This is a genomic window from Belnapia sp. AC561, from assembly GCF_979252845.1.
In genome coordinates this window covers 1-111855 of the sequence record NZ_CEEDBP010000007.1, presented here as the reverse complement: position 1 = coordinate 111855, position 111855 = coordinate 1, and the positions used below count along the sequence as shown (strand labels likewise).

Here is a 111855-nt window from a genome sequence, read left to right as displayed (position 1 = left end):
CTGACTTTCGCCCGTTGCCGTCATGGTGGCGGCGCCGAGGAAGGTGAAGGCGCCGGTCAGCATGCCGCTGAGCAATATGAGGTCTTCGGTGGCATCGAAATCCGTGATGGTGTCCCCGGTTCCGCTCGGGGATTCGCTGACCGCCGTGTAGATGAAGCGATCGACGCCTGCCCCTCCGGTCAGCTGATCGACGCCGGCCCCCCCCATGATCTGGTCGCCGCCGCTGCCGCCGATGAGGGTATCGGCGCCATCGCCACCGGTGAGGCGGGTGGAGGTGGTGCCCGAGGCGGTTATCGAATCCGCCCCGGTGCCGCCGGTGACGACCTCGATATTGGTGACTCCGACGCTGTTGGCGCCATTGGCGAGGATCAGGCGGTCCGTCCCTGCGCCGAAGTCGAAGGTGCCGCCGGTGATGACCGAGCCGAGGGTGATGATGTCGTTGCCGGTGCCGCCGGTGATGGTCTCGGCATTGGAGACGGTCAGGGTATTGGCGCCATTGGCCAGCGTCAGGCTATCCGTACCGGCGCCGAGGTTGATGGTGGCGCCGGAGATGGCGGCACCAAGGGTGACATCGTCGGCACCGGTGCCGCCGATGATGGTCTCGACCCCGGTAGCGGTGATGGTATTGGCGCCATTGGCGAGTGTGAGGCTGTCGACGCCGGCCCCGAGGCTGATGGTGGCGCCGGAGATGGCGGCGCCGAAGGTAATGGTATCCACGCCGCTGCCGCCAATGACGGTCTCGATGTGGCTGGCGGTGAGGATATTGGCGCCATTGGCGAGGGTAAGGCTGTCCGTGCCGTCGCCCAAATCGATGGTGCCGGCGGTCTGTACGGCGGAGATCGTGATCACATCGGCGCCGGTGCCGCCGGTGACGGTCTCGATGCCGGAGATGCTGAGGGTATTGGCGCCGTCGGCCAAGGTCAGGCTATCGGTGCCGGCGCCGAGGCTGACAGTGATGCCGGAGACGGCGGCGGAGAAGGTGATGCTATCGGCACCGCTGCCGCCGATGAGGGTTTCGAGGTCCGCGCCAAGGGTGAGTGTATTCGCACCCGCAGCGGAAAGCGTGAGGCTGTCGGCGCCGGCGCCGAGGGCGATGGTGGCGCCGGAGGCGGCGGCGCCGAGGGTGATGGTATCGGCGCCGGTGCCGCCGGTGACGGTCTCGATGCCGGAGATGCTGAGGGTATTGGCGCCATCGGCCAGGGTCAGGCTATCGACCCCGGTGCCGAGGCGGACGCTGATGCCGGAGACGGCGGCGGAGAAGGTGATGACATCGGCGCCGCTGCCGCCGACGAGGGTCTCGATATCGGCGCCGAGGGTGAGGGTATTGCCGCCGGCGGCCAGGGTCAGACTGTCGGCGCCGGCGCCGAGGGTGATGATATCGGCGCCGGTGCCGCCGGTGATGGTCTCGACGTTGGAGACGGTCAGGGTATTGGCGCCATTGGCCAGGGTGAGGCTGTCGGTGCCGCTGCCAAGGTTGACGGTGCCGCCGGAGACGGCGGCGCCGAGGGTGATGTCGTCGGCGCCGGTGCCGCCGGTGATGGTCTCGACGTTGGTGGCGGTGATCGTGTTCGCGCCACTGGCCAGGGTGAGGCTGTCGACGCCGGCCCCGAGGCTGACGGCGGCGCCGGAGATGGCGGCGCCGAGGGTGATGGTGTCGATCGCCGAGCTGCCGGTGATGGTCTCGACGTTGGAGACGGTCAGGGTGTTGACGGCATTGGCGAGGGTGAGGCTATCGGTGCCGTCGCCGAGGTTGATGGTGCCGGTGGTCTGACCCTCGAGCAGGGTGACGGTATCGGCGCCGGTGCCGCCGGTGACGGTCTCGATGCCGGAGATGCTGAGGGTATTGGCACCGTCGGCCAGGGTCAGGCTATCGACCCCGGTGCCGAGGCGGACGCTGATGCCGGAGACGGCGGCGGAGAAGGTGATGACATCGGCGCCGCTGCCGCCGACGAGGGTCTCGATATCGGCGCCGAGGGTGAGGGTATTGCCGCCGGCGGCCAGGGTCAGACTGTCGGCGCCGGCGCCGAGGGTGATGATATCGGCGCCGGTGCCGCCGGTGATGGTCTCGACGTTGGAGACGGTCAGGGTATTGGCGCCATTGGCCAGGGTGAGGCTGTCGGTGCCGCTGCCAAGGTTGACGGTGCCGCCGGAGACGGCGGCGCCGAGGGTGATGTCGTCGGCGCCGGTGCCGCCGGTGATGGTCTCGACGTTGGTGGCGGTGATCGTGTTCGCGCCATTGGCCAGGGTGAGGCTGTCGACGCCGGCCCCGAGGCTGACGGCGGCGCCGGAGATGGCGGCGCCGAGAATGATGTTGTCCACGGCCGAGCTGCCGGTGATGGTCTCGGCATTGGAGATTGTCAGCGTATTCGCGGCATTGAACAGCGTGACGCTATCGGTGCCGGCACCGAGATCAATGGTGCCGCTCGTCTGGCCTGCGGTCAGCGTGATCAGGTCGGCGCCGGTGCCGCCGGTGACGGTCTCGATGCCGGAGATGCTGAGGGTATTGGCGCCGTCGGCCAGGGTCAGGCTATCGGTGCCGGCGCCGAGGCTGACGCTGATGCCGGAGACGGCGGCGGAGAAGGTGATGACATCGGCGCCGCTGCCGCCGACGAGGGTCTCGATATCGGCGCCGAGGGTGAGGGTATTGCCGCCGGCGGCCAGGGTCAGGCTGTCGGCGCCGGCGCCGAGGGCGATGGTGGCACCGGAGGCGGCGGCGCCGAGGGTGATGACATCGGCGCCGGTGCCGCCGGTGATGGTCTCCACATTGGAGACGGTCATGACGTTGACGCCATTGGCCAGCACTAGGCTATCCGTACCGGCGCCAAGGTTGACTGTGGCGCCGGAGATGGCGGCGGCGAGGGTGATATCATCCGCGCCCGTGCCGCCGACAATGCTTTCGGTATTCGAGATGGTCAGCGTATAGCCGCCATTGCTCAGGGTCAGCCGGTCCACACCAGCGCCCAGGTCCACGGTCGAACCCGAAAGCGCGCCGGTCACCGTCACCGTGTCGTCGAGCGTTCCCCCAGTCAGGGTGGTGAAGCCCGCCAGCGTGATGATGTTGATCGAATTGCCGAGCGTGACGGTTCCGGACATGACCTGATTCCTGCCGAGATATTGCAGAGACCGGCCTATTGCCGATGTCGGCCCGATTTGGGCCCAGAGCCTTGGCTTACGGCAGAAGCCGTGAATCTCGCCTTAATGAGACGGCAGCGATGACATGAGATTTGGCAACAGCATCGCCCAGTCGCCGGGCCTTGGCTGGCGCCAAATGCGAAGGCTGCCATACCAGGGCGTGGTGGTTCCACTGGGGCCCCAGCGCCAGTCCGGGGCGAAGGGCAGCAGCAGCCAGGTCGGGACGCCGAGCGCACCGGCCAGATGGGCAACGGCGGTATCCACCGTGATCAGCAACTCCAACCGGGCCAGCGCCGCGGCGGTGGCGGTGAAGTCGACCAGGGTTGGGGAGAGGTCCTCCAGCCGCTCAGCGAGGCCGGCCGTGACGATATCGGCGCTGCGTGGGCCGACCTGAAGCGAGACCCAGTGGCGACCCGGCAGGGCCAGCAGGGGCGCCAGCAGCGGCAGCGGGACGGAGCGGTTGCGGTCGTTCAGGTGCTTCGGGTTGCCGGCCCAGACGAGGCCGATGCGGCCTGCTTCCCGCGCGACCGCGGGCAAGGCGAGATAGGGCGGCTGTGGGGCTGGCACCGGCTGGTCCAGCAGCAGCGGCAGGCTGAGCAGCGGTGCATGGGCGTCATGCGGCGGAACCCGGTCGCCGGCGGTGACGACCGCGTCCAGTCCAGGCAGGCCGCGCAGCAGCGGGGCAAGCGGTGGCTGAACCTCCAGCACCAGCCGGCCGACCCGGGCACGGGCGGCGGCGGCATGGCGGATGAACTGTATGGTATCGCCCAGGCCCTGTTCCCAATGGACCAGCAGCGTGCCACCGGGCAGCGGCCGGCCATCCCAGGCAGGGCTGGCGAAGCGGCGGCGCGGGGAGGCGAAGCCGGCAGCCTGCCAGCGCCATTCGTGCTCCCGCCAACCCTCGGCCCAGCGGCCGAGAAGCAGCAGCAGCAGGGCACGATTGTAGTGCATGTCGGCATTGCCGGGGGCCAGCGTCAGGGCACGATCCTGCAGGGCAAGCGCGGCCTCCAGCCGGCCGGCGCCCTGGTGGAGGTTGGCAAGGTTGTTCAGGGTTTCCGCTGCCTCCGGGCGGTCTGCCAAGGCGTGGCCATAGGCGGCCTCGGCGCCTGCGAGGTCGCCGCGGGCCTGGCAGGCGCGGCCGAGCACATGCCAGCGTTCCCAGCCCGGCCGCAGCGCGACGGCGCGGCGGAGGTGGAGATAGGCCTCGTCGGCCTCCGCTTTTTCGAGCAAGGCGCGGCCCAGGTTCCAGCCGGCATCGGGATGGTCCGGCACCGCAGCCAGGGCCTGGCGATAACGGCGGATGGCGGCATCCTCCGCACCCTGGCGGCGGAGCAGGACGCCGGCGTTGTTGGCGGCATCGGCGGCGGCGGGATCGGCGGCGAGAATTGTCTCGTAGAGCGCCAGGGCCGCGGCGGCCTCGCCCGTGGCGGCAAGCCGGTGTGCACGCGCCAATGCCGCGGTCATGCGGCGGGGCGGAGATCGGCCTGCCACTCGGCCGAACGGACCGCCGGCAGGCCGTTCACGGTGAAGCCGGGCGGCGCGGCGAGGATATTGGCGGCGACGATGCCGCGGAAGAACTCGACCGGGCGGGCGTAGAAATTGCTCGGCTGCACATAGGGGACGACATGCCAGTAGGGGGCATAGCCCAAACCCTCGATCACCTGGAGCAGGGCGGGGACGGTGCCGGGCTGGTCGGCCTCGAGGTAGAGCAGCGGGCGGTGGCGGGCGATGGTGGCGGCGGCGCCGCGCAGCACGAAGGCTTCCATGCCTTCGACATCGGCCTTGATCAGGCGGCAGCGGGGCAGGTCGAGGCCATCGATGGTCATCACCGGAACCAGGGCACCGCGGGTGGCATCGGCCGCGGCATCGCGCCGGGCCGGGTCGAGTGCCACGCTGCCGAAGCTGTGCCGGGCATTGGGGTTCATGCGGGGCACCTCGATGGTGCCGGGCGCCTCGCCCACCGCGGCATTCCAGCAGGTGAGGTGGTCCAACTCGTTCAAGGCGGCATTGGCGACGAGGTTGCGGTGGACATGCGGCTGCGGCTCGAAGGCATGGACGGCGCCCTGCGGGCCGACCAGGCGGGCCATGGCGACGGCGAGGGTGCCGATATTGGCACCGGCATCGATGGCGATGTCGCCGGGCTTGAGCACCTGGGCGAAGAGCGCGACCTCGGCCTCGGCATATTCGCCGTAGGTATCCAGCAGCCGGCCGACGTTGGTGTCCTGGCTGTTGAACAGCATCAGCCCTTGGCGGCAGGAGTTGAGCCGGCTGCGGCCGGTGGGGGGAATGAGGCTGCGGGTGGCGGCGTTGTGCAGCATCGGCGTGGCGGCGGGTTGCGGGCGGCGCCGCAGGACGAATTCGATGGCGCATTCGGCGACCGGGCCGAGGGTCTGGTCGCCCGGCAACTCGGGGCGGAAGAAGTCGCGCACGACCTGCAGCCGTTCGAGTTCGACCTGGCCGCCGAACTCGCGGGCGAGGTCGACGACATTCACCGATTTCGGCGACCAGCTTTCCGCCTTGAAGGCGGTGAAGGTCCATTTGTGGTCGGCATTGGCGCGGCTCGGCCAATGGCCGCGCTCGTACATGTCCTCGTCCGGGATGGTGATGACGAGATGGCCGCCGGGTTTCGTCACCCGGATCCAGTGGGACAGGGCGACGCGCGGGTCCACCATGTGCTCCAGGCAATGGCTGGCATGGACCAGGTCAAAGCTGGCATCGGCGACGCCGGCGAGGAATTGCGCATCGCCATCCGGCAGGTCCCATTCGCGGACGGCGGTGAGACGGGGAAAGATCCCGATATGCTGGGCGAGGCCATCCGGGCCGGCGCCGATGTCCAGCGCTTCTCCCGCCATGTAGCGGGTGACGAAACCGGAATCGGCGATGCGGCGCTTGGCCGCCTTGGATTGCTCATGCATGGGGCTACTCGGCGGCCAGGGGGATGGGAAGGGCGAGGTCGGCCAGCGCGGCCGCCAAGGCGGCGATGGGGCCGGACCAGTCGCCGGGTGCCGATTGCCGCAGCAGGCGGCCGGAGGGGTACCAGGGCGTATCGTCGCGGCCGGGCAGCCAGCGCCAGTCGGGCGCGAAAGGCAGCAGGGCCAGGAATTTCACCCCGAGGGCACCGGCAAGGTGCAGCACCGCGGTATCGACCGTGACCAGCAGGTCCAGCCTGACCAGCGCCGCGGCAGTCTCGCCGAAATCGGTCAGCAGGGGTGAGAGGTCCTCGAGCTGCGGGGCGAGGCCGAGGCTGGCAATCTCGGCCGTCCGGGAGCCGACCTGCAGGGCGCAGAAGCGCAGGCCGGGCAGGGCGAGCAGCGGCGCCAGCGCGGCGAGGCCGATCGAGCGGTTGGCGTCGTTGGCATGGCTGGGCCGCCCTGCCCAGACCAGCCCGATGCGGGGTGGGCCGCCATCGGCGGGCAGCCGCGTCTCCCAACGGGTGGCGCTGGAGGCTGGCGGCGTCAGGTAGGGCGCCGCGGGGATGCTGTCGGGCCTCGTGGCGAAGGCGCGGGGCAGGCTCAGCAACGGACAGTGCAGGTCGAAGGCGGTAAGGGGGGTGCCTTCCGGGACGACTTCGGCCGGCAGGTCGGCGGCGAGGGGAAGCAGCGCCGGCGGCAGTTCCAGCAGCAGGCGGGCTCCGCTCGCCGCAGCGAGTGGCAGGTAGCGCAGCATCATCAACGTATCGCCGAAGCCCTGTTCGGCATGCAGCAGCAGGGTGCGGCCGGGGGCAGGCTCTCCCTGCCAAAGCGGTTGGGCGAAGCCGCGTGGACGGGCAGGGAAGCCGGGCACGTGCCAGCGCCACTCGGCGCCGTCCCAGGCCGCGGCCCAATCGCCGCGCAGGAAATCGGTGACGGCGAGATTCCAGCGCGTCTCGGCATGATCCGGGCGCAGGGCGAGAGCCGCCTGATAGGCCGCGGCGGCTTCCTCTAGCCGATTCTGTGCCCGCAGGGTCCGGCCGAGATTGGAGTGGGCCAGCAGAAGCTGTGGATCCAGCGTCAGGGCCTGACGCAGGGCGGCCTCGGCATCATGGTCCTGGTGCAGCAGTTGCAGGGCCGTGCCGAGGCTGTGCCAGGCCTCGGCCTTCTCCGGTGCCAGGGTGGTCGCATGACGCAACGGGGCCAGGGCGCCCGCGGCATCCCCGCTGCGCTGCGCGACGAGGCCAAGATTGACCCAGGGCATCCACCAGCTGGGTGCTGCCCTGGTCGCCGCGGTGAATTCGGCGCGGGCCTCGGCCATCAGCCCACGGGCGAGGAAGAGGGTACCCAGGGCATTGCGCGCGGCGGCAAGCGAGGGATCCAGGAAACGGGCGCGGCAGAGGGCTGCGGTCGCCTCGCCAGGCCGATCGAGCGCCTGGAGGACCAAGCCGGCGCCTGCCCAAGCCTTGGCGCAATCCGGCGCCAGCGCGATGGCGTGGCCGAAGAGTGCAAGCGCCCTCGACCGGTCCCCGGCGGCGGCGCAGCGGTTCGCGGACAGGATCAGGCCGGACGGATCCTGCGCCTCACTGCCCGGTGGCAATGGCTTTTCCATGCCCTCTCCTGCGCGCTGTGGCGCAGAAGGCGCGCCAGATTGTGCTCTGGCGCGACCCTAGGAGGGGAGAGGCTGCGGAAGCGTTAAGGCCGCTGGTCGCTTACCAGCCGTAATGGCGCCGGGGCGGGCCGTAGTAGCGTGGCGGCGGCGCGTAGTAGCCGCGTGGCGGCCCGTAATACACCGGCGGGGGCGGGGCGTAATAGACCGGCGGAGGTGGGCGGTAATAGACCGGGGGCGGTGGCGGCGCATAATAGCGAAGCGGCGGTGGCCGGTAGTAGCCACGGTCGCCGTACCAATGGCCTTGGGCCTCGGCGGCCGAAGGTGCCAGGCTCAGCCCGGCAACCAGGGCGGCCATGGCGAGGAAGACGATACGAAGGGCGCGCATGACACCCGAACCTCCTTGCTGATACGGATCATAGCGCTTCGCCTGCGGCGGAAACGCGGCAATCCGACGGCCTGGGCGCGGCAGGTGATCACGCCCCGGCGAAGACCCGCCGGAAGATGGTGGAGACATGGGTGAAGTCCCGCTTCGGATCCATGGCCGCATCCAAGGCTGCGGCGTCCAGGGTAACGCCGGGTTCGTCCAGAAGGTTGTCGCGGAAGCTGCGAACCTCCGGCGTGCCGAGCGCCCGCCAGGTGGCCATGGCGGCGGATTGGACGGCGGCATAGGCATCCTCCCGGCTCATCCCCGCCTGGGTCAGGGCCAGCAGCACCTTCTGCGAATGGACGACGCCGCCGAGGCTTTCGAGATTCTGTGCCATGCGGGCCGGATAGATGGTCAGCTTCTCCATCATGCCGGTAAGGCGGGAGAGGGCGAAGTCGAGGCCGATGGTGGCGTCGGGGGCGATGACCCGCTCGACGCTGGAATGGCTGATGTCCCGTTCGTGCCAGAGGGTCACGTTCTCCAGCGCCGGCACGACATGGCTGCGGACCAGGCGGGCCAGGCCGGTCAGGTTCTCGCTCAGCACCGGGTTCCGCTTGTGCGGCATGCTGGAGGACCCCTTCTGGCCGGCATGGAAGAATTCCTCGGCCTCCCGGACTTCGGAGCGCTGCAGGTGGCGGACCTCGGTGGCGAGGCGCTCGATCCCGGCAGCGACCACGGCCAGGGCGCTGAAGAAGGCGGCATGGCGGTCGCGCGGGATGACCTGGGTCGAGACCGGCTCGACCGAGAGGCCGAGCTTCGCCGCGACGAATTCCTCGACCCGGGGATCGACGCTGGCGAAGGTGCCCACGGGACCGCTGATGGCGCAGGTGGCGATCTCGGCGCGGGCGATGACGAGGCGGGCCCGGTTCCGGGTGAATTCGGCGTAATAGCCCGCCAACTTCAGGCCGAAGGTGGTGGGCTCCGCCTGGATGCCGTGGCTGCGTCCGATGGTCGGGGTGAACTGGTGTTCGAAGGCGCGGGTCTTCAGCGCGGCCAGCAGGGCATCGACATCGGCAATCAGCAGGTCGGCGGCCCGGGTGAGCTGGACGGCGAAGCAGGTGTCGAGCACGTCCGAGCTGGTCATGCCCTGGTGCATGAAGCGCGCTTCCGGACCGATGCCTTCCGCCATGAAGGTCAGGAAGGCGATGACGTCGTGCCGGGTGACGCGCTCGATGGCGTCGATCGCCTCGACTTCCGCGGCGCCGATGGCGGCGGCGCGTGGGGCGCCCTTGGCGCGGATGACCTGGGCAGCCTCGGCCGGAATGGTGCCTAGTTCGGCCATGGCTTCGGCCGCCAGGGCCTCGATCTCGAACCAGATCCTGAAGCGTTCCTCGGGCGACCAGATCGCGGCCATCTGCGGGCGGGTATAGCGGGGGACCATCCGGGCCTCGATTGGTTCGGGCCGGGCCCGGCGGGCCGTGCGGCGACGGGCCGTGTGGCGACGGGGGCGGCGGCGGGGGATTGCGTTTCGCGGGGGTGTGGACCGCGGGCAACAGAATGGCAAGCCATCATGAATGTTGCGAGTTGGGGTTGCATGGAGATTGCCGAATATTTATCTGCGACCGACTCGCCCTCATCTCGCCGCTGTCGCCCAGGAGCCGCCTCATCATGCCTGACTGGATTGTTCCGCTTGCCCAGGTTCTATTCATCGATCTCGTCCTGGCGGGGGACAATGCCATCGTGGTCGGCATGGCTGCCGCGGGCCTGCCGGCCGAGCAGCGCCGCAAGGCCATCTTTTGGGGCATCATCGCCGCCACCATCATGCGGATCGGCTTCGCGGCGATCACCGCCCAGTTGCTGGCGATCGTCGGCATCACCCTGGCGGGTGGCGTGCTGCTGCTCTGGGTCTGCTGGAAGATGTTCCGCGAGCTGCGGTCGCACGGGGCTGAGCCGACGGCAGAAGGCGGCGAGGATGCGGCGGTGCCATCGGGCAAGACCCTGCCCCAGGCGATCACCCAGATCCTGGTCGCCGATATCTCCATGAGCCTCGACAATGTCCTGGCGGTGGCGGGGGCCGCGAAGGACCATACCTGGGTGCTGGTGGCGGGCCTCGCCATTTCCGTGGTGCTGATGGGCGTGGCGGCGACGCTGATCGCCAGCCTGCTGCACAAGCATCGCTGGATCGCCTGGGTCGGGCTCGCGGTCATTCTTTATGTGGCCGGCGACATGATCTGGGAGGGTACGCACCAGGTGGCGGACCAGGTCCCGGGGGCCTATGCCTATCTGCTGCTGCCGCTCGGCTACCTCGCGCTGCCGCATGTCTTCCCGGCCTGGATCTGGGCCGCGGCGACGGCCGGGCAGGTGGTGGCCATCGCGGCCCTGGCGGTTGCGACGGTGACACTGCTGCAGAAATCGGTCCGGCGGAACGACTAACCATTTGGTAATATTAGCGCGGCCTCCCCTGTCGGAGGCCGCGCCCTGGCCGCTTCACAGGCCGAAAACGCTCCCCTAGGGTGCGGCGCGCCGGGCTTCCGGCCTTTTTCGCCAGCATTTTTCGGCCGGAGCTTGCCGCATGGATTTTTCGTCGATCGCCGAGAGCTGGAATTGGCTGCTCCTCGTGCAGATTCTCGGGGTCAATATCGTCCTTTCCGGGGACAATGCCGTTCTGATCGCGCTGGCGGCGGCTGGCCTGCCTGCCGAACAGCGGGCCAAGGCCATCATGTTCGGCATGGTCCTGGCCGTCGTGCTGCGGATCGTCCTCAGCCTGCTGGCGGTGCAATTGCTGGCCATTCCAGGCCTGTTGCTGGTCGGCGGCCTGGTCCTGCTCTGGATCGCCTATAGTTTCTTCAAGGAGCTGCGCCAGGAGGACAAGACCGATGCGGAAGGCCAGCATGCCCCGCATGAGGTGAAGTCCATGGCGACGGCGCTGCGGCAGATCGTCATCGCCGACGTCTCCATGAGCCTCGACAACGTCCTCGCCGTGGCTGGTGCCGCCGTGGGCAACATGCCGATGCTGATCGTCGGCCTCGTCATCTCCATCCTTCTGATGGGTGTTGCAGCGACGCTGATCTCCAAGCTGCTCGAGCGGTATCGCTGGATTGCCTATGTGGGCGTCGCGCTGATCGTCTGGATCGGCCTGAAGATGGTCTATGAGGACGCGCATCGGCTGCTGAGCCTCTATGGCCCGGGCCACGCGGCCCTGCAGCAGCGCCCGGCGCTGATGGTGGCCGGGATGCCGGCCGCCCTGCCTGGCGGCCTGATCTGACGCGGACCATGGGCCCGGGCAGCCGGCCGGCCTGGGCCTTGCTGCTTGGGCTATTGCCGCCTGCGATGGTGTTGGCGGGCTGCGAGGCCGGCCCGGCGATACCCGCCACGGCGCAAGCCGCCGCGCGGCAGGCCTTGCCGGTCGCGGAACTGACAGGCCGCTTGCCGCCTGAGGTTGCCGGCTTTCATCGGGGCGCGACCACGAACCTGACGCAGGGCGACGACGGCCGGGAGACCGGCTATCGCACCATGGGCCGCACTGCGGCCGGGGCGAGCGTGGAACTGTATCGGCTGCCGGGCACCAGCCTGGCGGAGGGCGCGGAAGGGACGGCGGTCGAGGCTGCCTTCGCTGCACTGGTCCAGGACGCGACACGGCCGCTGCCGCAGCGGCGGTTGCAGGAAGACGATCGCTTCACCCTTGATGCCGGACTTCGGTGCGCCGCCACCCAGGGGGTCTATGGACGGGAAAGGGTGCAGGGACTGCTCTGTGCCGGCGGGATCGGTGGCGGGATCCTGCGGCTGCGGGTGACCATGCCCGAACGTGATCCCGCACCGGCCGATGCCCGGGCCTTCGCCAGCGGCATCCTGGCAGCGCTGCGCGCCCCGTGACAGCGGCCGGGCGAGTCCCTAACTCCCTGGCATGAGAAAGTCCCAGACCGAAGGCCCGATCGAGGTCTTCGACCGCCGATTGGTCCGCCTGCGGCGTGACCGTGCCGCCGCCACGGTGTCGCGCATCGCGCCCCTGCTGGAGGCTGCGGCGGATCGACTGCTCGACCGGTTGGACGATACGACCCGGGTATTCACGCGGGCGCTGGAGATCGGTGGCCGCGGGGTGGTGGCGCCCCTGCTGCAGGCGCGGGGCATTCCCTTCATCGTATCGATGGATCTCTCGGCGCGGATGGCCGCCGGCGCCGGCGGCCTTGCCCTGGCCGGGGATGAGGAGGTTCTGCCCTTCGCTCCGGACAGCTTCGACCTGATCGTGGCCAATCTGTCGCTGCATTGGGTGAACGACCTGCCGGGTGCGCTGGTGCAGATCCGCCGGGTCCTGCGCCCTGACGGGCTTTTCCTGGCCTCCCTGCCCGGGCTGGGCACCCTGCAGGAGCTCCGGGAGGCACTTGCCGGTGCCGAGAGTGCGCTGCGCGGGGGACTGTCGCCGCGGGTTTCGCCCTTTCCCGAATTGCGGGACCTGGCGGGGCTGCTGCAGCGGGCCGGCTTCGCCCTGCCGGTCGCGGATGCCGAGGCGCTGCCGATCCGCTACCGCACACCCCTGGCACTGTTGCAGGACCTGCGTGCGGCGGGCGAGGCGAATGCGGTGCTGGCACGGGACGGACGCGTGCCGCCACGGGCATTGCTGCCGATGGCAATGGCAGCCTTGCCCCAGGGGGCGGAGGGCATCCCGGCAACGCTGCGGCTGCTGGTCATGACCGGTTGGGCTCCGCATGAGAGCCAGAGCCGGCCAGCCCGGCCCGGCAGCGCGACCGCCAGGCTGGCGGATGCGCTGGGCGTGGCGGAGCGAAGCGCCGGCGAGAAGGCCGGCAGCTAGGACCGCTCGCAGGACCGGGACTGCGCCGTGGTCTTGCACCTGGGGCGCCCCGCGAGCATCTTAGAGGTTGAAGCTGCATGCAGAGACAACCGGACCCCATGGATCAGCAAGGCGGCGACGGACGCCGCATCACCCTGCATACCCCCGAGGATTTCGCGGGTATGCGCCGCGCCGGCCACTTGGCTGCCGAAACCCTGGACCTGATTACGCCGCATGTCCGCCCTGGCGTGACGACGGCTGAGCTCGACCGCATCTGCCACGAGCATATCCTGGCCCAGGGTGCGTTCCCGGCCCCGCTGGGCTACCGTGGCTATCCCAAATCGATCTGCACGTCGATCAACCATGTCGTCTGCCATGGCATTCCCGGTGAGCGGGTGCTGGCGGATGGCGATATCATCAATATCGATGTCACCGTGATCCTCGATGGCTGGCACGGCGATACCAGCCGCATGTACGTAGCCGGCACGGCTTCGACCAAGGCGCGGCTGCTGCTGGACGTGACCTATGATTCGATGATGCGTGGCCTCGAGGCGGTGAAGCCGGGAGCGACCCTGGGCGACGTGGGCCATGCCATCCAGGTTTTCGTGGAGCGGCACCGCTTTTCCGTGGTGCGGGACTTCTGCGGCCATGGGATCGGCAGGCGCTTCCATGAACCGCCGAATGTCCTGCACTTCGGCCGGCCGGGCGAGGGGCCTGTGCTCAAAGCCGGCATGTTCTTCACCATCGAGCCGATGGTGAATGCTGGCCGCCCGGAGGTGAAGATCCTCGACGATGGCTGGACAGCGGTCACGCGGGACCGCAGCCTGTCATCGCAGTTCGAACACATGATCGGGGTGACGGAGACGGGGGCGGAGATCTTCACCCTCTCTCCGGCGGGTCTGCATCGGCCGCCTTACCAAAGCTGACCGGTAGCAGAACGGGCTTGACCCGTTTTGCTCAGGATCATATGTAAATGTACAACACATTTACATAGGTGGCCCATGACCCTGGCGCCGTTGCTGGCTGCTCCCGTGCTGGTGCAGCTTCATGCCCTTGCAGCGCTTGGCGCCCTCGGCACCGGGCTGTGGCAACTCGCGGGAGGCAAAGGCACGGCATTGCATCGGCAGCTCGGCTGGGTCTGGGTAGGGCTGATGGCGGTGGTGGCCGTAAGCTCGCTCGGCATTTCCTCGGCGCGGTCGGCGGGGGCATGGTCCTGGGTCCATGGGATGGCGCTGATCGTGCTGCTGGTGCTGCCGCTCGGGGTGATGCATGCCCGGCGAGGCCGGATCAGGCCGCATCGCATATCCATGCTGGCATTGTTCCTGGGAGCCTTGGTGATTGCCGGTGGCTTCACGCTGATGCCGGGGCGAATCATGGGGCGGGTCGTCTTCGGCAGCTGAGGCAGAGACGGAAGCCAGGACTTCAAATAATACTTGGAATGTATCGAAGACGGATTTGAATTCATTGAGGACTACCAGAAGGCAGTCCGAATTCGCACCCGATCCGACGGCCTCGAGGCAATTTCGCCCTTGGATTCTATGCGGGTCCGCATCATCTTCCAATCGTTCCTGTAAGGCATCGGGCGATGCGCAGAGCTGAAGGCCGGAATGGCCTGGCCGAGGTCGGTCTGGGCGGGCTGCAATTGGAAATGCCGCAAACCAGCGTGGTGGGCGAAGGGCCGGAGCGAGGATTGGGCCGCGCGCGGGTGGTCGCTCCGCCGCCGGCGCCCGGGCATCTCGGCCATCGTGAACGCATGCGGCAGAAGCTTCTTCTCTCCGGGCCGACGGCTCTGGCGGATTACGAGTTGATGGAAATGGTGCTGTTCCTGGCCCTGCCGCGCCAGGACACCAAGCCGATCGCCAGGGCGCTGCTGAGCCGCTTCGGCAGCTTTGCCAATGCCATCGCCGCACCATTGACGGACTTGCGCCAGGTCGAGGGGATCAAGGACGCCGGGGCGGCGGCCTTGAAGACGGTGCATGCCGCGGCATTGCGACTGGCGGGGGCGGAAGTCCACAACCGGAATGTCCTCAATTCCTGGGACAAGCTGATCGACTACCTGACGGCGCATATTGCCCGTGCGGCGGTCGAGGAAGTGCATGTGCTCTTCCTCGATACCCGGAACCGGCTGCTGGCTGACGAGGTCCTCGGCCGCGGCACGGTGAACCACACGCCGATCTATCCGCGTGAGGTGGTCAAGCGGGCGCTCGAGTTGCAGGCGACGGCGATGATCTTGGTGCATAACCACCCGAGCGGCGATCCGACGCCGTCCCGGGCGGATATCGAGATGACCGGTGAGATCAAGGCGGCGGCCGCGGTCTTCGGAATCGTGCTGCATGACCACCTGATCATCGGCAACGGCCGCCAGACCTCCTTCCGCCGGGAGGGGTTGCTCTGACTGTGACTGCCATGGTCGAGGACGGCTGTTGACCGGAACCATTCGGCCCCGGCAGGCTCACGCCATGCGTAACCTGCCTCTGTTGCTTGCGACCTGTACGATGCTTTCGGGCTGCGGCCTGGCGGGCACTGCCCTGGCACAGCCGAAGCCGCCGCCCCTGGGGGTGGAGCCCATGCCGCCCGGGGGAAAGCCGCCGCCCCTGGTCGGGCCGCAATCGCCCCGTGTGCAGCCGCAGGCGCGGCCGGCACTGCCGCCGCCGGAAGCGCAGAATGGCAGTGGCACCAAGCCACCGCCCCTGCCGCCGGGAAGCGGGCCTTTTGGCGGCGCGCCGGGTGGGGGCCGGGCGGTATCCTCCGGCACCGGATTCGTCGTGGCGCCGGGGCGGTTGCTGACCAATCACCACGTCGCCAATGGCTGTACCGAGATGCGGGTCCGGACCTCCACCGGCAGCGAACTGACGGCACGGGTGGCGGCCATGGATCAGCAGCGCGACCTGGCCCTGCTGACGGTCCAGGGCGACCCGGGGCCGGTGCTCAGCTTTCGGAGCGGACCCGATGTCCGGCGCGGTGAGGGGGTGGTGACCTATGGCTTTCCCCTGGCCGGGTTGCTGTCGTCCGGCCCGACGCTGACGACGGGCGAGGTTTCCGCATTGGGCGGGATGCGGGACAACCAAACCCAATTTCAGATCAGCGCGCCGGTGCAGCCGGGGAATTCCGGCGGGCCGTTGCTGGACCTCGGCGGCAATGTCATGGGTGTCGTGGTGTCGAAGCTGAATGCCCAGCGGATTGCCCAGAGCACGGGCGATATTCCGCAGAACGTCAATTTTGCAGTGAAGGGGACGGAGGCGTTGGAATTCCTCCGTGCGAATGGCGTGCAGCCGCGCATGGCACCGACCGGCGCGGCACCGCGCAGTGCCGCCGAGGTGGGGGAAGTGGCCCATCCCTCGACGGTTTTCCTGCGCTGTATGCGGTAGCGTCGCGGCTGCCGCAGAGTTGTGGTAAGGGCAGCGTAGCGGGGGCGTGCCGAAATGGTAGCCGGAAGGGACTTAAAATCCCTCGGGCGCGAGCCCGTGCGGGTTCGAATCCCGCCGCCCCTACCAATCAATGCTGGGTTCGTGCCTCGGCATTGCGCTTGCGCGTCGCGGCGGCTTTTTTCGCCGAGGCCGAGCGATCAGCGGGGCTGCGCTCTGCGGCGGCCTTGCCGCCACGCTCGCCGCCTCGCTCCGAGGCGCTATGGGAATCCGGGACGCCTCTGCCGGAACCGCTTTTGTTGCCGCCTCCGGTGTCCTTGTTGACCGTCACCCAGGCGCGACGTTCGGCTTCCTTCTCCGGCATGCCGCGGCTTTCGTAGCTGGCTTCGATATGCTCGGCCTGGCGCTTTTGCTTGTCGGTGTAGCTCGACTTGTCTCCACGGGGCATGATGCACCTCCTGCAGGACCGGAAACTGCCATCGGATGTTGTGGTTCCACCTGTCAGCCGAAACCGGGACTGCGCCTTCCGGGCTAATCGTGGGCGGCGATACCGCGTGAAAGCCAGCCGGGCGCCAGGACCCAGTAGTCATCCGCCTGCAGGATGGCATCGCGGGCGGGATCCAGGGATTGCCGTGCCAGGGACAGGCTTTCAGCATCCCGCAGCACGTAAAGGGTCCCCGGCTCATAGCGGCCCGACTCCAGGTCCGCTGCGACCTTGCGCCGCAACTCGACCAGCGCCGCGTCATTGACCCTGGCCATATAGATCGAATCCGTCGGCATCCCGGCGAGTGCCGCGAAGCGCGCGATCGATTCCCAGCCCTGGCCCATGTTCGCCGCTGGAGCGGCACGGACCTGGTGGTAATGCCGCTCTGCTTCGTCCCAGAAGGGATCGAACAGCCGCTTCGGGATTCCGGCCGGCGCGTCTGCGACAAGGGCATGTCGCCTGGAAAGGCCAGGCCAGAGATCCACGACCTGGATCGCCAGCAGGCCCAGCAGCAGCCATCCGGTTCTGCGGCCACCCCAGGCCCGGTGGGTGAGCGCGATGGCCGCGAGGATCAAGGCATAGGCGAGAGGCCAGACCATCCGTTCGGAATTGCGCAAGGCTCCGCCGATCGAGAGCATCCAGCTTGGCAGGGCGATAAGCGTGCCGCCCCTGCCACCGATCGTGACATGCGGCGTCACGGCAAAGGCGAGCAGGGCAAGCAGGATTGTCAGCAGCGGCCATAGCCGGTGCGGCAGGCCGATCGGGCGCCGCGCCAGGGCAACGAGGCCGAAGGCCACCAAGACCAAGACTCCAAGCCCCAGATAGCTGCTGCCGGCTTCCCAATGGCCCGGATCCGGCAGGTTCGGCAACAGGGCCGACCAAGCGCCCCCATCGAGAAAGGCCAGCAGGTCGAAGTTCCAGCTTCCATAGCCTCCGGACTCATGTCCGGGTCCGCTGGCAAAGCCGCCTCGCAACAGGAAGAAGCCGCCGCACCACAAGGCGAGGCCGACGGCCAGCGGGGCTGCGGCCAGCTCGATCACGGCGCCGCGGCTGCGTGACCGCCGTAGCCAATCCGCGGCCCAGAGCGGCAGGACCATCGCCAAGAGATAGGAATGGATCAGGCTCGTGACCGCGAGGAGCATGACCCAGGCGAGCATCGTGCGGCGGCCATGGCTCGGGCCACAGGCCAGGAACAGCGCCGCCAGGATCGTCCATTGGCCGGCAAGCGGCGTGTGCCCCGCCATGCGGTTGATGAGCATGGGCTGCAGCAGCATCAGCCCGGCACCGCAGAGGCGGGCCAAGGGATCGGAGGTCGCCAGACCGATGAGGCGCCATCCCAGCACGGCCTGAAGGATGCCGCATGCCAGCAGCCAGGGGCCGACATATTGTGGAACGTCGCCCAGGCTTCGGGTCGCTTTCAGCACCAGTGCCAGCAGAGGGATGGCATCGGCGAAATAGATCGCGGTGCCGAGCTCGATGCCATAGGCGGGATTCGCACCGGGCGGCATCAGCCAGGGCCCGCTTTTGAAATAAGTCCAGCCGAGCCAGAGCTGGACGGGATCGGGCCCCAGGGGACCTGCCAGCAGCCAACCTTGGTTTTGGGGATTGAGCGGTGCCAGGCCGAAAAGCCCGACAACCATGATCGCACCCAGCAGGGCCGCGACCGCGCCGCCTGACCAGTCTGGCCACCGTGATCGACTATCCTTCACGCGACGCGCGGACCTAGATTTGCCAGCATCGTGACCCTCCACGCCTGGCCAACGCTGAAGCGGAAGGACGGATGCGATGGTCGCGGAAAATGCCTTGCCCGTGCAGTCCGGCGGTCTGCTGGCCGGATCGTAATTTGCCCCGTGGCTCATCTGCGGTCCGTATGGACCGTTGGGTTGCGATGACTTGAAGAACGAAGGGGAGGCGGCGATGCAGGTTCTGCTCATAGAAGATGACGCGCTGCTTCGCATGACCTTATCCGATACGCTGAGCGAGGCAGGTATCGAGGTGAATGGCCTGGCGAATGCGGAAGATGCGCTCATTCTGTTGGGTGCAGGCCAGGTGCCCGATGTGCTCGTCACCGATATCAGCCTCGGCGATGGATTGAGTGGATTCGATCTGGCTGACGTGGCCCGTGCGCGGCATCCGGAGGTCGGCGTCATTCTCATCAGCGGGACCGTGGCGGAGGCTGAACAATACCCGTTACGACGCCACGAGCGGTTTCTGGAGAAGCCCTTCGCACCGGCGGCCTTGGCCGAAGCGATCCGCCAGGCGGCGTCCAAGAAGCAGGATTAGGCAGCCGCCGATTGGGATGCTGCTTCGGCAAGGCCAAGCATGCGACGTACCGGTCGGATTTTGCTTCCTGCCGACTTTCTAGGCCAGACCATCGAAGCGTGTCGCCGCGGACTGGAATCCTGGCTCGCCATCGGGCATGACAGCAGAAATTCGAGCTAAATGAACAATCGGTAAACTTTGCGGTGCCGCTCGCGTTAGCCGGCGGTCGCAGGTGCCGGAACAGCATGCCGCAGATCTTCTCTCCCAGGTCGGACCGTCGGCTGCGTCTGGCGCTGGTCATCGGGGCGTCGATGCTCCTGCTGATCCTGGCGGTCGGCATCGCCTATGCCCGTTCCGGTGCCGCCTGGGCCATAGGTAAGCCGGCGGCGCAGCCGATCCCTTTCAGCCATGCCGTTCATGCCGGTGGACTCGGCCTCGATTGCCGCTTCTGCCATGCCGGTGTCGAGAAGGCGGCCGATGCCGGGATGCCGACTGCCGAGACTTGCCTCGGTTGTCACAGCCGGGTCTGGAACGTGGCCCCGCAATTCGCCCCGCTGGCCACCGCCCTGGCGCGGGGCATGCCGGTCGAATGGTCCTCGGTCCATCGCCTGCCGGACCATGTCCGTTTCCACCACGCTGCCCATGTGCAGTCCGGCGTCACCTGCCAGACCTGCCATGGCCCCGTCTGGGAGATGCCACGGACGGTCAAGGCGGAGACGCTGTCCATGGGTTGGTGCCTCGATTGTCACCGCAACCCGGGTGCTCGCCAAGGTCCGGCCGAACAGGTCTTCGAACGTGTCCCGGCCGGGGGGGCGCCGCCCGACCGGCCTTTCGGCCTTGCCGCTCAGCCGGTGAGGCATGGGGGGATCGAGGTGTCGCCACTGACCCGCTGCTCGACGTGCCACCGCTGATGCCAGACGATACCGCCGGCCGCCGCGACGTGCTGTTGATGGGCGCCTCCATCGCCTTGGCCGCCGCCGGCTGCGACGGTCCGGACGAGCACGGCCATCCGCTGCATGCCCGCCCGCGCGGCGTGGCGGCAGAGGATGCAAGCTATGCCACCGTGCTCGACCTGGAAGGGCTGGGCCGCGGCGTGCTGGTCCGCACCCGGGCCGGACATGCGGTGAAGCTGGAGGGCAATCCGCAGCACCCGGCCAGCCTCGGCGCGACCGATATCTTCGCCGAGGCCGCGGTGCTCTCGCTGCACGATCCGGAGCGGTCCCGCCGCATCCGCCGGGATGGCGCATCGCGCCCCCCGGCCGAGCTCGACACGGCCCTGGCCGAGGCTCGCGCCATGCTGCTGCCGGCGGGCGGCGCCGGGCTGCGGCTGCTGACCGGGCCCATCGCCTCGCCGACCCTGGCGCGGCTGATCGGCGAGATCCTGGCGGCCTATCCCGCTGCCCAGTGGCATCAGCATGATCCGCTGGCCGATGACGCGGCACTGGCGGGTGCCATGGCGGCCTTCGGCCAGCCGGTCGCCCTGCTGCCGGACCTTGCCCAGGCGAAGGTGGTCCTCTGCCTCGGTGCCGATCCACTGGGGCCGGGCCCGGCGCAGCTTCGTCAGGCACGGGACTGGATCACCGGGCGCCGGGAAGGCCGGGCTGGTGGCCGGATGCCCAGGCTCTTCGTCGCGGAGGCCTCGCCCAGCCTGACCGGGGCCCGCGCCGATCGCCGCATCCCGTTGCAGCCGGCCGAGGCCGAGGGCTTTGCCCGCGCCGTCGCCGCTGCGCTCGGCCTGCCTGGCCTGGTCCGGGCGGAGACGCATCCGGAGGCGGCAGGGATTGCGGCTGCGCTGCGCGATGCCGGCCCGGTCGGGCTGGTGCTTGCGGGGCGTGGTCAGCCGCCGGCGGTGCATGCACTGGCGCATGCGATGAACCAGATGCTCGGCACGCCAGGGACTGCGCTGCGGCTGGCCACCCCGCCACTGGCCCGGCCGGAGCCGATGGCCGCTTCGCTCCTTGCCCTGACCGCGGCCATGGCGGCGGGGGAGGTGACGCATCTGCTGGTGCTCGGCGCCAATCCAGTGGCCGAGGCGCCGGCGGCGCTGGGCTTTGCCGGGGCACTGCGCCAGGTCGCGTTCACGCTGCATGCCGGGTGCTGGGTGGATGAGACTGCGCATCGCTGCCGCTGGCATGTGCCGCTGCCGCATCCGCTGGAGGCCTGGGGCGATTCCCGCGCTTATGACGGCACCCCGGCGATCCGCCAGCCGGTCACGCTGCCGCTGGTCGAAGCGGCACGCGGCGAGGCGGAGTTGCTCGGCGCCTTGCTGGGACCCCCGCTTCCGGCGCGCGAGGCGGTGGCCGTCACCTGGCGTGCCGCCTGGGGCGAGGCGGGCTTCGACGCCCGCTGGGCCGCGGCCCTGGAGGCCGGCGTCGCCGGCGAGCCCGCCCCGGCCATCGCCCCCACCTTGCGCCCCAATTGGGACCGGCCGGGCGAGACGCCTCCCGCCGCCGCCCTGACCGCAATCTTCGCCGCCGATCCAGGCCTGCGGGCCGAGGCGCAGAATGCCTGGCTGCAGGAAATGCCACGCCCGCTGACCGGCCTCGCCTGGGGCAATGCCGCCCTGTTCGATCCGCTGACCGCTGCGACCCTCGGCTTGGCGCCGGGCGACGAGGCAGAGCTGACGCTGGACGGCCGCCAGGTGCTCGCCGCCTGCTGGCCGGTGCCGGGCCATGCGCCGGGCTGCGTCACCCTGCCGCTCGGCGGCGGACGGCAGGCGGGCGGTGCGGTCGGCACCGGGCGCGGCTTCGATGCCAACCGGCTGCGTCCGGCGGATGGCGCCTGGACCGCGCCCGGCCTGATCGTGCGGGCCACCGGCCGCCGCGCCGCGCTGGCCGCCACCGATTCGCATCACCGTCTGGACGAGGCCGGGGCGGTGCCGCGGTTGCACCCCGGGGAGGCGCTGGCGCCGATGGTGCCCGGAACCTCGCTGCATCCGCCCTGGCCCTACGAAGGCCGCGCCTGGGCCATGGCGATCGACGTCGATGCCTGCATCGGCTGCAATGCCTGCGCGGTCGCCTGCCAAGCGGAGAACAACGTTCCCATCGTCGGGCCGGAGGAACTGGCACGCGGTCGCGGCATGCATTGGCTGCGGGTGGACCGCTACGACAGCGCGGCTCCCGAACCGGCCGCCGCCAGCTTCCAGCCGGTGCCCTGCATGCAATGCGAGCAGGCGCCCTGCGAGCCGGTCTGCCCGGTGAATGCCACGGTGCACGACAACGAGGGGCTGAACGTGATGGTGCATGCCCGCTGCGTCGGCACCCGCACCTGTTCCAACAACTGCCCCTACAAGGTCCGCCGCTTCAACTGGAACGACCACCGCCGGGCGCTGGACACGCCACGCCGCAACCCGGAGGTGGCGCTGAGGCCGCGGGGCGTGATGGAAAAATGCACCTATTGCAGCCACCGGATCACCGCGGCGCGAACCCGGGCCGGACTCGAGGGCCGCGCCTTGCGGGATGGGGAGGTCGAGACCGCCTGCCAGCGGGCCTGCCCGACCCAGGCCATCACCTTCGGTGACCTGAACGCGCCGGGCAGCGCCGTCGCGGCGTTGCGCCGGGATGGCCGCAGCTACGCCCTGTTGGGCCATCTCGGCACCCGGCCGCGCACCACCTATCTGGCGCAGGTCGTACCGGACGAGACGGCATGAGCCTCTCGACTGCGCCCATCGTCGCCGCCACCCTGAGGCCCGGCGGCTGGAGTTTCCGGGTGGCGTTGCTGCTGGCGCTGGCGGGCGTCGCCCTGCTGGCCGGCGCGGTCGCGGCGCTTCTGATTTTCGGCATCGGCATCTGGGGCAACAACATCCCCTATGTCTGGGGCTTCGACCTGATCGCCTATGCCTGGTGGATCGGTATCGCCAATGCCGCCAGCCTCTTCGCGGCGGTGCTGGTGCTGCGCCGGCATGGGTTGCGGACCGCGGTGAACCGCTTCGCCGAGGCGGTGGCGCTGGCCGCCGTGCTGGCCGCCGCGCTCTATCCCATCCTGCACCTCGGCCGCCCCTGGCTGTTTGCCTGGACCATTCCCTATCCCGCGACCACCCGGCTCTGGCCGCAATTCGGCAGTCCGCTGGTCTGGGACTTCTGGGGGATCATGGCGCATGTCGTCGTCACCTCCCTGTTCTGGTTCATCGGCCTGATCCCGGATCTGGCGACCCTGCGGGACCGGGCGGCGACCCAGGGGCGCTGGGCGATGGCCCGGGCCTATGGGCTATTCGCCCTGGGCTGGCGCGGCTCGGTCGTGCATTGGCACCGGCACCAGGCGGCCTATCGGCTGGTCGCCGCGCTGGTGCTGCCGCTGCTGCTCTCGGCGCAGACGGTGGTGGCGCTGGAATTCGCCACCACCCTGGTGCCGGCCTGGCACCAGGCGCGGCTGCCGGTGCATGTGGTGGTCACCGGCCTGCCCTCCGGCCTCGGCGTGGTGCTGGCCATGGCGGCGGTGCTGCGGCAGGCGCTGTCGCTCGAGCGCTTCGTCGATGCGGAGGACATGGACCTGCTGGCCCGGCTGCTGGCCTGCGCCGCCCTGGCCTCCGGCGCCGCCTATGCACATGAGCTGATCACCGCCCTGCTGCTGGAGGATCCCGAGACCCGCGCCGCCTTCGCCGCCCGTGCCTTCGGCGCCGGGGCGCCGGCCTATTGGGGCGCGGTGCTGCTGGCGGTGCTGCTGCCGCAGCTGTTGTGGCGGCGGGCGCTGCGGCTGCGGGCCTGGGTGGTTATCCCGGTCGGGCTGCTGGCCGCGGCCGGCGTCTGGCTCGACCGCTGGTCCCTGGTGGTCGGCGGGATGCTGCAGGAACGCCTGCCGGCCCATGCCGTGGCCTATGCGCCGAGCCCGGCCGAATGGGCGCTGCTGGGCGGCAGCGCCGCATTGTTCGCCGCTGCCCTGCTGCTGTTTGGCCGCTACATTCCCGTCGTGGCGATCTTCGAGGTCCGTCACGAGGAGACAGGCGCCGAAGCCGCGGAGGAGGAACGGTGAGCCAGTCGCCACCGCAGGGCGCCATCGCCGAATTCGCCGGGGCCGAGGGTCTCATTGCCGCGGTCCGTGCCGCCCGTGCCGCCGGCTGGTCGCAGCTGGATGCGCATGCGCCGCATCCGGTGCCGGAAGCGGCGGAGGCGCTCGGGGCGCGGGCCGCACCGGTCGCCTGGATCGCCGCGGCGGCCGGGATCTCCGGGGCGGCAATTGCCTATGGCGTCTCCTGGTACCTGTCGGTGCATGACTATCCGTTGAATGTCGGCGGGCGGCCGCCGGATGCCTGGCCGGTCTTCCTGCCCGCCGCCTATATCGTCGGCGTGCTCTGGGCGGCGGCGGCGGCGCTGCTCGGGATGCTGCGGCTGAACCGGCTGCCGCGGCTGCATCACCCGGTCTTCCACGCTCGCGGCTTCCACCGCGCCAGCCAAGACCGCTACTTCCTGCACCTGTCGGCCGAGGACCCGCTGTTCGAGCCCGAGGCGGCACTCGACTTCCTGCGCGGGCTGGCGCCGTTGCGGGTTTCCGTGGTCCGCGCCGCATGATCCGCGCGCTGCCGTTCCTGCTGCTGCTGGTTGCCTGCGACGGCTGGCCGGAAAGCCCGAAGCCACCGCCGCCCGCCGCGCCGCCCGAAGGTGCCATCCCGCGCGGCGAGGCGGCCCGCCGCGCCGCGCTGGCGCCGCCCGGGCCGCCGGTGGATGCCGCGCTGCTGGCCGAGGGCGCCGGGCGCTACGCCATCTATTGCACCCCCTGCCACGGCTCCGGCGGCCGCGGCGACGGCATCGTGGTCGCGCGCGGCCACCCGCCCATCCCGCCCCTGCCGGCCGATCCGGGGCGGACCATGGCGGCCATTGCCCAGAACCTCGCCGGGGCGCATCCGGTCGCGGATCGGTTGGACCCCCGCCAGCGTTGGGCGGTGGCGCGGCATGTCGCGGCGCTGCGGGGGGAGTGATGCTCGGGCTGGTTGCTCCTTGGGCTGAGGCCTGGTTGCCGGGCTTCCTGCTGGCGGCCGGGCTGACGCTCGGCGCGCTTGTGGCGCTGGCGCTGGGCCATCTGCTGGGCGAGGCCTGGCTGGCGCCGCTGCGCCCGCCGCTGGCGGCCATGGCCCGCGCGGCCCCGGTTCTGCTGCCGCTGGCCCTGCCGCTGCTGCTGGCGGTCCCGGCGCTGTATCCCTGGGCGGCCGCGCCGGATGCCTCCGGCTGGTACCAGCCCGATGTCTTCCGGCTGCGCGGACTGGCCGTGCTGCTGCTCTGGGCCTGGCTTGGTTGGCTGCTCGCCCGGCCGGTGGTGCGGGGACGCACGGCCGGGGCGGCGTTGCTGCTGCTGGTGCTGACCGGCGGCCTCGCCATGGAGGATTGGGCGCTGTCCCGCGACCAGGCCTGGACCGGCAGCCTGCAGGGGCTGGCGCTGCTGGTCGAGCAGGCCGGCACCGCCATCGCGCTGGCGACGCTGCTGGCGCTGCGCCATGGCCTGCCCGATGAGGATGCCCGCACCGGCCTGGAACGCGCGCTGCTCACCTTCGGCCTGGCGACGCTGTGGCTGTGGTTCGTGCAGTACATCGTGGTCTATGCGGGCAACCTGCCGCATGAGGCCGCCTGGTACCTGCGCCGGTCGGCGGGTGCCTGGGGCTGGGTGAAGCTGGGCCTGGCGCTGCCGGCGTTGCTGGCGGCAATCGGGCTGGCGCTGGTGCCGCAGTGGAGGCCCTGGCGGCTGGCCGCGGTCGGCGGCCTGCTGGTGGCACAGCACCTCGCGCATCTGGCCTGGGTGGTGCGGCCGGATGCGGCATTGAGCGGCGGCGCGACCCCGGTCCTGGCCGACGCGCTGGTGGCCGGGTTCATCGCGCTGGCCGTCGCCGCCGCTTGGCGCCGTGGCGCGCGAGCGGCGTGAGCATGGACGGCCCCGACCCGCGCCGCCGCCTGCCGGCGCTGCACCGGCTGCTCGATGCACCGGCCGGTGCCGCCCTGCTGGCGGCGCATCCGCGCGCCGCCGTGGTGGCGGCCCTCCGGGTGGCGCTGGAAGCGGCACGGCTACGGCCTGATGAAAGCGACGAGGCGGGGCTCCTGGCGACCGCGACCGCGGCGCTCGGCCCGGTGCCTGGGCTGCGGCGGGTGCTGAATGCGACCGGGGTGGTGCTGCACACCGGGCTCGGCAGGGCCCCGCTGGCGCCGGCCGCCCTGGCCGCCATCGCCGGCCTCGCCGGGGGCTATGCCAATCTCGAACTCGACCTCGACAGCGGCCGCCGTGGGGATCGCCATGCAGGCTGCGCCGCGCTGCTGCGCGAGCTTACCGGCGCCGAGGCGGCGCTGGTGGTGAACAACGGCGCCGCCGCCGTGCTGCTGGCGCTCTCGGCCCTGGCGGCGGGGGGCGAGGCCGTCGTCTCCCGCGGTGAGCTGGTCGAGATCGGCGGCGGTTTCCGCATCCCGGAAGTGATCGCCCAGGGCGGCGCCCGGCTGGTCGAGGTCGGCACCACCAACCGGACGCGCCTGGCGGATTTCGCCGCGGCCATAGGTCCGGCGACGCGGGTGCTGCTGCGGGTGCATCCGGCGAATTACCGCATCCTCGGCTTCACCGAGGCGGTGCCGCCCGCGGCGCTGGCGGGGCTGGCGCATGAGCATGGGCTGCTGGCGATCGAGGATCTCGGCAGTGGCGCGCTGGCCGACCTCGGCCGCTTCGGCCTGCCGCGCGAGCCGACCCTGGCCGAGAGCGTCGCCGCCGGCTTCGACGTGGTGGCGGCCAGCGGCGACAAGCTGCTCGGCGGGCCGCAGGCCGGGTTGCTGGTCGGCCGTGCGGAGGCCATCGCCCGCTGCGCCCGGCACCCGCTGATGCGGGCGCTGCGGCCGGACAAGCTGACTCTGGCCGCGCTGGAGGCGACGCTGCGGCTCTACCGCGACCCGGCCCGGCTGGCCGAGGCGGTGCCGGCGCTCGGGATGCTGGCGATGTCCCCCGAGGCGCTGGCCGGGCATGCCGCGCGGCTGCTGGCGTTGCTGCCGGCGGCGGCCGGCGCCAGCCTGGAAGCCGGTGCCTCGTTGGCCGGCGGCGGTACCCTGCCATTGCTTGAGGTGCCGACGACGCTGGTGGCGCTGCGCCCCGCCGGACTGCCGGCCGAGGCGCTGGCGGCGCGGCTCAGGGCGGCGCGGCCGGCGCTGCTCGGCCGGCTCGACCGTGGCCGGCTGCTGCTCGACCCACGCTGCCTGGCGGAGGCCGAGATCGCCGAGGCCGCCGCCGCCGTGGCTGCTGCGCTGCCATGAGGACGGCTCTCGTCGCCGTGCTCGGCCATGTGGACCATGGCAAGACCGCCCTGGTCCGTGCCCTGACCGGCATCGAGACCGACCGGCTGCCGGAGGAGAAGGCACGCGGCATCTCCATCGCCCTCGGCTTCGCCCGGTTGGCGCTGGCCGATGGCGGCGAGGTGGATCTGGTGGATGCGCCGGGGCATGAACGCTTCGTCCGTACCATGATCGCCGGCGCCTCCGGCATGGATGCCGCGCTGCTGGTCGTGGATGCGCGGGAGGGGGTGCGGGCGCAGACCCGCGAGCATGCCGAGATCGCCGCCCTGCTCGGCATCCGCCGCGGCATCGTGGCCGTCGCCCGCAGCGATCTGGCGACGCCGGAGCAGCGTGCCGCGGCGGCCGCTGCGGCGGGTACCCTGCTGGCCGACCTCGGCCTTGGTACCTGGCCGGTGATACCGACCTCGGCCCGGACCGGCGAGGGGATCGACGACCTCGCGGCGGCGCTCGGCGGGCTGGCACGGGAGGGCGGCGCGGGCAGCGGCGGCGCCTGGCTGCCGCTCGACCGCGCCTTCACCCTGCCCGGCGCCGGGGTCGTCGTCACCGGCACGTTGCGGCGGGGCGAGCTGGCACTGGACGATGCGGTGGATCTGCTGCCCGGCCTGCGCTCCGCCACGATCCGCGGCCTGCATGTGCATGGCCAGGCGGTGGAGCGGGTGGCGCCCGGGCGACGGGTCGCCGTCGCGCTGCGCGGGCTCGAACGGGGTGAGGTGGCGCCGGGCGAGGCGCTGGCGACACCCGGCCTGCTTGCGCCCACCGGACAGTTCGATGCCTGGTTGACGGTGCTCGCCTCGGCGCCGCGGGCGTTGCGGCAGGGTGAGACGCTGCGGCTGCTTTGCGGCACGGCGGAGGTGGGGGCACGGTTGCGGCTGCTTGGGGCGGCGGCGCTGGCGCCGGGCGAGGCGGGCGTGGCGCAGCTGCGGCTCGACCGTCCGCTGGCGCTGCCGGTGCGCGAACCCTTCGTGCTGCGGCTGCCATCGCCGCCGCGGACCATCGCCGGCGGGATCCTGCTGGACCCGGCACCGCCGCACCGCCGCGCCCGCGATACCGCCCTGCTGGAGGCGATGAGCGCGGCAGCGCCGGTGCCGGCCGCGGCGTTGCGGCTCAGGGCGGCAGGCGCGGCGGGCCTGGATGCGGCCAGCCTGGCGCGGCTGGTGGGCGTGGTGCCGGCGGCGCTGGATGCCGCCGCTGTCGAGGCGGTGCCGCTGGGCAAGGGGCCACTGCTGCACCAGGCGGTGCTGGCAGCGCTGGAGAAGACTCTGCTTGGTGCGGTCGAGGCGGCGGAGCGGGCCGATCCGATGGGCCCCGGCCCGGAGGCCGGACCGCTGCTGGCCACGAGCCTGCCGCCGGCGGCACCGGGCGCCGCCATCGCTGCACGGCTGGTCGCCCGCGGCGCCTTGTCGCTGGCCTCCGGGCGACTGCGGCTGCGTGGCCTCGACCGGATGGCGCTGCTGTCGGAGCAGGACCGCGCGGCCATGGCGGCGGTGGAGGCGGCCTTTCGGACCGCCGGGCTGACGCCACCCGATGCGGTGGCGGTCGCCGCGCAGGACCCCCGCCGTGCCCAGGCAATCCGCGTTCTGCTGCGGGCCGGCGTGCTGCTGCGCTGCCCCGATGCGGTGCAGAAGCGCGAGGTGGTCTTCCACGCGGAGGCCATCGCCAAGGCGCGGCATATTTTGGCCGGCCTGCTGGCAGCGCGACCGGAAGGGGTGGCGGTCTCCGAATGCGGAGCCCTGCTCGGCATCAGCCGGCGCTTCAGCGTGCCGTTGCTGGAACGGCTGGACGCCGAAGGCTTCAGCCGCCGCAGTGGCGGGCTGCGGCAGCTCGCGGGTCAGTTGCGATAGTCGAAGGCCGGCAGGGCATGGACTTCCTCGCGGATCATCGGCAGCGTCACGCGGCGGTCGCCCTGGCGGAGCTGACCATAGGGCACGGCCACGTATCTGGCGGTGAAGCTCAGCCGCGTCTCGATCTCGATCACCGCGGTGACCACGCAGCCATCCGCGTCGGTCAGCAGATCCTCGACCTCGCCGAGCTCGACGTCGTCGGCGCTATGGACGTCACGGTCGAGCAGCGCCTTGGCCCGGGTCTGGCCGGCCGGCACCGCGGTCTGTGCCAGTACCGGGGCAAGGCCCAGGACGAAGGCGAGTACAGCGGTCAGCCGCCGCATGCGATGTTTCCTTGTTTCCGGCCATGTCAGCGGCGCAACCACCGGCCGCTGCGTCGGTTGAAACCGCGGAGGCGACAGGGGCCTGGTGGCCCCCGCGGTCTTCAAAACCGTGGGTCTGCTCAGCGCGGACGGTGGGTTCGATTCCCATCCGCCTCCGCCAGCTGGCGCTGTGGCTGATCCCTGAGATAGGCAAACCAATAGGCGCTGCCGACCAGCGCCCCGCCGACGACGTTGCCTAGGGTGACGGGCACCAGATTGGCCAGGAAGCCGGCCAGCGTCAGGTTGGGGAAGGCGGCGGCTGTGACCCCGGCCTCCATCCAGAAATCTTCCGAGGCATGCTGGCGCAGCAGCCAGCCCCAGGGAATCAGCATCATGTTGGCGACCGAATGCTGCAGCCCGAGCGCCACGAAGGCGGCGACCGGCGGGATGACGACCAGCACCTTGTCCGCCGCGCTGCGGGCGCCCCAGGCCATCCAGACCGCCAGGCAGACCAGGATATTGGCGAGGATGCCGCTGGCAAAGGCGCGGCCCGGCGGCAGCGCCGCCTTGTCCTGGGCGCCGGCGAGCGCCGCCGCGCCTACCGCGCCATCGCCGGCCAGATGAACACCGCCAAGGAAGGCGAGCACCGCCACCGCCAGCGCCCCGGCCAGGTTGGCGACGTAGACCAGGCCAAGCCTTGCCGCGATGGCGCGCAACCGGGCGCGTTCCTCGGCCCAGGCGACGACCATCAGCGTATTGCCGGTGAACAGTTCCGCCCCGCCGACCAGCACCAGGACGAGCCCGAGCGAGAAGGCCAGCCCGGACAGGAGCTGCGCCGCGCCGAAAGGCATCGCATCTTCCGCGCCGGCCAGCGTCAGGGTGGCGACCAGCCCGCCGAAGCCGATGTAGCCGCCGGCCAGCAGCCCGAGCACGGTGACCACCGGCCAGTCGAGCCCGGCCTTCCTCGCCCCGGCCGTGCTGGCCTGGGACGCGATGGCTGCCGGAGCCCGTACCTCGGGACTGGGCGGCGGGGCCATCAGTCCAGCCCCTCCAGCAATGCCTTGGCCCGTTCCAACCGGCCACTGCGGAAACCGGCAACCGGTATCGCGCCGGACCACGTCATGGCGAGGGCCGAATTGACCCGGGCGAGGGCAGGCGCCACAGCCTCGCCGGCACGGCGTCGGCTGGCGAGCTGGTCACGCAGGGTGACGATCGCCTCGAAGGCCTGGCGCGCGCCGTCGAGGTCGGCCGGCGGCGCAGCGGCGATCAACCGGTCGAGCGCGGCAATGGCCTGTTCGGCGCTCATGCCTGGGTGGCGCCGAAATAGTCGCCGGGGCGCTTGCTGCTGGCATCGCCGGCTTTCAGCAAGGCGTTGCGCAGCATTGCGCTGCCCGCCAGCACCGCGAGCGAGCCGAGCACCGGGCTGCCCAGCGCGCGGGCCGCGAGCGGCAGGGCCAGGCCCACCGCCTTGCCGCCGCCGCGATACTGCAGCGCCGAGGTGCCTTGTTCGAGCGGCCCGGCAACGCCGGCCCGGCGCCACTGCGAACCCGCCACCTCGCCGGCCAGGAATTCAGCCGCCAGCGCCACGTTTCCGAAACCTTCCAGTCGGCGGGCGCTGCCCAACTCGCCGGCGCGGCGTTGCAGCAGCGCCAGGGTGGAGGCGGCGCCCGCCATGGAAGCAGCGCCGAACTGCGCCGCCAGCGGGGCCGGGGCCGCTGCCCACAACGGGTTGCTCGTTGAGGACAACAGGGAGGCGGTATAGACCGCCATGCCGGCGCCGGTCGCCGCAGCCGGCAGCTGCGCCAAATCCGCGAGACGCCTGGCCCGCGGCCATCGGTCGCCCAGCAGATCGCCGAGCACGGTCGCCGCGCTGGCCAGCCCGAAGCCGGTCAGCAGCCAGGAGCCCCAGGACATCGGTGAGTTCGGGCGCAGGATCCGCAGCATGTTGTACCAGCGCTTCGGCGTCTTGAGATGGCCGACCAGCACCGCCGGGCCCACCACCGATCCGGCCAGCGCCAGCAGCCGGGCGCGGCGCGCCAGCCCGTCACGGTCCCAGGGGTCGTTGCGCTGCGCCACCGCCGCCAGCACCTGCGCGCCGCCGGCGGTGCCGAGCACGGCGATGTAGGTGGCAACCTTCCAGTCGAATCCGGCCGGCTTCAGCGCGGGGCGGTCATGGTAGGTCTCACCCTTCCAGGCTTCGTCCATCGGCCTGGTCATCGGCGGCCGACCCCGAGGAACAGCGCCGCCACGGCAAGCCCGGCCACCGTCGCCAGGCCGGAGACCAGCGAGGGACGCGCCCGGCGGGCCGGCCGCACCGGCGCCGCGGGCAGGCCATGCACCTCGGGCCGCTCGGTCAGCAGGAAGAAGGCGTTGAGGCGCTTGAGGCCATGCGTCGCGCCGGGCGTGCCGGGGGCGCCATAGAGATAGGCGCGGTCCTGTCCCATCTCCTGCAACTGCTCGACCCGCGCCTCGGCGCGCTCGATCAGCTCCTCGACCTCGCCGAATTGGATGCTGTCGGTCGGGCAGGCCTTGGCGCAGGCTGGTTCCATGCCGCCCTTCAGCCTGTCGTAGCAGAGCGTGCACTTGTGGGCCTTGCCATCCTCCTTCGCCAATTCGATCACCCCGAAGGGGCAGGCAGGGACGCAGTAGCTGCAGCCGTTGCAGATGTCCTGCTGCACCACCACGGTGTCGAACTCGGTGCGGAACAGCGCGCCGGTGGGGCAGGCTTCCATGCAGGGCGCCGGGTCGCAGTGCTTGCAGACATCCGACATCATCAGCCAGTTGGACTGGAAGGGCGGCATGGCGCCGGGGCGTTCGCCCTTGGGGGCCACCTTTTCCACGAAAGCGACATGCCGCCAGGTATGGGCACCGAGCGCGCCGGTATTGTCGTAGGACTGCCCGCTCAGCTTCATGCCGTCGGCGGGGAGGTTGTTCCATTCCTTGCAGGCCACCTCGCAGGCCTTGCAACCGATGCAGAGCGTAGTGTCGGTGAAGAAGCCGTAGGACCGGCCGGGCTCGATCCGGGTGCCGCAGGTCAGCTCCGATTCCTGCGGAAAAGGCGTGGTCGCCTCGGTGCCGCCCGCGCCACGCGCGCGGTCATGCGAAAGCCCGCCATCCATCAACCGGTCTCCTTGCGGCGGGGCAGCCGGCCGGCGCGCAGCGCGCAGGACAGCGACTTGTTTTCATGCATGCCGGTATTCGAATCGCCGACGATCGAGGTCAGCACATTGGCGATGTCGCCGGTGGCATAGCCGCCCCAGCCGTAGTGCCAGGGCAGCCCGAGCTGGTAGATCACGCCGCCCTTGCCATCGGTGAAGGGACGCAGCCGGTCGGTGACCAGCGCCTTCACCTCGATCTCGCCGCGCGGCGTGGACAGCACCACCCAATCGAGGTCGCGCAGTCCCAGCGTCCGGCCCAGCTCGGTCGGGATCTCGCAGAAGGCCTCCGGCTGCAGCTCCGCGGTGGTCGGCACGATGCGCGTCGGCGTGCCGCCGGAGTGATGCTCGGTGAGGCGGAAGGTGGTGAGTGCATGGGGGTAGCGCGGGTCGCCATGCGCCGAGAGCCGGTTGTCTGCCTGCTGCCATTGCTTGGCCGCGGGGCTCGCGGCATTGGCCGGGTGCAGCGGATTGCCGACGGGGGATTCGACCGGCTCGTAGTGTTCGGGCAGCGGCCCGTCGCGCAGGCCGGAAGGGGCGAACAATGCCGCCCGGCCATCGGCCAGCATGATGAAGGGATCGGTCCCGGCATGGGCATCCATGCCACGCGGCCGTTTCGCCCAGTCCGGCCGGTAGTCGGGACGCTTGGACTCGGGGAAGTCCGGCACGTCGGGGCCGGTCCATTTTGCCTGGGCCTCATCCCATTCCATCAGCGCCTTGCGGGCCGACCAGGGCTTGCCCGCAGGATCGGCGGAGGCGCGGTTGTTCAGGGTGCGGCGGTTGGCCGGCCAGGCGAAGCCCCAGCCGAGATGCGTACCCGGTCCTGCCTTGCCATCCGGCACCCGGGCACGCGCCAGGTTGCGCCCGGCCTCGGGGAAGACGCCGGCATAGATCCAGATGCCGCAGGCGGTGGAGCCGTCGTCCTTCAGCTGCTGGAAGGAGGAGAGCAGCTTGCCATCCGCCACGGTGCTGCCGTTCATCTCCCGCAGCACCGCCTCGGCATCGGGCTCATCCTCCGCATCCACCGGATAGTCCCAGGACAGGTTGCGGATGCCGGCATCCTCCGGCCGCGTGCTGCCGGCATAGAGCGCCTTCAGCCGGCGGCCGAGGTCATGGATGAAGAACAGCTCGGAGGTGCTGTCGCCCGGGGCGTCCACCACCATGTCGTGCCATTGGATCAGCCGGTGGGTATTGGTGAAGCTGCCGGCCTTCTCGCCGCTGAGCGAGGCGGGCATGAGGAAGACCTCGGTACCGATATCCTCCGGCCGCATCTCGCCGTCGCGCACCAGATGGCCGTCGCGCCAGAAGGTGGCGGTCTCGGTTTCGGCGATGTCGCGCACCACCATCCAATCGAGCCGCGCCAGGCCGCGCTGCACCAGTCGGGAATTGCTGCCGCCGACCACCGGGTTCTGCCCCATGACAAACAGCCCGCGCATGATGCCGTCGCGCATGGCCAGGGTCATCGGCAATTGGCTGTGGTCGCCTACGATGCGCGGCATCCAGTCGTAGCCCCAGCCATTGGCTTGGCTAGCCTCGCCGCCATACCAGGCGCGGAACAGGCTGACGGCATAGGCCGGGAAATCCGCCCACCAACCGGTCGGCGCCGTCTCCACCTTCAGGTACTCGGCCAGCGTGCCATGCGGCCGCAGGGCATGCGGTTGCGGCAGGTAGCCCGGCATCAACTCATAGAGCGTGGCGATGTCGGTCGAGCCCTGGATCGAGGTATGCCCGCGCAGTGCCAGCAGCCCCGCGCCCGGGCGACCGACATTGCCAAGCAGCCCCTGCAGGATGGCGCCGGCACGGATGATCTGGGCGCCGGTGGTATGGTGGTTCCAGCCAACCGCGTAGCAGATGACGCCGGTGCGTTCCCGCCCCGAGTTGCGCGCCATCGCGTCGCAGACCTTGAGGAAGGTGTCCTCCGGGCAGCCGGTGATCTGCGCCACCACCTCCGGCGTGTAGCGGGAGAAGTGGCGCCGCATGATCTGGTAGACGCAGCGCGGATGCTGCAGGGTCTCGTCGCGTGGTGGCGGCTGGTCCCGCAGGTGCGAGACCCGTTCGGCGAAGTCGCCGCCCGTCTCCATCCAAGCCTCAGCCAGTGGGGAGGGGATGGTAAGGCCCTGGTACTGCCAGCTCGCCGGATCGTAGCGGCGTTCTTCGGCTTTCCAGCCGGAAAACAGCCCATCCGCTTCGGGGCCTTCGTAGCCTTCCTCGATGATGGTCGAGAGATTCGTGTAGGGCACTGCCCAGTCACGAAACCAGAGGTCGTTCTCGAGCAGGTAGCGGATGATGCCGCCGAGGAAGGCGATGTCGGTACCGGCCCGCAGCGGCGCATAGAGGTCGCACATCGCCGAGGTCCGGGTGAAGCGCGGATCGGCATGGATCAGGGTGGCGCCCTGGGCCTTGGCCTGGAGCGCGAAGCGGAAGGCGATGGGATGGTTCTCGGCCATGTTGGAGCCCATCACGAGCACCACGTCGGCGCGCGCGACATCCCACTGGGGCAGCGTCGCCGCGCCCCGGCCGAAGGCGGTACCCAGACTGGGTACCGAGTTGTTGTGTCAAACCCTGGCCTGGTTCTCGATGAAGACCATGCCCAGCCCGGCGGAGAACAGCTTCTTGATGAGGTAATTCTCCTCATTGTCGAGCGTCGCGCCGCCCATGGAGCCGAGCGCCATGGTGTGGTTCAGCCGGGTGCCATCGGGCGCATCGGCGACGAAGCTGTCGTCGCGCACCTCCTTCGTCAGATGGGCGATGCGGTCCATGGCCCATTCGAGCGGGACCTCGCGCCACTCGCGCGCATGCGGCGCGCGATGCAGCACGCGGTCGATGCGCTGCGGGCTGGTCATCAGCCCCATGGTCGCGGCGCCTTTGGGGCAGAGCGTGCCTTGGTTGATCGGGCTGCGCGGATCGCCTTCCACCGCCACCGGGCGGCCATCCTTGGCATAGATCAACTGGGCGCAGCCCACGGCGCAATAGGGGCAGATGGAGGTGCCGACGCTATCGGCCTGGTCGGTGCGTGGCCGCAGCCCGCGCGAGGTCGCTGCCTCCGCCGCCTTGCCGGCATGGTCCTGGCCAGCGACCTGCCGTGGCACCGACCATTCGCCCAGGAATTGGCCGGCACGCTGGGAGAGACTGCGACGCATGGGGCGGCGGGGCATTGGGCGTCCTTCGGTTCAGTCCAGCGTTTCGATGCCGTAGGCGGTACCGCCAGTCATGCCCGGCGAATCCTGCCATGCCACCCGGACGCGGCGATGGGTCAGCGGCGGCAGGTCCTGCGGCTCGATCGCTGCCGAAGGCGACAGCACCAGGGTCAGGCCGCGGCCGTCATCCTGCAGCAGCCGGAACCGGCTTTCCTGCACCATCAGCATCCTGCCGTTCACGCTTTGCATCCGGGGCTGAACGCAGGCCGCTCCGGTCCGGTTGCAGGGCAATCCGCGCCGGCCCGGCGATGGTATGGCCGATGACCGCCGGGGTCTCGCCTGCCGCCCGCAGTGCGGCGAGGCAGCCCTCCGCCTGCCCGGCCGGCACCCCTGCCAGCAGGCCACCGGCGGTCTGCGGGTCCAACAACAGGGCGAGGCGCTCGGGCGCGATGCCATCCGCATCCAGCAGGTCGGGGCCGCAGGCCGCGGCATTGGCCGGGTGGAGGGTACTGGCATGGCCGGCGGCCAGCGCGGCCAGAGCCCCTGCCAGCGCCGGCACCGCCGCCGCATCCAGCCGGGCGCCGCAGCCCGAGGCGCGCAGCATCTCCAGCAGATGGCCCAGCAGGCCGAAGCCGGTGACATCGGCCGCCGCCGTTGCGCCATGCGCCAGCAGGATTCGGGAGGCCGGGAAGGGGTCCCGCTGCATCGCCGCCAGCGCCGCCGCCCAGTCCCGGCCTCGGCCAAAGCCGCGCATCCATCCGGCGAGGATGGCGCCGGTCCCGAGCGGGCGGGTCAGGATCAGCGCCTCGCCGGGGCGGAGGCCGGAGCGGCGCAGCGCCGCCTCCGGCGCCACCTCGCCGGTCACCGCGAAGCCGAGCGCGGCCTCCGCCGCCTCGCCGCTATGGCCGCCGGCGAGGCGGGCGCCAGCCGGCTCAAGCACCGATCGCGCCCCGGCCAGCATGGCGAGCAGGTCGGCCTCCAGCACCGGCTCGGCGGCCGGAGGCAGGCCGGCGATGGCTAGCGCCGCACGCGGGGTGCCGCCCATGGCGGCGATGTCGCCCAGCGCATGCGCCGCGGCGATGCGGCCGAAGACCCAGGGGTCGTCGCAGGGGGCGCGGAAATGATCGACCGACTGCACCAGGACCTGGCCGGGCGCGGGCGGCGCCAGCAGCGCGGCATCGTCCGGCGCCTCCAGCCCCAATGGCACGCCGGCATCCGGCATGCGCGGCAGCCGGGCCAGCACCCGCGCAAGCACCGCCGGCGGGACCTTGGCGCCGCAGCCGGCGCAGCGCATGGCGGGCTGTGCCATGGTGCGTGTCATGAAGGGCGGCAACCGGGCGAAGCTCGCTACCCAGTCGTGATCGATCCGGTCCTTCAGCCGCAGCGCCCAGCGCCCCGCGAGGCCGAAGGGCCCCTTGGCGGCGATCGCCCGCTCGCCCGCCAGGAGCAGTGCCAGGTGCCAGCGCTGCGGCCGGAAGGGACACGGCGCCCGGCCGGCCAGGACCCGGCGAAGGTTCTCGGCCAGCGGCACCCCCTGGCGCACGGCATAGACCCCGTTGCGCGGCCGGGGATGCGGCAGCACCGCCGCAGCATCGCCGGCGACGAAGACTGCCGGGTCATTGGTGCTTTGCAGGGTGGCGTCGGCGGCCAGCCAGCCGCCCTCGGCCAGGTCCAACCCGGTCCCAGCGAGCCAGCCGGGGGCAACGGCGCCGGCGGCCCAGAGCGCCACGCCGAAGGGCACCAGTTGGCCATTGGCCAGGCGGAGACGCTGCGGCTCCACCGCCGTCACCTCGCCGGACAGCGGCTTGATCCGTGCCGCCGCCAGCGCCCTGGCCGCAGCCCGCTGCGCTCCGGCCGCCAACCGCGGCAGCGGTCCGGCCGGGGCGAGCAGGGCGATGCGCGGCCCGGTGCCGAGCCGGGCGCGGGCCGCCAGCGCCACCTCCACCCCGGCAGCGCCGCCCCCCACCACCAGCAGGTCTTGCGGCGGATCCGCGACCAGGGCCTCCCAGGCATCGAGGAAGCGGCCCAAAGGCTTCAGCGGCAGCGCATGCTCGGCAGCACCCGGGACCAGGGCCGGCTCGGCGCCTATGGACAGCGACAGCAGATCGTAGCGCAGCGGTGGCCGGTCCGCAGCGAGGCGCAGCAGTCGCGCCGCCCGGTCCAGCCCCACGGCCTCCCCCAGCACCAGCCGTGCACCGGACGCCCGCGCCAGGGCGGCGAGGTCCACCCTGGCCGTGTCGCGGGCGATGCGCCCGGCCATGACGCCGGGGACCATGCCGGAATAGGGCTGTTCCGGCTCGGGCACGACCAGCGTCAGCCGCACCTCGGGCGGCAGCGGGCGCATGGCCAAGTGGCGCAACGCGACCAGATGCGCCGCGCCGCCACCCACCAGCACCACCTCCCGCTCGATCATTCCGCCCACCTCCTCGGCATCCATTTCGGTTAAACTTGCGTTAGCCGCAACGCTGGGCACGAAGAAAGGACGCGGGATGGGCGAGTGGACGCTGGAGAGCGCCTGGCTGGCCTATTGCGGCACACCGCCCATGCCGGGTGGGGCCGGTTGGAACTGGGACCCATGGCTGGGCATGGCACTGGTTGCCGGGCTGGCGCTGGCCTGGGACCGTGCGGCGGACCGGCGGGCCCTGCTGGCCGGCTGGATGGTACTGGCGCTCGCCCTGGTCTCGCCGCTATGCAGCCTTTCCGTGGCGCTGTTCTCGGCCCGGGTCGGGCAGCACTTGGTGATCCTGCTGGCGGCGGCGCCGCTGCTGGCACTCGGCCTGCCCGGGCCGCGCCGGGCCGCCACGCCGGGCGGCATCGCCGTGGCGGCGGCCGGCTTCGCCGTATCGCTTTGGTTCTGGCACCTGCCGGGGCCCTATTCGGCGACCTTCCGTTCCGACCTTGCCTATTGGGCGATGCATCTCAGCCTGCTCGGCGTTACGGTCTGGTTGTGGCGCGGGCTGCTGCTGGCGGCGGCAGTACGGCCGGAGGCGGTGCTGCCAGCCGGCCTCGCCACCGCGGCGCAGATGGGCGCGCTCGGCGCCTTCCTGACCTTCGCGCCTCGGCCGATCTTCCCGCCGCATGAATACACCACCCTGGCCTGGGGCCTGACCTCGCTGGAGGACCAGCAACTCGGCGGGTTGTTGATGTGGGTGCCGGGCGGCCTGGCCTTCGCCGGGGTGGCGCTCGGCGCGCTGGTGGTGGCGATGCGGCGCGGACGCTTCGCGGCGTGAGGCGGCCGGGCCTGGCTGCCTGCGCCGCGCTGGCAGGGTGTTCCGGCGTGCAGACGCCGCTCGATCCCTGGGGGGCGCAGGCCGGGCATATCGCCACGCTGACCCATGTGCTGTTCATCGGCGGCACCGCCATCTTTTTGCTGACCATGGGCTTCCTGGCGGCGGCGCTGCTGGCGCCCGGCCGGTGGCGCCAGGCGATGGGCTCGCGCCGCTTCGTCATCGGCGGCGGCGTCGTCTTCCCGGTGGTCACCTTGGCGGCGCTGCTGGTTTATTCCCTCGGCATCTCCCGTGCGTTGACCCTGCCGGGCGGGGAGGCGCCGCTGAAGGTCGAGATCATCGGCCGGCAATACTGGTGGGAGGTGCGCTACCCGGACGTCGGCGAGGGTGCCGTCACCGCCAACGAGCTGCACCTGCCGGTCGGGCGCGACGTGGAATTGCAGCTCAGCTCCGGCGACGTGATCCATAGCGTCTGGATCCCCAACCTGCACGGCAAGATGGATATGATCCCCGGTCGGGTGAACCGCCAGCGTCTCAGGGTGGACCGTACCGGCGTGCTGCGCGGGCAATGCACCGAATTCTGCGGCCTGCAGCACACCTTCATGGCCTTCTGGGTGGTGGCGCATGAGCCCGGCGACTTCGCGGCCTGGGTCGCCCGCCAGCAGGCGCCGGTCCCACCGCCCGCCACCGAGGCGGCGGCGGCGGGCATGCGGGTCTTCGGCGAGGCCGGCTGCGGCGCCTGCCACGCGGTGCGCGGTACCGAATGGCAGGGGCGGCTGGCGCCCGACCTGTCGCGCATCGGGGCCCGGCTGTCGCTGGCAGCCGGGGCGCTGGAGAACCATCGCGGCAACCTCGCCGGCTGGATCGCCGGGGCGCAGGACATCAAGCCGGGCAACGCCATGCCGGCCTATGGCCGTTCGCTGGAGGGCGCCGAGCTGCTGGCCGTCGCCGATTGGCTGGAGACCCTGCGATGAGCCCGGACCAGGGCGCCGCCGCGCCCAGCGCCGATAGCCTGCCCAATCCCTTGTCGCGTCCGGCGGATGAAGTGGGCCGGCTGCGGGCCGCCTGGGCGCGGCCGCCTGGCTGGCGCGGCATCGGCGAGATCAACAACAACCTGATCGGTCCGCTGTTCGTGGCGACGGCGTTGCTGTTCCTGACCCTGGCTGGGCTGCTCGGCCTGCTGATCCGGGTGCAGCTGGCGATGCCGGGCCTGACCATCATCGACCCGGCGACCTACAACCAGGTCTTCACCATGCATGGCACGGTGATGATGTTCCTGTTTGCTGTGCCGGCGGTGGAGGCGGTGGGCATCACCCTGCTGCCGGCCATGCTCGGCGCGCGGGAGATGCCGACGCCACGGCTCGGCGCCTATGCCTATTGGATCTACGTAATCGGCGGCCTAGCCTTCTTCTCCTCGTTGTTCTTCGGCGCGGCACCCGACGGCGGCTGGTTCATGTATCCGCCCCTGACAAGCAAGGCGCATTCGCCCGGCATCAATACCGACATGTATCTGCTGGGCATCGGCTTCATCGAGATCTCGGCCATCGCCGGAGCGATCGAGCTGATCGTCGGCATCCTGCGCTGCCGGGCGCCGGGGATGACGCTCGGCCGCATGCCGATCTTCGCCTGGGCGATGCTGGTCTTCGCCGCCATGGTGGTCTTCGCCTTCCCGGCGGTGATCGTCGCCAGCACGTTGCTCGAACTCGAACGTGCCTTCGACTGGCCCTTCTTCCTGCCGGAACGCGGCGGCGACCCGCTGCTGTGGCAGCACCTCTTCTGGTTCTTTGGCCACCCGGAGGTCTACGTCATCTTCCTGCCGGCGGCGGGCATGGTCTCGATGATCGTCCCGGCCATGGCGGGCACCGCGCTGCTGGCGCATGGGCTGGTGGTGACGGCGCTGATGGGCACCGCCTTCCTGTCCTTTGGATTGTGGGTGCACCACATGTACACCACCGGCATCCCGGGGCTGAGCCTCGCCTATTTCTCGGCGGCCGGCTTCGCCGTCTCGGTACCCTCCGGCCTGCAGGTCTTCGCCTGGATCGGCACCTTTGCCGCTGGGAAGCGGGTGCGGATCGCCACGCCGACGCTGTTCGTCTTCGGATTCCTGTTCATCTTCGTGCTGGGCGGGCTGACCGGGGTGATGGTCTCGGCGACGCCCTTCGACTGGCAGGCGCACGACACCTATTTCATCGTCGCCCACCTGCATTACGTGCTGATCGGCGGCATGGTCTTCCCGCTGCTGGCGGCGCTGTACTACTGGGCGCCGGCGATCGGCCAGCCGCTATCGGAACGCCTGGGGACATGGGCCTTCTGGCTGCTGTTCCTTGGCACGAACCTGACCTTCTTCCCCATGCATTTCGCTGGCTTCGCGGGCATGCCGCGGCGGATCTACACCTATCCGGCCGGCATGGGGCTCGAACTGTGGAATGCGCTGTCCTCGGCCGGGGCGGCGATGGTGCTGGCGGGCGGCGTGGTGCTGTTGGCCGACATCGCCTGGAATTTCCGTCCCGGTCGTGGCAGCGACCGCAGCCCCTGGCAGTCCGGTACCGCGGAATGGTTGCCGAGCGAGGATTTCGGCCTGCGCAGCATTCCCCGCATCACCGGCCGCTACCCGCTGTGGGACAATCCTCGCCTGGGCGAGGAGGTGACGGCGGGCCGCCACTTCCTGCCTGGCACGCTGACCGGGCGACGCGAGGCCCTGATTACCAGCCCGGCCGAAGCCTTGCCGCAATACGTCGCCGTCATCCCCGGCCCGGGCTTCGCCCATTTGGTGGCGGCGGTGGGCACGGCGGGCTTCTTCCTGTCGCTGGCGGTGGAGGCGGTAGTGCCGGCGGCTGGCTTCGCCCTTGTGGCGCTGGCCGGCTTCCTGCGCTGGCTCTGGACCGGCACCGACCTCGGCCCACTGCCGGCGCGGCGGGACGGGGTGGGCGAGGGGCTGGAGCTGCCGAATTACGTGACTGGGCCGCTTTCGACCTCCTGGTGGGCCATGGTCTGCCTGATGCTGGTGAGCGGCACCGCCTATGCCTGCCAGATGGGGAGCTACCTGTTTCTCTGGCTGGTGAATGGCGATGCGATGTGGCCACCGGCCGGCATGGCGGTGCCGCGTGGCGGCTGGGGGGCCGCTGCTCTCACTGGCTATGTGACGAGCGGCAGCATGCTTTTGCTGGCATCCCGCATGCTGCATCGGCGGGGAGCGCTGCCGGTGCTGCTGATGGCGGTGGCGCTGCTGATGCTGGTTGGGGGATTTGCCGCTGACCTGATGGCCCTGTGGGAGGCGGGGCTACGGCCAAGCCTGCATGCCCATGCCGCCGCGTCCTATGCGCTGCTGGTCTGGCAGGGCTTCCATGTGGCGGTGGCCACCATCATGGCTGGCTATATCATGGCGCGATCCTGGGCCGGGCTGCTGGACGGCACGCGGCGGCTCAGCTTCGACAATGTCATGCTGTTCTGGCTCTACACGGTGGGGCAGGGGTTGGCCGGGCTGGCGCTGCTCCACGGCTTCCCTCGGTTGCTTGCATGAGGACGACGGCGCGGCCGGTTTTCAGCGTGCTGCTTTCGGTCGCCGGGCTGGTGGTCTGGGCCGGGCATTTCACCGCCATCTATGCGGTCAGTGCCGTCGCCTGCGAGCGGGGCTTGCCGAGCCACTCGCTGCTCGGTCTGCCCTGGGTGCCGGCGCTGGTCGGGATGGCCACGGTGGTGGCGCTGGCGTTGCTCGGCTTGGTGATGCGGCCGGCCCTCAAGGGGCTTGGCCCTTCGCTGGCCGAAGGCGGCGAGGCAGAGCCGCATTTCACCCGATGGTTCGCCGGTAGCACCGCCGTGCTGGCCGCGCTGGGCGTGGTATTCCAGACGATGCCGGTGTTGATGATGCCGGGGTGTGGCCACTAGGTCCGCGGGCGGATCCGCGGCGTCTCGCGTGGCCCGCCGTCGCTGGGGGCCAGCTGCATCCCTGCCGGTACAGGTGGCAAGCGACTGGCGCCCAGGGTGAAGAGATAGGCCGCGGCGTCGCGTGCCTCCGCCTCGCTGAGGCCCAGGCTCGGCATGGCCGAGTCTGGTGAGATGGCGCCCGGATCCTGCAGCCAAGCGATCAGGTTGTCGGGTGCGTTCGGCAGACGACCGCCGACATAGCCACGCCGGGACCATTCCGTGAGTGGCGGGCCGACCCAGGAGACCGCACCGCGTACCCCGGGGATGACATGGCAGGCGCCGCAGCCGGTGGCGAGGATCACCGCATGGCCGCGTGCAGGGTCGCCACCGGCAACGCGAAGCGCGGGTGGCTCCTCCGCCTCGCAGGCAGTGGCCAGCAGTAATGCTATACCGCAGGCCAAGCGTCGCAGGTTCATGTCTGAGGGGCTGACTTGGTGCGGCGGTTCATGAGAGGTGGATCCTGCAATGCCTGACCGGCAACGTTGCCGCCCGAGGGCTGGTTGCAGGTCTCAGTGCCGCTGCAGAACCTGATGCGCCAACCGCGGGGGTTTGAAGCAAGTCGAGCCGGAAAGCGGCGTGCATATACCTCCGTTGCTTGGTTCGGAGGAGGTTTCAGCGCCCCCCGCAGGCTGTCAGATGATCGGCCAAAAGCGGTGCCCATCCGGCGTTGAGGATGGCGCGGAGAGGGCCTTTCAGCAGCGCAGTATCGATCTGCTGCCCAGGATCGATGATGGGTTGGGAGGGATCGAAGCTTCGAAGATTCAACCGAACCAAGGCAATGAAACATTGCCTTGCTGCAACCATGACATTCATCAGGTCACCGATGACCCATACATTCTCAAATAAATTCTGCGCCTGAACCACGGGCTTGACCGCTTCCAGACCGGTCGAGAAGCTGTCGCGTGCCGCATCCCGCATGCCGAATGCGCTCATCAACAGGCCATGCGTAAAACAACCCAGTACGAGGTTGAGTGCGCTTACCTTTGCGAAGTGGACGTTGGGAACCTGTCTGACATTGACTGCGAACAAGGTCGCGGCATCGGTGTACCGGTTGTTCAGAAGGGCCAGATATCCAGCGACCGTGGCTAGGGAAATCGTCCAACGGATGTAGCGCCAATCGGGGGTGTCCCCGCCTTCGCGAATGAGGTCCTCACCGAGGACGATATCCTCAAGCGCCATCTGAACGATGGTCTGCGCCCGTGCAAAGTCGGCTGGCTGCAGCTGGGCGAAAGGTCGTTCCAGAATCCGATGAGCCATGACGACAAGGGCCGCGTTACGGACGACAAAATCATCCGGGAACCGCAGGACGGCTGCCCACGCGCCAAGCTCCAGAAGTACTGGCGAGGTGAAGCGTGAATGATGCAGCTGAATAAGCTTATGAAATTCATCGGGCGTATCCAACGCCAAAGCGCGGAAGACGTCGCCTTCAAATCGAACTGGGACATCAGGTTCTAAAGATCTGCCGTAGGCATCGATGGCGTCAACCCGCATCTCAGTGAGGGTCAGCAGCGTCGAAATGTCGACTTCAACAGATTGGAAGTTCGTCGTATTGCCTATTGTTCCTTTTGCATCGGACATAGAGAAAACTGCAATAGATTCGCCTCCGACGGCGAGGGTAATAGACTTGCCTACCATTCCTTCATCGTAATTGACGGCGGAGCTGGAGAAGCGCACCTTGCGACGGCCATTATCAACTTCTGACGCAATCGAGACTTTCATAGTATTTACCTAGTGCACCAAACGGTTTGCGCCATCTCAAAGTTGATCCACAAACAGAACGTCTTAAAAAACACCGATTTGCTTGAAAGGTCAACGTGGTCTGCTTCCGGCTCCACCCGGTTATCCTTCCTCAGGCCTGATTCAGCCGGGCAGCCTCGGCCATGACCTCGATCGCTTCCGGTTGGCGCGAACGAACCGTCAAGGCATCGGCGCCTGAGTCCTCCCAGGCTCGGAAGCGTTGCTTGATACGGGCCGCTGGTCCAACCAAGGCCTTGGCATCCACCCACTCGTCCGGGACGGCCGCGGTTGCTTCTTCCTTATGGCCCGCAAGATAGAGTTCCTGGACTCTGTTGGCGGCATCGCCGAAGCCACGCCGCGTCATCATGTCCTTGTGGAAATTCTTGTCCTTGTGCCCCATCCCGCCAACGTAGAGGGCGACCTCTGGCTTAAGCCGGGCCAATGCAGCACCGACATCCTCCGCGACCTCGACATGGGCCGAGGCCTGGATGGTGAAGTCGGCCCGGGACTTAGGCTTGCCGGTGCTGGCCGTAGCGCGGCGGAAGCCTTCTTCCAGCCACGGCATATAGTCCGGCAAGCAACCAGGCACGAAACCCAAGGCGAGCCAGCCATCCGCGATCTCGGCCGTGAGTTTCACGGTCGATTCGTTCTCGGTCCCTAAGTAAATCGGGATATCGGGATTCATGTGAAGGATCGATTTCAGCGGCTTGCCAACGCCGAGGGCGCCTTCGCCGGTATAAGGCAAGCTGATCTCGCGTCCATCGTGGATGACTGGCGCTTCCCGGCGGAAGATCTTCCGCATGATAGCGACGTAGTCCTTCATGCGGTAATAAGGCTTGCCCCAGGGCTCGCCATACCAGCCCTCGACGATTTGCGGGCCGGAAACGCCGAGGCCCGCGATGAAGCGGCCACCGCCGGCCAGGCTATCGACCGTGGCGGCACACATCGCCGCATTCGCCGGGCTGCGGGCGGCGAGTTGCATGATGCCGGTCCCGAGCCGGATGCGATGCGTCACGGCCGCCAGATAGGCGAGGGGGCTGACGGCGTCGGACCCATAGGCCTCCGCCGTCCAGACGGTGTCGTAGCCCAGAGCCTCGGCCCGCTGGACCAGCTTCACCGGAACATCAAGCCGTGCACCGGAATAGCCGATCGACAGGCCAAGCTTCATGGTTTCCTCCGCAGGCTTTCCGACAAGCTGCCGGAATAGCGGATGGATTCCAATATCTCGCTAGGGTGGTGCGGCAACCGGAGCGAAGTGGGGAATTGCGGCCAGGAGCTCCGCCGTATAGCCGGCCTCGGGCGCGGCGAAGATCGTATCGCTCTGCCCTTCCTCCACCAATCGTCCGGTCTGCAGCACGATGGTCCGCTCGCACATCATCCGCACGACGTTGAGGTCATGGCTGACGAAGAGGTAGGCAAGCCCGGTTTCCCGCCGCAAACGGTCCAGTAGATGAAGGACGACAGCCTGGACCGAGACATCCAGCGCTGCGGTCGGCTCATCCAGCACCAGCAGCTTCGGCCCGACAGAAATCGCCCGGGCGATGCCCACGCGGGCTTTCTGACCCCCTGAAAGCTGGTGGGGGAAGCGCTCGAGCAATTCCAACGGAAGCCCGACCTTCTCGGCGCAATCGTAGACATACTTACGCAACTTATCGCGATCGTTGATTTCCAATAGCCTGCGTAAGGGATCGGCGATGGAGTCGAAGGCGGAGAATCGAGGGTTCAGGCTTTCCCCATGGTCTTGGAAGACAAGCTGTATATCCTTGCGGAACCGGCTGCGGTGGAATGCCGAAGCCGGAACGGCCCCGATATCCTCGCCGTCGAAGCGGATCTCGCCGGCGGTCTGGTCGAGGAGACGGCATACCAGCCGCGAGATCGTGCTCTTGCCCGACCCGGATTCCCCGACCAGGCCCAGGCTCTCACCGGCGTTGAGGTGGAAGGAAACCCGGTCGACGGCCGGCGTCTTGCCATGGCCGAAGACCTTGATCAGGTCCCGTACCTCGAGGAGCGCGCTGCCCCTGACCGGCGCCGCTTTGGGTAGCGGCGGCTTTCCGACCAGGCTCTGGACCGTAGAGTTCCGGGTCGGGGAAGCTGCAACCAAGCGTTGCGTATAGCCATGCCGGGGATTGCCGAAGAGCTGCGCCGGAGCAGCCTGCTCGACCACCTGGCCACGCTCCATCACTGCGACGCGGCCACAGTATTGCGCCGCCAGGCCCAGGTCGTGGGTGATCAGGATCATTGCCATGCCGCGCCGGGCGGTGATCTCCGCCAGCATGTCCATGACGGTCTTCTGGGTCGTCACGTCGAGCCCGGTGGTGGGTTCATCCGCGATCAACAGGCTGGGTTCGCAGGCGATGGCCATGGCGATCATCACCCGCTGGCACATGCCGCCCGAAAGCTCATGTGGAAAGGCGGCGAGGCGTTGGATCGGGTCGCGGATGCGGACCGCCTCCAGCAGTTCCACCGCCCGGTCCCTTGCCTCGGAGACGAGCAAGGGTTCATGCGCGCGCAGGGCGTCGGCGATCTGCAGGCCGATGGGGCGGATCGGGTTCAGCGCGGCGCGTGGGTTCTGGAAGATCATGGACATGGCCGCGCCCCGCAGCGGCGCCAGCACCCGGCGCCCGGCATGGGTGATGTCCTGGCCACGGAAGCGGATGCGGCCGCCGCTGACCTTTCCGGCCCGGTCCAGCAGCCGCATCACGCAGAAGGCGGTGACCGATTTGCCAGAACCGCTTTCCCCCACGATGCCGAAGGTCTCCCCCGCCGCGACATCGAGCGAGACACCGCGCAGCGCCCGCACCACGCCGTTGCGGGTGGAAAAATCGACCTGGAGGTCTTCGACCTGCAGCAGGGTCACGTGCGCATCCTGGGGTCCAGGATATCCCGCAGCCCATCGCCGAGCAGGTTGAAGCAAAGCACCGCAAACATCAGCGCGCCTCCTGGGCAGACGACCAGCCACCATTTGCCGGTGGAGATGAAGCGCGCCCCTTCCGCCACCATGATCCCCCATTCCGGCGTCGGCGGCCGGACCCCGAGGCCGAGGAAGGACAGGCCGGCGGCATTGAGGATGGCCCAGCCGAGATTGAGCGAGATCTGCACCGCCATGGCCGGCAGCACGTTGGGCAGCAGGAAGCGCAGCACAACCTGGGCATGGCTATTGCCCGAAGCCCGCGCCGCCTCCACCCAGCCGAGGCCGCGGCGGATATTCACCTCCGCACGGGTGAACCGGATGTAGAAGGGCAGGTTGATGATGGCCGTCGCGTAGATGATGTTCTCCACCCGGTTGCCCAGCGCCGCGACCATCGCCATGGCCAGCACGAACAGCGGGAAGGCCATCAGCACATCGACGAAGCGACCGACCCAGGCATCCAGCCGGCCGCCGCGGTAGCCGCAGAAACTGCCGATGATGGCGCCCAGCAGGAAGGATAGGCTGACGGCGGAAGCGGCGATCAGCAGGTCCAGCCCGGTCGCCACCAGCACCCGGCTGAAGACATCCCGCCCCAGCTGGTCCGTGCCGAACCAATGCGCCGCACTCGGCGGCTGCAACGCGATGGGTACGTTGGAGGCAACGGGATCGTAGGGCGCCAGCCAGGGGCCGAAGATCGCCGCCAGCACCAGCAGCCCACAGCCGCAGCCGGCAAGCAGGGTCAGCGGATTGCCGCGCAGGACCCAGCGCGCATGCCGCAAGGTCGCGCTCATCCGATCGAGACCCGCGGATCGGCCAGGCCGTAGAGCACATCGACCGTGAGGTTCACCGCGACGAAGATCAGCGCCATCAGCAGCACGAAGCCCTGAACCGGGGCGTAATCGGAGGCCAGCAGCGCATCGAGCGCATAGGAGGCGACGCCGGGCCAGGAAAAGACTTTCTCCACCAGCACGTTGGCGCCGAGCATGGTGGAGAAGACGATGCCCATGATGGTGATGACCGGCAGCAGCGCATTGCGCAGCGCATAGACCAGGATCACCCGCTTGCGGGACAGGCCAAGCGCTTCCCCGGTGCGGATGAAGTCGCTGGTCAGCACTGCCAGCATGGAGGCCCGGGTCATGCGTGCAAGGGGTGCCAGCACGAACAGCGCCATGGTGCAGGCCGGCAGCACGAGCTGGCTGGCCGCCGCCCCGAAAGCCTCCATGTCGCCGGCCAGCAGGCTGTCCACCAGCAGGAAGCCGGTAACGGTCGGCGGCTGGGAGGCGAAGATGTCGATCCGCCCGGTCGGGTCCGGTGCCACCCCCAGCAGGAAATAGAAGGCATAGATCAGCAGCAGGCCGGAGACGAAGGTCGGCACGCAGACGCCGAGCGTGCACAACAGCCTGACGCCATGATCCAACGGCGAGTTCTGTGACAGGGCGGCCAGGATCCCAAGTGGGATGGCGAAGGACAGGGCCAGCACCAGCGCGGTGAAGGTCAGCTCCAGCGAGGCAGGCAGGCGGTTGCGCAGGTCGGCCAGCACCGGCTGCCCGGTGGTCAGCGACCGCCCCAGGTTCCCGTGTCCGATATCGCCGAGGTAACGCACGAGTTGCAATGCCACCGGCTGGTCCAAACCGAGCTCCTTGCGGATCATCTCGATCTCCTCCTGCCCCGCATTGGGGCCGGAGGCGAAGAACACCGCCGGGTCGCCCGGCAATACCCGCATCAGCAGGAAGGTCAGCACCACCACGCCGAGCAGCGCCGGCAAGGCTGCCAGAAGCCGCTGCCCGACCCGCCGCCCGATACTGCGGAGCAAAGCCATGCTCAGCCGCGCACGAGGTCGCGGAAGTCGATCTGTCGGTAGTACCAATAGGTATAGCCGGAGATGGTCGGCGCCATGATGGCCTCATGGTTCGGCTGCCACAGCAGCACCTCGGGCATCTCCTCGGCCAGGATGGCGATCATCCGAATGCAGGCGGCGTCGTATTTCGTCTTGTCCAGCTCGAACTGCGCCGCCTCGGTCAGCTTGTTCAGCTCCGGATGGTTGAAATTGCTGAAGTTCCAGCGCTGGTCGCGGGTGAAATAGAGGCGGAGGAAGTAATCCGGCTCCGGCAGCCAGGCCGTCGCGCCATCGATGAACATCGGCAGGCGCTTCTCCGCCTGCAGCGTGTTGAACTGGGAGTCCGGCATTTTCTGGATCTCGACCTCGATGCCGATCTTTGCCAGCGCTTCCTTGAGCAGCGCCGCCACCGGCTCGTTCGTCGCGGCAAGGCCGGCGCTGAAGGAGAAGGTCGTCTTGAATCCATTGGGGAAGCCGGCTTCGGTCAGCAGTGCCTTGGCCGCGGCGAGGTCGGTCTTCACGGGCATCGGCTGCGGGAAGGCCGGCGTCGGCGGCGAACCCGACCAGGTGCCACCATAGAGTCGCGCGCCGCGGCCGAAGATGGAGGCCTGGAACATGTCCTCATAGGGCAGCGCTGCAGCGACCGCGCGGCGGACCTTGGCATTGTCGAAAGGCGCCATCCGGTTGTTGAAGGCCAGATGGGTGAAGCCGTTGGTGATCGGTACGGAGAAGATCTTCACCTTGCCGCGTTGCTGCAGGCCGGGGATATCGCTTGCCGACAAGTCGATCGACAGGTCGGCATCGCCGCGCTCGATCAGGTTGGCCCGGGTCGCCGCCTCCGGCACGGTCTGGCAGATGATCCGACGGAAGAAGGGCAGCTTGCCGTCCACGCCGCATTTCCAGGCCTCGTTCCGCCGCAGCACGACCTGTTCGCCGGGCTTGAAGGTCTCGACCGTATAGGCGCCGCCGCCGGCGGTGTTCTCCCGCATCCAGACCTGCGCCCAGGGGTCTTCCGGCGTCGCGTGCTTCTTCGCCAGGGTGCTGTTGATCATGATGGCGTAGGGCACGCAAAGGTCCATCAGGGTGAGCCGGTCTGGCTTGTCGATGGTGACCTGCACCGTCATCGGGTCGATGATGGTGAATTGCTCGGGGCTGGTCAGCGAGCCGATCTGCAACTGCGCCTTGGCCAAGGAATTGGCGGTGACGTGCCGGTCAAGCGACCACTTCACGTCGGCCGCCGTTACCGGGCTGCCGTCGTGCCACTTGGCGTCACGGCGCAGCTTGAAGGTGAACTTCAACCCATCGGGGCTGACCGTATAGCTCTCGGCGAGTTCGCCACGGATATTCGCCTGATCGAAGACGAAGCCGCCGGGCACCGGTTTGCGCCCGAAGGCGACCAGCCGATCATAGGTATGCATCGAAAGGCCGAAGGCCTCGCGCGTTGAACCGGGCATGGTGAGATCGAGCGTGTTGATCGTGTTGCCGGTGACCTGCCGCAGGGTCTCGGCCCGGCTTTGCGCCGTGGCTTCCTCACTGCCCAGGGTCGCAGCCGCCAAGGCAGCCGAGCCCGCGAACATATCCCGACGCGTGATCTTCATCCCGATTGCCCCCAGGCTCAGCCGCCTGATGGCTTGCAAGGCCCGTACCAGCGGTTTCAGGCCGCGAGCCACCCGCCATCGACCGCCAGCGTGGTGCCGGTGGTGAAAGCGGCGGCATCGCTGGCCAGGAACAAGGCAGCCTGCGCGACATCCTCGGCCCGGCCGAAGCGCCCCATGGCGTGCCGGGCGCGGGAGGTTGCCATCAGCGGTTCCGGCTCGGCATGGCGGGCGAAGCTGCGGCGCAGCAGCGGCGTATCGATGGCACCGGGCACCAGCGCATTCACCCGGATGCCGTCGCCGACGAAATCCAGCGCCATGGTCCGGGTCAGGCTGAGGATGGCGCCCTTGGCGGCGATATAGGCGCTATTGCCCCGACCGCCGGCCAGGGCGAGCTGCGAGGCCGTGGTGACGATGGCGCCGCCACCCTGGCGTTGCATGGCCGGCACCACCGCCCGTGCCCAAAGCCAGGTGCCGCCGACATTGGCGCGGAAGACCGCATCCCAATCGGCTGGGGCGGTGGTCAGCACCGTGCCGCCACAGGAGAAACCGGCGAAGGCACAAAGCACGTCGACCCGGCCGAAGCGGGCCAGGGCAGCGGCGGCATCGCGGTCGGCAGTGCCAGGCTCACCCACATCCGAGACGAGCAACAGGGCTTCTCCGCCTGCTTCGGTGACCAAGGCGGCGGTGGCTTCGGCTCCCGCGGCATCACGGTCGACGATGACGATCCGGGCGCCTTCCTGGGCGAATAGCACGGCACTGGCTTGGCCGAGGCCGGAGCCACCACCGGTGATGACCGCCACCTTGTCCTGCAAACGCATCAGCTTTCTCCTTCGGGTGGCACGGCCCATGCACGGTCCGGGCCGCAGCGAAGGTGGACAGTGGATGGCGGGTTGGCAGGTCGGGATCGATATCGGCGGGACCTTCACGGATATCGTCGCCACGCTTGGGACGGCGTTCCGCACCGCCAAGGTGCCGTCACACGCGGTGGATCCGGTGGGCAGCATCGCCGCGGCGCTGGCCGCCATCGGGGTGGCGCCGGGGGAGATCGGCGACTTGGTGCATGGCACCACGCGGGTGACGAACGCCATCGTCGAGGGGCGGCTGGAGCCGGTGGCGCTGCTGGCGACCGAGGGCTTCGAGGATATCGTCGAGATTGGCCGCCAGAGCCGCCGCGACCTCTACCGGCTGGAGGTGCCGCCGAAGCCGGTGCCGCTGGTCCCGCGCGGGCGGCGCATCGCGGTCGCCGAGCGCATGGCGCATGACGGCAGCGTGCTGCGGCCGCTGGAGGATATCGAGGCGGCGGTCGATGCGGCGCTGGCGACCGGCGTGCGTTCCATCGCCATCGCTTTGCTGCATGCCTATGCCAATCCGGCGCATGAGGCGGCGCTGGCCGCGCGGCTACGCGGGCGGGTGCCCTATCTCTCGCTCTCGCACCAGGTCAATCCCGAGGCGCGGGAGTATGAGCGCACGGTGGCGACCGTGCTGAATGCCGCGGTGATGCCGCTGGCGGCGGAATACCTGGCGCAATTGCGGGCGGAACTGCCGGCGACGGCACGGCTGCATGTGATGCATTCGGCCGGCGGCATGGCCTCGCCCGAGGCGGCGTCGGAGCGACCCTTGCTGATGGCGCTGTCCGGCCCGGCGGCGGGGGTGGCCGCGGCGGCGGCGATCGCGCGGGAGGTGGGCGAGGCGGCCGTGCTCTCCTTCGACATGGGCGGCACCACGACCGACGTGGCGCTGATCCTCGAGGGCCGGGCCGAGATCACCGTGGATGCGAAGCTGGCCGACCAGCCGCTGCGCCAGCCCATGGTGGCGATCGAATCGATTGGAGCCGGGGGTGGCTCCATCGTGCAGCATGGGCCGTGCGGCATCGCCATCGGCCCGCGCAGCGCCGGGGCGGAACCGGGGCCGGCCTGCTACGGCCGGGGCGGGGCGGAACCGACGGTCTGCGATGCCAATGTCGTGCTGGGCTACCTCAATCCGCGGCGGAAGCTGGGGGCGACCATCACGCTGGACCCGGGACGGGCCGCAGCGGTCTTCGCGCCACTGGCGGACCGGCTGGGGGTGACGGTGGAGGCGCTGGCGCTCGGCGTGCTGCGGGTCGCCGATGCGACCATGGCGCGGGCTTTGAACAAGATCACGGTGGAACGCGGGGTCGATGGCCGCGGCGCCACATTGCTCGCCTTCGGCGGCATGGGGCCGATGCATGCGGCGGGGCTGGCAGCGACCTACGGCATGGGGCGGGTGCTGGTGCCGGCGGCCTCCTCCGCCTTCTCGGCGCTCGGCTGCGTCGCCGCCGAGATGAGCTATACCCAGCAGCGCACCCTGCGGCTGCCGGGCGAGGGCTTCGAGCCCGCCCGGCTGGCCGAGGCGCGAGCGGTGCTGGTCGCCGAATTGCGGGCGCCGCTACTGGCCCAGGGCGTGGCGTCCGAGGCCATGGTCATCGAGGAGACGGCGCTGGTGCGCTACCGCGGCCAGTCCTATGCGGTGGACGTGCCGCTGGACGGCGGCCTCGCCACAGGCGCTGCCCTGGGCGCCGCCTTCGAGGCGCGGCACCGGGCGATCTTCGGCTTCGCTTCCGGCGAGGCCTGGGAGGTGCTGGGGCTGCGGGTCGGCGCCAGCGTGCCGCGGGCGCTGCGCATCGCCCCGCCGGCCGTGGCGTCGCTGCCGCCGGCGCCGATCGCCACCGACCTGTGCTGGTTCGCGCCCGAGGCACCGGTGCCGACGCCGCGCTACGAGAGGGCCAGCCTGGCGGTGGCGCATCGTATTGCCGGGCCGGCCATCATCGAGGACGACTGGTCCACCATCGTCGTCCCGCCCGGCTGGTCCGCCACGCCGGATGCCGCCGGCCATATCCTGATGCTGCGGGAGACCCCATGAGCACGCTCGATCCCTTCCGGCTGGAAGTGCTGCGCCATGCGCTGGGCGCCATCGCCGAGGAGATGTCCTTCGTCGTCATGCGCTCGGCGCGTTCGCCGCTGCTGCGGGAGGCGGGGGACCTGTCCTCCGCGCTGACCGACGCGACCGGGGCTCTGGTGGCGCAGGGACGGGACATTCCGGTCCATCTCGGGGTGATGAGCTTCACCGTCGGCGCCTTTCTCCAGCGGGTACCGGCCGAACGGCTGCGGCCGGGCGATGTCTGGTTCACCAACCTGCCGGAGCTCGGCGGCAACCACCTGCCGGATGTGAAGGCGATCCGCCCCATTTTCGCCGAGGGACGCCTGCTCGGCTTCGCGGTCAGCCTGGCGCATTGGGCGGATATCGGTGGCGCCTGGCCGGGGTCCTATGTCGCGGCGGCGACCGAGAGCTTCCAGGAAGGCCTGCGCCTGCCGCCCTTCCGGCTGTTCACATCCGAGGGTCCGGATGCCGAGAAGATCGCCGTCGTCATGCACAATGTCCGCGGCCCGGCCGAGCGCGAGGGCGACATGCTGGCGCAAGTGGCGGCGACCGCTGCGGCGGAGAAGCGGCTGCTGGAATTATGCGCCGCGCATGGCAGCGCGACGGTGGAAGCCGCCATGGCCGCGCTGCACGACAGGTCCGAAGCGGCGATGCGGGCGGCCATCGGCTCCCTGCCGCAGGGCGAGTTCCTGGGTGAGGATTTCCTCGACGACGACGGGCCGAGCGGCACGCCGGCAGCAGTGCGGGTCCGCATCACGGTGCGGCCGGATACCGCGACATTCGACTTCTCCGCAACGGATGATGCGCTAGTGGGACCACTGAACACCACGCCCTATGTCACGGCGGCGGCGGTCTATTATGCGATGAAGGCCATCGCCGGACCGGAGATCCAGCCCAATGGCGGCTGCTACCGGCCGTTGGAGGTGGTAGTACGGCCGGGCTCATTGCTCGACCCGCCGAAGGAACGTCCGCTGGTCGGCGGCAATCATGAAACCTCCCAGCGCCTGGTGGATGCGATTTTCCGCGCCTTCGCCGCCGCAATCCCGGAACGGCTTTCGGCCGGGGGCTCGACCACCGCGGGGCTGCTGATCTTCGGCGGGGCCGGCCGCGACGGGGCCTGGAAGACGCTGTACGAGCCGCATGGGGGTGGCGAGGGCGCCCGGCATGACCGTGCCGGCGTCGCTTCCACCCGGGTCCACCTGACCAATACCAACAATACCCCGGCCGAGATCATCGAGGCGGAGTTTCCCATTCGGGTGGAGCGGCATGGGCTGCGGCGCGGCTCGGGCGGGGCCGGCGTGCATGCCGGGGGCGAGGGGGCGGAGCGGGAATACCACGTGCTGGCGCCGGAGATGTCGCTGACCACGATGTTCGAGCGGCGGGTGATCCCGCCCTGGGGTCTGGCCGGCGGCGGGCCCGGGGCGCCCTTCCGTTGCGAGCTGCGCCGGCCAGACGGCAGCGCGGAGGAATTGCGTGGCAAGGCCAATCTGATGGTGCGGCAGGGTGACCGGGTGGTGCTGTCGACCAGCGGCGGCGGCGGCTATGGTGAGGCAGATTGAGCAAGGCCACAGGCCGGCCAGGTGCCGCCGGCCTTCCTCGCCATCCCTGAATCCTGCTTGCCCCCTGCCGCGCGGGGTGTAGCCTTCCCCCAGGTGCAGAGACACCAGAGGAGGATTTTCCATGGATGGCTCCGTTGCGGGCGCCTCGCGTCCGGAGATCAAGCTCAGCATTGCTACCAAGGCGAACACGCCCCTGGTGGCCGGGCGGCGCAAATTCTTCCGCTACCGCGACCTCGGCGTCTCCGCCGCAACCGGCGGCAAGCTGCGCGCCCAGGTGATGGAAGCCGTGACCGGCATGACCGAGCCGACCGGCTGGCATACCCACCAATGCGAGGCGCAGTTCGTCTACGTGCTGAAGGGCTGGGTCGAGCTGGAATTCGAGGATGGCACCCGGACACGCTCCGGCGTCGGCGATGCGATCCTCATCCCGGGCGGGATGAAGCACAACGAGATCGCCACCTCGGACGACGTGGAAATCCTCGAGCTTTCAATCCCCGGCGACATGGCGACTCAGCCCTGCGAGGCACCGCCCGGCATGGGCTGACGCCACCCGCCTTCGGCGGTGTCGCGCGGCGGCCGCGATGCCGTCGTGCCGCGGCCGCTGGGGGAGGACAAATAATGGATAGGAAAAGACGCGCCATCCTGGCGGCCGGGGCCGCCTGGGGGGCATTGCCCGTGCTCGGCCGTGCCCAGGCGGCGGGGACCATCCGGCTCGGCATCAGCACCGATATGGCGGGGCCCTATGGGGATCTGGCGGGGCCGGGATCGGTCGCCGGCGTACTCCAGGCGGTGCAGGACGCCGCCAGCCTGGGGCTGAAGGTGGAGATCGTCTCGGGCGACCACCAGAACCGGCCGGATGTCGCCTCCAACCTGGCCCGGCAGTGGTTCGACCGGGACGGGGTGGATGCCATCATCGATGTGCCCGGCAGCTCCGCCGGGCTGGCGGTGGCCGGTATTGCACGGGAGAAGAACAAGGTCTTCCTCGCCTCGGCGCCCGGGACGGCGGACCTTACCGGCACGCAATGCAGCCCGAATACGGTGCATTGGACCTACGACACCTGGATGTTGGCGAATTCCACCGGCGGGGCGCTGGTCAAGGCCGGCGGCGACAGCTGGTACTTCATCACGGTGGATTATGCCTTCGGGCACTCGGTGGAAGCCGAGACGACGCGCTTCGTCCAGGCCGCCGGCGGCAAGGTACTGGGCTCCTCCCGCTTTCCCTTTCCCGGCACGACGGATTTCTCGGCCTTCCTGCTGCGGGCCCAGGCCAGCCGGGCCAAGGTGGTGGCGCTGGGCTGCGGCGGCGCAGATATGATCAATGCGGTGAAGCAGGCGGCGGAATTCGGCCTGGCGCGGCGGGGCCAGCGGGTGGCGGCGCTGCTGATGTTCATCAGCGACGTGCATGCGCTGGGGCTGAGTGCGGCACAGGGCTCGGTCTGCTCGGAGACCTTTTACTGGGACCTGAACGACCGGACCCGGGCCTTCTCCGCCCGGATGCGGACCAACCACGGGATGGGGGCGCCGACCATGGTGCATGCGGGCTGCTATGCCTCCGTCCTGCATTACCTGAAGGCGGTGGCGGACATGGGTACGGCGGCGGCCAAGGCGGATGGCGCTGCGGCGGTCGCGCGGATGAAGGCCATGCCGGTGGACGACGACGCCTTCGGCCAGGGCCGCATCCGGGCCGATGGCCGCAAGCTGCACCCGGCCTTCCTGTTCGAGGTGAAGGCGCCGGCCGAAAGCCGCGGCCCCTACGACTATTACAAGCTGCTGGAGACGACGCCGGCAGAGCAGGCCTTCCGGCCGGAGGCCGAGGGGAATTGCCCGCTGGTGCGGAGTTGAAGACGGCATTCCGCTACACCTGAGGGTGGCGCGGTGTTATCGGAACCTGCCCGAGGAGCACCACGACCCTGGATACCGATCGCTACGATATCGCCATCATTGGCGGTGGGGTGAATGGCTGCGGCATCGCGCGTGATGCCGCGGGGCGGGGCTGGTCCGTCTTCCTTTGTGAAATGGGGGACCTGGGCGGCGCCACCTCCGCAGCCTCGACCAAGCTGGTGCATGGCGGGCTGCGCTATCTCGAGCACTACGAGTTCCGCCTGGTGCGCGAGGCCCTGATGGAGCGGGAGGTGCTCTGGGGCATCGCCCCGCATATCATCTGGCCGCTGCGCTTCGTGCTGCCGCATCACAAGGGACTGCGGCCGGCCTGGCTGCTGCGGCTGGGTCTTTTTCTCTACGACTACATCGGCGGGCGTAAGCGGCTGCCGGCGACCCGCACCCTGGACCTGCGGCAGGACCCCGCCGGGGCGCCGCTGCAGCCGCAATATACCCGCGGTTTCGAGTATTCCGATTGCTGGGTCGAGGACTCCCGGCTGGTGGTGCTGAATGCGCGGGATGCGGCCGATCGCGGGGCCATCATCCGGCCCCGCACCCGCTGCGTCGCCGCGACGCGGGAGGCGGATGGCTGGCGTCTGGAATTGTCGGATGGCAGCAGCCTCCGCGCCGGGGCGCTGGTGAATGCCGCGGGCCCCTGGGTGGGGGAGGTCCTGCGCGGGGTGCTGCGCCGGAATGCGCCTGCCCCGGTGCGGCTGGTCCAGGGCAGCCACATCGTCGTGCCGAAGCTGTTCGACCACGAGAAATGCTACATCTTCCAAGGCGGTGACCGCCGGATATTCTTCGCCATCCCCTATGAGCGGGACTTCACCCTCATCGGCACCACCGACCAGGATTACCACGGTGACCCGGGCGAGGCGCGCATCTCGGCTGATGAGGTCGCCTATCTCTGCGCCGGGGCCAGCGAGTATTTCAGCCGGCCCGTGACCCCCGACATGGTGGTCTGGTCCTATTCCGGGGTGCGGCCGCTATACGACGATGGCGCGACGGCGGCACAGGAGGCGACCCGCGATTACGTGCTGACCCTGGAGTCCGAGGCCGGTCCGCCGCTGCTCTCGGTCTTCGGCGGCAAGATCACCACCTCCCGTCGCCTTGCCGAGGATGCGTTGCGGCGGCTGGCACCGCATCTGTCGGCGCCGGCTGGGCTGGCGGCCGGCTGGACCGGGCGGCACCCCCTGCCGGGCGGCGACTTCCCGGTGGATGGCTTCGAGGCACTGGTCGCCGAAGCCCGCAAGCGCCACCCCTTCCTCGAGGCCGCGCATGCCCAGCGGCTGGTGCGGGCCTACGGCACCCGCGCGCTGGTGCTTCTGGCCGGTGCGACCAGTGCCGCCGATCTCGGCGAGGCCTTCGGCGCCGACCTGACCGAGGCTGAGCTGCGCTATCTCGCCAGCGCGGAATGGGCGACGACTGCCGAGGATGTGGTCTGGCGTCGTAGCAAGCTGGGTCTCCGCCTCACGCCGGCACAGGTCGCCGCGGTCGATGCAGCCCTGAAATCCGACGCGGTTTCCGCATTGCCGGTCGCCCCCGGCCTCTGACAGCATGCCCCCGTGGCGGGCTGACCCGCCCGGGGAGAACTGCGCGCATGCCTCGCGCCATCATCATCGGCGGTTCAGGCGGTGGGCTATTCGCCGCCAACATGCTGCGGCGCCAGGCCTGGCAGGTGGATATCCATGAGCGGGCGGCGGAGGGGCCTGCGACCGGCCGCCTTCGCCAAGCCGGTCGGCAAGTCCCGCCCCTACCTCGTGCAGCCGATCTACGATGTGGAATCGGCCCGCATCGGCTTCGGTCGCGTCGCCTTGCTGGGCGATGCCGCCTTCGTCGCCCGGCCAGACATTGGCGTCGGCGTGCTAAAATCCGGGCAGGATGCGACGGCACTGGCCCAGGCCCAGGCGCTGGGCGAGGGTGCGGATATCCCGGCCGCGCTCGACCGCTATGCCGCCGAGCGCATCCCGGCCGGGCTGCTTGCCATCCGCTACAGCCGCTGGCGGGATCCTTCATCGAAGGCCTGAGGATGACCCGGTGCTGGAGCTGACGCCGGAGCGGATCGTCGCATCCGGCGGCCGCCCCGCCGAGGGCCAGCCGCCCCTGCCGCCAGGCTTTTGAAGGAGTCCGCCATGCCGGAAGCGATCATCGACGCCCACCACCACATCTGGCGCCTGGCGGCGACGCCCTGGCTGCAGGGCCCGCCGGTGCCGCGCATCTTCGGCGACTACGCCGCGCTGCGCCACGACTACACGATCGAAGATTACCTCGCCGATGCCCAGCCGCAGGGCATGGCGCAATCCGTCTTCGTTCAGGCCAATGTCGCCCTGCGCGAGGAGGCCCGGGAGGTGGCGCTGGGTGCCGAGGCCGCTGCCCGTACCGGCTTCCCCCAGGCCGTCACCGCCTTCGCCGATCTCGGCGCGCCGGATGTAGGCGCGGCGCTGGAGGCCGTCATGGCCGCCGGCCGCGTCGTCGGTATCCGCCAGCAATTGCATTGGCACGCCAATCCTGCCTACCGCTTCGCCGCCACGCCGGATGCGATGGCGGCACCCGCCTGGCGAGCCGGGCTGGCGGAGGTGGAGCGGCGGGGCCTGCTGTTCGAGCTTCAGGTCTTCCCCGGCCAGATGGCGCATGCCCTGGCCTTGGTGCGGGCCTTTCCCGGGCTCACCTTCGTGCTGTTGCACGCCGGGATGCTGGAGGACCGCAGCCCTGCCGGCTGGGCCGAATGGCGGGCCGGGATGCAGGCGCTGGCCGGCTGCCCCAATCTGCTGGTGAAGCTCTCCGGCCTCGGCACCTTCCCGCGTGCCTGCTCGGTCGCGCTGTGGCAGCCGGTGGTGGAGGAAACGGTGGCGATCTTCGGTGCCGGGCGCTGCATGTTCGGCAGCAATTTCCCGATCGAGCGCCTATGGACCGACTATGCCACCATCGTCGCGGTCATGACCGAATGCCTCGCCGCAGCCTCGGCGGAGGAACGCCGTGCCATCTGGCATGATACGGCCGCCCGGGCCTATCGGCTGTGAACGGCAGGGTCGGGTTGATCGGCCTTGGCATCATGGGCCAGGCGATGGCCAATAACCTGCTGGCGGCCGGGTTCGAGGTCGTCGGCCATGACATCTCGGCCAAGGCCATGGCTGCCTTTCGCGGCACGCCCGCCGCTTCCGCCGCGGCCGTCGCCGCCGAGGTCATCCTCACCTCCCTGCCTTCGACCGCCGCGCTGAATGCCGTGGTCGCCGAGCTTGCCGCCAGCCCCCGCCCCGGCACCATCCTGGCAGAGACCAGCACCTTCCCGATCGCCGACAAGATCCGCGCCCGGGATACGCTGGCCGCTGCCGGGATCACCATGCTGGACTGCCCGCTCTCGGGGTCCGGGAGCCAAGCGAAGCTGCGGGACGTGCTGGTCTATGCCAGCGGGCCGCGCGAAGCCTATGACCGCTGCCTGCCGGTCTTCCGGGGCTTCTCCCGTGCGCCGCATCACCTCGGCGAATTCGGCAATGGCTCGAAGATGAAATTCGTCGCCAATCTGCTGGTGGCGATCCATACCGCCGCCGCCGGTGAGGCCTTCGCCTTGGCACGCAAGGCCGGGCTCGACCCCGCCCAGATGCTGGCGGTGGTGGCCGATGGTGCCGGCGGGTCGCGTGCCCTGCAGGTGCGCGGCGAGATGCTGGTGGCCGACCGCTATACCCCGGTGCAGACCATGCCACTCGACCTCTGGCGGAAGGACATGCGGGTCATCGCCGATTTCGCTGATGCGCTGGCCTGCCCGACGCCGGTTTTCGCCGCCACCGTCCCGCTGTTCAATGCCGCCATCGCCGGCGGCTTCGGTGCGGAGGATACCGCCGCCGTCTGTGCCGTGATCGAGGCCATGGCAGGATTGCCACGTGCTGGCGACTGAGTACTGATGATTGACCGGGCGCCCCGGAACCGCGCATCCTTTCCCCAATCGGCGGCAACAAGCAGCCAGACCCAGGGACAGGAACGGACGGGCCGATGCAGGACCTCGACCGGAATAGCGTGACCAATGAGGCATTGGCCCAGATGGCCAATACCCCCGACCCCCGCCTGCGAGAGATCATGGCCGCCGCCACGCGGCACCTGCACGACTTCGCGCGGGAGGTAAACCTCCAGCCCGACGAATGGCTCGCCGGCATCGCTTTCCTCACCGCCGTCGGCCAGGCCTGCACGCCCTTCCGCCAGGAATTCATCCTGCTGTCCGACGTGCTCGGCCTCTCCCGTCTGGTCAACGTGATGCATGATGCCGAGGGCCGCGAGGCCGCCGGCACCGAGACCAGCCTGCTCGGCCCCTTCTTCCGCGAGAAGGCCCCGGAATTCGCCGCCGGCGAAAGCATCGCCGTGCATGATACGCAGGGGGCCGAGGTGGTGATCTTCGGCCAGGTCACCGATGGCGAGGGCAAGCCGATCGCCGATGCCGAGATCGATATCTGGCAGACCAATGCCGCGGGGCTTTACGACCTTCAGGCGCGCGACGCGACGGTGATGGACATGCGCGGCCGCTTCCGGACGGATGCCGATGGCCGCTACCACATGCGCACGGTGAAGCCGGCTGGCTACAGCATCCCGATGGATGGGCCGGTTGGGAAGATGACCAGGCTGCAGAACCGGCACGGCTTCCGCCCAGCGCATATCCATGTGCTGGTCGCCGCCCCCGGCTACCGCGAGTTGGTCACCGCCCTGTATTTCGCCGATGACCCGAACATCGCCAGCGATACCGTCTTCGGTGTTTCCAAGTCGCTGGTGATCGCCGAGGCCATGGGCCTGGCCGGCTCGCCGATGCCGGCGCTGCCGGGCATCCACTACGATTTCCGGCTCTCGCGCGACACCGCCGAGGGCAGCGGCGGCCGGGTCGGCTCCGACCCATCGAGGCTGATGCCCGCTGCGGAGTAGCAAAAGCAAGAAGACGTGTTTGGGGAGGACAACAACAATGACAATGACAACCCGGCGGGAGCTGGGCCGCCTGGCCATTGCTGCCGCGGTCGGTGGTGCCGGTGCCGCCTTCCCAAGCTTCGCCCAGGGTACCAACCCGATCCGTATTGGCTACTCGATGTCGCTCTCGGGCGGCCTCGCCGGCAATGGCCGCGCAACGCAGCTGGCGCACCAGATATGGGCATCGGAGGTGAATGCCCGCGGCGGCATCCTCGGCCGGCCGGTGCAGATCGTCTTCTACGACGACCAGACCAATGGTGGGCAGGTGCCGGGCATCTATACGAAGCTGCTCGACGTGGACAAGGTGGACATCGTCACCTCCCCTTATGCCACCGCGATGATCGCCCCGGCCATGCCGGTGGTGATGCAGCGGAACATGACCTTCCTGACCATCTTCGGCGCCGGGGTGAATACCGCCTTCCAGTACAACCGCCACTTCAACATGAACGTGGTCGGCGACAACATGAAGGAGACCTATGCGCGCGGCTTCCTCGACGTCGCCGCCAAGCTGCCATCCCCACCCCGCAGCATCGCCATCCTCGCGGTGGACAACGACTTTGCCCAGCGGGCGGCGGAAAGCGCCCGCTTCCTGTCGAAGGAACGCGGCATCCGGGTGGTCTATGACCGGTCCTATCCGCCGAGCACGGTGGATTTCACCCCGACCATCCGTGCCATCGCGGCGACCCGGCCGGATGTGGTCTTCATCGCCTCCTACCCACCAGACTCGAATGCCATCCTGCGCGCGACCAGCGAATTGCGTTTCCAGCCGCAGATCTTCGGCGGCGGCATGGTCGGGCCACAGCTTGCCGCCTTCCAGCAGCAGCTCGGCCCCATCTTGAACAACCTGGTGAACTGGGACGTCTATTCACCCGAGCCCAGCATGCAATTCCCCGGCGTCGTCGCCTTCCTCGAGAAGTACCGGGAACTGGCGCCGCGCGAGCAGGCCGACCTGCTGGGCAATTACATTCCGCCTTATGCTTATGCGCAGATGCAGGTGCTGGAGCAGTCGCTGACCCGCGTGGGCAAGATCGACCAGGCAGCACTGGCGGCGGATATGCACGCGAGCACCTTCGAGACGATCGTCGGCCCGGTGAAATTCGGCGCCTCCGGCGAATGGGCGGAGGAGCGCAACCTTTTCGTGCAGTTCCAGAACATCCGCGACGGCGACCTCGAGAAATACAAGCGCGCCGGCACCAAGGTGATCCTGGCGCCCTCGCGCCTCGCCACCGGCACGCTCCAACACCCCTATGGCCCACCGGCCTGAGCGCATGGACCCCGATCTCGTCCTGCTGCTGAACGGCATCGTCAGTGGATTACTGCTCGGCGGGCTCTATGCCGCCGCAGCCTGCGGCCTCGCGGTGTCCTTCGGCATGCTCGATATCGTCAACATCGCCCATCCGGCGCTGATGGTGGCGGGCGGCTTCCTGGTGGTGGTGATCGGCACCGCGCTCGGCCTGGACCCGCTGCTGGTGGCGGTGCTGCTGGCGGTGCCGTTCTATCTGCTGGGTACCGGCATCTACACCGTCTACCACCACTTCTTCGAACGCCGCGGCGATGAGGCGCTGCAGGGCCTCGCCTTCTTCTTCGGCGTGATGTTCATCATCGAGGTCGGGTTGGTGATGGCCTTCGGGCCGGAGCAGCGCTTCCTCGACCCGCCCTATGCCTATGTCACCTGGCGCTTCGGCGAGATCGACGTGCCGCTGCGCATGCTGGTGCCCGGGCTGCTGGCGATGGCGGCGATCGGTGCGCTGTGGCTGTTCCTGCAACGCAGTTTTACGGGTCTCGCCATCGCCGCCGTCGCGCAGGATGCGGAAGCGCTGCGGCTGATGGCCATCGACCCGGTGCGGATCAAGCGCTTCGCCTTCGGCATCTCGATCGCGCTGGCCGCCGTCGCCGGCGGGGCGCTGGTGGTGGTGCAGCCGGTGGAGCCTTCTTCCGGCCAGGTCTTCATCGGGCGGGTCTTCGCCGTCTGCATCATGGGCGGCATGGGCAGCCTGCCTGGCTGTATCCTTGCGGCCTTCGTCTTCGGCGTGGTGGAAAATGTCACCGCCACCTTCTACGGCCCCTCCTGGTCGCCCGCGGTCGCTTTCGGCTGGCTGCTGCTGGTCCTCGCGGTGCGGCCGCAGGGCTTGTTCGGGAAAGCGGCATGAGCATCGCCATCACCGCCCCCATCGCGGCGCCGACCAGGGCACGGCGCGACCTGGTCTTCTGGCTCGGCGCGCTCGCCATCGGCGCCGGGCTCTTCCTCGGGCTGCGCGGCGTCGGCAACGACTATGCCTATTTTGCCGGCTACTTCATCCTGCAATACGTCGTGCTGGCCACCGCCTGGAACATCCTCGGCGGCTATGCCGGCTACGTGAATTTCGGCGCGGCCGGCTTCATGGCGGCGGGCGCCTATACCGCCATCGCGCTACGCAAGGCGACCGGGCTGGACCTGCTGCCGGGCATCGTCGCCGCAGGCTTCGTCGGAGCGCTGCTCGGGCTCGGCACCGGCTATCTCACCCTACGGCTGAAGGGGGTGTACTTCTCCATCGCCACCCTCTGCCTCGCGGTGGTGCTGCAGACCCTGGTGGTGAACTGGGACTACGTCGGCGGCTCGCGCGGCGCCTATATCATCCGGCCGCAGACCCTCGGCCCCTTCACCAGCTACGGCGAATTCCTGTTCGTCGTGATGCTGGTGCTGGCCATCGGCGCGGTCGGCATCGCCCGGGTGGTGGAGAATTCGCGGTTGGGGCGTGGCCTGCAGGCCATCCGCGACAACGAACGCGCGGCCGAGGCGGTCGGCGTGCCGACCCTGCGCCTGAAGCTGGTCGCCACCGCCTTGTGCGGCGCGCTGATGGCCATCGCCGGGGCGCCGCTACCCTATTACAGCGGTTACCTGAACCCGGAGGCCGCCTTCAGCCTGGCCTATGCGGTGAATGCCATCGCCATGCCGCTGATCGGCGGCGCCGGCACCTGGGCCGGGCCGGTCATCGGCGCGGTGCTGCTGGGTTCGATGCAGCAGGCAGCGACGGTGACGATCTCCTCGGCGCTGAATCTCTTCATCGTCGGCTGGATGCTGGTCATCTTTGTCGCCGTGGCGCCGCGCGGCATCCTCGGCTGGTTCAGGAAGCGGCGATGAGCGGCGAGGTGCTGCTCAAGGCCGAGGGCGTCGGCAAGCGCTTCGGCGGCTTCGTCGCCCTGCAGCAGGTCGATATCGAATTGCGCGCCGGCGAAAGGCTCGGCCTGATCGGGCCGAATGGCTCGGGAAAATCCACCTTCGTGAACTGCCTTGCCGGGGACTTTGCCGCGCATGACGGCAAGGTGACTCTGGGTGGCGCGGCGCTGGATGGGCTGAAGCCGCATCGCCGGGCGCGGCTCGGGCTGGCGCGGACCTTTCAGCTGCCGCAGCCCTTCGGCAGCCTCTCGGTGCTGGAGAATGTGCGGGTGCCGGTGCTGTTTGCCGGCCAGGCCCCCTCCGCCACCGTCCGCGCCATGGAATGCCTGGAACAGGTGGACATGGCCGGCAAGGCGGAATGCTTGCCGAAGGAACTCACCCAGGTGGAGCTGCGCCGGCTGGAACTGGCGCGTGCCATCGCCCTGAACCCGAAGCTGCTGATCGCCGACGAGGCGATGGCGGGCCTCTCCAATGCCGAGGTGGACCAGATCATCGCCCTGCTGTTCCGGCTCAACGCCGCCGGCACTGCCATCATCATGATCGAGCACATCATGCGGGCGGTGACCGCCTTCGCCGAGCGGCTGGTGGTCTTCGTCGCCGGCCGCAAGATCGCCGATGGGCCACCGCGCGAGGTGCTGGCGCTGCGGGACGTGGAGGATGCCTATCTTGGCCGGCAATAGTCTCGAGATTGCAGGCATCGATGCCGGCTACGGTGCCGTCCGCGTCCTGCAATCCGTCTCGCTCAGCATCCCGGCCGGGGCGACGGTGGTGCTGCTCGGCACCAACGGCAACGGCAAGACCACCTTGATGCGCAGCATCATGGGCCAGATCCGCCCGACCGCCGGCAGCATCCGCGCCACGCTCGATGGCACCACGGTGGACCTCGTCGGCAAATCGCCGGAGGAGGTGGTGGACCTCGGCATCGTGCTGGTGCCGGAGGGACGGCGGCTGTTTCCCCGCTTAAGTGTCGAGCAGAACCTGCGGCTTGGCGCCTACCGGGCCACCGCCCGGGCGGCGCTGCCGCAGAACCTGGCCCTGACCTACGAACTGTTTCCCCGCTTGGCCGAACGTCGCGCCCAGCTTGTCGGCAGTATGAGTGGCGGCGAACAGCAGATGGTGGCGCTCGGCCGTGCGTTGATGTCGGCGCCGCGCATCCTGCTGGTGGACGAGCCCTCGGTAGGGCTGGCGCCGATCCTGGTGGCACGGACCATGGAGATGATCGCCGAGATGAAATCCCGGCTCGGCCTGACGGTGCTGATGGCGGAGCAGAATTTTCATCAGGCGGTGCGGATCGCCGACCGTGGCTATGTCATCGTCCACGGGCATATCGAGTTCGAGGCGGAATCGGCCTCGGCCATGCATGAGAACGACCTGGTGCGGCAGATCTATCTCGGGCTGTAGCAGCTAGGCCTCGACGGCATGGGCCTTCAGGTGATGCAGCGCGCAAATTTCTAGCGCGGCGACATGAGTCGCTTCCAGCAGCACCCGCGGCGCCATGCCGGCCCGCCGGGCTTCCTCCCACCGCGCGGCACAGAGGCACCAGCGGTCCCTGGGACGCAGCCCGGGGAAGCCGTATTCCGGCATGGGTGTGCTGAGGTCGTTGCCCCGGGCCTGCGAGAAGCCCAGGAATTCGGCGGTTACCTCCACGCAGACCACATGCAGCCCGAGGTCGTCCGGCCCGGTGTTGCAGCAGCCGTCGCGGAAGAAGCCGGTCAGCGGCGCGACCGAGCAGGGCAGCAGAATCCCGCCCAGCACGTTGGTGGCCGGGGGTTGCCGCCCCGGCCCATCGCGTCGCGGCCCAAGCCCGCCGTCCGGCATCAGGCGGCGGCCCGGATCGCCGCTGCCAGCACTTCCTCGCTCACGCCACCGGAGAAGCCTTCGAAATTCTTCTCGAAGCGGGAGACGAGGTCGGCCGCGGTGCGGTCATAGGCAGACTTGTCGGCCCAGGTGTTGCGCGGGTTCAGCACCTCGGAGGGCACGCCCGGCAGCGCCTTGGGGATGGAGAGGCCGAAGAAGGGATCGGTCTCGAATTCCACCTTGGCCAGGCTGCCATCCAGCGCCGCGCGCAGCAGCGCCCGCGTGTGCTTGATGGACATGCGCTGGCCGGTGCCATAGGCGCCACCGGTCCAGCCGGTGTTGACCAGCCAGCAATCGGCGCCGTGCCGGTCGATCAGGTCCGACAGCAGCTTGCCGTAGACTTCCGGGTGCCGCGGCAGGAAGGGGGCGCCGAAGCAGGTGCTGAAGGTCGCCTGCGGCTCCTTGCCCAGGCCCTTCTCGGTGCCGGCGACGCGTGCCGTATAGCCCGAGAGGAAGTGGTACATGGCCTGCGCCGCCGAGAGCTTGGAGATCGGCGGCAGCACGCCGAAGGCATCCGCGGTCAGCATGACCACGTTCTTCGGCAGGCCAGCCCGGCCGCCCTTGGCGATGTTCGGGATGAACTCCAGCGGATAGCAGGCCCGGGTATTCTCGGTCAGCGAGCCGTCCTCGAGGTCGAGCTGGCCGCGGGCATCGCCCACCACATTTTCCAGCACGGCGCCGAAGCGGTGGCTGGCGTCCCAGATCTGTGGCTCGGCCTCACGCGAGAGGCGGATGACCTTGGCGTAGCAGCCGCCCTCGAAGTTGAAGACGCCGGTATCCGACCAGCCATGCTCGTCGTCGCCGATCAGGCTGCGCTCCGGGTCGGAGGACAGGGTGGTCTTGCCGGTGCCGGAAAGGCCGAAAAACAGTGCGGTATCGCCGGCCTTGCCGACATTGGCGCTGCAATGCATCGGCAGCACGCCCTTGGCCGGCAGCAGCCAGTTCATGACGGTGAAGATCGATTTCTTGATCTCGCCGGCATAGCTGGTGCCAGCGATCATGATCGTCTTCGCGGCGAAGGACAGTGCGATGCAGGTGGTGGTGCGGCAGCCGTCGACGGCCGGGTCGGCTTCGTATTCCGGCGCATGGAGGATGGTGAAGTCCGGCGCGAAGCCGGCCAATTCCTCGACCGGCGGGCGGATGAACATGTTGCGTGCGAACAGCGCATGCCAGGCATTGGTGGTGACCAGCCGCACGCGGATGCGATGCGCCGGATCGGCGCCGGCATAGAGATCCTGGGTGAAGAGCACCGGGCGGGCACCGAGCCAGGTCTCGACCTTGGACCGTAGGCCACGGAACTTCTCCGGCGCCATCGGCTGATTGATCTTGCCCCACCAGATCTGGTCGTGGACTTCCGGGTCGTCGACCACGAACTTGTCCTGCACGGAACGGCCGGTATGCACACCGGTCACCGCCATGAAGGCACCTTCGGCGGACAGACGACCCTCACCCCGACGCAGCGCATGCTCGTAGAGGCCGGCTGCAGTCAGATTGGCATGGACGGAATTGGCATTCGCCACCCCGGTTCCAGCGAGGGCGGTCTCAGGCGCTGACATGCAGATTCCTCCGGACAAAAAGCGAGCAGGGCGCCCAAGCAACTGGCGCGGCCCTCAAGGCTGAGCGCAATTCGGATAACGAGACGGCCAAATTACGGCGCGCCCCCCTGTGGGTCAACGCGTGCCACCGCACATTGATGACATTGCGCTTCAACCGAGACGAGATCGCGCTTCGCGTGCTGCCCGTACCAGTTCCGACCGGATCCCTCCCGGTTCCGTGACGGGTGAAGTGAAGGCCAGGCGCAGCACCATCTCTCCGGCCGATAAGTCGGCGCCGTCCACGTCCACGGCGGCCATCCGCCAGTCGCCGGCGGGACCACCCAACAGACCGGTGGCGATCGCGGCAATGGCATCCGCATGGTCGGCGTTCACATGGCCGATAACATCATCTGCCGCTGCGGCAATGGCTGCGGCTGCGGCGTCGTCCGGCAATAACTCCAGCAGCTTGATCCTGTTGGCCCGGGCAAAGCCGCCGACAAGAAGGGCTCCGCCAAGCTCCAGGCGCCAAAGGGAGAAGTCGCCGAAATCGGCATAGAAGGCCGCATAGGGATGCTTTGCCAGCCATCGGGCCTTCAGCCTAGGGACCTGGGAGGCCGGGACCTCGGAAGCCAGACCGGTCAGGGTGAGGCGAGGGGAGGTTTGCGGATTGGCGCTCTCTGCCGAACCGGACAGCAGCAGGGCGCAACGGGGATCGGCGCGCAACTGACGCGTATGCTCGGACAAGGATGACAGCAGCATCAGGGGCGTGAAATCGGCACCAAAGGCCGGCGTTACCAGGCTGACAAAGGGCTGCCCACCCGATTGGGTCGCCAGGCTTGCCACCGACGCCGCCCGGGCCAGGCATCGCGCCGCAAATCCCAGGTTTTCGCTCACGATCTATGTCCCGTCCGGGTTGTGCCACATTACCGTGCCATATGGGCCGTACCATATGCCGTACGAGATAGTCCCAATGAAGGCCGGTCCCTTATCCTTGAGACCGGCGGAGACCTGACCAATGGCTGCCACGATCGCCCTGGTAGATGACGACCGTAACATCCTGACTTCCGTCTCCATGACCTTGGAGCAGGAGGGCTTCACCGTCCGCACCTACACGGATGGAGAAAGTGCCCTGCAAGGGCTTCTTGCCAAGCCAGCGGACCTGGCCGTGCTGGATATCAAGATGCCGCGCATGGACGGGATGGAGTTGCTGCAACGCCTGAGGCAGCGAAGCGCCATGCCGGTGGTATTCCTGACCAGCAAGGACGAGGAGGTGGATGAGCTGATGGGTCTTCGCCTCGGTGCGGATGATTACATCACCAAGCCTTTCAGCCAGCGCCTCCTGCTCGAGCGAATCCGTGCCTTGCTGCGGCGCAACGAGGCGTCTCGTGCCGAGGGCAGTGGCAGTCCGGCCGGTGGCGTGCTGGTCCGTGGCGATCTGGTCCTCGATGAGACGAAGCATACCTGCGTTTGGAAGGGCACGGACATCCAGTTGACGGTAACCGAATTCCTGCTGGTGAAAGCCATGGCCCTGCGGCCTGGAATGGTGAAGAACCGTGATCAGCTGATCGACGCAGCCTATGGCGAAAATATCTATGTCGATGATCGGACCATCGACAGCCATGTGAAGCGGGTGCGCAAGAAGTTCCGGCAGGCTGACGGAGAATTTGCGCAGATCGAAACGCTGTATGGCATCGGTTATCGATACAAAGAAAGCTGAATATTCTTTTGGTGGGCCAAAAAAGGGAAAGTGTTCGATACTCTTAAAGCGGTGCTAAGTGGGCAATACGGTCTCTAAGCAGCATTGTATTTTGCCGGTATCTCGCCCAGGCACTTTCATGCCGGCATGAAAAAGGCGGGCACCAAGTTGGTGCCCGCCTTACACAGATCGGATATCAACGGTTAACGGCGTGAAATCAAGCCAACCACTGCTGCCGTCACCGCTGCCCCAACCAGCCCCTTTTTCACTGAGCCGCTCCGCAGCAGTGGTGCCAGCATCATGGCACGAGATGCCGTATCGCCGACTTGGCGCAATGCATCGTCCCGAACGCGCTGGGCCTCCACCTGCACCGGATCTTCCGCATGCCGGGCGGCCAACCAACCGAGAATGCCAGCCAGGACAAGGTCGACACCCGCAATGATCAAGGCGGCGCCTGCTCCGCCCTGGTCACGCGCAAGCCAGATCAGCGCTGCCACATGCAGCATGACAAGCAGCATCAGGCCGAACACTGCTGCTGCCACGCCAAGCGCAGCCTGAATGGCGACGCCGCGGCCGGTGCGCTTCCATCGTAGCGCCTCGGCCTGTGCTGCCAGCCTCAGTAGGCTGATCAGGCGCATAGCGGCTTAGTGCCGATCGCGCGGATAGACGTAGGTATTGCCGCCCATCAGCCGGCCGATCAGGTAGCCGCCCAGCGCTGCGATGCCGATCGCCACCAGCGGGCGCTCCTTCACGGTGTCGGACAGCGCATCAGCGCGTTCCTCGACCGCATCCCGGGCGCGAACGGCATAGCCCTGGACCTGGTCCGCTGCTTCGGCAAGAGCCGGGGTCACCCGCTCCTGCATCAGCTTCTCGACCTGGGCGCGCAGCTTGGCGAGTTCCGCATTGGCGTCGTCGGTCACCCGATCGGCGGAGGCTGCGGCCTGATCCTTCAGCTTGCGGGCGTCGTTGGAAAGGTCGTTCGCTGCGCTCATTGTATCGCTCCTGATGCGATGGAAACTCGCCGCTGCAACGCCGCCTGCCGGCCGAAGGTTCCGCCCTGCGTTGACAGCGTAGCGGCAGGCGCCGAAGCCTGCTGCAGGAGAATCCATGGACGCGCCCCTGCTGCAATTCGAGATGGTGACGAAGGCGAAGGCCGGCCTGGACGGGATCGACTTCGCCGTGGCGCGTGGCGAGACCTTGGCCCTGCTGGGAGCGCCGGGAGCCGGCAAGACCACGGTGCTGCGGCTGTTGGCCGGGCTTGAGAGGCCCGATGCGGGCCGTGTGCTGCTGGACGGGCGCGACTTGGCCCCACAATCCCCGCCTCGCCGGGGCCTTGCCTGTTTCGATCCACAGCTGCCCGCGCGCAGCAATGTTCAGGAAGCGGTCGCCCAGCCTCTCGCCAGTTTCGACATCCCGGCACGTGACCGTCCGGCGCGCATAGCCCGGGCGCTGACCCTGCTCGGACTGGACGGCTTCGAGGGTCGCCCGCTTGCCTCGCTTGGGCCGGTGCCGCGTCTTCGCGTGGCGCTCGCACGGGCCATCGCGCCGGAGCAGCCGCTGCTGCTGCTCGACGATCCACTGGCCGGCCTCGATCCGCCAGCCCGGCGCGCCCTGCGCTTCGAATTCCGCAGAATCGTGCGTCGGATGGGCCTGACCGTGCTGCTGGCCACAGGGGATGCCGAAGAGGCCATGGCCATGGCCGATCGGATCGCGGTGCTGGAGGACGGCGGCATCGCCCAACTCGAGACGCCCCAGCGCCTCTACGAAGAACCGGCGACCGCCTTCATCGCCAGCCTGGTCGGCGAGAACAACCGGCTGCCCGGCACCGTCGAATGGCGGGAGGACGATGAGTGCGGCGTGCGTCTCGCCTGCGGGCCATTGGTCGAGGCGCGGGTCGCCGATGCCGGGGGGCCGGGCAGCCGCTGCATCGTGGCGATCCGGCCGGAGAAGGTTGCCGTCGCTGCACTTCCGGCCGAGGAGATGGGGGAGGGAGCCTTGCCGGCGGCACTGCGGGACAGCGTTTTCCTCGGCGACCACGTCCGCCTGCTGCTGGAAGTCGGCGAGGGCGGCATGCTGGTGGCAAAGCGGCCACCCGGGACGCGCATGCCGGTTCCCGGCGGGCCCGCCTCGGTCGCCTGGGATCCCTATGTCGCCTTTGCCTATCGGGCCCTGCGTTAGCCGCTGTCACTGGTTCCACCCTTGGTTCCTTTCGATCAGACCCCCATCTTGGCGAAGCCGATACGGGGAGACCGCCCAATGACGATGATGCTTGACCGCCGCCACGCGCTGCTGGGCGGTGCCGCCCTGGCGACACTCCTGGCCGCCCCACGCGCGCGTGCCCAGGCCCCGACGGGCCCCTTCACCCTGCCGCCGCTGCCCTATGCGCCCAATGCGAACGAGCCGCACATCGATGCCCAGACCATGGAAATCCATCATGGACGCCATCACGCCGCCTATGTGAACAACCTGAACGCCGTGGCCAAGGACCACAGCCAGCTTGGCGCCATGCCGATCGAGCAGATCCTGGCAAAGCTGGGCGAGATGCCAGAGGCGGTCCGCACCGCGATCCGCAACAACGGCGGCGGCCATGCCAATCATACGATGTTCTGGCAGGTGATGGGCGGGAAGGGTGGCGCTCCCGCTGGCGAGCTGGCCCAGGCCGTCACCCGCGACCTCGGCGGGTTCGACAAGCTGAAGACGGATTTCAATGGCGCCGGCGCACGGGTCTTCGGCTCCGGCTGGGTCTTCGTCACCGTGGACGGGGCGGGCAAGCTGGCATTGGCCAGCCGGCCGAACCAGGACACGCCGCTGATGGATGGGGGCCGGGTGCTTTTCGGCAACGACGTCTGGGAACACGCCTACTACCTGAAGTACCAGAACCGCCGGCCTGACTACCTGGCAGCATGGTGGAACGTGCTGGACTGGGACAGGATCGCAACCCGCTATGCCGCCGCCAAGGCCGGTTCGCTGACGATCTAGGGGCCTGGCACCTCTTCCAGGATGCCCTCGAAGGTGATGCAGACAGGGTTCTGACCGGCCTGCAATTGCCCTTCGTGAAGCTGGCCGGCCATGTCGGCCAACAGGATCGACAGGGTGACGCCGTCCGGACCGACCCGGCCCTGCGTCACCAGGAACTCCGTGGCATAATCGGGCACCCTGCCGCCGTTGGCGAAGCAGGCGCCATCCAGGCTGCCGAGGCTGCCTCGCAGGATGGCGCGGTTGAAGCCGTGATCTCGGCACGCCACCGCAAGCGCCTTCGGCAAATCCTCGTCCGGGCGGATGCGAAGCGCGATGGCCCTGCGCCCGCCTGGCCGCACCGGCTGGGCGATGGGTGCGAAGAGCGCGAAATTGGTTTCAGGGTCGGCCGCCACCCGGAAGCCCATGCCGCCGAGGCCCCAGGCCCTGGCCATGATCGGTGCCGCGACCAAGCTTTCCTCCGGCAGGATATGCCCGCCTCGCCGGCCGGCCGCTTCTTGCCAAACGGCATGACAATGCAGCCAGTCCTCGAAGCCATCCTGACTTGTCCGCTGTCCGAAGGTCACGCAGCCGCGCTCCAGCCGAGCCCCGCCGGACGGTGTGCGGGGAGCGCTGTACCAGGCGGCATGCATGGCATCCGAGGCTGCCGCGGGCAGGACATAGGCGAAGGGGCCGAAGGCTCCTCCGGCCAATTCCAGTACGGCGCTGGTGAAGCCGGCGAGACGGAGGGGCCGGGCCACGGCGTCGAGCAGCGAAAGGCCCGGCTCCAGCACGAATTCCAGCGGCTGCACGGTGCCGAGCTGGCTGACGACCCGCGGTTCCTGCCGCGGGCCGGGCTGTGGCGGCATCAGCCGCCATCCAGAGGCAGAATACCGCGGGCTTCCAATTCCTCCCGCACCATCTTCTTCGTGATCTTGCCGTAGCCGGACCGCGGCAGTGCATCCCAGAAGACCAGCCGGCGCGGCAGCTTGTAGCGGGCGACGCGGCTGGCGAGCCAGGCGAGCACTTCGGCCTCCGCTGGCGGCGGGCCGCGTGGCACCAGCACCGCCACGCCGACCTCGCCCCACTGCCGGTCCGGCACGCCGACGACGGCGACCTCGGCGATGCCGGGGAACTGCAGGATGACTTCCTCGACCTCTCGTGGATACACATTCGACCCGCCGGAGATGTACATGTCAGAGGCCCGGCCGGTGATGTAGAGGAAGCCCGCGGCATCCATGTGGCCGAGATCGCCGGTCCGGAACCAGCCGTCGCGGAAGGCCTTGGCATTGGCCTCCGGATTGTCGTGGTAGCCAGCGAATACGGCCGGCCCGGTGACGCAAATCTCTCCCTGGGTGCCGGGCGGCACCTCGGCGCCGGTCTCATCCTGGATCTGGATCTCCATGCCGGTGCGGGCGAAGCCGCAGGTGCCGATCCGCGCCTCGGGTCCATCCTCCGCCGTGTGGAGCGCTGCGGGGAGCACGGTGATATTTCCGGTGACCTCCCCCAGTCCGAAGTACTGCACGATGACCTTGCCGAGCCGGGCCAGGGCCCGCTTCTGGTCCTCCCGGTACATCGGTGCCCCGGCGTAGATGACGTGACGCAGCGAGGAGTGGTCGTGCTCCAGCGCAGCCGGATGCTCGACCAGCATGGTGAGAATGGTCGGTACGGTGAACATGTTGCTGATCCGATGATGCTCGACCAGCCGCCAGGCTTCCGCAACATCGAAGCGTTCGCCGGGCATCAGCACGGACCGCGCCCCGCGGGCGACCTGGGCCAGCAGATGGATGCCGGCACCATGCGAGAGAGGGGCGACGACGAGCGACGCATCCGCCTCCGTTGTTCCCGGCATCAGGTCGCAGAGGTGGTTGGTGATGACGAAGCCCATCTGGCCATGGGTCAGCACCGCGGCCTTCGGACGTCCCGTGGTGCCGGAGGTGAAGAAGAACCAGCAGGGGTCATCCCGTTCCACCGATGCCGTCGGGCAGGGCAGGCCATGGCCGGCTTCGATCAGCGTCTCATGCGTCGTCGTGCCGAATTCGGCCTGGCCGAGGCTGGCGAGGAAGAGGCCGGGCAGCGCTGCGGCAACCGCGGCGGCGTGATCGGGGAATAGCGATTGGCACAGGAAGGCCTTGGCTCCCGAGGCCTGGGCGAGCCACGCGACTTCTTCCGGCATCAGGCGGAAATTCGTCGGCACCCAGACCGCGCCCAGCCGGAAGGTGGCGAACATCGTCTCGATGATCGCATTGCCGTTCTTGGCGTGGACCAGGACCCGGTCGCCTTTGCCAATACCCGCAGCGGCGAGTGCGGCGGCCAGGCCTGTCACGCGCGCATCCAGGTCGCGCCAGGACCAGCTTTCGGCGCCCCAGACGAGGGCCGTGTGATCCGGAAAGCGCCGGGCCGATTGGGTCAGGAAATGCGCCAGGTTCATGACCCGGCGAGAGATGGGCAGTGTGGCAGTGGACGGGCTCATGCGGCGGCTCCTCCCGGAGGATTTGCCAGCATCCTACCGCAGCTTTCCCTGGGCCGCGCGGTGCGCTGCCTGCAGTCAATTCAGGCGCGGGTCAGGGCGGTCGGGTAGCGCCTGTGGCCTTGCTGAGCCATGTCCAGCCAAAAGCCACGCGGCAACTTCAGCCTCTCCGTGACGGGTGGCATATCGGCAGTCGCGTCCCAGCCTTCCGCAAGGATGCGACCATCCATGCCCTCGGCCCGGAGGCCGAGTAGATGCAGCAGTGTCGGGGCGATATCGGTCAGGTCGCAGGCCGCCTGGACGGTGGCACCACGGCGAAAGGGGCCACCCTCGGCGATCAGCACGGTCGCCAATTCCCGCCGATGCAGCCCACCATGCATGCCGCCGCCCTCGGGGACATCCGGCGTGTCGAAGGGGGCATGGCCGGGCAGGCCATACTGGTCCGGCCCTTCCGCCCCGGCGAAGCACAGGACCAGATCCGCGCTGCGCGGATGCGCCGCATCGAGACAGGCCAGGGGCAGCGCGCTCGGTAGCAGGCCCGGATTGCGGACCAGCAGCGGGCCTGCCCAGGGCTGCGCGGCAAGGAAGGCCGCCAGTGGCGGCGCAAGTGTGGGCTTGCGGAGCCAGAGGCCGGGCGCGGCGGCGGGAGCGACCACCACCTCGATCCCCGGCGCCAGGCCCGCGGCTGCGGCGAAGCCGCCTCGGCGCAATTCCGCGGCCAGGTCGAGCTTGAGGCTGCCGCTGACATGCCCGTGGTCGGAAAGCACCAGAACGGCGATGTCGGCCCGATCCGGTTGGGCATCCCGCCAGTCCAGCACCTGCCCGACCGCTGCATCGGCGGCAGCCAGTGCTAGGCGTGTCTCCGGCGCGTCGAGACCGCGGTAATGGAAACTGATATCGGGTTCCGGCAGCCAGAGCAGGGCGATGTCGGGGCGCAGCTCGGGCAGCACCACGGTGGTCAGGGCCCGGACCGCGTGGTGCAGCCGCGGGATATTCGGAATGCTGGCGGCCGGTGCCGGACCCAGTCGTTCCATCAGCCAGAGAGCGGCAGCGCCGTCCGTATCGGCTGCATTCCAGCGGAAGCCGCCCAGGGCTTCGGCCTGGGGATTTGCCAGAAAGGTCTGCCCAGGCGATCCGGCCGAGACCACTGCGAAGCGACGGCCCGCGGCCGCGAGGATCTCGCCCAACCCCGGCTTCTGCAGAGGCGATGGCGTGCCAGCGGCGAGCAGCCGAAGATCCGCCACCGTGCTGGTCTTCAGCAGCCGCTCCGGGGCCAGACCTGCATCGAAGATGGTATTCGCGGTCAGCCCATGCGCTGCTGGCCGGCAGCCCGTGACGAGGGAACTGGTCGCCACCCGCGTTTCGCTCGGGAATACGCTGCGGGCATTGGCGAAGCCTGTGCCCGCAGCGGCCAAGGCGGCAAGCCGTGGCATGCGGCAGACAAGGTCGGGCCGCAGCCCATCGAGCAGGATCAGGATGGCGCGCATGCTGCCATCCTAGAACGTCAGCAGGCGCCGAATACCATCGTTCCGGTGACTATCGCACGCAGGATGCCGGTAAAGGCCGGATCTCAGAAAAGTAGGCCCTTCTTCAGCATCCCGTGCACGCCCTTCTCGCCATTCACCGTCTGGGTCACGTGGAAATCCACGGCCAGGCTGCAAAGCTGGTAGGCATCCGCGGCGGTGACATTGGCGCGGCTGACGATGAAGGCGATCATCTCCCGCAGGGCGATCTTCATCGCCACGTCCAGATCCTCGTGCATGCCCATGCTGATGTAGTGCGTCGGCGTCTCGGCCCGCGGATACTTCAGCACCGGGTCCTTGGCGCCACCGCCCTTTTCCAGCCCGAAGCGGAAGTGGCCGGTCAGGCAGATTTCCAGGGCATTGATGCAGACTTCGCCATCGCCCTGCACGCCGTGGCCGTCGCCTGCCGAGAAATTGGCCCCCGGGACGAAGACGGGCAGGAAAAGCGTGGCGCCGGCGCCGACTTCCTTGTTGTCGAGGTTGCCGCCATGGGCGCGCGGTTCCTTGGTGGAGATGGTGCCCCATTCCTCCGGCCCGGCGACGCCCATGACGCCGAAGAAGGGCGAAAGCGGGATGGTGATACCCGGCCCGACCGGCACCTTGCAGGTCATCGCCTCCTTATCCACCGGGATGTGCAGGACCCGCCGATAGGGAAAATCCTCCGGCAAGGTCCCCATGAGAGGCCGGAAGGCACAGAAGCCCCAGTCGCAGCCGAGGTCGATCCGCTCGATGTCGACGCGCAACGCATCGCCGGGCTCGGCCCCCTTCACCGCCACCGGGCCGGTGAGGATATGGGGTCCGAAGCGTGGCGGATTGGCGGCATGGATGGCCGACAGGCGGGACGGAATGGCCAGGCCACTGTCCTTGGCCGGCATGATGTCGGCAGCGCCGGAAACGCATTCGAGGATGACGAGGTCGCCCGGATCCACTGTCTTCACCGGGGCAAAATTCGCATCGAACCCGCCCCAGCGGATGTTTTCGAGCGTGGGTTCGATGTGGTGCGTCGCAGGCAAGCTGGCGTCCTCCGTCAGGCTGCATCCATGGTGCCGCAGCCCGATGGTTAGGCAAAGCCTATGCCATATGCTGCAGACGCTAGCCCGGCAGGGTGCCCGGCTCCAGCTGGGCTGGCTCGTGCATCGGGCAGCCGTTGTGTTTGCCGCGGAACTCGGCCGACATGGCATAGGCGGGCTTCCTCGCCCGCATGATGCCGCCAATCGGCCGGTGCGCCGCCAGCCCATGCCAGGGGCTGAAGGCCATCCGATCGTCGACCGCCTGCGATCGCGCCTCGCTCCAGGCCGGCTGCGGCGGCACGCTGATCCGTGCCACCGCCACATAGGGGCTGCGGTCCTCCGGCCAGACGACGGAGGCATCCTCGATCGGCATCGCCACGATATCGGTGCAGAGCTGCACCCGCAGTTCCCATTCACCGCCATGAGTGGCGAAGTATTCGGTGACCGCCTCGCGCAGGCCATTGGGCTTGCCGCCGACCACGACCTTCTTGCCGACCAGCGCCAGCAACCCCTCGGAGACCGGGGCCACCGAGAGCTTGGCGATATAGGGACCGTGCAGCAGCGGCGCCTGGGTATAGTAGGTCTCGCCCAATACATGGGTCAGCGGCTGGCCGCCGAGCGTGGTCAGCAGTGGGCTCTTGCCGCCGAAGGTTTCGACCACCGCCTCGGCTCCGCGCAGCACGGCGGAAAAGGCCTTCTTCAAGCCCTGGGCCTTGTCCGTCGTCTTCGCCAGCAGCTTCAGGTTGCCGAGGAAGGCCTTGGGATCAGGCGCGGTGAAGGCCGGCGCATTGGCCATGACGAAATCCTGCGTCGTCGCGCCGCCGGCGCCGGGCAGCCGTTCCCCCTCCACGCCGATCAGCTTGATGCCGAGGCCGCGTGGCGCGGAGACGCTGTCGTCCAGGATATCGCCCGGCGTGGTCGAGAAGCGCAGCACCACGGGATAGCAGGCGACCTTGGCAAAGACACCCTGGGCAAGCTCCGGCGGCAGGCCCTCCAGCACGGTCAACTCGCCCTGCAGCAGGCCATGGCTTTTCGCATGGACACTACGGAGCGCATGGCCGCCGTCCTCAAGGGTAGTTTCGCTGATGCCACGCAGGGTCTCGATCAACTCGGCGATCGTCTCGGCCTCCTGGGGGCTCCGGGTTTCAAAACCGGGCTGGTAGATCACGGGTGCGGGCATGCGCGAGCCTTCCGGAATGACTGTCCCGGCGAAACGCACGGCTTGCTGCCCGTGACGGCTACTGCACAGGGTCGTGAAGAGGTATCACCGGCCGCAACGCGTCCCGCAGCATTTTCTGGTCGCCGGGGCAGGCACGGGACAGCCGCTCGTATTCGGCCGGACTGTCAATCTCGCGGTGTGCGCTCTCCCGGGCGCTGCGCATGGCTGCCAGGGCCGGCTCGATCGCCCGGCGCAAGCCCTGCTGCAGTCCGGCCATGGCCTCGTCCAGGGTGGCGCCGCGCCCCTCGGCCCTTGCCCCCCAACCTTCCGCCGCGGCCTTGGCCTGGGCCGCCGCCCGGCGCAGGCTGCGCCGATTGACGGCGACATGCCGCCGCTCATGTGCGGCCACCTCGCGCCACAGGCAGCCATCGCGGGGAATTTCCTGGGCAATCCGGACCACATGCTCGGTCTGGACGAGGTTCAGCGAGATCGTCGCCGGCCGGGCGCAGACTCCGCCGCCAGTGCTGCGATAGCGCGTCTCGATCTCGCTCTGCCATTCGACACGGGACGTCGTCAGGCCCAGATGGTGCAAGGTGGCGCTGCGGGGCTGACCGGTTTCCCGATGCAGGGCATCGACGTCGAGCTCGTTGCTCAGCACCGGCTCGGGATCCATCACCGTGAGGCTGATCCGGGCGGGTCCGGGCGGGCAGGCGGGGGGCGCTTCGGCCCTGGCCGGACTTGCCAAGGCCAGCAGCAGCAGGGCAAGCCCCAAGCGGATCAGAGCCAGCCCTTGCGTTTGAAATACAGGATCGGCAGCACCGCGGAGATGATCATCAATCCGAGCGCCATCGGATAGCCGAGCTTCCAGCCTAGCTCAGGCATGTGCTCGAAATTCATGCCGTAGATGCTGGCGAGCAGCGTGGGTGGCATCAGTGCGACGCTGGCCACGGTGAAGGTCTTGATGATGGCGTTCTGCTCGACATTGATGATGCCGAGCACCGCATCCAGCAGGAAGTTCGCCTTGCTGTTGAGGAAGCTTGCGTGTTCCACGAGCGAGCGCACGTCCCGCACCAGGGTCTTGATCAGCCCCTGATTCTCCCGCCGGACCGCTGTCGCCTTTTCGGCACCGACGAAGGTGAGGATGCGCGACAGGCCGAGCAGCGTCTCACTCGCCCGCGTCGTCACTTCCCCGACCTGTCCAAGCGTGATCAGCGCCTCCTTCAAGTCGGCATCCTTGGTGGTCGCCTTCACCTTGGCCCGGGCGGTGCGGAAGGCGGCTTGGCTGGCGCGGTCCATCTCGGCGGCGATGCGCTCGAGGATATCGGCCAGCCGGTCCACCACCTGCTCGAACAGATGCAGCATCACGCCGTCGGGGGTGGTCAGCAGCTGGACCGGGGTACGCTGGCAGCGGGCGGAGAAGACCGCGAAGGCCTTGGGCGTCGCATAGCGCACCGTCACCAGGGTGGCGTTGCCGAGGACGAAGGTGATGGCGGTCGAGCCCAATTCCCCGCCATCGACCCCGTAGAGAAAGGGGGCGGTAAGGAAGAGGGTATCGTCCTCCTTATAAAGGCGGGAGGAGCTTTCGATCTCCTGCATCTCTTCCCGCGTCGGGATTTCCAGACGCAGGGCGTCCTGGACGTCCCGCTCCTCCTCCTGGGTCGGGGTCAGCAGGTCGATCCAGATCGCCTTGCTGAGTGTCGCAGTCGCCTGCGCACCCTCCCGCACCACGAGATGGCCGGTCTCGACAGTATAGGTCGTCAGCATCGCGGGTCCCCCGGCCGATCGGGCTCTCGGCTTCTAGCCGTGCTGCCGCCACAAGTCACGCGGGCCCGCCCGGCGGGGGCCGAGGCGGCCGGCCAGGGAAGCTTGGCGCGCGGCTTGCTGTTGCCGGCCGACAGGTGAGGGGGCAGCCATGATGCGACGCCGGATGCAACTTTTCGGGGCAATGCTCTGCCTCAGCCTCGGGCATGCCATCGTTCCGGCTGCGGCGGAGGCTTGGCCGGCGCGGCCGATCCGCATCGTCGTCACCTTCCCTCCCGGCGGCTCCTCGGACATCGTGGCCCGGGTGCTGGCGGAGGCGATGTCGCCGAAGCTGGGCCAGCGAGTGGTGGTGGACAACCGGCCCGGCGCCGGCGGGACCCTGGCCGCGGCGCATGTCAGCCAGCAGCCGGCCGATGGCTATACCCTGATGCTCTCCAATACCGCGCCGATCGTGAACTCGCCGCCGCTCTATTCGAACCCGGGCTATGACCCGGTGAAGAGCTTCACCCATGTCGCCTATCTCGGCGCGACGACCATGGTGGTGGTCACCAACCTCTCCGTCCCGGCGACCGACCTGAAGGGACTGATGACCTGGCTGCGGGCGCAGCCGCAGCCTGTCACCTATGGGACGTCCGGTGCCGGCTCGGTCGGGCATGTGGTGGGCAACATGTTCATCGCGCAGACCGGCATCCCGCTGAACCACGCGCCCTATCGTGGGTCGACCCCGATGCAGGCGGATCTGCTGGGCGGGTCCATCCTGCTGTCCTTCGATACCCTGCCCGAGAATGTGGAGAACATCCGTGCCGGGCGGCTGCGCGCCTATGCGGTGACGGCCGCCACCCGCGCCCCTTCCGTCCCCGAGGTGCCGACCACGGTGGAAGCCGGATTGCCGCAACTGCTGGCCACGAACTGGCTGGGTCTTTCAGGGCCGGCGGGGCTGTCGCCGGCCGTGGTCGAGCGATTGCATGCCGAAGTCGCGGCAGCGCTGAAGACGGCGGCCTTCCAGGAACGGCTGGCGACGGTCGGCATCGTCCCGGGCGAGATGACGCAGCCGGAATTCTCTGGCTTCGTCACCGACCAGGTCGCCACGATAGGGGCGGCCGTCCGCGCCATGGGGATCAAGAATGACTGACGACGACTTCCTGCGCCGCGCCATCGCGCTTTCGGCCGAGGCGGCCGCCACCCCGGGCTGTGAGCCCTTCGGCGCGGTGGTGGTGCGGGACGAGGCGATCGTCGGCGAGGGCTTCAACCGGTCCCGCGCCAAGGCCGACCCGACCTCGCATGGCGAGATCGAGGCGATGCGGGATGCCTGCGCCAGGCTCGGCACGCTGGAGCTGACCGGCTGCACCGTCTTCACCTCCTGCGAGCCCTGCGCCCTGTGTGTCGCGGCGATGCAGATCACCGGCATCGGCCGCGTGGTCTATGCCGCGGCTTTGGCCGATAGCGCCCGGGTGCTGGCTGGGGTGCCGGCAGACAAGCGTCGCAAGGGCGACGTGGCGGCGCTGCGGCGGGAGGCAGGCTTGCCGATCGGCCAGGGGCGCATCCCTGCACGCCAGGCGCTGGTGGCGGAAGCCATCACTGTTTTAGAAGGTTGGGCAAGGGCACCGGGCTGAACCTGGCCTGCTACCGCTCCGTGGCAGCTTCAGCCCGGTAGCTTGAAGCGCCTGGTGACGCCGGGAAAATCCGGCTCTGCCGGATGTCGACCGCTGGCGATGGTGCCATCGGCTTCCCGGACCAGCTGGCAGCAGCCCAGACCGGCAGCAGCGGCCGCATCCAATTCCTCGGCCACATCCGAGAGGAAGAGGATTTCTGCCGGCGATAGCGCCAATTCCAAGGCAATGGCGGCATAGCTCGCCGCCTCCCGCTTGGCGCCAACCCTGGTATCGAAGAAGTTGCTGAACAACGGGATCAGGTCGCCAGCCTCCGAATGACCGAACAGCAGCTTTTGCGCCTCGACCGAGCCGGAGGAATAGACAGCAAGCCGGACCCCACCGGCTGCCCAGGCGCGCAGGCAATCCGGCACATCGGGCCAAAGCTGCCCCTTCAACCGGCCATCCTCGTAGCCCTGGCGCCAGATCAGCCCCTGCAACGCCTTGAGCGGCGTGGCCTTGCTATCCTCCGCCATCCAGCGGCGCAGGACCTCCGCCGGCGGCTCTCCGGGCGCGGTGGCGCGGATATCCGCCAGGATCGTCGCCACCGCGGGTGCCGAGCCATGGCTGGCGAGGAAACCGTCGAGAGCTTCGGCGGCGAAGGGGAACAGCCGGTCCTTGACGAAGGCGATGGCGGTGGTGGTGCCCTCGATATCGGTCAGGATCGCGCGCGGAGTCACCTCAGACCGCGACCGGGAAGCGCTGCGCCATATCCGTGCCGGTGAACTGCGCCACCCATCCGGAGGGATCGGTGAAGACCCGCAGGGCGCAGAAATCCGGCGCCTCGCCCGCATCGAACCAATGTGGGGTATTGGCCGGGACGCTGATAAGGTCGCCCTGCTCACAGCGGGCATCCCAGACCTTGCCATCCACATGCATGACGAAATGCCCGGCCCCACGTACGAAGAAGCGCACTTCGTCCTCGGTGTGAATATGTTCGTTGAGGAATTTCTCCCGCATGGCGCCGGCCTGAGGGTGGTCGGGCGTCAGGCTTACGACATCGGCCGAACCGGCACCGGTCACGCCCATCAGCGCATCCAGATGTGGGCGGTATGCCGCCAGGATGTCCTCGTTCGAGGCACCCGACGGGACGGATACCCCCTCCCAACGCTCGAAGCGCACGCCGATGGCGCCGAGCTGGCCGGCGATCGCGGCAACATCCTCGGTCCGCACCAATTCACGGCCGCTTGCGGCCTCCCAGACGGTCAGACGGCTCATGGCCGAAGCCTCCTTGCTTCCAGCTCACAGCGGAGCATGAATTCCACCGCCTCCAACCGCAGGAGGGCCTGCGGCATATCGGCGCCCCATACATAGATCCCGTGGCCACGGATCAGGTAGCCCGGCACCGCCGTACCGGCGGCCCAGCGGCTTGCGACCTTGGCCTGAAGCCTGTCGATGTCCTGGTCATTCTCGAAGACCGGTACTTCGACTGCGGCATCATGCGTCGGCAATCCGGGGAATGCCTTCAACAATTCATAGCCAGCCAGTCGAATGGTGTCGCCGGCGAGGCGCGACAACACCGTTACCGGTACCGAATGCCCATGCAGGGCGGCACCGGCTTCGGGGAAGTGCCGGTAGATGCCGCAATGCAGCCCGGTTTCGGCCGAGGGGCGATCAGTGGTGCGGCGAGGCTGGCCGTCGAGGCCCACCTGAATCACGCCATCGGGGCCAAGGAATCCCTTATGGCCACCGGACCGGGTAATGGCCACCACCCCATCCGGCAAACGAATGGAGATATTCCCGGCAGTTGCCGGGACCCAGCCAAGACGGTCCAGGCGCTGCCCGGCGGCGATGATCGCCGCCGTCGCCCGGACAAACTCATCCTCGGGCATGGCGAAGCGGCAAGCCTCAGGCGGCCGGGCGGCTCGTCGTCGTGGTCGTGTGCGGCTGGGCGGCGGTGGCCGCCGGGCCCTGGATCGTGCCGGTCGGCTGCGTCCCCGGAGCCGGCGGAGCGCCATCGGCGAGCGAGGCATCATCTTCCTCCTTCATGTTCTTCTTGAAGGATTTGATGCCGGTGGCGAGGTCACCCATGAGGTTGCTGATCTTGCCGCTGCCGAACAGCAGCAGAACGACCAGCAGCACGATGAGCCAGTGCCAGATGCTGAAAGAACCCATGTGACGCCCCGATGAACTGTGTTTTCCGCCGCGCGGCCGCAGGGTGCGGTGGCATGCAGCGAGGTTAAGCCGGGCCGGACACTAATGCGCCGGCCCGGGCCGCGCAAACCCGCAGATGGCCCGGCCGGCGGCCGCGGACAAGCCCTGCCTCACGCCTCGGCACGGATCCCGAGCCGGGTGATGAGACTGCCCCAACGCGCCGCCTCGCTTTCCATGGTGGCGCGTAGCAGGGCAGGGGAGCCTGCCACGACTTCGAAGCCCAGGTTTTCCAGGGTGGTGCGGGTCTGCGGCACTGCCAGCGCCCGCTGCGCTTCTGCCGCCAGCCGCTCCACCCGATCGGCCGGCATGCTGGCGGGACCGATGAGGCCGATCCAGGCATAGCTGGCTGCGTCCGCGATCCCAGCCTCGGCCAGGGTCGGGACCTCCGGTGCCTGAGGAATGCGGGCATCGGCCGTCACGGCCAGGCCACGCACCTGGCCTGCCCGCAGTTGCGGCAGGATGCCGGCATTGATCAGCACCATCGCGTCGATCCGTCCCGCCACGAGGTCCAGCACGGCGGGCGGGAAGCCGCGATAGGGTACGTGCAGCATGTCGAGCCCCGCCCGCGCCATCAGATCCACCATGGCCAGATGGCCACCCGAACCCGAGCCGACCGAGCCGAAGGAGAGCTTGCCCGGATTGGCCTTGGCATGGGCGATGAAGCCACTCAGGTCCCGCACCGGCACGTCCGGATGCACGACCAGCAGCTGCGCACCGCGCATCAGCAGGGAGATCGGCACCAGGTCCTTGGCGGGATCGTATGGCAGGCTGGGGAAGAGTGCCGGTGCCGTCGAGAGCGGGCCATTGATCGACACCCCGATGGTATGGCCATCCGTCGCTTTGGCGACCGCATCCGTGCCGATATTGCCGCCTGCCCCGGCGCGATTGTCCACCACGCAAGGTTGGCCGAGGACCTGGCCGAAATGGCTGGCCATGGCGCGACCAGCGATATCGGGCGTGGAGCCTGCGGGGAAGGGGACGATGAGCCGCAGCGGCCGGTCCGGCCAGATGGGCTGCGCCAGGGCCGGCCCTGCCACGAAGGGGGCGGCCAGCAGGATGCGGCGCGGGATGGACAAGCGACTTCCTCCGGCAGGTTTGGCGCGGTTCCACCACGCCACCGCCCCGGCGTAAAGCGGCCTCGGTGCCGGCCCGTCCTATCGGCTGCCGATCAGCCGCTGCCGCAGCCGGGCCGAGAGGAAATCGATCGCCGCCACCGTCGCCACCATCAGCAGGATGATGAAGGCAACCTCATCCCAATGGCGCACCCGGATCCGCTCCGAGATCTGCAGCCCGATCCCGCCGGCACCGACCACGCCGAGGATCGCCGCCGACCGCGTATTGCTCTCGAAGAAATACAGGGCCTGGGCCAGCATGACCGGCAGCACCTGCGGCAGCACCCCGAAGCGCAGCCGGGCCAGCCGGCCGCCGCCTGCCGCGGTCACGCCCTCCACTTGGCGCCGCTCGGCATTCTCGATGGCTTCGGCATTCAGCTTGGCCAGCACCGCGATATCCGCCGTGGCGATGGCCAGCACGCCGGCCAAGGGGCCCAGCCCGACGGCCCGCACGAAGGCCAGCGCCCAGATCAGCTGGTCGATGCCACGGAAGCCATCGAAAATCCGCCGCAGCGAAAAGCGGAACAGCAGGCTGGTCACCACATTGCCGGCGCCGAGGAAGCCGAGCGGCACCGCGACCAGCGCGGCGATGAAGGTGCCCAGGAAGGCCATGGCGACGCTTTCGGCGAGGCCCTGGAGGATATCGACCCAGAGCTCGCCGGGGGAAGGCGGCACCATCAGTCGCAGGATGGTGGCGAGGCCGGAAAGCCCGTTCCACAACCGCTGCGGCGTGAAGCCGAAATGCTGCAGGGCCCAGCCGAGCCACAGAGCGAAGACCAGCCAACCGGCGACGCGGAGCATACGTACCCGGCCTGTGGAGCCGAAGGCGCCGGGCATCCGTGCGCGCCAGGCGGCGATATCCGCGGTGGTCATTGCATCACCCCGATCACCCGGTGCCGCAGCCGCTCGGACAGCAGGTCGATGGCGCAGACCGCGAGAATGATGAGCAGAAGGATGGCGCTGATCTCCTCGTAATAATTGAAGGAGATCACGTTATACAGCTCCTCCCCGATGCCGCCGGCGCCGACGAAGCCGATGACGCTGGCTGAGCGCAGGTTCACCTCGAAGCGCAGCAGCGCATAGGACAGCAGGTTGGGCGCGACCTGGGGCAGGATGGCGAAGCGGCAGGCCTGCATCCAGGTACCGCCGGCCGAACGCACGCCGGCCCAGGCGCCGAGCCCGGTATTCTCGATAGCCTCGGCGAACAGCTTGCCGCAGGCGCCGGCGGTATGCAGCGCGATGGCAATCACGCCGGCCAGGGCGCCGACGCCGAAGGCCCAGACGAGGATGAGGGCGAAGACGATCTCCGGCACCGTCCGCATCGCTTCCAGCAAGCGGCGGGAGAGCTGGTAGGCAAGCATGCCCGCCCCGAGGTTCTTCGCTGCCGGGAAGGCCAGCAGAAGCCCGGCGCTGGCCCCCATCAAGGTCGCCAGCGCCGCCATGTTGGCGGTCTCCAGCAGCAGCCAGGCCCAGCTATCGAGCCGATAGAACCAGAAGGCGAGGCTGCCCTCGGTCTCGACACCGGCGAAAAGCGTGGCCCAGCGGAGACTGGGCAGGATGCGCTGGAAATACTCGCCGATGCGGGGCAGGCCGGCGAGAAGGGTCGCCGGGCGAGCCTCGCTGACCCAGGCCGAGAGCAGCAGGCAGGCCGCCAGGATCATGAGGCCGACCAGGGTCGCGCGGTGCTTCTGGTGGCGAGCGGCCTGATAGGCAGCCTCGCCGCGAAGGAGGGTTGTGCTCAGTTGCGTCGTCGGCGTTCCGCCGCCTCCTGCCGCCGCATGTCGATCATGAATTGGTAGTCGGCGGCGGTGACCTCGCGGTACCCGGCCCCGCCGCCGCGCTCGATCTGCCTGTAGATATCCGGATGCGCCTTCGGCAGCGCCAGATGGAACAGCCGCATGTCCTCCTTGAAGGCCTCGGGCAATTCCTTCCGCACGGTCTGCGGCCCGTTGATGATCGGGTCGGACCGCCAGATCACCCGCATCTGCTTCATGTCGACCAGGCCCTTCTCGACCATGGCCCGCAGGGCACCGCGGGTGAAGCCCTCGCTCTCCTCGCCTTGGCCGGAAGCCCAGGTAACCGCCGCGTCGTATTGCTTCTGCAGCACGGCGACGACGGCCTGCTCATGCCCGCCGGCAAAGCCGGTGCGGCTGAAGAAGGTCTCCGGGTTGATACCCTGCTTGCGCAGCGAGAAACGCGGGATGAGGAAGCCCGAGGCCGAGTTAGGGTCGGACCAGGCCATGGCCTTGCCGCGCATGCCTTCGATACTGGTGATGCCGCTATCGGCCCGGACCAGCATGACCGCGACATAGCTGATGGAGCCGTCGCTTTCCTCGGTGGTCACCAGCGGCTCGACCCCGCCGTTGGTATCCAGCCAGGCGCCGGCATAGGCGGCGGGCGACATATTGGCGATGTCGAGCTGCTTGGCGCCAAAGGCCTGGATGACGCCGGAGTAGTCGCTGGCGGGGAAAAGCCGCGCCGGCAGCTTGAAGGTCGCCTCCAGCAGGTCCCGATAGGCGCCGAAGCGGCCGAGCCGATCGGATTCATTCTCGCCGCCGAGCAGCCCGATACGCAATTGGCGCATCGACTGGCCCCAGTCGCGCGGTCCGGCCGCGGGAAAGGCGATCTCCGCGTCGAGGCTGCGGCGAGGGGCGCGCTGGGCCATGGCGGGAAGCGCCGGCAAGGCGAGCAAGGCGGTGAGTGCGCGACGTGTGGTCATGCTGGCGGCTCCGTCCCGGACAGGCCCGGACTATGCCATCGCCAGCCTGGCCGGGGCAGCCGCGGCGCGCAGCCTGGCCGCGGCCTCGGCTGCGAATTCCTCCTCCGAGATGCCGTAGATGGCCCGGACCCGTTCGGCGGTCAGTGCGGCGGGTTGTCCGTCGAACACCACCTTGCCGGCCTGCATGGCGACGATCCGGTCGCAGTAATCCCGTGCCGTATCGAGGTGATGCAGGTTCACCAGCACGGTGAGGCCGTCCTGCCGGTTTACGTCACGCAGGGCATCCATCACCACCTGAGCATTGCGGGGGTCGAGGGATGCGATCGGCTCATCGGCCAGGATCAGCCGCGGCTGCTGCATCAGGGCACGGCAGATGGCGACGCGCTGCTGCTGGCCGCCGGAAAGGGTTTCCGCCCGTTGCAAGGCGGTATCGGCCAGGCCGAAGCGGTCGAGCGCGGCCAGCGCCATGGCGCGTTCCTCGGCGGTGAAGCGGGCGCCGACGAGCACCATCAGGGAGCGCCAGCCGCGCTGATAGGCCAGGCGACCGATCAGCACATTGGTCAGCACGTCCAGCCGCTGCACCAGGTTGAACTGCTGGAAGACCATGGCGCAGTCCCGCCGCCAGTCGCGCAGCGCCCGGCCCTGCAGGGCGGTCACGTCCCGCCCGCCCGAGAGGATACGGCCGGAGGTCGGCGCCTCCAGCCGGTTGATCAGCCGCAGCAGGGTCGATTTTCCGGCGCCCGAACGCCCGATGATGCCGACCATCTGGCCGTCCGGCACCTCGAGGTTGACATGGTCCACCGCCAGGGTGGACCCGAACTGCCGTGTCAGGCCCTGCAATTCCAGCATACGGTTCCCGCTTGCCCAAGCGGCACCATGGTTGGCCCAGGCGAGCCCCGCGTCCACAGCTTTTGCCCTCGGGCCAGTCATCAGGATCGCCGGCGCCGCTCGTTCGCCTCTTCCCGGCGCATCTCGACCAGGAACTGGAACTGGGCATGGGTGACCGACCGGTAGCCGGTGCCGCCGCCCTTCTCGATCTGCTCGTAGACCGTCGGGTGGGTCTTCGGCAGGGCCAGATGGAAGGCGGTCATGTCCTGCTTGAAAGCGTCGGGCAGGGCGGTGCGGACAGTCAGCGGGCCGTTGATGATCGGCTCCGAGGTCCAGATGATCCGCAGGTCGGACATTTTCAGCATGCCCTTGTCGACCATGGCGCGGAGATTGCCGCGGCTATAGCCCTCGGCTGTCTCACCCTGGCCACTGGCCCAGGTCATGGCGCCGTCGTATTGCTTCTGCAGCACGGCGACGACGCCCTGCTCATGCCCGCCGGCGAAGCCGGTGCGGTTGAAGTATTGGCCGCTTTCCAGCCCGATGCCGGCCTTGCGCAGGGCGAAGCGGGGAATCAGGTAGCCGCTGGTGCTATTGGGATCCGCCCAGGCGAGCGACTTGCCGCGCATCTGCTCCAGGCTGGTGATGCCGCTATCGGCCCGGACCACCAGGACCGAGACATAGGAGATGGAGCCGTCCTTCTCTTCCGGCACCAGCAGCGGTTCCACCCCGCCATTGGTGTCCAGCCAGACGCCGGCATAGCCGGAGGGGCCGAGCGAGCTCATCTCGATCTGCTGGGCGCTGAAGGCCTGCATGACGCCGGCATAATCGGAGGCGGGATAAAGGCGAACCGGGACCTTGAAGGTCTCCTCCAGCAGCTTCTGGTAGGCGCCGTAGCGGCCCAGGCGATCGCTTTCGTTCTCGCCGCCGAGCAGTCCGATGCGCAGCACCGGCACCTGGGCCTTCCAGGCGCGCTCACCCGCGGCGGGCATGGCAGTGGCGGCATCCAGGGTCCGGCGTTGGGCAATGGCCGCGGCCGGCAAGGCGGCGGCCCCGGCCAGCAGGCCGGCGAAATGGCGGCGGGTCAGCATGGCTCTCTCCCGAGATCGATGGGCCGGGGCTCTAGCAGCGTCCTGTGACGGGTGGATGAGAACTGTATGACATCCGGATGTCATCGGAGTCCGAGCGGCTTGCCGCACTGCCCCCGCCGGCATAGCCTGAGACCAGCCGGTCGCCAGAGCCGGTTTCGGGATTACGCGCAGCCCAAGGCCATCACCACCGCGGAAAGGCCCCCGCATGCATCCCTTCGTCATCCCTGATTCCGTCGCGGCCCGGGTCGCCGCCCGTTGCGGCACGCCGCACCCCTTCGCCAGGCTTGATGCCCGGCGGACCGCGCTCGTCGTCATCGACATGCAGAATGGCTTCATGCGCGCCGATGTGGCGCATGCGCTTTGCCCGATGGCCGAGCATGTCGTGCCGGCGATCAATCGCCTTGCTTCCGGCCTGAGGGCCGCGGGCGGGGCCGTCTACTGGATCCAGAACACCTTTGACGCCCGCTGCGAGACCGAGTGGTCCATCATGCAGGAGATGGCGACGCCGGAAGCCCGCGCCCGGCGCGCGGCCTCGATGAGCGAGGGGACGGTCGGCAATGCGCTCTGGCCGCTGCTGGATGTGCGGATCGGCGACGAGGTCGTCCGCAAGTATCGCTACAGCGCCTTTATCGAAGGCAGCTCCGACCTGCCGGCGCGATTGCGGGCGAGGGGGCTGGACACGGTGCTGATCTGCGGCACGGTGACCAATGTCTGCTGCGAAAGCAGCGCGCGCGATGCGATGATGCTGAACTTCCGCACCGTGATGGTGCCGGATGGCTGCGCCGCGGTGACCGATGCGGAACATGCCGCGTCGCTCCAGGCCTTCTACCTGCAATTCGGCGATGTCCTGACGGTCGACCAATGCATCGCCGGCTTCGCCACTGAGGAGCGCGTCGCAGCATGAGCAAGAAGAAGATCGCCTTCATCGGCACCGGCGGGACCATCGCCTCGATCGGCGTGGGGCCGCTGGATACGGTGAACTATGGCGCCAATGGCAAGATGATGCAGGCGGATGCCATCCTCGAGAAATTTCCCGAGGTGCAGCTGGTGGCCGATGTGGTCGCGGTGCCCTATCGCAACGTGCCCTCGCCGCAGATCGCCTGGACGGAATGGCAGCAGTTGGTGCTTCTCTGCGACAAGGTCGTGGCCGAGGACCCCGCTGTCGCCGGGATCGTCATCGGCCATGGCACCGCTTCGCTCGAGGAGACGGCCTTCTTCCTCTCGCTGACCGCCAAGGTGCCGGTACCCATCGTGGTCGTCGGCTCGCAGCGGCCGGCCTCGGCACTCTCGACCGATGCCGGACTGAACCTGGTGAATGCGGTGCGGGTCGCGGCCAGCGAGGAGGCGCGCGGCCTCGGTGCGCTGGTGCTGCTGAACGACGAGATCCAGGCCGCGCGGGAGGTGACCAAGACCTCGACCGGCCGCATGCAGACCTTCCGCTCCGCGGATTTCGGCGTGCTCGGCCATGCCGATGGCGACAGGCTGGCCTGGTACCGCAGACCCCTGCGCAAGCTGGCCCCGGAAACGGAGTTCGACATCCGCAAGCTTGCCGAGCTGCCCCGCGTTGATGTTGCCTATAGCTATGCCGGCGCCGATGGCACGGCGGTGCGTGCCTTCACCGCCGCCGGCGCCCGCGGCATCGTTGTCGCCGGCTTCGCTCCCGGCTTCGTCACGCCGGGGGATGCGGCGGCCCTGGCGGAAGCGCGGGCGGCTGGCGTCGTCGTGGTGCAATCGACGCGCGCCGGCAGCGGCCGGGTCTTCCCGACCACCAAGTTGGGTGAGGTCGGCTTCATCCCGGCGGATAACCTGACGCCGCAGAAGGCCCGTATCCTGCTGGCCCTGGCTCTGACCGTCTCCAGCGACCCGGCCGAGATCACCCGGATCTTCGCTACTTACTGACGCGCCTCAGCTCAGCCGGAACGCCGCGGTGCTGCCGTGGCGGCCCGGTGTGACCTCCAGCCGGGCCTGCACCCGCTCCCGCAACTCGCCGACATGGCTGATCACCCCGATCAGCCGGTCCCCGGCCTGCAGGCCTTCCAGCACGCCGATGGCGGTATCCAGCGTTTCGGCATCCAGGGTGCCGAAGCCTTCATCGATGAACAGGGTATCGAGCTGCCGGGCCCCGGCATGGGCCGCGACGGTTTCCGCAAGGCCCAGCGCCAGGGCAAGCGAGGCGCAGAAGCCTTCCCCGCCCGACAGCGTCGCGGCCGGCCGTGGCTGGGCATTCCAGCGGTCAAGGACTTCGATATCGAGCCCGGCGGCGCGACCGCGGTTTTCCCGCTCCTCGCGGCGACGGATGGCATAGCGGCCGCCCAGCATATGCTCCAGCCGGCGATTGGCGGCCGCCAGCGCTTCATCCAGCAGGCCCGAAAGGACATAGCCCTCGAAATTGAGCCCCGAGGCCGTACCGCGGCCCTCCGCCAGGTCGGCCAGGTCCTGTCGCAGCGCGAAGGCGGTGCGCGCCGCCTCCAGTGCCTTCTCCGCCATCGTAATTTCGGCCAGCAGCCTATCCCGTTCGGTCAGCGCCGCCCGAGCGGTGATAACCGCCGAGGCCGCAGCATTCCTGGCCAGCGTCGCCTGCCGGAGTGCCTCCGCAAGGCGGGGAAGATCGGGCAATACGAGGTCTTGCGCCGCGGTTGCGGCCTGCCGGGCGATGCCGCGCGCCGCTTCGAGATCCCGGTCGAAGCGCGTGATGGCTTCGGCCAGGCGGTCCTGTGCCTCGGCCGGGAGCAGCGCGGCGCGCAAGGCTGCAACATCGGTGAAGCCTGCCGCATCGCAGGCCGCCTGCAAGGCATGGGAGGCAGCCTCGTAGCGCCCTGCCGCCGCCGTAGCGCTGAGGTCTGCGGCGGCGGCAGCCTCCGCCGCATTTCGCGCGGCCTCGCCCGCTTCGGCCTGGGTTGCCCGGGCCTTGCGCAGTGCCTGCTCGATCATGCTCGCCTTGGCGATCGCCGCCGTGGCTGCTGCCTGCAAGGCCGCTGCGGAAGCGCTTTCCGCCGGCAGATGGCGGCGGCGGTCGTCGCGCCGCGCGACCGCGGCGGCGAGGGCCTGTGCCGTGGTGCCAGCGGCGAGAGCCGTCTCGGCAACCTTCCGCTCAGCCACATCCTGACCGTCCTGTGCCGCTTTCAATGCCGCTTGCAGCCTGGGCAAGGCGGCAACGGCGGCGGTGGCCTTGGTCAATGCCGCGCGCGCATCGGTTTCGGCCGCGGCCAAGGCGGCGTGATCGGGCATCGCCTCCGGGCAAACCTCCCTGGCCGCGGCATGCCGCTGTTCCGCGAGGCGAAGCGCCGTTTCCGCCTGGGCTGCCGCGTGGCGCGCCGTCTCCTGCAGGGCTTCGGTCTGGCGAGCTGCGGCTTCCAGGGCATCGAATGCCGGCAGGGGGCTGCCTTGTGGCTGGGCGGGCAAGGGATGGTGCAGGCTGCCGCAGACTGTGCAGGGCTCCCCCGGCACCAGCGCCGAGGCCAGATGCGCTGCCTGTTCATGGCGGAGCACCCGGTGTGCGGCGGCCACTCCGTCCCGGGCCGTGGTGGCCGCCTCCCGCGCCGACTGTTCCTGCCGCAGTGCCTGATCCGCGGCCGCCTTCGTATGGGAGACCGCATCGACTGCGGCGGTCAGCGCCGCCGCCGCGGCCAGGTGTCGCGCGGCTGCATCCTGGGCCAGGCGATGACGTTCCTGCTGGGCGGCAAGTGCCTGGCATTCGCCCAGTGCGGCCTCGGCCTGTGCCCTGATCTCCATCGCCGCGTTCCGTGCCGCGATGGCCTGGGCGTGTCGGGTGGCTGCATCGCCGGCGCGGTGCTGGGCCTCCTCCGCCTCGGCCGTGGCCTGTTCGGCCTCGGCGACGGCTGCAATCTTTTCCGTCAGTCGCGCAGCCTCCGTGCGGGCTGCCTGGGCTGCCAGTTCCTGTGCCGGGGCATCGGCCAGGGCGGCATCCGCCGCCGCCAGACGGGTGGCTGCGGCCAAGGCCCGGCTTCTGGCGGAGGCCACATCCTGTTGGGCGATCTGGCTAAGGCGTCGTTCCGTCTCGGTCGTCGCCAGGACGCCGCCCAGCCGGTCGGCGCGACGGGCGCTTTCCAGGGTGGCGCGGTCCCGGGCGATGCCAGGCCCCTGTCCTTCCAGGGAACGGAGGGCATCCGCCGCCTGACGCGCTTCGGCCAGGCGCAGCGCGGCATGGCGCCCCGTCTCTTCCGCTTGCCGTGCGAGAGTCTCGGCCGCCTCGGCCCTGATCTCCAGGGCCTCGGCCATGGTCAGCGCCGAGACAAAGTCAGGGCGCCTTGCCAAAGCGGAGGCTGCATCCTCGGCATCGGCCCTAGCGAGCAACCCGCGGCGTTCGGTTTCGCAGTCGCGCGCCCGATCCTTGGCGTCCTTCGCGGCCTCCTTCAGGGCGGACTGCACCCGTTCGTAGAAGGCGGTGCGGAACAGGGTCCGCAGAATGGCCTGCCGCGACTTCGCCTCGGCCACCAGCAACTCGCGGAAACGGCCCTGCGGCAGCAGCACGACCTGCCGGAACTCGGCGACATTCAGCCCGAGAATTCCATGGAGCCGGTCCGCGACCTCCGCCCGCTTCACTTCCGGCGGGCCGAGACCTGCGGCGGTTACCGGCCATAGGGTGACCGCCTCGCTCTCCGCCGTGGTGCCACCGCCGCGTTGCTTGGGGCGCAGCCAGGCGGCGCGCCGGGTGACGCGCCAGCGTTGTCCGGCCTGGACGAAATCCAGGCTGACCTCGGTCGGCATTCCTTCGGGCGCGTGTTGGCACCGGAGATGCGCGTCGCGGCCGGCCTCGCCGCTGGCCTCCCCGAACAGGGCAAAGCAGAGGGCATCCAGCAGGCTGGTCTTGCCTGCGCCGGTGGGCCCCGCGATCAGGAAGAGCCCATGCGGTCCAAGATCCGCGAAATCGAGCGTCAGCGGCGCGGCATAGGGACCGAAGGCCTGCAACCGGAGCGTCAGCGGCCGCATCAGGCATCCCCGAGTTCGGCAGCGGCGATCGCAAGCGCCGCGACGGCGCGCGCCTCGCCCGACAACGGTGCGTTGCGCATCGCCTGATGAAAATCGGCAAAGAGGTCGATGGGCCGCGTCGCCCGAGCCGCCGCGCCTGGTACCGCGATCCGGTCCGGTGCTGCCACCTCCGCCACGTAGCGAAGACCCACGATGCGTGGAAAGATCTCGGTCAGCAGTCGCTGGGCCTCCGGTACCGGACGAGGATCGGTCAGCTCCAGCGCGACATAATCTTCCCGCCCCTCAGCGGCGGCGGTGCGCAGGTCGGCGAAGCTGCCACGGATGACCCGGAGCCGCCGGTGGGGCAGCAGCGGCAATTCCTCCATCCGCATGCTGCCATCCCCGGTGAACTCGACCAGGGTCACCGATTTGGCGTGCTCCGCCTCCTCGACGGAATAGGGGAACAAGGAGCCGCTATAGCGGATGCGCCCGCCCGCCAGGCTTTGCGGCCGGTGCAGATGGCCGAGCGCGACGTAGTCGAAGCCCAGGAAGCGGCTGGCAAGCACCTGCCCGGTGCCGCCGACCGAGAGCGAGCGTTCACTATCCGGGCTTTCCGTGCCGCCGGTCACGAAGGCATGCGCCACCAGCAGCTTGGGGCCCGGTTCGCAGCACAGGCCGAGCAAAGCAGGGCACAAGGCGGCAAATCCCTGATCGTGATCGGCCACGGCTTCATAGCCCGGCAATGTGGCCAGCAGTGCCGGAGAGGCATATCCCGTGGCCACGATGGTGGCGCCGGCGATCCGCACCGCCTCCCCTGTCGCCGACTGGGCGATATGCAGCCCGGCCCCGCGCAGCAGCCGTGCGCCGAAGGACAGGCGGCGGGCATGGTCGTGATTGCCGGGGATCAACACCACCGGCACGCCGCATTCATGGATGATGCGGTGCAGGATCTCATCCAGCAGTTCCACCGCCTCGGGCGGCGGGACGAAGCGGTCGAAGACGTCACCGGCGATCAACACTGCATCCGGCCGGGTATCCCGCACCATGGGCAGCAGGCATTGGGACAGGAGCCATTCCTGGTCCGCTTGCAGGCTATGGCCCCCAAGGCTGCGGCCAAGGTGCCAGTCGGCGGTATGAAGAAAGCGCATGCGCGGACCATGCGGGGGCGACTCGGCCAGACGCAAGCCGCGCTATGGCTGGCGCCACCAGGGTGAACCAGGGATCGGGGGAGCGATCGCCGGTGCCATGACCTTCGGCGCCGGTCCTGCGGCCGGGCCACTGTCCCTGCCGCCTCCGAAGCGCACCAGTGCGGCAATCCGGTCCTCGACCGAGGGATGCGTCGCCAGCCAGGCCTTGCCCAGGGTTTCGCTGGCGCTTTGCAGCAGCATCGCCTGGAGCTGGGCCGGCAATGCCGGCATCTCGGCTTGCATGGCAACCTTGCGCAGGGCCGAGATCATCGCATCCGGGTCCTGGGTCAGTTCGACCGCGCCGGCATCGGCCAGGAATTCCCGGTTGCGGGAGAGGGCGAAGCGCAGCGCCAGGGCCAGCACCCAGGTCAGCAGCATGATCGCCAGCGCCACGAGGACCAGCAGCAGCGCGGCGCCGCCTCCGCCCTTGCCACGATTGGAGGATGAGCGGCGGGAGGAGGTGCCGCCGCCCATGCGGACCTTGGCCAGCCCGCGGCCACCACGCACCATCAACTCGCCCGGCAGCGACACCACGCCGGCGAAGACCGCAGCGACGACGGCCAGTCGGGCATCCCCATTGCGGATATGCGTGAGCTCATGCGCCAGGACCGCCGCCAATTCGCGGTCGTTCAACGCCTCCAGCAGTCCGCGCGTCACCGTCACCGCGCCCGTGTCGCGGGACAGGCCGGATGCGAAGGCATTGCGGGCCGGAGTCTCGATGACCGCGAGTCGCGGCATGCCCAATCCGCGGCTGATGCAGAGGGTTTCCAAGCTATTCCACAGCCGCGGTTCCTCGGCCCGGGTGACGGCGCGGGCGCCGCTCAGCGCATCCAGGATGCGCTGGTTGGCGACCCAGGCGATGCCGAACCAAAGCAGGGTGAGGCCGGGCACGATCGGCAGGACCACGGGCAGGATTCCGGCTGCGTCCCGCAAGCCCTGGCTGAAGCTTCGGGCCTCACCGGCGACGACCAGAAGGCCGATGGCGTAGCCGATCATCCCGATCAGCAGGGGGAAGCCGGCCAGCAGCAGCCCGGTCTTCCAGCCATTGTTCCAGATCCAGGTCTTCAGGCCGAAGGCGCGCATGCGGATTCAGCCCGTCGGGGTGGCTCAGAATTTCACCTGGGGCGGGGCGGCGATGGCGACACGCTCCGTCTCCGTCACCTCGAAGAAGCGGCTGGGCAGGAAGCCGAGTGCGCCGGCAAACAGCACGGCCGGGATCTGCTGGATGGCGCTGTTGTACTCGGCAGTGGCGTTGTTGAAGAAGCGGCGGGCTGCAGCGATCTTGTTCTCAACATCGCCCAGCTCGCCCTGAAGCTGAAGGAAGTTCTGGTTGGCCTTGAGGTCGGGATAGGCCTCGGACAATGCCAGCAGGCGGCCCAACGCGGCACCGAGCGCGCCTTCCGCCGCGGCTGCCTGGTCCGGCCCCTTGGCGCCGAGGGCCTGGCTTCGCGCCTGGACCACGGCCTCCAGCGTGCCGCGTTCATGCGCCGCATACCCCTTCACCGTTTCCACCAGGTTGGGGATGAGGTCATGCCGCTGCTTGAGCTGGACATCGACATCCGACCAGGCCTGTCCGGTGGTCTGGCGCAGCGCCACCAGCCGGTTGTAGACGATGACCAGCCAGAACAGCAGCAGCGCGATGACGCCGAGGATGATCCAGGCCATGCGGGTCTTTCCGGATTACGGCGTGGCGAAGCGGGCGAAGTCTCGCGCAAGTATGGTGTAGATCGCCAGCTTGAACGGCACCGCAAGGGACGGCAAATCGGCCAGGGGTACCCAGCGCCAGGCATCGAATTCCGGGTGGGGGTCGAGGTCGAGCCGGATATCGGCATCGGTACCGAGAAAGCGCAGGGCGAACCATTTCTGCCTCTGGCCGCGGAATTTGCCGCCCAGGGCCTTGCCCAGCAATGCGGGCGGCAGGTCATAGGTCAACCAATCCGGATGCTCGGCCATGATCTCGGCGCGGGCGGTGCCGACCTCTTCCTCCAACTCCCGGAAGACGGCGACGCTGGGATCCTCGCCCGGGTCCATCCCGCCTTGGGGAAGCTGCCAGCCGCCCGGGGCACCCTCGGCATTCGGCAAATCGGCACGACGGGCCACCAGCACCAGGCCGGCCGGGTTGAACACCACGGCGCCGACATTGTCTCGATACGGCAGATCCATCGGCATGACCTTCAATTGGCGCGGGTGCGGAACGGGGCGGGCATCTGCTCGCCGGTTTCGGGACGGCGTATCAGGGCGCTGACCGGTGCGAGCACAAGGCCACGGCTGTCCACGCTTCCGGCCCAGGCGGCAGCGCGATCGATCAGCACGGGGGAAGCTTCGCCGGCATAGCCGAGTGCCGAGCCGCTTTCCCTGGCCAGCCGTTCCAGCGCCGCCAGCTTGATCTCGATCTCGCTGCGGGTCGCCGGCTCATCCACCACGAGGTCGATGGTGCGACCCCAGGCCCGCTGCGGGCCACGTGCCCCAGGGCGCGGGTCCACATAGAGCAAGCCCCGGCTGCGCAAGGCGTCCTGCACTGCCCCCAGCCTTTCGCCGAGGGCGGCAAAACGTTCTCCACGCATCGGTCCGAGTGCGCCGATAGCGCCGACATAGCCGGTGAAGCGGGATAGCAGCCAAGCCAGGCGGTCGTCGTTCTCCGCGCCGGGCAGCCCGGTGAGCAGGGCCCGGTCTCCGGGATTGTTGAGGGGGTAGCCGGTCGGCTCCAGCGGCAGGGCGACCAGGGTTTCCATGCCCCGGCCCCGCGCCTGATCCAGCAGCAGGGCAATATGCGGGGCATAGGGGCTGAACGCGAGGGTAACCGGGCCCGGCAGCCGGCGGATGGCTTCCTCGGTCAGCGCCGCATTCATCCCGAGGCCACCGATGATGAGGCCGACCCTGGGTCGGACATCCTGGCGATCGAACCCGCGGCCATAGGTACGGATGGGGGTCCTGCCATCCGGTGCGATGCGCGGTAGCGGCCCATGGGCACCGGCTTCCATCAAGCCGGGATCGGCTGGGGGAATGACGCGGCCGGGCTGAGCCGCGGTGCGGACCACGGCTTCCCGCACCATCGCTTCGGTCAAGGGGGGTGGCTCGGGCGCCGCCGGCGGTGATGTCGGGCCGGTTGGCGAGACCGTGGCAGCCGATACGGAAGCGGGCTGCGGCGGGTCCGGCGGTGTCATGGCTTCCGCGGCGCCTGTCGGCTCAGCGGGTGGGGCCATTGCCGCTGTCGGCGCATCCTCTCTCGGTGACGGAAGCGGACCGAGCCACGCCAGGGTCGCCACGCCACCGCTGCAGAGGATCAGCACGACTGCCCAGCAGGCAAAGAGTGCCTTCCAGCCCCGCGACAGGGCTGGGCGTGGCGCTGGCAAACCACTGGGGGCCTGCGCCCGTGCCATCACCGTTCCGTCACGGCGCTGGCTGGGCGATCAGCGCGCCGCGGCGCGGCGGCCCGGGGCCTGGGCTGCCGCCAGATTGCGCAGCAGAGTCGTAGCCTGCTGCAACTGGAAGTCGGTTTCCGGCTTCGTCGGATCGAAAGCGGGTGCACCCTCGGGCGGCAGGCGAGTGACTTTCTCGACCAGCCCGGCCGGGAGTTGCAGCGGCGGGATGGCGGCGCCGGCCGGCTGCTGCACGCCACCTTCGTTGCGCAAGGCACGACGGAGGTCGGCCTCACGCTCGCGGGGGATGGTCGCGGTGGCTTCCTGGCGCTGGGCCAGCACTTCGATGTCCGGCTCGATCCCCGTGCCCTGGATGGAGCGGCCGGAGGGCGTGTAGTAGCGCGCTGTGGTCAGCCGGATGGCGCCCTGGCCCGGAATGGGCATGACGGTCTGCACGCTGCCCTTGCCGAAGGATTTCACGCCGAGGACGATTGCCCGGCGGTGATCCTGCAACGCGCCAGCCACGATCTCGGACGCCGAGGCGCTGCCGCCATTGATCAGCACCACCACGGGCAGGCCCTGGGCGATATCGCCGGCCTTGGCATTCCAGCGCTGGGCATCCTCGACCCGCCGCGCCCGCGTCGAGACGATCTCGCCCTGTTCAAGGAAGTCGTCCGAAACCTGCACCGCCTGATCGAGCAAGCCGCCCGGATTGTTGCGCAGATCCAGTACGATGCCCTTCAGATTGGCCCCGGCCTGCTGCCGCAGGGCGGTGATCGCCCGGCGCAGGCCGACATCGGTCTGCTCGTTGAAGGAGGTGAGCCGGACATAACCGATATCCGTCCCCTCCAGCCGCGAACGAACCACCTGCGGACGGATCACCTCCCGCGTCAGGGACAGCTCGATCGGCCGGTCGGCACCTTCGCGCCGGATGGTGATCTTGATGGCGGTACCGCGCTCGCCCCGCATCTGCTCGACCGCTTCCTGCAGGGTCAGGCCCTGCACCGAGTTGCCGTTGAGATGGGTGATCAGGTCGCCGGCCTTGACGCCTGCCCGAGCGGCGGGGGTCTCGTCGATCGGGGAGATGACCTTGATATAGCCATTCTCCTGCGTCACCTCGATCCCGAGGCCGCCGAACTCGCCGCGCGTCTGCACCTGCATGTCGCGGTAGCTACGCTGGTTCAGGTAGCTGCTATGGGGGTCGAGGCCGGTAAGCATGCCATTGATGGCATTCTCGACTGCATCGCGGTCGTTGATCGGCTCGACATATTCGGCACGCACCCGTTCGAAGACGTCACCGAACAGATTCAGCAGCCGATAGGTCTCCGCCCGACCACCATCCTGAGCCCAGGCCTTCACCATGGGGGAGGTGACCATCGGTCCGAGAAAGATGCCCGCGGCGAATGCCCCGGCCACCGTCGCCACCGTCCGAACACTGCCCTTCATGCGGCCACCCGTATCCCTTGAGCCTAGGCGTTTAAGAAATACCCATCACGCGAACAGACGATTCTCGACCAGAAGGGCCCATGGGGCCATCACCCGGCATGTTAGCCTGAACTCCGGCCGGAGGGCAGGGCCAGTATGTTAAGCCGCGGTATCCTGAGCACGGCCCGCTCAGCAGCACGGTCGTCAGCCCTAACGCCGACGCCTTAACCTCCACCCAAGAAGCCCCGTGGATCCACGGCCCGGCCGTTACGTCGCAATTCCAGGTACAGCGGTGCGGTCCCGCCAAGCTGGCCAACCGGTTCCCCTGCCAGCAAGCGCTGGCCTGGGGCCGTATCCAATCGGTCGAGCCCAGCCAGTACGAAATGGTACCCCTCGCCGCAATCGACAATCAACAACTGGCCGAAGCTTCGAAATGGCGCGGCGAAAACCGCCTTTCCGCCGCAAGGGCTGACAACCCGCGCACCCGCCTGAGCCTGGAAGGTCAAGCCGCGCGACGTCCCGCCTTCCCCGGACGATCCGAATTCCCGGATGACCTGGCCCGCGACCGGCATGGCGCGGCCGCCAGTCGTCCTGGGCGCCGGGTCGGGACTGCGCGTGGAGGCTGCATCCACGTCAGCCTGGCGGCGTGATCGTGCGGCGGCCTGGGATTGGGCCTGAGCCTGAGCCTGAGCCTGGGACCGCGACTGGGCCCGCGCCTCCGCCCTCTCCTTGGCCCGGGCCTCGGCGGCTTCCCGTGCGGCCTGACGGGCCTCCTCCTGCCGAAGCCGGGCAAGGGCGCCTTCCAGGCTGGTAGCACGGGCTGCGGTCGCGGCGGCACGGCGGCTTGCTTCCACCTCCGCGTCCTTGGTGCTGGCCCTGCGGTCCTGTGCCGCCAGCAGCTCCGCCTCAAGCGCTGCCGCGGCGGCCCGGGCGTTGGCCTCTGCCTCACGCAATGCACTGGCCTGGCTGGCGGCGACGCCGGCGCGCTGCCTGGCCTCGGCCTCGGCCGCCCGCAGCGCCCCGGCTTCCGCTGCCAGTTGGCGGGAGAGACCCTGGAGCACCAGCAGACCCCGCAATGTCTCCTCCGGCGGTCCGGGCACTGCCAGGAGCGATTCCGCCGGCCAGAGGCCCAGGCGCAGCATCAGCGGCAGCATCGGCGCAAGCATGGCGGCACGGTCGCGGCCCTGCGCACGAGCGGCTTCGGCCGCGGCGTTGGCGGCGCCGCTTTGTCGCTCGGCCTCAGTAACCCTCTGGTCTGCCGCTTGAGCACGACGAGCTGCCTCGACCCGGCGTTCGGCCAGACGTCGCTCCTCGGCGGCCGCATTGCGTGCAGCCCGGGCCGCGGCCTCGGCCGCTTCGCGCTCTGCCTGGGCCGCACGCTGGGCGGCCTGGACTGCCTGTGGTGTCGGGGCTTGGGCCGGGACAGGGGCAGCGCTGATCATCGCCAGGGCCACCGCAACGGAAACCATGCCGAACCCGCCGTGGGCGGGTCGGATCGGGCGACGCAATGCTGCAGGCGGCGCGGGCGGCTTCAAGACGGGTCCGAGGTAGCACGGCGGCGGGGCGCCGCGCGAGCGGTGCGGCGCCCCGCCTTGCCTCTGATCTAGCTTGTCCGCAGCAGCGAAACCCCGGTCATCGCCGCCGGCTGCGGCTGGCCCATCAGCGCGAGCAGGGTCGGCGCCACATCAGCCAGGCGTCCATCTGCCAGCCTTGCCCCGGCCGGCCCACCGACCAGCAGGACCGGCACCGGATTGGTGGTATGCGCGGTATGCGGCCCGCCGGTCGTCGGGTCCTTCATCAACTCGCAATTGCCGTGGTCGGCAGTGACCAAAAGTGCGCCGCCCTGGGCCTTTACCGCAGCGACGATCCTGCCGAGCGCCGTATCCACCGTCTCCACCGCCTTGATCGCCGCCGGCAGGCTGCCGGTATGGCCGACCATGTCGGGATTGGCGAAGTTCAGCACCACGAGGTCATAGGTGCCGGTGCCGATGGCCGTGACCACCTTCTCGCACAGCTCCGGCGCCGACATCTCCGGCTGCAAGTCATAGGTGGCGACCTTGGGGGAGGGGACCATGATGCGGTCCTCGCCGGGGAAGGGCTGCTCGATCCCGCCGTTCAGGAAGAAGGTGACATGCGGGTATTTCTCGGTCTCCGCCGCATGCAGCTGCTTCAGCCCGGCACGGGCGACGACCTCGGCCAGCAGGTCCTGCATGGATTGCTGGGCAAACAGGGTGCCGAGGAAGCCGTTCAGGCTGGTGGAATATTCCGTCATGCCGGCCGCGGCGGCGAAACGCGGCACCCGGGGCCGCTCGAAGCCGCTGAAGCCTGGGTCCACCAGGGCATCCAGGATCTCCCGCACCCGGTCGGCGCGGAAGTTGAAGCTCAGCAGCCCGTCGCCGTCCCGCATGCCGGCATAGCCGCCGATGATGCTGGCGGGGACGAATTCATCCGTGACCTTCTTCGCATGGGCCGCGGCGACCGCTGCGGCGGCCGAGGCGGCCGGGGTGCCCTCGGCCAGGACCATCGCACGCCAGGCCTGGCTGACGCGGTCCCAGCGATGGTCGCGGTCCATGGCGAAGTAGCGGCCGGTGACGGTTGCGATGTGCACGCCGGGGAAGCCGGCGATATCCGCCTCCAGCGTCGCCAGATAGCCGGGTGCGGCTTCGGGCGGGGTATCGCGCCCATCGGTGAAGGCATGGATCGCCACCGGGATACCCGCCTTGGACAGCACGCCGGCCAGGGCCGCCGCATGGCGCTGGTGGCTATGCACGCCGCCTGGCGAAACCAGGCCCAGCAGATGGCAGGTGCCGCCCGAGGCCTTCAGTGCGGTAATCAGCGCGACCAGCGCCGGCATGGCGGCGATGGAGCCGTCGGCCACCGCCGTATCGATCCGGGGCAGGTCCTGCATCACGACCCGGCCGGCGCCCAGGTTCAGGTGGCCAACCTCCGAATTGCCCATCTGCCCGTCCGGCAGGCCCACGTCGCGGCCCGAGGTGCGCAGGAAGGCATGTGGCCCCCCCGCCCATAGCACGTCGAAATTGGGCGTCTTCGCCTGACGCACGGCATTATCCGCCACCTCCTCGCGCCAGCCCCAGCCATCGAGGATGCAGAGCATGACGGGGCGGGGTGCGGGCATGGGAAACCTCCGGTCTGGCCTGCGGGCCTTAACGCCGCCGCCATGCCGGCGCAACCGGCGGCAGGCGGGCGAGGCCGATCACGGTCATGGGGGAAGGACGGAGGGCGACATGCAACAGGCGATCGATTGGGACAGCGTGGCCGCTGAGCTCGATGCGCAGGGCGTGGCCCGGCTGGGGCCGGTCTTCACTCCGGCGGAATGCCAGGCGCTGATCGAGTTATACGAGGCGCCGGGGCTGTTCCGCAGCCGGGTCGTCATGGCGCGGCATGGCTATGGTAGGGGCGAATATCAGTATTTCGCCCAGCCGCTGCCCGATCCGGTGCAGGCCCTGCGCAGCACGCTCTATCCGCGGCTGGCGCCGGTCGCGAACCGTTGGAACGAGGCGATGGGGCTGGCGGCGCGCTATCCGGCGGACCATGCCGAATTCCTGGACCGTTGCCATGCGGCGGGTCAGGTGAAGCCGACGCCGCTGCTGCTGCGCTATGGTCCCGGCGACTACAACTGCCTGCACCAGGACCTGTATGGGGAGCATGTCTTTCCCCTGCAGGCCGTCGTGCTGCTCTCGGCACCCGGTGCGGACTTCACCGGCGGCGAATTCGTCCTGACCGAACAGCGCCCGCGCATGCAGTCCCGCGCCGAGGTGGTGCCACTGACCCAGGGTGAGGCCGCGGTCTTCGCCGTGGCGCAACGTCCGGTCCGCGGCGGCCGGGGCAGCTACCGGGTGGTGATGCGCCACGGTGTCAGCCGGCTACGCAGCGGGCAGCGGCATACGCTCGGCATCATCTTTCACGATGCGGCTTGATGCAGCCCGGCGACCGGCGCGGGTGCCGGTCCGGGTCGTCTTGCCGCCAGCAGACCCGGCAGCGCTTCCAGCCGGCCTGCCTCGACCGTGGCACGCAGCAGGGTGAATTCCACCAGGTCCATCTGTGCTCGGCTGCCGCCGATCCGGTCCCGTTCCGCCACCACCGGCGCCATGGCTTCGATCGCCCCGGCATAATCCTGACGGGCAAAGGCGGCGAAGCCCGCAGCCAGCGACGGCAGCACCGTGCCGGAGGGGTAGCGGCCGGCACGCTCCAGCGCCTCGACCTGCGCAACCCAGGCCGCCAGCGCCGCGCCATCCCCGGCGACGGCCTCCGCCAGCGCGACATGCAGGTCGGCGAAGGCCATTCCCGGCTTCGGGAACATCGCCCGGGCGAAGCGATGGATTGCCTCCCAGCCGGCGGCATCGCGTGGATTGCCCGCCATCTCCCAGCGCCAGAGGAAGGAGACCGCATCGGTCAGCTTCAGCCGGGCCGGCCCGGTATGGCTTGCCGGCCCGCAGGCCTCGATGAACAGCCGCCAGGCCGCATCGGCATCGCCGGCCTCGATTTCACCCAGCGCCAGATGCCAGGAGAGGTGTCCATGCAGCGACCCGGCACCGGGGTAGCCTGGCAGCCAGCCGCGCAGGAAGCGGCGGCCGGCATCGGTTTCGCCGCCCTCGTAGCAGACATGCGCCAGGGCATGGGCACCCCAGGCATTGTCGGGCCTCGCTGCAAGGGACCGCTCGATCCGCGGACGCGCCGCGGCACCCTGTCCGGCCTCCGACAGCGCCATGCCGTGCATGGCGCCGAACCACCAGTCGTCGCCGTAATGCGGCGCCAACCCGTCCATCAGCCCGACAAGGTAATCGTGCCGATCGGCGCGGCCGCTGCTGCCGATCAGTCCATTCGGGGTGATGGCGGTGACCAATACCGTCGCATCGCGCGGGTAATCCGCCATATGGCCCGGCAGGGCGGCCAGCGCCGCCTCCGCCTGGCCGTTCAGGAACAAGGAGAGGTAGCCGATGTGCCGGGCCTCGCGCTCGGGCAGGCCTGGGGCCAGGGCCTCGGCCGCGGCGAGGGACCGCTTCGCCCCGGCCGCGTCGCCATCCCGCAGCGCCGCATGGGCGCGGGCGGCATGGGCCAGGGCGAAGCCCGGGTCGGCGGCGATGGCGCGGTCATAGGCCTCGGCCGCGCCAGGCCAATGCGTCAGCAACAGGTCGTTGCCCGCGTCATAGGCCGCGGCCGCGGCCGCCGAACCGGTCGAGAGGCCATGGCCGTAGCGGTCCTGCTGCATGGCGTCAGCCCAGCCCGCTCGGCAGCGCCGCGATGGCCGTGGCGCCGGCATCGACCGGCACGATGGCCCCGGTCATCCAGCGGGAATTGCCGCCGCAGAGGAAGGCGACGGCTGCGCCGATGTCCCAGCCGCTGCCCTCGACCTGCAGGATGCTGCGCTTGCGCCGCGCCTCGCGCTTTTCCGGTGTCATGTTATTGGCCTGAACCATCGGGGTATAGACCATGCCGGGGCAGACGCAGTTCACCCGGATGCCATCCTTGGCGTGATGCACCGCCATCGCCCGCGTCATGTTCACCACCGCACCCTTGCTGGTCGGATACAGCAGGGATGGATGGCCGCCCTTCAGCCCGGCGACCGAGCCGATGTTGACGATGGCGCCGCCGCCGGCCTTGCGCATCTCCGGTACCGCATATTTCGCCATGAGCATCATCGAGGTCACGTTCACCAGCAGTCCTTGCGCCCATTCTGCCGGATCAACCTCCTCCGCGGTGCCCTGGGCGCCGCTGATCCCGACGTTGTTCACCAGCGCGTCGAGCCGCCCCCAACGTTCCACGCCGGCTGCGACGATGCGGCGGCAATCCTCTGGCTTGGTCACGTCAGCCGCGACGGTGATCGCCTCGCCACCCTCCGCCTCGATCATCCGCCGGGTATCCTCGGCCCATTCGGCGACGGCATCGGCCAGCACCAGTTTCGCCCCGGCACGGGCCAGCAGAATGGCGGCGGCGCGGCCATTGCCGACACCTTCCCCGGGGCGGGAGCCGGCGCCGGTGACGATGGCGACCTTGCCGGCCAGGTTCTGGGTAATGGTGTCCATGACGTTTCCCCTTTGCTTGCCGGGGATGCTGGCACCCGCAGCCGACAGGTCAAGCCGCGTTCAGGAAGCCCAGCGCCGCCTGCGCGATGGCGGGCGGCAGCTCGTGCCGGCCCGGGAATTCCAGGTACTGCACCGGGTAGCCCGCGCGCTGCAGCTTCGGCACCAGCCGGCGGCTGCAATGGTCGATGGACAGGATCTCATCCTCCGTCCCGTGGCTGATGAAGGCGCGCGGCTTGCCCTCCAGCCGCATCGGCGCGGCGAAGCCGGGCGAGAAGGCCAGGGCATGGCTGAACAGCGCACCGTTCATCATGGCGACCGAGAGCGCATAGGAGGCCCCGTCGGAGAAGCCGGCAACGGCGAGCCGCGCCGGGTCGACTGGCCAAGCCGCTAGGATGCGCGCCAGCACGGCGTCCAGCCGCAGGATATCCGGCCCGTAGCCGCCCTCCAGCACGTCCCAGGTCGCGCCGAGGCTTTCCGGCAGCACGACCAGCGCCGCATCGGCGATGGGCAGGATGCGGCGCAGCGCCTTCTCCGCCCCGCTGCCATAGCCATGCAGCATGACGACCAGCGGCAAGGGCCCGTCGATCGGCGGCGGCACGCGCAGCAGCCCATCGCGTTCACCGCCCATCCCGAGCGGATGCAGCCCCGCCGCCAAGGGCCAAGCCGTCGGCGCATAGGGGCGTGGCCGGGCGGTAATCCGGCCCGCTTCCGGACCATCGATCTCGGTCATTCGAGCCGGGCCCCGGAACGCTCGACGATGGCCCGCCAGCGCGGCACCTCGGCGGCGATGAAGTCCTGGAAGGCCTCGCCCCGCAGCCCGTCCAGCGGCTGCCGGCCATTGGCGGCGAAGGCCTCACGCAGCGCCGGGTCCGCCATCACCTGTGCGACGCCATCGGCCAGCCGCGCCAGGATGGCGGACGGCGTTCGTGCCGGCGCAAACATCCCGGCCCAGGATCCGCTATCGGCACCGCCGACGCCGGCCTCGCGCAGGGTCGGCACCTCGGGGACCATCGGCACCCGCGCCGCGGCGGTTACCGCCAGCCCCCGCAACCGGCCGGCATTGATCAGCGGCGCGGTGGTGACCGGGTTGTCGAACATGATGTCGACGGTGCCGGAGACCAGGTCGTTCAGCGCCTTGGCGGCACCCTGGTAGGGCACATGGGTGAAGCGCACGCCGGTGACGGACTGGAAGACCTCGCCCGACAGATGCGTGCTGGTGCCGACGCCGGTGGAGGCGACGGTGATCCCGCCCGGGGCGCGCCGCGCCGCGGCGATCAGCCCCGCGACATCCTGCCAGGGCCGTCCAGGGTGGGAGACCAGCAGGTTCGGCGTCGCGGCCAGCGCATGAATGGCGGCGAAATCCTTCAGCGGGTCGTAGCGCAGGCTGGGATAGAGGGCGAGGTTCGCCGCCTGGGTGCCCTGTGTGCCATAGAGCAGCGTATGGCCATCGGGTGCCGCCCGGGCAACGTATTCGGCGCCGACGCTGCCCGCGGCCCCGGCCCGGTTCTCGATGATGATCGGTTGGCCAAGCATTGGCTGCAGCCCCTGGGCGACCAGCCGGGCGGTATTGTCGGTGATGCCGCCGGGCGGGAAGGGTACGACCCAGGTGATGGGGCGTGCGGGCCAGACCTGGGCGCGAGCCAAACCTGGCATGGCCAGACCCGAAGTGGCCAGGAACATCCTGCGGGACAGTTGCGGCATGGTTTCCTCCCACCGCCGAGCCTGCCCCGCACGGCGGCCGCTGTCACCCGAGGATGAGGGGCGACACTCCGAAGAAGCGGGAATGGAAGTGCAGCATCGCCGCCCAGGCCAGCAGCCCCGCGACCGGCGGCACCCAGCCGATCTCGCTCAGCACGAGCCGGTTGCGGCCGGCGGCGATGGCGCCGAAGGGCAGGATGGAGGTGGCGGCGACGAGCTTCGCCCAATCCGCCGGGGCGCGCTTGGCCAGCTTGGCATCGATGCTCGGCATGCCGGCCAGGGCGGTGACCAGGAAGGCGCCGAAGAAGACCAGCGCGGCGCTATCGCCGTTGCCGATCGCATGCACCGCCGCCCAGAGCGTGAAGGACCACAGCATCGGGTGGCGGGTGACGCGCTGGATACCGGTCGCCTCGGCGCCAATCAGCTTCTCGCCGCCCGCCGCGGTCGGGTTGCGGCGGAAGGAGGCGACGAACAGCACGAAGGCCGGCAGCATCACCAGCGCCAAAATCCAGCGAAGCCAGGCGGGGGCGAACCATAGGGGCGTGGTCTCCGCCGCCTGCCAGGTCCGGACCAGGAAGGCGATGGCGGCGACCGAGAGCAGCGAATAGCCGATGCGGAAGCCGGCTTCCCCGGTACGGGCGACGATGGCGCCGCGCACCGCGGTGCCGGCGATGCCGACATGTGCGCCGACCCAGACCAATGCCGCGGTCATCAACAGGCCCATCACTGTTTCCCTCAAGGTCGCCAGGCCCGATGATAGGGATGTCCGCCGCGGATTGCCTGCACCCGATACCACTGTTCGGCCAGCAATCCGCGCACCAGGAAATGCGGCCAGGTCAACGGGCCGAGCGAGAGCCGGTGCTCGGCGCGGTCCAGCACGGAGGGATCGAGGCCTTCCGCGCCACCGATGAGGAAGCACAGCGGTCGCCCCGTGGCTTCCCAGCGCTCGGCCAGGCTGGCCAGCGCCTCGCTGGTCGGCGCCGTGCCGCCGAGGTCCATGGCGACGACAAAGCCGCCGTCCGGCAGGGCGGCCAGCAGCGCGGCCCCCTCGCGCCGGCGGATCTCGCCGGCGCTGCCACGGGCCTCGGGGATTTCCGTCACCGCGAAGGGTGGGCGGAGGCGGGCATTGTGCTGTTCGAACAAGGCCGCCTCCGGCCCGGACTTCAGCCGGCCGACGGCAATCAGCCGCGGCGCCCGGCTCACTCGGGTCGCGCGTCCCCGTCCATCAGGGTTGCATCATCCCCCTCGGCGGGGCCACCGGGGGGGCTTTCCGGCCCCCACATGCGCTCCAGCGCATAGAGCGCCCGCGCCTCGGCCTTGAACAGGTGGATGATCATGTCGCCGCAGTCGATCAGCACCCAGTCGTCCGAGGCCTGGATCGCATCCCGCCGCAGCTTCATGCCGACCTTCTCCAGCGCATCCTCCAGATGGTTCGCCATGGCCTGGATCTGCCGGTCGACGAAGCCGGTGGCGATCACCAGCCGGTCCGCGTAGCTGGCCCGGTCGGTGACGTCGAGGACGACGATATCCTCGGCCTTGTCATCCTCGAGGCTGGTGCGGGCGGCATTGACCAATTGCTCCAGCCGGTCCGGCGTGACCTTCGGCTTGGCACGGCTGCGCTTCGCGGGCTTGTCCGCATCCGGCCCGGCGACCGCCTGCGCCTTGGAGATGACCGGCCGCGGCGGCCCGTCATCCTGCGGCACCGGCTTCGGTGGCACGCCGACGCGGCGCCGGATGATCTTCGCCTCCGGCACCGGGGCGGCGGCGGCACGGCGATTGGGCGAGGTCTTGGCGGTGGCGCGGCCAAGGGTCTTCGGCTTCACCGCCGATGCGGCACGGACGCGGGGCGAGTCCTCGGACCGGTCGCGTGACGGCGGGCGGGTGCTGGTGCGCGAGCGGGCGACGGGCTCGGCGGTGCGCCGGGTGCGGGGCGCCTCCTCGTCCTGGGGGCGGGCCACCGGGCGTGGGCTGCGGCTGCGGGGTGCCGGGTCGTCCCGGTCACGCGCCGGTGGGCGGGTGCTGCGGCTGCGAGGTGCAGTTTCTTCCCGGACCGGGGGGCGTGGGGTGCGACTGCGCGGCGCGGCCTCGTCCCTGGCCGGCGCGCGGGTGCTGCGGCCGCGCGGTGCAGCCTCCTCCCGCTCCGAGGGGCGGGGACTGCGGCTGCGCGGTGCGGCTTCGTCCCGGAATGCGGGGCGGACACTGCGGCCGCGCGGTGCCGCCTCCTCCCGCTCCGAGGAACGTGGGCTGCGGCTGCGTGGCGCCGCGTCGTCCCGAGGTGCCGGGCGCGTGCTCCGGCTACGGGGCGCGGCCTCGCCCCGCTCGGCCGGACGCGCAGTACGGCTGCGTGGCGCCTCATCCCGGTCGCGCGGTGCCGCGCGGCTGGGGGCCGGACGGGTGCTGGCTCGGGTGTCCGGACGCTCCGCCGCGCGGGGGCGGGC

General features: G+C 69.3%; 106 protein-coding genes, 2 tRNA genes and 1 pseudogene (1 of these 109 only partly in view). 46 read left to right on the top strand and 63 right to left on the bottom strand.

The genetic code is table 11. The features are described from left to right. The 6 genes from AC0IW9_RS08260 to purB form a co-directional block, all read right to left on the bottom strand. On the bottom strand, positions 1-3093 hold the 5' portion of the coding sequence (locus tag AC0IW9_RS08260; protein WP_471647743.1) for a beta strand repeat-containing protein. It extends 129 nt beyond the left edge of the window; only the first 3093 of its 3222 coding nucleotides appear in the window; it begins with the start codon at positions 3091-3093; its stop codon lies off the left edge, out of view. 102 nt (positions 3094-3195) lie between these two features. After that, on the bottom strand, positions 3196-4584 hold the full coding sequence (locus AC0IW9_RS08255) for a tetratricopeptide repeat protein (protein ID WP_471647742.1): 1389 nt from the start codon (positions 4582-4584) through the stop codon (positions 3196-3198). A gap of 8 nt (positions 4585-4592) precedes the next feature. Next, on the bottom strand, positions 4593-6047 hold the full coding sequence (locus tag AC0IW9_RS08250) for an FkbM family methyltransferase (protein ID WP_471647741.1): 1455 nt from the start codon (positions 6045-6047) through the stop codon (positions 4593-4595). 4 nt (positions 6048-6051) lie between these two features. Next, complete coding sequence (locus AC0IW9_RS08245; RefSeq protein ID WP_471647740.1) at positions 6052-7653, bottom strand: tetratricopeptide repeat protein; 1602 nt, start codon at positions 7651-7653, stop codon at positions 6052-6054. Between the two features lie 100 nt (positions 7654-7753). Next, entirely contained in the window at positions 7754-8038 is a 285-nt protein-coding gene (locus AC0IW9_RS08240; protein WP_471647739.1) for a hypothetical protein, read from the bottom strand. A gap of 88 nt (positions 8039-8126) precedes the next feature. Beyond that, positions 8127-9458 carry an adenylosuccinate lyase gene (gene purB, locus AC0IW9_RS08235; RefSeq protein ID WP_471647738.1) on the bottom strand — a complete coding sequence of 444 codons (1332 nt, stop codon included), beginning with the start codon at positions 9456-9458 and terminating at the stop codon, positions 8127-8129. A gap of 227 nt (positions 9459-9685) precedes the next feature. Here purB and AC0IW9_RS08230 point away from each other — a divergent pair. The 9 genes and pseudogenes from AC0IW9_RS08230 to AC0IW9_RS08190 form a co-directional block, all read left to right on the top strand. Continuing rightward, positions 9686-10288 (top strand): annotated as a pseudogene (locus AC0IW9_RS08230) (TerC family protein); the annotation flags it as partial. Positions 10289-10589: 301 nt separating this feature from the next. Then, complete coding sequence (locus tag AC0IW9_RS08225) at positions 10590-11282, top strand: TerC family protein (protein ID WP_471647737.1); 693 nt, start codon at positions 10590-10592, stop codon at positions 11280-11282. A 161-nt stretch (positions 11283-11443) separates the two neighbouring features. Next, positions 11444-11890: a hypothetical protein gene (locus tag AC0IW9_RS08220; protein WP_471647736.1), complete on the top strand. Its 447-nt coding sequence runs from the start codon at positions 11444-11446 to the stop codon at positions 11888-11890. A 31-nt stretch (positions 11891-11921) separates the two neighbouring features. Beyond that, complete coding sequence (locus tag AC0IW9_RS08215; RefSeq protein WP_471647735.1) at positions 11922-12824, top strand: methyltransferase domain-containing protein; 903 nt, start codon at positions 11922-11924, stop codon at positions 12822-12824. Positions 12825-12922: 98 nt separating this feature from the next. Next, positions 12923-13729 (top strand): type I methionyl aminopeptidase, encoded by an 807-nt coding sequence (gene map / locus AC0IW9_RS08210; protein ID WP_471647734.1) that lies wholly within the window; start codon positions 12923-12925, stop codon positions 13727-13729. A 75-nt stretch (positions 13730-13804) separates the two neighbouring features. After that, positions 13805-14203, top strand: a complete 399-nt coding sequence (locus AC0IW9_RS08205; protein WP_471647733.1) for a DUF2306 domain-containing protein — start codon at positions 13805-13807, stop codon at positions 14201-14203. Positions 14204-14388: 185 nt separating this feature from the next. After that, a complete protein-coding gene (radC, locus tag AC0IW9_RS08200) occupies positions 14389-15198 on the top strand; it encodes a RadC family protein (protein ID WP_471647732.1) in 810 nt (269 codons plus the stop codon). Between the two features lie 64 nt (positions 15199-15262). Next, positions 15263-16171: a S1C family serine protease gene (locus AC0IW9_RS08195; protein WP_471647731.1), complete on the top strand. Its 909-nt coding sequence runs from the start codon at positions 15263-15265 to the stop codon at positions 16169-16171. 40 nt (positions 16172-16211) lie between these two features. Beyond that, a tRNA-Leu gene (locus tag AC0IW9_RS08190) sits at positions 16212-16297 on the top strand. A gap of 1 nt (position 16298) precedes the next feature. Here AC0IW9_RS08190 and AC0IW9_RS08185 read toward each other — a convergent pair. Both AC0IW9_RS08185 and AC0IW9_RS08180 read right to left on the bottom strand, forming a co-directional pair. Continuing rightward, positions 16299-16616, bottom strand: coding sequence for a plasmid stabilization protein (locus AC0IW9_RS08185; RefSeq protein WP_471647730.1), 318 nt, complete (start codon positions 16614-16616; stop codon positions 16299-16301). An 83-nt stretch (positions 16617-16699) separates the two neighbouring features. Continuing rightward, on the bottom strand, positions 16700-18511 hold the full coding sequence (locus AC0IW9_RS08180; protein WP_471647729.1) for a DUF6311 domain-containing protein: 1812 nt from the start codon (positions 18509-18511) through the stop codon (positions 16700-16702). A 58-nt stretch (positions 18512-18569) separates the two neighbouring features. On the opposite strand from AC0IW9_RS08180, the gene AC0IW9_RS08175 reads away from it, so the two are divergent. The 9 genes from AC0IW9_RS08175 to selB all read left to right on the top strand — a co-directional run bounded on the left by AC0IW9_RS08175 (position 18570) and on the right by selB (position 29001). Then, positions 18570-18935: a response regulator gene (locus tag AC0IW9_RS08175; RefSeq protein ID WP_471647728.1), complete on the top strand. Its 366-nt coding sequence runs from the start codon at positions 18570-18572 to the stop codon at positions 18933-18935. 224 nt (positions 18936-19159) lie between these two features. After that, a complete protein-coding gene (locus AC0IW9_RS08170) occupies positions 19160-19825 on the top strand; it encodes a cytochrome c3 family protein (RefSeq protein WP_471647727.1) in 666 nt (221 codons plus the stop codon). Beyond that, positions 19825-22563, top strand: a complete 2739-nt coding sequence (locus AC0IW9_RS08165) for a 4Fe-4S dicluster domain-containing protein (protein ID WP_471647726.1) — start codon at positions 19825-19827, stop codon at positions 22561-22563. Before AC0IW9_RS08170 ends, AC0IW9_RS08165 begins: the two co-directional genes overlap by 1 nt. Continuing rightward, a complete protein-coding gene (nrfD, locus tag AC0IW9_RS08160; RefSeq protein ID WP_471647725.1) occupies positions 22560-23882 on the top strand; it encodes an NrfD/PsrC family molybdoenzyme membrane anchor subunit in 1323 nt (440 codons plus the stop codon). The genes AC0IW9_RS08165 and nrfD (AC0IW9_RS08160) overlap by 4 nt, the downstream gene beginning before the upstream one ends. Then, the gene (locus AC0IW9_RS08155) at positions 23879-24418 is read left to right on the top strand and encodes a quinol:electron acceptor oxidoreductase subunit ActD (RefSeq protein WP_471647724.1); all 540 of its coding nucleotides are present in this window, start codon (positions 23879-23881) and stop codon (positions 24416-24418) included. The genes nrfD (AC0IW9_RS08160) and AC0IW9_RS08155 overlap by 4 nt, the downstream gene beginning before the upstream one ends. Further along, positions 24415-24825: a c-type cytochrome gene (locus AC0IW9_RS08150; RefSeq protein ID WP_471647723.1), complete on the top strand. Its 411-nt coding sequence runs from the start codon at positions 24415-24417 to the stop codon at positions 24823-24825. Before AC0IW9_RS08155 ends, AC0IW9_RS08150 begins: the two co-directional genes overlap by 4 nt. Positions 24826-24860: 35 nt before the next feature. Further along, the gene (locus AC0IW9_RS08145; protein WP_471647722.1) at positions 24861-25760 is read left to right on the top strand and encodes a hypothetical protein; all 900 of its coding nucleotides are present in this window, start codon (positions 24861-24863) and stop codon (positions 25758-25760) included. A 2-nt stretch (positions 25761-25762) separates the two neighbouring features. Then, positions 25763-27121: an L-seryl-tRNA(Sec) selenium transferase gene (gene selA, locus AC0IW9_RS08140; protein WP_471647721.1), complete on the top strand. Its 1359-nt coding sequence runs from the start codon at positions 25763-25765 to the stop codon at positions 27119-27121. Further along, on the top strand, positions 27118-29001 hold the full coding sequence (gene selB, locus AC0IW9_RS08135) for a selenocysteine-specific translation elongation factor (RefSeq protein ID WP_471647720.1): 1884 nt from the start codon (positions 27118-27120) through the stop codon (positions 28999-29001). Before selA ends, selB begins: the two co-directional genes overlap by 4 nt. Here selB and AC0IW9_RS08130 read toward each other — a convergent pair. Then, positions 28989-29324 (bottom strand): PRC-barrel domain-containing protein, encoded by a 336-nt coding sequence (locus AC0IW9_RS08130; protein WP_471647719.1) that lies wholly within the window; start codon positions 29322-29324, stop codon positions 28989-28991. The genes selB and AC0IW9_RS08130 overlap by 13 nt on opposite strands. 67 nt (positions 29325-29391) lie before the next feature. Here AC0IW9_RS08130 and AC0IW9_RS08125 point away from each other — a divergent pair. Continuing rightward, positions 29392-29484: transfer RNA gene (locus AC0IW9_RS08125), tRNA-Sec, on the top strand. Here the strand turns inward: AC0IW9_RS08125 and AC0IW9_RS08120 are convergent. The 8 genes from AC0IW9_RS08120 to selD are packed head-to-tail and all read right to left on the bottom strand — an operon-like array spanning position 29444 to position 38008. Continuing rightward, positions 29444-30340 (bottom strand): formate/nitrite transporter family protein, encoded by an 897-nt coding sequence (locus tag AC0IW9_RS08120; RefSeq protein WP_471647718.1) that lies wholly within the window; start codon positions 30338-30340, stop codon positions 29444-29446. The genes AC0IW9_RS08125 and AC0IW9_RS08120 overlap by 41 nt on opposite strands. Next, positions 30340-30609: a hypothetical protein gene (locus AC0IW9_RS08115; protein WP_471647717.1), complete on the bottom strand. Its 270-nt coding sequence runs from the start codon at positions 30607-30609 to the stop codon at positions 30340-30342. The genes AC0IW9_RS08120 and AC0IW9_RS08115 overlap by 1 nt, the downstream gene beginning before the upstream one ends. Continuing rightward, entirely contained in the window at positions 30606-31508 is a 903-nt protein-coding gene (nrfD, locus tag AC0IW9_RS08110) for an NrfD/PsrC family molybdoenzyme membrane anchor subunit (RefSeq protein WP_471647716.1), read from the bottom strand. The genes AC0IW9_RS08115 and nrfD (AC0IW9_RS08110) overlap by 4 nt, the downstream gene beginning before the upstream one ends. 8 nt (positions 31509-31516) lie before the next feature. Then, on the bottom strand, positions 31517-32422 hold the full coding sequence (locus AC0IW9_RS08105) for a 4Fe-4S dicluster domain-containing protein (RefSeq protein WP_471647715.1): 906 nt from the start codon (positions 32420-32422) through the stop codon (positions 31517-31519). After that, positions 32422-34959: a molybdopterin-dependent oxidoreductase gene (locus AC0IW9_RS08100; protein ID WP_471647838.1), complete on the bottom strand. Its 2538-nt coding sequence runs from the start codon at positions 34957-34959 to the stop codon at positions 32422-32424. The genes AC0IW9_RS08105 and AC0IW9_RS08100 overlap by 1 nt, the downstream gene beginning before the upstream one ends. Before the next feature lie 54 nt (positions 34960-35013). After that, positions 35014-35613, bottom strand: a complete 600-nt coding sequence (locus AC0IW9_RS08095; RefSeq protein ID WP_471647714.1) for a hypothetical protein — start codon at positions 35611-35613, stop codon at positions 35014-35016. A 15-nt stretch (positions 35614-35628) separates the two neighbouring features. Next, positions 35629-35817, bottom strand: coding sequence for a hypothetical protein (locus AC0IW9_RS08090; protein ID WP_471647713.1), 189 nt, complete (start codon positions 35815-35817; stop codon positions 35629-35631). Further along, positions 35780-38008 (bottom strand): selenide, water dikinase SelD, encoded by a 2229-nt coding sequence (selD, locus tag AC0IW9_RS08085; RefSeq protein ID WP_471647712.1) that lies wholly within the window; start codon positions 38006-38008, stop codon positions 35780-35782. The genes AC0IW9_RS08090 and selD overlap by 38 nt, the downstream gene beginning before the upstream one ends. A gap of 76 nt (positions 38009-38084) precedes the next feature. Here selD and AC0IW9_RS08080 point away from each other — a divergent pair, with 76 nt between their 5' ends. Genes AC0IW9_RS08080 through AC0IW9_RS08065 form a run of 4 tightly spaced genes read left to right on the top strand, consistent with a single transcriptional unit; the run spans position 38085 to position 42707 of the window. Then, on the top strand, positions 38085-38825 hold the full coding sequence (locus tag AC0IW9_RS08080; protein ID WP_471647711.1) for a cytochrome c oxidase assembly protein: 741 nt from the start codon (positions 38085-38087) through the stop codon (positions 38823-38825). Next, positions 38822-39796, top strand: coding sequence for a cytochrome c oxidase subunit II (coxB, locus tag AC0IW9_RS08075; protein WP_471647710.1), 975 nt, complete (start codon positions 38822-38824; stop codon positions 39794-39796). Before AC0IW9_RS08080 ends, coxB begins: the two co-directional genes overlap by 4 nt. Next, entirely contained in the window at positions 39793-42342 is a 2550-nt protein-coding gene (locus AC0IW9_RS08070; protein WP_471647709.1) for a cbb3-type cytochrome c oxidase subunit I, read from the top strand. Before coxB ends, AC0IW9_RS08070 begins: the two co-directional genes overlap by 4 nt. Continuing rightward, on the top strand, positions 42339-42707 hold the full coding sequence (locus tag AC0IW9_RS08065; RefSeq protein ID WP_471647708.1) for a hypothetical protein: 369 nt from the start codon (positions 42339-42341) through the stop codon (positions 42705-42707). Before AC0IW9_RS08070 ends, AC0IW9_RS08065 begins: the two co-directional genes overlap by 4 nt. Here the strand turns inward: AC0IW9_RS08065 and AC0IW9_RS08060 are convergent. The 8 genes from AC0IW9_RS08060 to AC0IW9_RS08025 form a co-directional block, all read right to left on the bottom strand. Next, entirely contained in the window at positions 42704-43162 is a 459-nt protein-coding gene (locus AC0IW9_RS08060) for a c-type cytochrome (RefSeq protein ID WP_471647707.1), read from the bottom strand. The two genes, AC0IW9_RS08065 and AC0IW9_RS08060, sit on opposite strands and share 4 nt — an antisense overlap. A gap of 196 nt (positions 43163-43358) precedes the next feature. Continuing rightward, positions 43359-44465 (bottom strand): hypothetical protein, encoded by a 1107-nt coding sequence (locus tag AC0IW9_RS08055; protein WP_471647706.1) that lies wholly within the window; start codon positions 44463-44465, stop codon positions 43359-43361. Positions 44466-44595: 130 nt separating this feature from the next. Next, on the bottom strand, positions 44596-45651 hold the full coding sequence (locus tag AC0IW9_RS08050; RefSeq protein ID WP_471647705.1) for an LLM class F420-dependent oxidoreductase: 1056 nt from the start codon (positions 45649-45651) through the stop codon (positions 44596-44598). Positions 45652-45711: 60 nt separating this feature from the next. Beyond that, complete coding sequence (nikE, locus tag AC0IW9_RS08045) at positions 45712-47340, bottom strand: nickel ABC transporter ATP-binding protein NikE (protein ID WP_471647837.1); 1629 nt, start codon at positions 47338-47340, stop codon at positions 45712-45714. Then, complete coding sequence (locus AC0IW9_RS08040) at positions 47337-48182, bottom strand: ABC transporter permease (protein WP_471647704.1); 846 nt, start codon at positions 48180-48182, stop codon at positions 47337-47339. Before AC0IW9_RS08040 ends, nikE begins: the two co-directional genes overlap by 4 nt. Further along, positions 48179-49210, bottom strand: coding sequence for an ABC transporter permease (locus AC0IW9_RS08035; protein ID WP_471647703.1), 1032 nt, complete (start codon positions 49208-49210; stop codon positions 48179-48181). The genes AC0IW9_RS08040 and AC0IW9_RS08035 overlap by 4 nt, the downstream gene beginning before the upstream one ends. A 2-nt stretch (positions 49211-49212) precedes the next feature. Next, positions 49213-50826, bottom strand: a complete 1614-nt coding sequence (locus AC0IW9_RS08030) for an ABC transporter substrate-binding protein (protein ID WP_471647702.1) — start codon at positions 50824-50826, stop codon at positions 49213-49215. Between the two features lie 56 nt (positions 50827-50882). Next, positions 50883-51644, bottom strand: a complete 762-nt coding sequence (locus AC0IW9_RS08025) for an SDR family oxidoreductase (protein WP_471647701.1) — start codon at positions 51642-51644, stop codon at positions 50883-50885. A gap of 64 nt (positions 51645-51708) precedes the next feature. Between AC0IW9_RS08025 and AC0IW9_RS08020 the strand changes: the two genes are divergently transcribed. From AC0IW9_RS08020 to AC0IW9_RS07955, 14 genes are all read left to right on the top strand, one after another. Beyond that, positions 51709-53706 carry a hydantoinase/oxoprolinase family protein gene (locus tag AC0IW9_RS08020; RefSeq protein WP_471647700.1) on the top strand — a complete coding sequence of 666 codons (1998 nt, stop codon included), beginning with the start codon at positions 51709-51711 and terminating at the stop codon, positions 53704-53706. Beyond that, positions 53703-55283 (top strand): hydantoinase B/oxoprolinase family protein, encoded by a 1581-nt coding sequence (locus AC0IW9_RS08015; protein ID WP_471647699.1) that lies wholly within the window; start codon positions 53703-53705, stop codon positions 55281-55283. Before AC0IW9_RS08020 ends, AC0IW9_RS08015 begins: the two co-directional genes overlap by 4 nt. Before the next feature lie 121 nt (positions 55284-55404). Beyond that, entirely contained in the window at positions 55405-55827 is a 423-nt protein-coding gene (locus AC0IW9_RS08010; protein WP_471647698.1) for a cupin domain-containing protein, read from the top strand. A gap of 74 nt (positions 55828-55901) precedes the next feature. Then, positions 55902-57125, top strand: a complete 1224-nt coding sequence (locus tag AC0IW9_RS08005) for an ABC transporter substrate-binding protein (RefSeq protein ID WP_471647697.1) — start codon at positions 55902-55904, stop codon at positions 57123-57125. A 68-nt stretch (positions 57126-57193) separates the two neighbouring features. After that, complete coding sequence (gene glpD / locus AC0IW9_RS08000) at positions 57194-58714, top strand: glycerol-3-phosphate dehydrogenase (protein ID WP_471647836.1); 1521 nt, start codon at positions 57194-57196, stop codon at positions 58712-58714. A 135-nt stretch (positions 58715-58849) separates the two neighbouring features. Then, the gene (locus AC0IW9_RS07995; protein ID WP_471647696.1) at positions 58850-59188 is read left to right on the top strand and encodes an FAD-dependent monooxygenase; all 339 of its coding nucleotides are present in this window, start codon (positions 58850-58852) and stop codon (positions 59186-59188) included. Between the two features lie 105 nt (positions 59189-59293). After that, a complete protein-coding gene (locus AC0IW9_RS07990; protein ID WP_471647695.1) occupies positions 59294-60181 on the top strand; it encodes an amidohydrolase family protein in 888 nt (295 codons plus the stop codon). Positions 60182-60195: 14 nt separating this feature from the next. After that, the gene (locus AC0IW9_RS07985) at positions 60196-61053 is read left to right on the top strand and encodes an NAD(P)-dependent oxidoreductase (protein ID WP_471647694.1); all 858 of its coding nucleotides are present in this window, start codon (positions 60196-60198) and stop codon (positions 61051-61053) included. A 95-nt stretch (positions 61054-61148) separates the two neighbouring features. Beyond that, positions 61149-62063 carry a dioxygenase family protein gene (locus AC0IW9_RS07980; protein WP_471647693.1) on the top strand — a complete coding sequence of 305 codons (915 nt, stop codon included), beginning with the start codon at positions 61149-61151 and terminating at the stop codon, positions 62061-62063. A gap of 37 nt (positions 62064-62100) precedes the next feature. Further along, on the top strand, positions 62101-63366 hold the full coding sequence (locus AC0IW9_RS07975; RefSeq protein WP_471647692.1) for an amino acid ABC transporter substrate-binding protein: 1266 nt from the start codon (positions 62101-62103) through the stop codon (positions 63364-63366). 4 nt (positions 63367-63370) lie between these two features. Further along, entirely contained in the window at positions 63371-64252 is an 882-nt protein-coding gene (locus AC0IW9_RS07970) for a branched-chain amino acid ABC transporter permease (RefSeq protein WP_471647691.1), read from the top strand. Then, positions 64249-65223 carry a branched-chain amino acid ABC transporter permease gene (locus AC0IW9_RS07965; RefSeq protein ID WP_471647690.1) on the top strand — a complete coding sequence of 325 codons (975 nt, stop codon included), beginning with the start codon at positions 64249-64251 and terminating at the stop codon, positions 65221-65223. The genes AC0IW9_RS07970 and AC0IW9_RS07965 overlap by 4 nt, the downstream gene beginning before the upstream one ends. Next, a complete protein-coding gene (locus AC0IW9_RS07960) occupies positions 65220-65939 on the top strand; it encodes an ABC transporter ATP-binding protein (protein ID WP_471647689.1) in 720 nt (239 codons plus the stop codon). The genes AC0IW9_RS07965 and AC0IW9_RS07960 overlap by 4 nt, the downstream gene beginning before the upstream one ends. Continuing rightward, on the top strand, positions 65926-66660 hold the full coding sequence (locus tag AC0IW9_RS07955) for an ABC transporter ATP-binding protein (protein WP_471647688.1): 735 nt from the start codon (positions 65926-65928) through the stop codon (positions 66658-66660). The genes AC0IW9_RS07960 and AC0IW9_RS07955 overlap by 14 nt, the downstream gene beginning before the upstream one ends. A 3-nt stretch (positions 66661-66663) precedes the next feature. Here the strand turns inward: AC0IW9_RS07955 and AC0IW9_RS07950 are convergent, their stop codons facing one another. The 3 genes from AC0IW9_RS07950 to AC0IW9_RS07940 all read right to left on the bottom strand — a co-directional run bounded on the left by AC0IW9_RS07950 (position 66664) and on the right by AC0IW9_RS07940 (position 69545). Then, positions 66664-67014, bottom strand: a complete 351-nt coding sequence (locus tag AC0IW9_RS07950; protein ID WP_471647687.1) for a DUF2237 family protein — start codon at positions 67012-67014, stop codon at positions 66664-66666. 62 nt (positions 67015-67076) lie between these two features. Further along, positions 67077-68672: a phosphoenolpyruvate carboxykinase gene (locus AC0IW9_RS07945; RefSeq protein WP_471647686.1), complete on the bottom strand. Its 1596-nt coding sequence runs from the start codon at positions 68670-68672 to the stop codon at positions 67077-67079. 150 nt (positions 68673-68822) lie between these two features. After that, complete coding sequence (locus AC0IW9_RS07940) at positions 68823-69545, bottom strand: HugZ family pyridoxamine 5'-phosphate oxidase (RefSeq protein ID WP_471647685.1); 723 nt, start codon at positions 69543-69545, stop codon at positions 68823-68825. A gap of 121 nt (positions 69546-69666) precedes the next feature. Between AC0IW9_RS07940 and AC0IW9_RS07935 the strand changes: the two genes are divergently transcribed. Then, complete coding sequence (locus AC0IW9_RS07935; protein ID WP_471647684.1) at positions 69667-70368, top strand: response regulator transcription factor; 702 nt, start codon at positions 69667-69669, stop codon at positions 70366-70368. Positions 70369-70550: 182 nt separating this feature from the next. Here the strand turns inward: AC0IW9_RS07935 and AC0IW9_RS07930 are convergent, their stop codons facing one another. Together AC0IW9_RS07930 and AC0IW9_RS07925 are read right to left on the bottom strand one after the other, a co-directional pair. Next, the gene (locus AC0IW9_RS07930; RefSeq protein WP_471647683.1) at positions 70551-70985 is read right to left on the bottom strand and encodes a phage holin family protein; all 435 of its coding nucleotides are present in this window, start codon (positions 70983-70985) and stop codon (positions 70551-70553) included. A 6-nt stretch (positions 70986-70991) separates the two neighbouring features. Next, positions 70992-71339 carry an ElaB/YgaM/YqjD family protein gene (locus tag AC0IW9_RS07925; RefSeq protein WP_471647682.1) on the bottom strand — a complete coding sequence of 116 codons (348 nt, stop codon included), beginning with the start codon at positions 71337-71339 and terminating at the stop codon, positions 70992-70994. Positions 71340-71454: 115 nt separating this feature from the next. On the opposite strand from AC0IW9_RS07925, the gene AC0IW9_RS07920 reads away from it, so the two are divergent. Beyond that, a complete protein-coding gene (locus tag AC0IW9_RS07920) occupies positions 71455-72525 on the top strand; it encodes an ABC transporter ATP-binding protein (protein WP_471647681.1) in 1071 nt (356 codons plus the stop codon). 78 nt (positions 72526-72603) lie between these two features. Continuing rightward, the gene (locus tag AC0IW9_RS07915) at positions 72604-73326 is read left to right on the top strand and encodes a superoxide dismutase (RefSeq protein WP_471647680.1); all 723 of its coding nucleotides are present in this window, start codon (positions 72604-72606) and stop codon (positions 73324-73326) included. On the opposite strand, the gene AC0IW9_RS07910 is transcribed toward AC0IW9_RS07915, so the two are convergent. The 7 genes from AC0IW9_RS07910 to corA all read right to left on the bottom strand — a co-directional run bounded on the left by AC0IW9_RS07910 (position 73323) and on the right by corA (position 81228). Beyond that, positions 73323-74171, bottom strand: coding sequence for a PCC domain-containing protein (locus AC0IW9_RS07910; protein ID WP_471647679.1), 849 nt, complete (start codon positions 74169-74171; stop codon positions 73323-73325). The genes AC0IW9_RS07915 and AC0IW9_RS07910 overlap by 4 nt on opposite strands. Next, positions 74171-75775 (bottom strand): acyl-CoA synthetase, encoded by a 1605-nt coding sequence (locus AC0IW9_RS07905; RefSeq protein ID WP_471647678.1) that lies wholly within the window; start codon positions 75773-75775, stop codon positions 74171-74173. The genes AC0IW9_RS07910 and AC0IW9_RS07905 overlap by 1 nt, the downstream gene beginning before the upstream one ends. 80 nt (positions 75776-75855) lie before the next feature. Further along, positions 75856-77259, bottom strand: coding sequence for an alkaline phosphatase family protein (locus AC0IW9_RS07900; RefSeq protein ID WP_471647677.1), 1404 nt, complete (start codon positions 77257-77259; stop codon positions 75856-75858). An 83-nt stretch (positions 77260-77342) separates the two neighbouring features. Then, positions 77343-78308, bottom strand: a complete 966-nt coding sequence (locus tag AC0IW9_RS07895; RefSeq protein ID WP_471647676.1) for an acetamidase/formamidase family protein — start codon at positions 78306-78308, stop codon at positions 77343-77345. Between the two features lie 79 nt (positions 78309-78387). Continuing rightward, positions 78388-79485, bottom strand: a complete 1098-nt coding sequence (locus AC0IW9_RS07890; RefSeq protein ID WP_471647675.1) for a catalase family protein — start codon at positions 79483-79485, stop codon at positions 78388-78390. Between the two features lie 58 nt (positions 79486-79543). After that, positions 79544-80137 carry a hypothetical protein gene (locus AC0IW9_RS07885; RefSeq protein WP_471647674.1) on the bottom strand — a complete coding sequence of 198 codons (594 nt, stop codon included), beginning with the start codon at positions 80135-80137 and terminating at the stop codon, positions 79544-79546. 104 nt (positions 80138-80241) lie between these two features. Beyond that, positions 80242-81228 carry a magnesium/cobalt transporter CorA gene (gene corA, locus AC0IW9_RS07880; protein WP_471647673.1) on the bottom strand — a complete coding sequence of 329 codons (987 nt, stop codon included), beginning with the start codon at positions 81226-81228 and terminating at the stop codon, positions 80242-80244. A 163-nt stretch (positions 81229-81391) separates the two neighbouring features. Between corA and AC0IW9_RS07875 the strand changes: the two genes are divergently transcribed. Both AC0IW9_RS07875 and AC0IW9_RS07870 read left to right on the top strand, forming a co-directional pair. Continuing rightward, positions 81392-82357, top strand: coding sequence for a Bug family tripartite tricarboxylate transporter substrate binding protein (locus AC0IW9_RS07875; RefSeq protein WP_471647672.1), 966 nt, complete (start codon positions 81392-81394; stop codon positions 82355-82357). Continuing rightward, the gene (locus tag AC0IW9_RS07870; RefSeq protein ID WP_471647671.1) at positions 82350-82838 is read left to right on the top strand and encodes a nucleoside deaminase; all 489 of its coding nucleotides are present in this window, start codon (positions 82350-82352) and stop codon (positions 82836-82838) included. Before AC0IW9_RS07875 ends, AC0IW9_RS07870 begins: the two co-directional genes overlap by 8 nt. Positions 82839-82867: 29 nt before the next feature. Here the strand turns inward: AC0IW9_RS07870 and mtnC are convergent, their stop codons facing one another. The 10 genes from mtnC to phnD (AC0IW9_RS07820) all read right to left on the bottom strand — a co-directional run bounded on the left by mtnC (position 82868) and on the right by phnD (AC0IW9_RS07820) (position 90775). Continuing rightward, positions 82868-83554: an acireductone synthase gene (mtnC, locus tag AC0IW9_RS07865; RefSeq protein ID WP_471647670.1), complete on the bottom strand. Its 687-nt coding sequence runs from the start codon at positions 83552-83554 to the stop codon at positions 82868-82870. Position 83555: 1 nt separating this feature from the next. Then, positions 83556-84092 (bottom strand): 1,2-dihydroxy-3-keto-5-methylthiopentene dioxygenase, encoded by a 537-nt coding sequence (locus AC0IW9_RS07860; protein ID WP_471647669.1) that lies wholly within the window; start codon positions 84090-84092, stop codon positions 83556-83558. Then, positions 84089-84706 (bottom strand): methylthioribulose 1-phosphate dehydratase, encoded by a 618-nt coding sequence (locus AC0IW9_RS07855; RefSeq protein ID WP_471647668.1) that lies wholly within the window; start codon positions 84704-84706, stop codon positions 84089-84091. Before AC0IW9_RS07855 ends, AC0IW9_RS07860 begins: the two co-directional genes overlap by 4 nt. 16 nt (positions 84707-84722) lie before the next feature. Further along, entirely contained in the window at positions 84723-84989 is a 267-nt protein-coding gene (locus AC0IW9_RS07850) for a twin-arginine translocase TatA/TatE family subunit (protein ID WP_471647667.1), read from the bottom strand. Positions 84990-85138: 149 nt separating this feature from the next. Continuing rightward, entirely contained in the window at positions 85139-86104 is a 966-nt protein-coding gene (locus tag AC0IW9_RS07845; protein ID WP_471647666.1) for a Bug family tripartite tricarboxylate transporter substrate binding protein, read from the bottom strand. A gap of 78 nt (positions 86105-86182) precedes the next feature. Next, entirely contained in the window at positions 86183-87013 is an 831-nt protein-coding gene (phnE, locus tag AC0IW9_RS07840; RefSeq protein ID WP_471647665.1) for a phosphonate ABC transporter, permease protein PhnE, read from the bottom strand. Beyond that, positions 87010-87882 carry a phosphonate ABC transporter, permease protein PhnE gene (gene phnE, locus AC0IW9_RS07835; protein ID WP_471647835.1) on the bottom strand — a complete coding sequence of 291 codons (873 nt, stop codon included), beginning with the start codon at positions 87880-87882 and terminating at the stop codon, positions 87010-87012. Before phnE (AC0IW9_RS07835) ends, phnE (AC0IW9_RS07840) begins: the two co-directional genes overlap by 4 nt. Further along, positions 87879-88859 (bottom strand): phosphate/phosphite/phosphonate ABC transporter substrate-binding protein, encoded by a 981-nt coding sequence (phnD, locus tag AC0IW9_RS07830; protein ID WP_471647664.1) that lies wholly within the window; start codon positions 88857-88859, stop codon positions 87879-87881. Before phnD (AC0IW9_RS07830) ends, phnE (AC0IW9_RS07835) begins: the two co-directional genes overlap by 4 nt. A 30-nt stretch (positions 88860-88889) precedes the next feature. Next, positions 88890-89708, bottom strand: coding sequence for a phosphonate ABC transporter ATP-binding protein (gene phnC, locus AC0IW9_RS07825; RefSeq protein WP_471647663.1), 819 nt, complete (start codon positions 89706-89708; stop codon positions 88890-88892). Positions 89709-89788: 80 nt separating this feature from the next. Beyond that, entirely contained in the window at positions 89789-90775 is a 987-nt protein-coding gene (phnD, locus tag AC0IW9_RS07820) for a phosphate/phosphite/phosphonate ABC transporter substrate-binding protein (protein WP_471647662.1), read from the bottom strand. 205 nt (positions 90776-90980) lie between these two features. On the opposite strand from phnD (AC0IW9_RS07820), the gene AC0IW9_RS07815 reads away from it, so the two are divergent. Beyond that, positions 90981-91679, top strand: coding sequence for an isochorismatase family protein (locus tag AC0IW9_RS07815; protein WP_471647661.1), 699 nt, complete (start codon positions 90981-90983; stop codon positions 91677-91679). Continuing rightward, complete coding sequence (locus AC0IW9_RS07810) at positions 91676-92674, top strand: asparaginase (protein WP_471647660.1); 999 nt, start codon at positions 91676-91678, stop codon at positions 92672-92674. Before AC0IW9_RS07815 ends, AC0IW9_RS07810 begins: the two co-directional genes overlap by 4 nt. 6 nt (positions 92675-92680) lie before the next feature. Here AC0IW9_RS07810 and AC0IW9_RS07805 read toward each other — a convergent pair whose 3' ends face one another. From AC0IW9_RS07805 to gpmI, 9 genes are all read right to left on the bottom strand, one after another. Further along, complete coding sequence (locus tag AC0IW9_RS07805) at positions 92681-95725, bottom strand: AAA family ATPase (RefSeq protein ID WP_471647659.1); 3045 nt, start codon at positions 95723-95725, stop codon at positions 92681-92683. Beyond that, on the bottom strand, positions 95725-96852 hold the full coding sequence (locus AC0IW9_RS07800; protein ID WP_471647658.1) for an exonuclease SbcCD subunit D: 1128 nt from the start codon (positions 96850-96852) through the stop codon (positions 95725-95727). Before AC0IW9_RS07800 ends, AC0IW9_RS07805 begins: the two co-directional genes overlap by 1 nt. A gap of 42 nt (positions 96853-96894) precedes the next feature. Next, on the bottom strand, positions 96895-97974 hold the full coding sequence (locus AC0IW9_RS07795) for a M48 family metalloprotease (RefSeq protein ID WP_471647657.1): 1080 nt from the start codon (positions 97972-97974) through the stop codon (positions 96895-96897). A 24-nt stretch (positions 97975-97998) separates the two neighbouring features. Continuing rightward, positions 97999-98556 carry a LemA family protein gene (locus AC0IW9_RS07790; RefSeq protein WP_471647656.1) on the bottom strand — a complete coding sequence of 186 codons (558 nt, stop codon included), beginning with the start codon at positions 98554-98556 and terminating at the stop codon, positions 97999-98001. Between the two features lie 15 nt (positions 98557-98571). Continuing rightward, positions 98572-99060 carry an RNA pyrophosphohydrolase gene (locus AC0IW9_RS07785; RefSeq protein WP_471647655.1) on the bottom strand — a complete coding sequence of 163 codons (489 nt, stop codon included), beginning with the start codon at positions 99058-99060 and terminating at the stop codon, positions 98572-98574. 5 nt (positions 99061-99065) lie between these two features. Then, entirely contained in the window at positions 99066-99956 is an 891-nt protein-coding gene (locus AC0IW9_RS07780; protein ID WP_471647654.1) for a divergent polysaccharide deacetylase family protein, read from the bottom strand. 345 nt (positions 99957-100301) lie between these two features. Beyond that, positions 100302-101696, bottom strand: a complete 1395-nt coding sequence (locus AC0IW9_RS07775; protein ID WP_471647653.1) for a S41 family peptidase — start codon at positions 101694-101696, stop codon at positions 100302-100304. A gap of 203 nt (positions 101697-101899) precedes the next feature. After that, a complete protein-coding gene (locus AC0IW9_RS07770) occupies positions 101900-103210 on the bottom strand; it encodes a murein hydrolase activator EnvC family protein (RefSeq protein ID WP_471647652.1) in 1311 nt (436 codons plus the stop codon). Between the two features lie 68 nt (positions 103211-103278). Then, entirely contained in the window at positions 103279-104811 is a 1533-nt protein-coding gene (gene gpmI / locus AC0IW9_RS07765; RefSeq protein ID WP_471647651.1) for a 2,3-bisphosphoglycerate-independent phosphoglycerate mutase, read from the bottom strand. Between the two features lie 109 nt (positions 104812-104920). Here gpmI and AC0IW9_RS07760 point away from each other — a divergent pair, with 109 nt between their 5' ends. Further along, a complete protein-coding gene (locus AC0IW9_RS07760) occupies positions 104921-105613 on the top strand; it encodes a 2OG-Fe(II) oxygenase (RefSeq protein WP_471647650.1) in 693 nt (230 codons plus the stop codon). Here AC0IW9_RS07760 and AC0IW9_RS07755 read toward each other — a convergent pair. The 7 genes from AC0IW9_RS07755 to rsfS all read right to left on the bottom strand — a co-directional run bounded on the left by AC0IW9_RS07755 (position 105598) and on the right by rsfS (position 111120). Next, positions 105598-106905 (bottom strand): tetratricopeptide repeat protein, encoded by a 1308-nt coding sequence (locus AC0IW9_RS07755; RefSeq protein ID WP_471647649.1) that lies wholly within the window; start codon positions 106903-106905, stop codon positions 105598-105600. The two genes, AC0IW9_RS07760 and AC0IW9_RS07755, sit on opposite strands and share 16 nt — an antisense overlap. Before the next feature lie 4 nt (positions 106906-106909). After that, on the bottom strand, positions 106910-107719 hold the full coding sequence (locus AC0IW9_RS07750) for an SDR family NAD(P)-dependent oxidoreductase (RefSeq protein ID WP_471647648.1): 810 nt from the start codon (positions 107717-107719) through the stop codon (positions 106910-106912). 49 nt (positions 107720-107768) lie between these two features. Continuing rightward, complete coding sequence (locus tag AC0IW9_RS07745) at positions 107769-108449, bottom strand: alpha/beta hydrolase (protein WP_471647647.1); 681 nt, start codon at positions 108447-108449, stop codon at positions 107769-107771. Beyond that, positions 108446-109372, bottom strand: a complete 927-nt coding sequence (locus AC0IW9_RS07740) for a Bug family tripartite tricarboxylate transporter substrate binding protein (protein WP_471647646.1) — start codon at positions 109370-109372, stop codon at positions 108446-108448. The genes AC0IW9_RS07745 and AC0IW9_RS07740 overlap by 4 nt, the downstream gene beginning before the upstream one ends. 91 nt (positions 109373-109463) lie before the next feature. Further along, positions 109464-110141, bottom strand: a complete 678-nt coding sequence (locus AC0IW9_RS07735) for an NnrU family protein (protein WP_471647645.1) — start codon at positions 110139-110141, stop codon at positions 109464-109466. An 11-nt stretch (positions 110142-110152) separates the two neighbouring features. After that, on the bottom strand, positions 110153-110620 hold the full coding sequence (locus AC0IW9_RS07730; protein WP_471647644.1) for a 23S rRNA (pseudouridine(1915)-N(3))-methyltransferase RlmH: 468 nt from the start codon (positions 110618-110620) through the stop codon (positions 110153-110155). Beyond that, a complete protein-coding gene (gene rsfS / locus AC0IW9_RS07725) occupies positions 110617-111120 on the bottom strand; it encodes a ribosome silencing factor (protein WP_471647834.1) in 504 nt (167 codons plus the stop codon). The genes AC0IW9_RS07730 and rsfS overlap by 4 nt, the downstream gene beginning before the upstream one ends. Before the next feature lie 361 nt (positions 111121-111481). On the opposite strand from rsfS, the gene AC0IW9_RS07720 reads away from it, so the two are divergent. Then, positions 111482-111855, top strand: a 374-nt coding sequence (locus AC0IW9_RS07720) for a hypothetical protein (protein WP_471647643.1), incomplete at its 3' end; no start/stop codon positions are given.

Excerpts from the sequence above, each read along its gene's own strand:
- selB (WP_471647720.1), top strand. The coding sequence starts at position 27,118 with ATGAGGACGGCTCTCGTCGCCGTGCTCGGCCATGTGGACCATGGCAAG.
- AC0IW9_RS08250 (WP_471647741.1), bottom strand. The coding sequence starts at position 6,047 with ATGCATGAGCAATCCAAGGCGGCCAAGCGCCGCATCGCCGATTCCGGT.
- selD (WP_471647712.1), bottom strand. The coding sequence starts at position 38,008 with ATGATCGAGCGGGAGGTGGTGCTGGTGGGTGGCGGCGCGGCGCATCTG.
- AC0IW9_RS07745 (WP_471647647.1), bottom strand. The coding sequence starts at position 108,449 with ATGACCGAGATCGATGGTCCGGAAGCGGGCCGGATTACCGCCCGGCCA.
- AC0IW9_RS07910 (WP_471647679.1), bottom strand. The coding sequence starts at position 74,171 with ATGCCGCCACAGCCCGGCCCGCGGCAGGAACCGCGGGTCGTCAGCCAG.
- AC0IW9_RS08165 (WP_471647726.1), top strand. The coding sequence starts at position 19,825 with ATGCCAGACGATACCGCCGGCCGCCGCGACGTGCTGTTGATGGGCGCC.
- radC (WP_471647732.1), top strand. The coding sequence starts at position 14,389 with ATGCGCAGAGCTGAAGGCCGGAATGGCCTGGCCGAGGTCGGTCTGGGC.
- AC0IW9_RS08185 (WP_471647730.1), bottom strand. The coding sequence starts at position 16,616 with ATGCCCCGTGGAGACAAGTCGAGCTACACCGACAAGCAAAAGCGCCAG.
- AC0IW9_RS08115 (WP_471647717.1), bottom strand. The coding sequence starts at position 30,609 with ATGAGCGCCGAACAGGCCATTGCCGCGCTCGACCGGTTGATCGCCGCT.
- AC0IW9_RS07800 (WP_471647658.1), bottom strand. The coding sequence starts at position 96,852 with ATGCGCTTTCTTCATACCGCCGACTGGCACCTTGGCCGCAGCCTTGGG.
- AC0IW9_RS08105 (WP_471647715.1), bottom strand. The coding sequence starts at position 32,422 with ATGGATGGCGGGCTTTCGCATGACCGCGCGCGTGGCGCGGGCGGCACC.
- AC0IW9_RS08005 (WP_471647697.1), top strand. The coding sequence starts at position 55,902 with ATGGATAGGAAAAGACGCGCCATCCTGGCGGCCGGGGCCGCCTGGGGG.
- AC0IW9_RS07755 (WP_471647649.1), bottom strand. The coding sequence starts at position 106,905 with ATGCAGCAGGACCGCTACGGCCATGGCCTCTCGACCGGTTCGGCGGCC.
- AC0IW9_RS08070 (WP_471647709.1), top strand. The coding sequence starts at position 39,793 with ATGAGCCCGGACCAGGGCGCCGCCGCGCCCAGCGCCGATAGCCTGCCC.
- phnE (WP_471647665.1), bottom strand. The coding sequence starts at position 87,013 with ATGACCACCGCGGATATCGCCGCCTGGCGCGCACGGATGCCCGGCGCC.
- AC0IW9_RS07795 (WP_471647657.1), bottom strand. The coding sequence starts at position 97,974 with ATGCGCGCCTTCGGCCTGAAGACCTGGATCTGGAACAATGGCTGGAAG.
- AC0IW9_RS07930 (WP_471647683.1), bottom strand. The coding sequence starts at position 70,985 with ATGCGCCTGATCAGCCTACTGAGGCTGGCAGCACAGGCCGAGGCGCTA.
- AC0IW9_RS08225 (WP_471647737.1), top strand. The coding sequence starts at position 10,590 with ATGGATTTTTCGTCGATCGCCGAGAGCTGGAATTGGCTGCTCCTCGTG.
- phnC (WP_471647663.1), bottom strand. The coding sequence starts at position 89,708 with ATGCTGGAATTGCAGGGCCTGACACGGCAGTTCGGGTCCACCCTGGCG.
- AC0IW9_RS08150 (WP_471647723.1), top strand. The coding sequence starts at position 24,415 with ATGATCCGCGCGCTGCCGTTCCTGCTGCTGCTGGTTGCCTGCGACGGC.
- AC0IW9_RS07870 (WP_471647671.1), top strand. The coding sequence starts at position 82,350 with ATGACTGACGACGACTTCCTGCGCCGCGCCATCGCGCTTTCGGCCGAG.
- AC0IW9_RS08025 (WP_471647701.1), bottom strand. The coding sequence starts at position 51,644 with ATGCGTTTGCAGGACAAGGTGGCGGTCATCACCGGTGGTGGCTCCGGC.
- AC0IW9_RS08175 (WP_471647728.1), top strand. The coding sequence starts at position 18,570 with ATGCAGGTTCTGCTCATAGAAGATGACGCGCTGCTTCGCATGACCTTA.
- AC0IW9_RS07915 (WP_471647680.1), top strand. The coding sequence starts at position 72,604 with ATGACGATGATGCTTGACCGCCGCCACGCGCTGCTGGGCGGTGCCGCC.
- AC0IW9_RS08090 (WP_471647713.1), bottom strand. The coding sequence starts at position 35,817 with ATGGTGCAGGAAAGCCGGTTCCGGCTGCTGCAGGATGACGGCCGCGGC.
- AC0IW9_RS08015 (WP_471647699.1), top strand. The coding sequence starts at position 53,703 with ATGAGCACGCTCGATCCCTTCCGGCTGGAAGTGCTGCGCCATGCGCTG.
- AC0IW9_RS07855 (WP_471647668.1), bottom strand. The coding sequence starts at position 84,706 with ATGCCCGAGGATGAGTTTGTCCGGGCGACGGCGGCGATCATCGCCGCC.
- AC0IW9_RS07970 (WP_471647691.1), top strand. The coding sequence starts at position 63,371 with ATGGACCCCGATCTCGTCCTGCTGCTGAACGGCATCGTCAGTGGATTA.
- AC0IW9_RS07945 (WP_471647686.1), bottom strand. The coding sequence starts at position 68,672 with ATGTCAGCGCCTGAGACCGCCCTCGCTGGAACCGGGGTGGCGAATGCC.
- AC0IW9_RS07760 (WP_471647650.1), top strand. The coding sequence starts at position 104,921 with ATGCAACAGGCGATCGATTGGGACAGCGTGGCCGCTGAGCTCGATGCG.
- AC0IW9_RS07890 (WP_471647675.1), bottom strand. The coding sequence starts at position 79,485 with ATGCCCGCACCCGTGATCTACCAGCCCGGTTTTGAAACCCGGAGCCCC.
- purB (WP_471647738.1), bottom strand. The coding sequence starts at position 9,458 with ATGGTCCCCCGCTATACCCGCCCGCAGATGGCCGCGATCTGGTCGCCC.
- AC0IW9_RS08170 (WP_471647727.1), top strand. The coding sequence starts at position 19,160 with ATGCCGCAGATCTTCTCTCCCAGGTCGGACCGTCGGCTGCGTCTGGCG.
- AC0IW9_RS07790 (WP_471647656.1), bottom strand. The coding sequence starts at position 98,556 with ATGGCCTGGATCATCCTCGGCGTCATCGCGCTGCTGCTGTTCTGGCTG.
- selA (WP_471647721.1), top strand. The coding sequence starts at position 25,763 with ATGGACGGCCCCGACCCGCGCCGCCGCCTGCCGGCGCTGCACCGGCTG.
- AC0IW9_RS07920 (WP_471647681.1), top strand. The coding sequence starts at position 71,455 with ATGGACGCGCCCCTGCTGCAATTCGAGATGGTGACGAAGGCGAAGGCC.
- AC0IW9_RS07925 (WP_471647682.1), bottom strand. The coding sequence starts at position 71,339 with ATGAGCGCAGCGAACGACCTTTCCAACGACGCCCGCAAGCTGAAGGAT.
- AC0IW9_RS08010 (WP_471647698.1), top strand. The coding sequence starts at position 55,405 with ATGGATGGCTCCGTTGCGGGCGCCTCGCGTCCGGAGATCAAGCTCAGC.
- AC0IW9_RS07850 (WP_471647667.1), bottom strand. The coding sequence starts at position 84,989 with ATGGGTTCTTTCAGCATCTGGCACTGGCTCATCGTGCTGCTGGTCGTT.
- AC0IW9_RS08095 (WP_471647714.1), bottom strand. The coding sequence starts at position 35,613 with ATGCCCCGCCGCCCCATGCGTCGCAGTCTCTCCCAGCGTGCCGGCCAA.
- AC0IW9_RS08035 (WP_471647703.1), bottom strand. The coding sequence starts at position 49,210 with ATGGCTTTGCTCCGCAGTATCGGGCGGCGGGTCGGGCAGCGGCTTCTG.
- AC0IW9_RS07905 (WP_471647678.1), bottom strand. The coding sequence starts at position 75,775 with ATGAGCCCGTCCACTGCCACACTGCCCATCTCTCGCCGGGTCATGAAC.
- AC0IW9_RS07875 (WP_471647672.1), top strand. The coding sequence starts at position 81,392 with ATGCAACTTTTCGGGGCAATGCTCTGCCTCAGCCTCGGGCATGCCATC.
- AC0IW9_RS08245 (WP_471647740.1), bottom strand. The coding sequence starts at position 7,653 with ATGGAAAAGCCATTGCCACCGGGCAGTGAGGCGCAGGATCCGTCCGGC.
- AC0IW9_RS07735 (WP_471647645.1), bottom strand. The coding sequence starts at position 110,141 with ATGGGCCTGTTGATGACCGCGGCATTGGTCTGGGTCGGCGCACATGTC.
- AC0IW9_RS08030 (WP_471647702.1), bottom strand. The coding sequence starts at position 50,826 with ATGAAGATCACGCGTCGGGATATGTTCGCGGGCTCGGCTGCCTTGGCG.
- AC0IW9_RS08180 (WP_471647729.1), bottom strand. The coding sequence starts at position 18,511 with ATGAGCCACGGGGCAAATTACGATCCGGCCAGCAGACCGCCGGACTGC.
- AC0IW9_RS07980 (WP_471647693.1), top strand. The coding sequence starts at position 61,149 with ATGCAGGACCTCGACCGGAATAGCGTGACCAATGAGGCATTGGCCCAG.
- AC0IW9_RS08215 (WP_471647735.1), top strand. The coding sequence starts at position 11,922 with ATGAGAAAGTCCCAGACCGAAGGCCCGATCGAGGTCTTCGACCGCCGA.
- AC0IW9_RS08205 (WP_471647733.1), top strand. The coding sequence starts at position 13,805 with ATGACCCTGGCGCCGTTGCTGGCTGCTCCCGTGCTGGTGCAGCTTCAT.
- AC0IW9_RS08120 (WP_471647718.1), bottom strand. The coding sequence starts at position 30,340 with ATGGCCCCGCCGCCCAGTCCCGAGGTACGGGCTCCGGCAGCCATCGCG.
- AC0IW9_RS07860 (WP_471647669.1), bottom strand. The coding sequence starts at position 84,092 with ATGAGCCGTCTGACCGTCTGGGAGGCCGCAAGCGGCCGTGAATTGGTG.
- AC0IW9_RS08050 (WP_471647705.1), bottom strand. The coding sequence starts at position 45,651 with ATGAAGCTTGGCCTGTCGATCGGCTATTCCGGTGCACGGCTTGATGTT.
- AC0IW9_RS07975 (WP_471647692.1), top strand. The coding sequence starts at position 62,101 with ATGACAATGACAACCCGGCGGGAGCTGGGCCGCCTGGCCATTGCTGCC.
- AC0IW9_RS07995 (WP_471647696.1), top strand. The coding sequence starts at position 58,850 with ATGAGCGGGCGGCGGAGGGGCCTGCGACCGGCCGCCTTCGCCAAGCCG.
- AC0IW9_RS07775 (WP_471647653.1), bottom strand. The coding sequence starts at position 101,696 with ATGAAGGGCAGTGTTCGGACGGTGGCGACGGTGGCCGGGGCATTCGCC.
- AC0IW9_RS07810 (WP_471647660.1), top strand. The coding sequence starts at position 91,676 with ATGAGCAAGAAGAAGATCGCCTTCATCGGCACCGGCGGGACCATCGCC.
- AC0IW9_RS07815 (WP_471647661.1), top strand. The coding sequence starts at position 90,981 with ATGCATCCCTTCGTCATCCCTGATTCCGTCGCGGCCCGGGTCGCCGCC.
- AC0IW9_RS07740 (WP_471647646.1), bottom strand. The coding sequence starts at position 109,372 with ATGCCAGGTTTGGCTCGCGCCCAGGTCTGGCCCGCACGCCCCATCACC.
- AC0IW9_RS07935 (WP_471647684.1), top strand. The coding sequence starts at position 69,667 with ATGGCTGCCACGATCGCCCTGGTAGATGACGACCGTAACATCCTGACT.
- AC0IW9_RS07885 (WP_471647674.1), bottom strand. The coding sequence starts at position 80,137 with ATGGATCCCGAGCCGGTGCTGAGCAACGAGCTCGACGTCGATGCCCTG.
- AC0IW9_RS07785 (WP_471647655.1), bottom strand. The coding sequence starts at position 99,060 with ATGCCGATGGATCTGCCGTATCGAGACAATGTCGGCGCCGTGGTGTTC.
- AC0IW9_RS08060 (WP_471647707.1), bottom strand. The coding sequence starts at position 43,162 with ATGAACCTGCGACGCTTGGCCTGCGGTATAGCATTACTGCTGGCCACT.
- phnD (WP_471647664.1), bottom strand. The coding sequence starts at position 88,859 with ATGACCACACGTCGCGCACTCACCGCCTTGCTCGCCTTGCCGGCGCTT.
- AC0IW9_RS08195 (WP_471647731.1), top strand. The coding sequence starts at position 15,263 with ATGCGTAACCTGCCTCTGTTGCTTGCGACCTGTACGATGCTTTCGGGC.
- AC0IW9_RS08065 (WP_471647708.1), top strand. The coding sequence starts at position 42,339 with ATGAGGACGACGGCGCGGCCGGTTTTCAGCGTGCTGCTTTCGGTCGCC.
- nrfD (WP_471647725.1), top strand. The coding sequence starts at position 22,560 with ATGAGCCTCTCGACTGCGCCCATCGTCGCCGCCACCCTGAGGCCCGGC.
- AC0IW9_RS08040 (WP_471647704.1), bottom strand. The coding sequence starts at position 48,182 with ATGAGCGCGACCTTGCGGCATGCGCGCTGGGTCCTGCGCGGCAATCCG.
- AC0IW9_RS07960 (WP_471647689.1), top strand. The coding sequence starts at position 65,220 with ATGAGCGGCGAGGTGCTGCTCAAGGCCGAGGGCGTCGGCAAGCGCTTC.
- AC0IW9_RS07750 (WP_471647648.1), bottom strand. The coding sequence starts at position 107,719 with ATGGACACCATTACCCAGAACCTGGCCGGCAAGGTCGCCATCGTCACC.
- AC0IW9_RS08240 (WP_471647739.1), bottom strand. The coding sequence starts at position 8,038 with ATGCGCGCCCTTCGTATCGTCTTCCTCGCCATGGCCGCCCTGGTTGCC.
- AC0IW9_RS07965 (WP_471647690.1), top strand. The coding sequence starts at position 64,249 with ATGAGCATCGCCATCACCGCCCCCATCGCGGCGCCGACCAGGGCACGG.
- corA (WP_471647673.1), bottom strand. The coding sequence starts at position 81,228 with ATGCTGACGACCTATACTGTCGAGACCGGCCATCTCGTGGTGCGGGAG.
- AC0IW9_RS08020 (WP_471647700.1), top strand. The coding sequence starts at position 51,709 with ATGGCGGGTTGGCAGGTCGGGATCGATATCGGCGGGACCTTCACGGAT.
- AC0IW9_RS08055 (WP_471647706.1), bottom strand. The coding sequence starts at position 44,465 with ATGAAAGTCTCGATTGCGTCAGAAGTTGATAATGGCCGTCGCAAGGTG.
- AC0IW9_RS07990 (WP_471647695.1), top strand. The coding sequence starts at position 59,294 with ATGCCGGAAGCGATCATCGACGCCCACCACCACATCTGGCGCCTGGCG.
- phnD (WP_471647662.1), bottom strand. The coding sequence starts at position 90,775 with ATGCTGACCCGCCGCCATTTCGCCGGCCTGCTGGCCGGGGCCGCCGCC.
- AC0IW9_RS08080 (WP_471647711.1), top strand. The coding sequence starts at position 38,085 with ATGGGCGAGTGGACGCTGGAGAGCGCCTGGCTGGCCTATTGCGGCACA.
- map (WP_471647734.1), top strand. The coding sequence starts at position 12,923 with ATGGATCAGCAAGGCGGCGACGGACGCCGCATCACCCTGCATACCCCC.
- gpmI (WP_471647651.1), bottom strand. The coding sequence starts at position 104,811 with ATGCCCGCACCCCGCCCCGTCATGCTCTGCATCCTCGATGGCTGGGGC.
- AC0IW9_RS07805 (WP_471647659.1), bottom strand. The coding sequence starts at position 95,725 with ATGCGGCCGCTGACGCTCCGGTTGCAGGCCTTCGGTCCCTATGCCGCG.
- AC0IW9_RS08130 (WP_471647719.1), bottom strand. The coding sequence starts at position 29,324 with ATGCGGCGGCTGACCGCTGTACTCGCCTTCGTCCTGGGCCTTGCCCCG.
- AC0IW9_RS07900 (WP_471647677.1), bottom strand. The coding sequence starts at position 77,259 with ATGCGCGCCATCCTGATCCTGCTCGATGGGCTGCGGCCCGACCTTGTC.
- nrfD (WP_471647716.1), bottom strand. The coding sequence starts at position 31,508 with ATGGACGAAGCCTGGAAGGGTGAGACCTACCATGACCGCCCCGCGCTG.